The organism is Pseudotabrizicola sp. L79, assembly GCF_036553525.1.
Taxonomy (GTDB): domain Bacteria; phylum Pseudomonadota; class Alphaproteobacteria; order Rhodobacterales; family Rhodobacteraceae; genus Pseudotabrizicola.
The window spans coordinates 1-94,197 of sequence record NZ_JAZHDA010000037.1 but is presented as its reverse complement, the minus strand read 5'-3'; the positions used below and the strand labels follow the sequence as shown (position 1 = coordinate 94,197).

Genomic DNA, 94,197 nt, shown 5'->3' with positions numbered 1-94,197 from the left:
TGCCGTCCATATCGGTCACAAGAATGGTGGTGCCGCCGTCGGCGCTTCTCAGTTTGAACATATGCGCCTCGGTGATTCTGCGGCTCGTAACAGCCAGCATAGGGCAAAACGCCACCGGCGGCATGCTGTCCACATAATCGATGCCTCAAAGCTCATCTTGGCGGACTTCCGGCATCGCGCCCTGCGCCATCACGCCGAGGGGATTTTCCTACTGGAGCAGGTCCACGGGAAAACGCTGACCCTGTCGTCAGGCCGGGTCATCCCCACCCGCTGGGTCGGCGAGCAGCATGTCCGCGAGGATCTGGGTTTTATCCCGAGCTTTGCTGATTGGGCGCGGTCGATCCGGGCCGAGCCTTGGATGGGCCGGACCCAGAAGATCGAAGCCGAGGTCGATCCGCATCTGGCGATGCCCGTCAGGGAGGTCACCTGACATGAGCCGGGTATATCAGAACCTTGGTCTTCCACCTGAAGCCTCTCCCCTCACAGTCGTCCGCACGGCGATCCGCCGGTTGCATCCCGACACGCTCGCGGTCCGCAGCTGGCGCGAGGCGCGCAAGCGCTACTACCGCGACCTCTTGCAGGCCCATGCCGCGGCGCAGGCCGCCGCCGAAACACCCCAGCCCGCCGAAGCGGGCTGATCTCCCGCAATCGCAACCTAACCTGACCCGGCCGACGTGGCCTCGAGTTCTTCATTCTGAAAGGAGCCTATCGTGGCTGACTATTTTACCGAATTTTCCTGCGTCATGGACATGGAGACACCTGCCAAGGCCATCGCTGCGCTCGATCTCTTCCTGCGCTTGCGCGAGGAAGACGAGGCTTCGGACGACCCGGAATTCTCGGGCTTTGCGCTGTCGCTGCAGGATGGCCCGGGCAGTACGGTGCTCTGGTTCCACGACGACGGGCAGGGCGATGTCGAAGGGGTCATCCGCTTCGTGCTGCGCATCGCGGAAGACCTCGATCTCACCGGCCTCTGGGGTTTTGACTATGCCAACACCTGTTCCCGGCCCCGGCTGGAGGCGTTTGGCGGCGGCGCGCATGTCATTGACCTCGGTGCGCGCAAGAGTCTCGGCTGGCTCAGCACCCATGAATGGCTGACTGCCGCCCTGAACGGCGAGGACATCGATGCGGTGGAGGCGCTCGTTGCATGAAGACCGTCGTTCCTTCCCGCACCCCCGCCTCTTTCCCCGTCTCGGAATTTGGCCGCAGTGCCGATGGCCTGATCGTCGCCCGGATCGGCGATGCCGCCTATGCCATGATCCCCACGGCTGACGGGCGGCATTACCTCGGCAGCGGTTGGCGCCTCTCCAAACCCCTGTCGGACTGGAAGCGGTCCGACTTCTACGGCCATGGCGGCGATGTTGCTGACGAGGCTGCTTTCCGCGCCCTCGTTCAGGAACAGGCCGAGCATCAAGGCGAGAAGGCCACCCTCGGTCGGCAGGAGTTCCGCGCCCATGCCAACACGCCCTGGGGACCATCGCAGGGCGCGGTTCGCTACGGCGAGGGCGTGTTTTTCCACTCGACCTCCGGCCATGGCGGGTTCCACCTGACGGTGGATCGCAATGCCCGAGTGCATCCGCTGCTGCGCGATGCCAGTGGTTACTACGAAGAGGACGCGGCCTGGGCGGCCGTCGCGACCGCCTGGCCGGATCTCTTCACGGGTCTGGAACGCCGTCAGGCTGAGAAAACTCTGCGCCATAGCTGGCCAGATGCCTGGGAGGCGATCCATGGCCGGGCGCTGCGCCCTGGTGAATCCCGCACGCGCGACGGCGAAGCCTTTGCCCGCGATCACGCGAAAGACTGGGTCGTGATCTCGGCGATCTATTCAGACCAGCATCGCGGCTTCACCGAGGTGCTCGCCACGCGGGGCGGACGGAGTGATCCACAATCCGAGGAGCGTCGCTTCCTTGTCCCTTCTGGGGACTACAAGGTCGGCGCGTTCGGTTTCGTCATCGATGAGACGCGCCACGCCGTCTATGACGGCCCGTCGAGTTTCATCGGCTGGCGGGGCAGGGCGGGGGGGTGACCCACTCGATGGCGGGTGCACGGCTTTTCGGTCGGGCACCCGCCAGAGGGAGAGATGGGCGGGTGGTTCCGTGACGGGTTTCAGGGTGGGAGAGAGTCTCCTGCCGCCTGTCGCGGAGTGATCCAGATGACCGCACCCATCCCCCAAACCGCCTTCCGGGGTCCCGGCGACAACTTGATCGGCGGAGTTCTTGCCCATCTGCGCCTGACGGACCGCTTGCCCCTGCGGATCAGTTGCCACTGCCGCGCGCATTGGGACGATCCGGCGCTCGATCAGCTGCGCTTCGAGCGCGAGGTCGATCTCGGCACCTTCGGTGACCTCGCGGCCGCCATGATCGTAGCTCGCACCGCAGTAACTTCCGGTCTGATCGCCGCAGGCAACGATCCGGCCCTGCGTCTGGCGCCGCAGTTCATCACCATTCTCGATGCCGAGCACTGCCTGGTGCTGGCAGGTGACGTGCAGGCAGGCCTGATCCGCTGGTGCGCGCCGGTCGACAGCGATGCCGAGGCGCGGCGCGTGGTGACCGACGCCTGCGGGCTTCGAGCCGAGGCCCGCGTTGCGAACGACATCGGCGATCCAGCGTCCGCTGCTGCGCTGCTCACCCGCGCCCGCTTGCTGGACGGCCGACTGGTCGACAGGTTCTGGCGCGACCTTGCAGCCGCTGCAGCCGATCACGCCCTGGTTGCCTGATCTTCGCCCCTTCCGGAAACTCACCCTCGGCCGTTTTGCCGGGTCATGCAAAAGAGGGACCCACTCATGCCCGAAGTGATCTCAACGACCGTCTATCGCCTCAATGAACTTCCCGACGGTGCCAAGGACAGAGCCCGCGCTTGGTATCGCGAGGGCGGTTTCGACCATGACTGGTATGATGCTGTCTACGAGGACTTCCAGCATATCGCGGAAATCCTCGGAATCCGCCTGAAGACCCGGACCACCCGCCTTATCGGTGGCCGCACGCGGCAGGACCCCTGCATCTGGTTCAGCGGCTTCTGGTCGCAGGGCGATGGTGCTGCTTGGGAGGGCGTCTATTCCTACCGGAAATCCGCTGCCGCCGAACTTCGCGCCTATGCGCCGAAGGACAAGGCCCTGCACCGGATCGCGGAGACTTTGCAGGCGGCACAGCGACAGAATTTCTACCAGTTGCGCGCCGAGGTCACGCATCGCGGCAATTACTGCCATGCCTTCACCATGGCGGTCTCCGTGTTTCGGGACAGTGCGGCTTCGGTCGAGATCATCGGCGATGCCGAGTCCATTGTCACCGATGCGCTGCGCGACCTTGCCAATTGGCTCTACCGCCAGCTTGAGCAGGAATACGACTACCTGACATCGGACGAGGCCTTGGACGGGACGCTGATCGCCAATGACTATACCTTCACCGAGGAAGGCCGGCGGTTCGGATAGCTGCCCTGCAACCCGTCCATCCCCGTCCCGGCGCCCGGTTTTGCCTCAACGGTTGCTGTCGATCCAGCGCGACAGCAACTGCCGGTCCCGAAAGCATTCGTCTGGCACGGCGCGGCGTTTGATCCGCGCAAGCCGTTCGGCATAGGCGACTTGCTTGGAGGTTGGATGGCTCGTGTCAGCAGGTTTCAGCTTCGCTTGCGTCTCAATCCAGGCACTGAGCGAGCGGCGGTCTTGTTGGACTTCCCAGGGCAGCAGGCTCTGGTTGCGGAGCGCCAACGACCGCGCATAGGCGATCTGGCGCTCAGTGGCGGGCAGGGCAAAACTGGCAGCGTCCATGATGGATCTCCCATGTGGATCGTCTTTCTAAGATAGAACATAGAAAGAACAAAATCAACTCCGCGACCGCAGGAGAGCGAGAGTTGGGACGGAAATCGGCGTGTTCGGGTGGGTAGAGAGAGCCGCCGGGGCGCGCCATTCACCCCTGATCCGGAGGATTTCCGATGACCCAAGCTGCGACCGCCCTGAAACCTGCCACCATCGTGCCCGAGGCGCGCCGGGCGGCATTCCTTCCCGCGCTTTTCAGCCCAGCCCTGATGCTGATCGGCGAGCGCGCCGTCTATCAGTTCATGACCTGGCTGGCCCCCGACGATTACACCGGTGGTCTCTGGCATTTCCACGAGCGGAACGGCCAGCCTCTGTTCATGTCGCCCGACTGTGACAAGAGGTTCTGCATCTTCTGCGAGACCAACGGCTACATGGGCAAGGTATCGGCCGAGGCCGCCGGGATCATCGCCACCCTCTTCGCGCTGTCTCATCTCTCGTTCCGACATGAGGTCGACCAACTGTCCGAAGCATACATGCGGCTATACGGGTTCGCAGGCGACCACCCCGAGGCGGGCGAGATCTTTAAGGCGATCGACTGACGCGCGCGCCCCGCAGGCTGACTGGCAATTCCTGCCCCTTTGGCACTCTCCGGCGGTTTCGTCGGGGGGTGTTTGCATTTTGCCGGGCGCAGGTAGGCATGGGCAGCATTGGCCATCGGTCCGCCTGTTGCGGCATACGGATTTCCCCGGCTGGACGGCCCCAGGTTCCGACGTGCCTTTGCCAAGCGATCATTGTAGCGACAGGAATTTGGGCAGGGCGCGAGGGCAATGGCCTCACCGTCAGATCATCATCGAGTTGCGCCGGTCGCGGTGGTGTCTCAGCTTGGATTGACCTGCATCTTGCCCGGCCGCAGCACTCGTTCGGATCTCGTCCTTTACTTGCCATCTTTCTGGCTGACCTGAACCAAGAGGAGTGGCGGGTGCCGCGAGGCCGCAAGTCAGGTGGGAGGCGCAAGCTGGCCAGACTTCTGGCAGAGGTGGTTTCATCACCGGTAGTGCCTGTCCTATCTTTCCTGACGGGCCTTCAGGGTCGCCTTGATCTCCGTTGTGTCGCTGTTCCAGCCCGCGTCCAACGGCCTCTGCTGATGGGCTGATCTGCCCGAAGGACGTCTTCGCCTCGACCGCTTCGGCGCAACAGCGTCGTCACAACTTTCTTCCCTTGCCGGTGCATGGACCGTCATTCCTCGCGCGGCAAGAAAGTTTCTCCTGTGCTGTCCAGCCCCCATGAAGGGGGTGCGCCAGTGGTCGCCTCCGGGCTGTCGATCTCCATCGAGGCCGCAAGGACGCGGGCCCGAAACAGCAAAACGGAGAAAGAACATGGCGACCATCGGCACCTTCAAGAAGACCGGCAGCGAATACACCGGCGAAATCTTCACCCTCAGCCTGCAGGCCAAGGGTGTGCGCCTCGTCCCCGACCTGCGCGCCTCGTGCGAGAACGCCCCCTCCCACCGGGTTCTGGTCGGCCGCGCCGAGATCGGCGCCGCCTGGACGAAGAAATCGAACGAGGGCCGCGAATACCTCGGCCTGAAGCTGGACGATCCGAGCTTCGCGGCCCCGATCTACGCCAACCTCTTCGATGACGAAGACGGCGAGAGCTCGAGCCTCATCTGGTCCCGCCCCAACACCCGCCGCGGCGACTGATCTTGCATAGGCAAAGGCCCCGGTCGAAAGACCGGGGCCCAAACGTCTTTTCTGTTGATTCAGTGCCCCGATCCACGCACTGAGCGGATAGCGGTCATTTTCGGCGACGATTGCAAACGTCAGCATTGTAGTTGACCCGGACTGCCGGACTCGTGCTTCGGTAAAGCTGAAATTACCATGCGCTTGTCAACCGATCCAAGGGATCGCCTGCTGCCCGCGGTTATGCAGTCGGCGACACCTTAGTGGATCAGACGGCCTCGACTTCAACGCTGACCTTGGTAATCTTATGGAGCGCGACCGAGCCCGCGACGGCCTTGGCGGCGTCGAACAACGCGAGGTTGATCCCCTCGCTCACAGAACTGCGATAAACAACACCATCGTAGCCGACCTTCTTAATGAATTCGCATAGATATTGACTTGGGATGTAGTCGATCGCCGCTCCACTCGGCAAGACCGGGCGGGTAAGCTCGTCCCCTAGCCGCTCCAGAAACGCAATGTCAGCGCGGAGCTGCCCGATTGCGCGAGCGTCGGCGAGGAGAAACGGCGATACAAGCCCGCGAGGGTTACGCAAGTCAACAGCGTTGAGAGGGGGGAGCACGGTGAAGTCGGCGACGCATGCTACTTCACCGGTATGCGGCCGGACCTCGGCGACAGCCGTCTTCGGCAGTGAGCCCAAGTAGAGGTAGGGGATTCCCGCAGGGTTAGCCCGCCCGTGAGTTGCCCTACGAGCGGGAGGCGATCCCATCTCGCCGATTCCAAAAGGCTGTTCGCGATCAAGGATGCGGGCACGGTACCAAGTCGTAGGCATATCGTCGGCTGGGAGATGTCCCAGAAGTTCGCGCAAGCGATCGGTGTCGAGCACTTCATCAAGAAAGTAGCGGTTCTTCCACATCAATTCGTCGCGGAGTGTCTCCCAGCGAGCGAGTGCTTGACTGTGATAGGCGGCCGACGGCGAGAATTTCGCACGGACAATATCGCCATCGTCGAGGATTTCGCTGAGCAATTCCTTGGCATGGGCGTTGTCCATCGCTGGATGGCTGAAGAGGTCCCAATCGGTCTTGAGCCAGTTGACCAGGGTTTGGCCATCCGGGTCGGGTTCATACACGCTGATGAGGAGTTCGAAGACGTCGCGCAGTGCAATGGGTTCGACGAGCGGCACCCCAACTGTCGCACAGAATACGCAATTTCCTTCGGCGACGCTGAGCGTAGGGATGATATCGCGGCGAAGGCCGCGGTCCCCAAAACAGGCGTGGCAGCACAACCCAGCCATCGTGTCACCTCAGGAAGTTCGCTAGTGTCTCGATATGGTGGTTCATCGACAGCTTCTTCACTGAGCCGAGCCCCGGGAAATGCCCCTTGTTGTGAAGATCGCGAAACGCCTTGATCGCGGTGCTATCGAAGAGGTGAGACTTCCCGCCGTCCAGTTTTTTTATCAACTTATCAAGTGCTTGCGCGAACTTTCCCGCAGGGTCCGTCGGCGTGTCCTTCGTAGTCGAGACGAAGTGATAGACATACATCACCTCGTCCGAGTCGGGATCGATAAAGGTCAGGTGGATCGCGACCGCATAGGCAGGACCACCGCCCTCGGTATAATCGTCGCCAACGATCAGAAAGTCGCCGAATCCATCCATATCCTCCTCTTCGTAGGTTACATGGAGATCGGAGAATAGCTCGACAGCCGGGTGGTCGGCGTTGCGGCGTCGCTCGAAACCGTCCCGCAGCAGCACACGCTTTGCCGCGCTTTTGAAATGCTTGCGGTAGAGCTTATGACAGTGTTTCTCGAAAAAGACATGGCTCGTATTGGCCAAGTTGTCGCCGAGCTTTTCTGCGAGTGTCTTCGCCTCTGTAAAACCGGCGTGGATGAAGCTTGGGGAATGTGCCTTGTGCTTCTCATAGCACGCCAGGGCCTCGTCGATGCCCATGTCGTTCCTGAGAAGGATGCCGGCCATGATACCGCCCTTGCCAAGAAAGCCCACTTCAAGCAGTGCCGTGATGCTACCCCCGTCTTCTGCATGGTCACCGTGGAACGGGTTGACGATGACGATCGCTTTTCCCTCAGCATTGCATATCTCAGTGAGCGCACGTTCAAGCCCCTTAAGCGCCTCGCGGACGGGCTCAATGATCGGCACGAAGCCGGAGGCCGCCATCAGCGGTGCCATCTCGCGGATGGTGATCAACTCGAACTGCTTGCCGCGAAAATAGGGGTGATACATGTTTCAGTCAGGCCCAGACCTTTGCCGCACAAAGCGGAGTGGAGACCGCCTCGACGATCCGGCTGTGATCGGCGCGGCGGACTTGGATCGAAAGTGCTGCCGCATGCAGAGAGCGCGGCAGATGGTCGACAAGGTCGCCAAGAGGAGCAAGATCGCGGGTGCCCTTGAGGGTTGTCACCATAGCATCATGAACGGCGGTCGGGTCCAGTTGAGCGAACACGGCTCGCATTGCGGCATGGCGCTGAGTGTTGGGAACGCTAGGAACGGCGACTTTGAGGCGCTTTAGGATCGCCACGGCCTCCGCCGACCGTAGCCCCTCGAATACTGTTGCCGGGCATATCCGGTCGGGCCGATCCTCCGCCTCCCGCACCGTCGTAATGCGGTAACGCGATCCCAGCATCATCACGCCGACATCCTTTGGAACAGTGTCGATGACGCCTCTAACATGTCCTTCACTCGCGATCACATAGACCTTCGCGAAGACCTTCTTGTAATTTTCAATCTGGTTTGCGAGCCGGGAGAGCGAGTCGCGCTCCGATTTGATCTCATAAACGGTCGCTGTCCCGTTCAGGATAGCGACGTCAGCCTTGCAGGCACCTGCTCGAAATTCGGTTAGCATGCACGCGGTGTTGAGCGAGTGCTTACCAAGAAGGATGTTATGTGTGAGCGCCGAACGGTAAATATATTCATCACGGCGGCCTGCCGCTTTTAGGATGGCAAAAGTCGCGTCAAACGCCCCGCCTACCGTCGTGTCGCCGACGCAGCGATCTGCTATGCCAGTCAGCTCAAAAAGGCGGGCGAAGAGTGGCGATCGACCTTTACTCGCCATTTCGCGAAACACAGCCGAAGAGAAGATGCGCGTCATCGCCGAGAGCTGTGTCGGATGTAGTTCCACTGGTCCCCCGCTCCGCGACAGCGCTTCCTCCAAGAAGGCGTTTTGTTTAACGCCGTAAATCACCCTAGCGGACTAGTGCCTTCGAGGGAACCTCGATCTTTCGGCTGCGACGTTCAGTCTGCGAACATTCTTTATGCCGATCCGCTTAAGGGTGATGCAAGTTGCGGTAAGCAATTTCTCAATGAAATCAAGTGTAAAGAAGCGACGGCGAAGACGGCTCTCCGTCCAAGTAGCTTATGTGAGCGCTCGGAACTAGTCGTGTTCTAGAAGGGTTGCCTTGGCACCTCCCGGCGTGCCGCCGGGACCGGGCCCTGGTCCTTCGGACTGGAGCCTGCCAAGGCAGTCTCCACCCATTCGGGCGACTGTCCCTGGCGCGAAGAGGGAGAGGGGTGCCGTGACGGGTCAGGTCCGGCGGGTGAGAGAGCGCTGATCGGGCCTGACCCGTTCCCGCTCTCTTGAGGAATTCCCGATGAACGACCTTTCTCCGACGACCTTGGCGCAAGCGCCGGTCGCCTCGGCTTCTGCCATCCTGGCTGCGGCTGGCCTTTTACTCCCGGCGCTCGAACGCGGGCAACGGGTCGACGCCGCCATGCTGCGCACAGCGATGGAAACTGCCTTTGGCGCTTCCGATGCCTCCGGCCTCTGGGACTGGAAGACGGCCTATGAGGCCTGCGAAGCCGCGACCGTCCTGTTCCTGCGGAAATACGGCCGCGCCATCTTTCGCCAAGCCGACGCACCTGCGGCGCGGCTGGCCACGCTTGCCAAGATTGTCGACCTCCTGCCCAGCCACACACGCCGTTCCGAAGAAAGCGAGGCGTTGCAGCAGTTCTCCACACCGATCCCGCTGGGGCTCACTGCACTGACCGCTGCCGCGATTGGCCCCGACGATGTGGTGCTGGAGCCTTCGGCAGGCACCGGTCTACTGGCCATTCTCGCCGAAATCTCGGGCGGCAGTCTGATCCTAAACGAGCTGGCCGACACCCGGGCTGACCTCCTCGCTTCCCTCTTTGCCGCTCTTTCCGTCAGCCGCTTCGATGCGGCCCAGATTCACGACCACCTCGACACAGCGGCGGTGCCTTCCGTGGTCCTGATGAACCCACCGTTTTCTGCGATGGCGAACGTCACCGGCAAAGTTCAGGACGCCACCTTCCGGCACATCGCCTCCGCGCTCGCGCGCCTAGCGCCAGGTGGGCGATTGGTCACGATCACCGGCGCCGGTTTCGGCCCCGACATGCCTGCTTGGCGTGATGCTTTCGTGAGATTGCAGGGACGGGGGCAGGTGGTGTTCTCGGCGGCGATCGACGGCTCGGTCTATGCGCGGCATGGCACGACGTTTCCGACGCGACTGACCGTGATTGACAAAATCCCGGCCGACGATCCCACGCGCTTCCCGGCCTCTCTCGGTATTGCACCCGACGTCGCGACCCTTCTCAGCTGGATAGCCGACCATGTACCGTCGCGTGCTAACGTCGATTTGCCGAAGCCGCCGTCACCCACGTCGCCTCCGCGCTCAGTCCGCGGCTATCTCGCCCGGGCCAATGCCGCCCCGGTGGCCCGCAAACCCGGCGGTACGCCCCCTGCCGTCGAACTCGGCTATGAGCCCATCGACGCGGTCCCGCCCGATGCCGCCCGCCTGTCGGACGCGATCTACGAAGAATACAGTCTCCAATCGATCCGGATTCCCGGCGCAGTGCCGCATCCGACCAAGCTGGTGCAATCCGCTGCCATGGCCTCGGTCGCGCCGCCGCGGCCGACCTATCGGCCCATGTTGCCTGCGGACATCTGCCAGCGGCTGTCGGACGCCCAGCTGGAGACGGTAATCTATGCCGGCGAGGCCCATTCCGACCTTCTTGACGGAAGCTGGACCGTGGACGAGACCTTCGACACGGTCGGCGCTGCTGCTGACGGAGTGGCTGGCTCGGTCCGCTTCCGTCGCGGCTTCATGCTGGGCGATGGCACGGGGGCAGGCAAGGGCCGCCAATCGGCCGGCGTCATCCTCGACAACTGGCAGCGAGGTCGGCGCAAGGCAGTCTGGATTTCGAAATCCGACAAGCTGATTGAGGACGCGCAACGCGACTGGTCGGCCCTTGGGCAAGAACGGCTCCAAGTCACGCCGCTGTCACGCTTCGCCCAAGGCAAGCCGATCACCTTGTCGGAGGGCATCCTCTTCACCACCTATGCGACGCTCCGCTCGGATGATCGAGGCGAAAAGGTCTCTCGCGTCCGTCAGATCGTGGACTGGCTGGGCCGCGACTTTGACGGCGTCATCGTCTTCGACGAAAGCCACGCCATGCAAAATGCCGGAGGCGGCAAGGGCGAGCGTGGCGATGTCGATGCCTCGCAGCAGGGCAGGGCAGGCCTGCGCCTGCAACACGCACTGCCCGACGCCCGCATTGTCTATGTCTCTGCAACCGGGGCCACGACGGTCCACAATCTCGCTTATGCCCAGCGGCTTGGCCTCTGGGGCGGGGAGGATTTCCCCTTCGCTACCCGTGCTGAATTCGTCGAGGCAATCGAGGCCGGCGGCGTTGCCGCCATGGAGGTGCTGGCCCGCGATCTTCGCGCCCTCGGCCTCTACACCGCAAGGTCGCTTTCCTATGACAGCGTCGAATATGAGCTGATCGAACATCAGCTGACCGAAGAACAGCGCCGCATCTATGATGCTTACGCGGGTGCTTTCGCCGTCATCCACAACAACCTCGATGCGGCGATGGAGGCGGCGAACATCACGGGGTCGGACGGCACACTGAACCGGCAGGCCAAATCTGCCGCGCGCTCTGCCTTTGAATCGACGAAGCAGCGCTTCTTCGGCCATCTGCTGACCTCGATGAAGACCCCGACGCTGATCCGATCCGTCACCGCCGATCTGGCGGAAGGCCATGCCACGGTCATCCAGCTCGTCTCGACCGGCGAGGCGCTGATGGAACGGCGCTTGGCGGAAATCCCGACCGACGAATGGAACGATCTGACGGTGGACGTCACGCCCAGGGAATACGTCGGGTCGTATTTGCAACATTCCTTCCCGGTGCAACTCTATGAACCGTTCACCGATGGTGAAGGCAATCTGTCCTCACGCCCGGTGTTCCGCGATGGTCAGCCGGTCGAATGCCGCGAGGCCGTGCGCCGGCGCGATGAAATGCTGGAGCACCTCGGATCGTTGCCCGCAGTTCCGGGCGCGCTCGATCAAGTGATCCAGCATTTCGGGACGGAGATGGTCGCTGAAGTGACGGGACGGTCGCGCCGCATCATCCGCAAGGGCGAAGGTTCGACGGCACGACTTGCCGTGGAAACCCGCGCGCCATCAGCCAACCTTGCCGAGACCTCTGCCTTCATGGATGACCAGAAGCGCGTCCTGATCTTCTCCGATGCGGGCGGCACCGGGCGCAGCTATCACGCCGAGCTTTCGGCCAAGAACCAGAGGCTCAGGGTCCACTACCTGCTGGAACCGGGCTGGAAGGCCGATGCCGCCATCCAAGGACTCGGGCGCACCAACCGGACCAACCAAGCGCAGCCCCCACTGTTCCGGCCGATCTCGACCGATGTGAAAGCAGAGAAACGTTTCCTCAGCACCATCGCCCGCCGCCTCGACACATTGGGCGCCATCACCCGCGGCCAACGTCAGACAGGAGGGCAGGGGCTGTTCCGGCCCGAGGACAATCTCGAAAGCCTCTATGCGCGAGACGCGCTGCGCCAACTTTACCTTCTGATCGTGCGCGGCAAGATCGAAGGCTGTTCGCTGCAGCGCTTCGAGGCGGCAACCGGCCTGAAGCTGATGGATAGCAATGGCATCAAAGATGATCTGCCGCCGATCACCACCTTCCTGAACCGGCTCCTGGCCCTGACCATCGAGATGCAGGGCATCCTCTTCACGGCCTTCGAGCAGCTGCTCGAGACTCGGATCGACGGGGCGATGGCCTCGGGCACATATGATCTTGGGCTGGAAACCCTGCGCGCCGAAAGCTTCCGCGTCACTGACCGGCAGGTGATCTACTCTCACCCGGCCACTGGCGCAGAAACCCGGCTTCTCTCCATCACGGAACGTCGCCGCAACCGGCCGCGACTCTTGGATGATGCCCTCGCCGAACTCGACGACCCGCGCACCGTCCTGATGATCAATACCCGCTCGGGGCGGGCGGCAGTGCAGGTGCCGACCACCAGCCTGATGCTGGATGATGGCGAGATCGAACGACGCGTGCGGCTGATCCGCCCCACGGAAAGTCAGAGTATCGCCATCCGCCTTATGGGCGGCACGCAATGGGTCGAGACAGATCGCCCCGCCTTTGTCGCCGCTTGGACTGCGGAGGTGGCCGAAGTGCCGGAGTTCACCGACAGCACACTGCATGTCGTCTCAGGTCTGCTCCTGCCAGTCTGGAAGCGCCTGCCCCAGGACGAGACCCGCGTCTATCGGCTGCAGACCGACGACGGCGAGAGGATTATCGGCCGCAGGGTCTCGCCCGCCTGGGCCGCCACGGCAACCGGGGCAGGGGTGCCCAGCCTCTCCGCCGAACAGGCCTACGCCGCGCTGATTGAAGGCAAGACGATCCTCGACCTGACCGAGAGCCTGCAGCTGCGCCGGTCCCGCGTCATGGGGGTGAACCGGATCGAGTTGACCGGGTTCTCTGAGGTCATGCGCGAGCGGCTCCGGGCTTACGGCCTCTTCAGCGAAATCATCTCTTGGAAACTGCGGTTCTTCGTGCCGGTTGGACCTGATGGAGCGGGAGTTCTTGCCAAGCTCTTCAACCTCTGGCCTATCTCCCGCATTTCCGAGCGTGAGGTTGCCTGATGTCCCGTATTGATGCCGCAGATTTGGCGCAGCGCCTTGGCCAACAGGCCGAGGCTGTCTGCCGAACCTATCTCTCCAACGGGCGCAGGCAGGGCAACTATTGGCAGGTTGGCGATGTCCGCAACACGGCAGGGCGCTCGATGTTCGTGCGCCTTACCGGTCCAACTTCGGGTAAGGGTGCCGCTGGTAAGTGGCAGGACCCATCAGAAGGCAGCCATGGTGATCTCCTCGACGTCATCCGCGAAAGCCTTGGGCTCACCGATTTTGCCGACGTCCTCGAGGAGGCCCGGCGCTTCCTCAGCCTGCCGGAACTAGAATCAGTGCCGAACACCCCAACCCCGAAACTGGCACCCGCACCATCTGGTTCGTCTGAAGCGGCACGGCGGCTCCTCAGCATGTCCGGTCCGCTCAAAGGCTCGCTGGCGGCAACCTATTTGCGGTCGCGCGGCATCACAGATCTCCGCGACACAAGCGCCCTGAAGTTCCATCCGAACTGCTACTATCGGGGGCAGGGCGAGGATCAGACCGAGACCTGGCCCGCCATGATCGCTGCCGTCACCGACCTCGAAGGCAAGGTCACCGGGGTGCACCGCACTTGGCTTGCGCGCGATGGCGGCTCAAAGGCACCTGTCGACACACAGCGGAAGGCGATGGGGGACTTGCTCGGCCACGCGGTTCGGTTCGGGGTGGCCAAAGAGGTCATGGCAGCGGGGGAGGGGATCGAGACCGTGCTCTCCCTCCGACAGGCCCTGCCAAAGATGCCGATGGTTGCGGGACTATCGGCCGGACATCTCGCAGCCTTTCTCTTTCCGGCACCTCTGCGCAGGCTCTATATCGTCCGCGACAACGATCCGGCGGGGGACGGTGCAAGGGATAGCTTGGTTGCCCGGGCGCACGAGGTCGGGATCGAAGCAATCACGCTCTCTCCCATGTTGGGGGATTTCAACGACGATCTTGTCACCCGCGGTCTGGGTGCACTTCGGGCGCATATCCGGGTGCAACTCGCGCCGGAGGACGTCAGCCGCTTTCTGACGCAGGACCAAGTGACCCGCCGAAGCGGGTGATCCAAAAGGTCCGATCTCATCACGGGTATTCGAGGCTGCAGTTCCATCAGCGGGACCGCGCCTCGGCCTTCTAGAGGGCGAGCGGCCCACAAGCGTTCCGGTCAGGCAATGGCGGCGCCCGACTATTTTCCGCCGGCGGGGAAGTCCCCGCCTTTGCATCGCGAGGCAAAATAGCCGGGCTTGGCCATCGAGGCCCTCGCAAAAGGCTCGGGCTGCCAGACCGGACCGCTTGTCGGCTTTTCGTCGCCATGAAGGCCGCGAGGGTCGCGGTCCAGACGATGGAGCATCCCATGTACGCCCATGACGAATTCGAACCCGATCACACCTCCTCGCCGACCGACACCAGGATCCAGGACCTTCAGCTTTATGGCTACCGTCCCGCAGCGGGCGAGGCCGATCCCCGGATCACGCCCGAAGACCACGTCATCCAGACCGCCGTCGCCGACATCTTCGACGCGCTGATCTCCACCATGGCCGACACCAGCCTCGATTTCGACCTCGACGAGATCCTGTGGTCGACCGTCAACACCTTCCACCGCGCCGCCGAGCGGATCGAGACCAAGCTCGACGACAACGAGCAAGCGCAGAAACGCCTTCAGCGCGAACAGGACGGCTCCGAGGTGAAATCGGTCCAGCTTGAAACCCTGATCGACATTGGGCAGGGCTTGATCGACCGGCGTGAGAGCATGGAACTCTTCCGCGAAACCGCTGCAGACCTCTTCCTCAAGGCCACCGGGACCCATTGGTCACCGCGCTCGGGCTCCCGCACCAGCCATCGCCACCTGACCGCCGCGATGATCGACAGCCGCGACTTCATCGCCGCCAAGAAACGCGCAGAAACCGAGAGCCTGGTGCCCCCGGGGCCAAAAGTTGCCTTCTCGGGCGGAGACACCACCGATCACCGGATGATCTGGGATCGTCTCGATCAGATCCACGCCAAACACCCCGACATGGTGCTGTTGCATGGTGGATCACCCAAGGGCGCCGAGCGCATCGCGGCCACTTGGGCCTCCAACCGCAAGGTGCCGCAGGTCGCATTCAAGCCAGACTGGTCCAAACACGCCAAGGCCGCACCCTTCAAGCGCAACGACCAGATGCTCGACTGCATGCCGATCGGCGTCGTGGTCTTCCCGGGCACAGGCATCCAGGACAACCTCGCCGACAAAGCCCGCAAGATGGGCATCCCGGTCATGAGGTTCGGACAGGGGGCGTGAGCCCCCTTGCCATTCAACGACGATCAGCCGGGACTCCACTTTCGGTACTCGCTTGTATCGCGTCGGTTCGAGCCAAGACAAACTGGGCGTCCGTCTTGTTCAAGAGAACAATATGCTGTTGCCTTGGGTTTGCATTTTCTGGGTCTCCCAAGAGGCCCAGTCTCTTGAGGACGTAAAACAGCATTGCCTGGCGGATGCTCAGCACCACTGTGCCGTCGATCATGCCGTAGTCCTTGGACACGACTTTCTTCTGGCTTTCCGTCAGCAGCGGATGTGGCGCAATTCTTATGTCAACATGCTCCTGCCAGAGCGTGTCCCTTTCTCCCAGAGCGATTGGATCACCGAATGATCCCGTTTCAAGAATCCGAGGAAGCAGGAAGTCCTTGAAAGCATTTTCCACATGGCAGAAAGCGCGAGCATGCCATCGGAAGCCATCGTAGCCAAAAGCATGGGGCGTGATGCGACGCCAAAGCGGGTCGGGTCGCTTGGTGTTCATCGATTGGTAGAGAACGTCGATTGACCGGCGGTCCCGCATCGCCATCAATACAGTGCGCAGTACCGCTGTATCGATGTTGCGATGCGGCGTTAATGCGATGTCAATGTCCGGCACACGGGAGAGCCAAGCTTCCCCGGGTCTGGAAAAGCCCTCACCCTGCGCGCGCAGACGGCTCAGGTAGACGTCTGGCTCCGGCCTTAGAAACCGTGGATGGAACGCCTGAGAAGGGATGTATCGCTTGGCGCTCTTGTCGTAGTCGATGTTTCCAGGCGCGACTTCTTGGTACATTGTCAGGTCTTTCGATGCCTGAGGTACCGAAACGCCAAACATCGCGATGATGTCGCCACGGTTGATCCCACCTTCCCAGAACAGCCGGAATTCGATGAACTCCAGCCTCTGCTCTACACCCCATCTGATTGCAGGGCTCTCTTCACTCATGGTGTCCTCGCTAGATGGGGATAAAAACTATATTGACATCGCAACATGACATGTATAGTTACTTATCCCATCTGGAGTCGGCAGTCAACAAGCTCTCCAGGCCCCGAGCTGGAGCCAAGAGCCATTTGAACGAGCGCATCCACAGTGAAACATCAGATTGAGGAGCTCAAAGTGACTGCAACTCTTACTTTCCACCCGCTCGGCAACGCCGACTGTACCCGTATTGACCTGGCCGACGGGAAGAAGATGCTCGTGGACTACGCCAACATGCGCAACGCCGCCGATACATTCGACACGCGTATCGACCTCCCGGATGCCCTAAAGGCAGATCTGCGCGCAGCGAAGCGGGACAACTACGACGTTGTCTGTTTCACCCATCTCGACGACGACCATTGCTGCGGTGCCGGAGACTTTTTCTGGATGGAACATGCTTCGAAGTACCAGGGCGAAGGTCGTATCAAGATCAAGGAACTATGGGTACCCGCCGCTGCTATCCTTGAGGACGGGATCCAAGACAGCGCCCGCATCATCCGACAAGAAGCGCGTCACCGCTTGCGTCAAGGCTATGGCATTCGCGTCTTCTCGCGGCCTAAGAAGCTGCAAGACTGGCTCGAAAAGCAAGGCCTTTCGCTGGACTCGCGCGCACATTTGATCACCGACGCCGGTACTTATGTGCCGGGTTTCTCGAAGTTCGGCTCGGAACGGGCCGAATTCTTCATCCACAGCCCTTTCGGCTGGCGTCAGGATGACAATGGTGTCGTCGATCGCAACCAGGACAGCATCGTCTTTCAAGCGACGTTCCTTGAAAACAGGCGCGAGACGTATGCGCTGTTCATGTCGGATATCCATTGCGATTCCATCGACCAGATGGTCCAAACGACCAAACGGCACGGTAACGAAGACCGTCTCCTGTGGGATATCTTCAAGATTCCACATCATTGCTCGTACACCGCCATTGGGTGGGAAAAGGGCGAAGACACGACTAAGCCGACCGCGGACGTTGCATGGCTTTGTGAGACACAAGGTCGCGAGCGCCATGTCATGGTTTCGACAAGTAAGGCGATGCCAGTCAAAGGCAGCGCAGAAGATAAGGATGTTCAACCCCCGCACCGTCAGGCAGGCAACTACTACAAGGCGGTGGCCCGTGATGCAGATGGTACCTTTAAGGTGACGATGGAGAGCCCCTCTGCCGCAAAGCCCAAGCCGATTCAGATCGAGATCACCGAGCGCGGGGCGCGCCTGCTTACTGTCTCGGCAATCGCCGGCGCCGCTAGCGTCGTCGCTGCTCCTGCGCGGGCGGGCTAAAGGTGGCGGAGGAAGTCCTGCATGGTTGGTGGGTTGAGTTTGGTGACCCCATAGACGTGGTGGACTGCCCCATTAAAGCTGTCCGAACACTTGCTGGCCTGATAAATGAAGGCGATGCAATGGGCGTCAGTTTGGTTGGGGTGCGCCAAGCTCGAGATGGCCAATCGGCTGCTCTTCTGCTTGAAGTCGAGGTTGAACGTCCGCAGGAACTGGCAGCGCCCATCCGAAGAATTGAACCCATTGCCGTCGTGTTCGGCGGAGAATCAATCCAGCCTTCCGTACTGGCGCTCCGCCTGGACTTCCCTGAGACGATGCACCAGAACTGGACACCTGAGGGATTTCCACGATCAATTTGTATTGACGATCGGCCTTGGCAGGAAGGACGCCTGACCCACACACCTGCGGACTTCCTAAAGCGCATCCAGCTTTGGTTGGCGAAAGCCGCTTCGGGAGAGTTGCACGATCAGGCGCAGCCACTCGAACCCCTTTTCTTCCTCAACCCGATGAAGCTCGTCATCCCAAGAGATGCCTTGCGTGCTGGAGATCAGCCGGCCGAGCTCGTCGGGTTTCTACGCTCAGACAATAAGTCGATCATTATCACCCAACTAGCAAATCCAAACCGGAACGAAGCTGCGGCTTTTGTTGTGATACCAGTATCTGTCCCACCGCAAGGAATGCGCCGTATCCAGTTTGCGCCTCAGTCGTTAATTGGTCTGGCTAGACAATTGGCTGGATCCGGTGTCGATTTGGTTTCTTTGCTTCGCCAAAGGCTCAGTTCATGGGCGGGACTGGGGAATGACGCCGTGCGTCGATTGAACGCCAGGATTGTCATTGTCGTTGCGTTTCCAGTTACCGATGAAACCGGACGGATTGCTCACGATCTGCGCGCTTTCGTTACCCATGATCGCGCAGGAGATGTAGGTGTCGGGATGGGTCTCCTTTCGCAAAACAATAGTGGTGAGGGTTCAAGTTCAGGCTATGTCAGGATTCTCGGCGCCGGAACTGATCCTGATCTGTCAATCATGCGGATTGAACCTGCTGACGTTCATTTGGGGTTTGATCGCGACACCGGGTACGCCGTCAGTGGCCAAGTCGAGCCAGACCGCCGTAAGGCTGTTTTGATTGGCGCGGGTTCACTCGGTTCGCATCTGGCCACCAACCTCGCACGCGAAGGGCATTTTGATTGGACGATCGTCGATGACGACATTCTCCTGCCACACAATTTCGCGCGACATGCGCTCTTCCCGCATGATACAGGGGCACCAAAAGCACCTGCCCTTGCCCATTATGTCAGTAGCCTGACTGGCGACACGGCGCATGGATTGAAGGCCGACATCCTGACCGCCGACGGCCAAGTTTATACCAGTCTTGCTGATGCAATTTCAAACGCCGACATCATCCTTGACGCTTCGGCCTCGGTCGCCGTCTCTAGGCATATTTCCGACCTAAATGGCACCGCTCGCTGCATTTCGATTTTCTTTAACCCGCAGGGCTCGGCCATCGTACTCTTGGCGGAAAGTTCTGATCGGAGTATCAGGTTGAACGATCTGGAAGCCCAATATCATCACTTGGTCCAGACACGATCTGACCTCGGTGCCCATCTTCGGGTGCCAGGAGGCGGCTTGCGCTATAGTGGGTCCTGTCGTGCTGTGACCAACCGCATACCCGCGTCTTCGGCGGCCCTTTTGGGAGCCATTGCATCTCGCGCTGTGATCGAGGCGGCAAAGGTTCCGTCCGCCCGCGTTTCGATCTGGACAGTGCTGGAGGACCTTAGCGTTTCGGTGAGCCATGAAGATGGTGAGGCTGTTGAGCGCGTCTCATTTGGCACATGGGTGGTCAGCTACGGCGCCTCCGTTGTCCAGGAGATCGCCCACTGTCGGGCAGAAAACCTTCCCAAAGAAACGGGCGGGGTTCTCCTTGGCATTGTGGACACTAGCCGCCAGACTATCCAGATCGTTAGGGCAATGTCTGCGCCGTTGGACAGCTCAGGCAGCGTTCAATCGTTTGAGCGAGGTGTCGTTGGACTCGCCGACGCTGTCAAGGAAGCATCTGAACGTTCACTTTATCAGGTGCGATATGTTGGTGAGTGGCATTCGCATCCCGTGGGTTCTTCGACGATACCCAGCGTTACCGACATTCGTCAGATAACGTGGCTAACCGAAGAACTGCGAAACGAGGGGCTGCCAGCTTTGATGGGCATTGCCGGAGACAACCTGGCATTCCGCCTGATTTTGGGAGATTGGCAGAGCGTCGATGCTGACGAGGCGATCCATTGACTGAGACCAATGTGGCTCGGGACATTCATAGCCAGTTCGCCGAAAACTCCACGGGCGGGGACCTTCTCAATGCTCGGAAAGTCGAAAACAAGATCGGCCTTTGCCTATCCGGTGGCGGTTACCGTGCGACAATCTATCACCTCGGAGCGCTGATCCGGCTCAACGAACTCGGATACCTCGCCCGGATTTCCGAGGTGGCCAGTGTCTCTGGCGGATCAATTACCGCCGGGTTATTGGCGCTGCGCTGGAAAGACCTGGACTTCGACACCTCAGGCCATGCCAAGAACTTCCACCAAGAAGTCGTTGTTCCGCTGCTTAGCTTTGTTGGAATAGGGATCGACCTCCGGGCCATCCTCTACAGCTTTCTTCCCGGATGTACGGCGGCAGACAGTATCGCTTATTCGTACGACCGATACCTTTTCAATGGTGCCAGCCTACAAGACCTGTCGGACACTCCGCGCTTCACCTTTATGGCCACGAACCTGCAGACCGGCAGTGGCTGGCGGTTTTCCAAGGGCTATGCTGCGGATTACCGTGTCGGCATCATTGAAAAACCTGACTTGGCCTTATCAAGAGTGGTAGCTGCATCATCGGCTTTCCCGCCTCTCTTGTCGCCGGTCACAATCGATTTCACCGGTCAGCGCGTCAAGGCAACAGTCGGCGCCGACCTTCATAGGCCACCTTATACAGAGCATGCCGTACTTACCGACGGCGGCGTGTACGATAATCTCGGCCTAGAGCGCGTATGGAAGCGCTGTCGCACGATTCTTGTCAGTGATGCAGGGAAGACAATACCTGATGTCGGAAGGCCAGGCGGTCGATGGGTCGGGCAAACCTATCGGACGCTAAGCATCATCCAGCAGCAGGTCCAGAACTCGCGCCAGCGGATTCTGTTCGGAATGGCAAACCTGGGCCAACGGAATGTTGTCTACTGGGACATTGGAACAGCACCGGAGCAATACGGCATCGAGTATCCGTTGGAGCTATCGCGCGATGAAGCCCGACATGCGGCTGACATGCGAACACGGCTCAACCAATTTTCTAAAAGCGAACAACAGCTGCTCATCAAAGCCGGCTATGCTGGTGCCGATGCATCGCTCAAGGCTCGGGCAGCCATTCCGGACGCTGCATCAAGCTACCCTGTTGTCCCTTGAGGCATCGTGTGCTTTTCGAAAAAGGCGACTGCGTTGGTCCGCTTGCGTCACCTCAAATTTCAGTACCCGTTTGTTCCTTGTGGAGCATTGGATGCAAGCTCCCGATATCGATGGACAGCGGCGGCCCGATTAGCGTTGAAAATCCGAAGCCTAGGCCCTAGGGTCAGTGGAGGCCCAGTTATTGGGCGCGCATAGTTTTAATGCGCACGTTAGTGCTTGGGGGAAGTCGTGTCGAACGATAAGTCGGATCTACGCTGGGGAGTCGAGCAGCGTCTCGAGTTCATAGAGTTCCGGCTGTTCTGGGAGGGGCACGTGAACCGAAGTGACGTCATGGATCAATTCGGGGTTTCGGTGAACCAAGCGTCCATGGATCTGAACCGCTATATCGGTTTCGCGCCGGACAATATGATCTACGACAAAAGCGTCCGGACATACGTCCGCGGGCCGCGGTTCCGGTCGCATTTCCTCGAGCCTGACGCGAGTCGCTATCTGGCCCAGCTGAGGTCTGTCGCTGACGGTATCCTCGACAGGGAAGACTCTTGGATAGCCGACCTACCGCCCTATGCAGCCTCGCCCACGCCTGTGAGGAGTGTTGAACCCGTCACGCTCCGGTCAGTGGTTGGTGCCATCCGTCGCTCGGGCGCCATCGAGGTTAGGTATCAGTCCTTGTCTAGCCCTGAGCCGCGCTGGCGCTGGATCGCGCCACACGCAATCGCTTTTGATGGCTTCCGCTGGCACACTCGCGCCTATTGTCTGTCCGAGGAAGTCTTCAAGGATTTCCTTCTCTCTCGGATGATCGAGATTCGCGGCTGCACTGAGAGCGCCGCGGTGCCTTCCAGGGACGCAGATTGGAATGATGAAGTGGTCCTCGAGATAGGCCCGCATCCTGATCTGTCGCCGACGCAGGCCAAGGTCATCGCACTCGACTACGGCATGGATGCCGGAAAGGCAGCGATCAAAGTCAGGCGCGCCCTTCTTTATTACGCCTTGCGACGGCTTGGGCTGGATACCGATCCAAGTGCGAGACCGCCCCAAGATCAGCAGATCGTGTTGCTCAATCCAAATTGTTTGGTGGGTGCAAATCGGTCATGACTTCAACCTATACCCTTTCCTTCACAGTCGGCGGTCTGTTCCTCCATGAGGGAGTAGAACTCGCGCGGCTACGCGCCAGTGGGTCGACTTGGGGCGAGGTCCGTAAGGCCGCGCCTGCTGGCGTATTTGTTGCCCGTGGCGGCGCAAGTTCCGTGAAGCGGATACGCAATGAAGTGTTGGGCCGCCTCTCGCACCTAACCGAAACAGAAATTGCTCACCTGGCCGAGGCAGGTATGACCGACGCGCGCGCTCTCATGTGGATTGCCGCCTGCCGGAAGTACCGGATCCTCGCCGAGTTTGCCCATGAGGTCCTCGACGAGCGGCTTCGGACATTCCAACCGGAGATCAGGGCTTCCGAATTTGACGGCTTCCTTGATGGAAAGGGAGTGGATGCAGGGGAGATCGCCAGACTCAGGCCTAGCACCCGCGCGCGCCTGCGCAGCGGGGCGTTTCGGATGTTGCGGGAAGCGGAGCTGATCGACGCAGAGAACCGGGTCTGCGCGCCCCGCCTGAGCGGGGCGCTGCGGGACCTGCTCGCCTCGGGCCCCGGATCCGGGCTCGACCTGATTCCGGGAGGAGGCTGAGATGGACCTGAGCTTCGTCGTTGACCAGGGGGCGATGGCCCGGGTGGGGCCGGAATTGCGCGCGCATCTGCGCCGCCTGATCACCAGCCCGCGCGTGCTGCGCACCACCGGGCCCGGGAACGAGATCCCGTTCTATCTCTGCCCCTTCGCCCCGGAGGACCAGGTCCGGATGGAGGAGGAGTGCCGCCTCCTGATCGGGGAACTGGAGGGAGACGGGGTTCCGGTCCTCGAAATCAACCTCTACGATCTGATGATCGAGCTCCTGCGCGAGCAGGTGGGCTGGGAGGAGCTTGCCGCCTTTGAGCGGGCCGAGCCAAAGTCCGTCCTGCTCGAGGAGCTCCAGAGCACCCTGAACCTGCGCGAGGTGCTGATCCCGCGCATCCGGGAGCGAACCGCGAAGCGGCCGTTCCGGGTCCTGTTTTTGACTGGGGTTGGCGAGGTGTTCCCGGTTATCCGGTCCCACCTGATCCTGAACAACCTCCAGAGCGTCCTGAAAGACGCCCCGACGATCATTTTCTTCCCGGGCCGCTACGCCCACGGCTTCGCAAACGGGTCCTCGCTCCAGGTCCTTTGCCGGCTCGAAGAGGACCACTATTACCGCGCCCACAACCTGCTACATATGAGGGAGGCCACATGACCGTTCCCCTGAAGGACATCTTCCTCAAGGACATTAACCGCCACATCGACGGAGTCATCAAGGCAGATGACACTGAGAGCCTGACCGTCGAGCTGGAGGAGTACGTGGTCACCCGGGAGGTAGCCAAGCGGCTCCAGACCTTCCTCGACGCCTACAATGAGGGGAAGAGCGGGAACGGGGTCTGGATCTCAGGTTTCTTCGGTTCAGGCAAGTCCCACCTCCTAAAGATGCTTGCGCTGCTCCTGGAGAACCGGGAGACGGGCGGGCGCACGCCCCTCTCCTTCTTCGAGGACAAGTTCCGGGAGGATCTGTTCCTCCTCGAGGCGCTGCGCAAGTCGGCTAGGATTCCGTCTCGGTCCGTTCTGTTCAACATCGATCAGCAGGCGAACGCCGTTGCGAAGGATCAAGCGGACGCTCTCCTCTCCGTCTTCGTACGGGTCTTCGACGACATGCAAGGCTACTATGGCCAGATGCCTCATGTGGCCGATTTCGAGCGCCACTTGGACGAGGACGGGCGCCTCCCAGCCTTCCGAGCCGCCTTCGAACGGATCAGCGGCAGGACCTGGGAGATCGGCCGCCGCTCAGCCAACATGGCCGGGCGCGCGATCACCGACGCTTTTACCGAAGCGACCGAGAACCCGGTCCCATCCGGCAACATCCTCAAGGAGTACCGGGAGGACCGAACCCTCTCGATCGCAGATTTTGCGGACCGGGTAAGCGCATATATCGCTCGCGAAGAGAAGGCCAACCCAGGGTTTCGGCTGAACTTCTTCGTCGACGAAGTAGGCCAGTACATCGCAGACAATGTCCGGCTAATGACGAACCTCCAGACGATCGCCGAGAGCCTGAACACCCGCTGCCGTGGCCGGGCCTGGATTGTGGTGACCGCCCAGCAGGAAATGGATACGATCATTGGAGAGATGAACCGGTCCAACGGGAACGACTTCTCGAAGATCATGGGCCGGTTTGACGTTAAGCTGCCGCTCAATGCGGCGGACGTGGCGGAGGTAATACAAGAGCGGCTTCTACTTAAGAAGCCGGGGGTCATGACCGACCTCGGACTCCTCTATGACGATCACGCAGAGAACCTGCGCAGCCTCTTCGAGTTCGGGGACGGGACCCAGACGATGCGAGGTTTCCGGGACCGGAACCACTTCATCCGTTCCTATCCGTTCCATCCGTATCAGTACGATTTATTCCAAAAGGCGATCCGGACCCTGTCGGACCAAAACGCGTTCGAAGGGCGCCACACTTCGACAGGGGAGCGGTCCATGCTGGGCGCGTTCCAGGAGGTGGGTCGCGCGATGATGGGCGAGCCGCTTGGGGCGCTCTCCACTTTTGATCGGATGTTCGAGGGGGTCCGGTCTGTGTTGAAGGCGTCCGCACAGCACGCGATCATGAGCGCGGAACGCCAGATCGGTGAGCAGAACCCGTTCGCGGTTCGGGTTTTGAAGGCGCTCTTCCTCGTCAAATACGTCGATGAGTTCAAGTCGACGGCCCGGAACGTTAGTATCCTAATGCGGGACCGGCTCGACCTGGACCCGACTCGGCATAAACGGGAAGTGGAGACGGCGCTCGCCCTGCTCGAGCAGGAGTCCTACGTCCAACGGAACGGGGACCTCTACGAGTTCCTTACCGACGAGGAAAAAGACATCGAGCAGAAGATCAAGGCGATTGGCCTCGACGCGTCAGATGTCACCCGGGAGCTGAGCGAGATGCTGTTCGGGGAGATCTTGGGCGGTCGCAAGGCGATTACGTATGAGAAGTCCGGGCAGACCTTCCCGTTCACGCAGCGAATTCACCACGCGCTAATCGGGCGGGAGCACGCGCTCGCGATCAACCTGATAACCCCCTACATGGCCCCGTCAGAGCGGGGCGATCAGACCCTCGCCACTCGGTCCATCACCAACAATGAACTGTTGATCGTGTTACGTGAGGAAAGCTGGCTCGTGGACGAGCTAGCCGCCTACCTGAAGACGAAACGGTATCTGACCCGGGAGACCTCGACCGAGCACCGAGAAGGTGTGACCGGGATCCTGCGCGCCAAAGGCGCCAACAACGACGTCCGCCGTCGGCGCCTTCTGGCTGCGTTACGTGACCGGATCTCTGAGGCGAACCTTCTAGTGCGCGGTGAGAGGCTTGACTTGCGCGCCTCCGACCCGAGGGGGCGGATCGAGGCCGGGTTTCAGACGCTGGTGGACCGGGTCTTCACCTCGCTAGGCATGCTGCGCGAGGCCACCTATAAGGAAGCCGATCTCGACCGTCACCTCGAGATGACTGATGATGGTCAGCTCACGGAGGCGGAAGCGGAGGTCCTAAACAGGATCACCGCGAACCGGAAGAACGCGCTACGGAGCACCGCAAAAGGGCTGATCGAGGCATTCGAGAAGCCCCCCTACGGCTGGCCGGAGGCAGCCACCCTATGCCTCATCGGGGCCCTGATCGGACGCGGTCGGCTTGAGGCATCCGTGTCCGGGGACCCGCTCGAGGGGGTTGGGCTGCGCGCGGCCCTCCTCAACGCGACCGTCCGGCCCAACTTGAACCTCGAGCCGGTGGACGCGTTCGGTGCCTCCGACGTGATGGCGCTGCGCCGGCTCTACCAGGACCTGTTTGGCCGCACGCCCTCGTCCAGCGACGGGAAGGGGATCGGCCGGGAGACCGGGGAGGCGATCGAAGAACTGGCCCGGTCCGTCGAGACGCATCTCTCACGGGACAGGGACTACCCGTTCGTCACCGCCCTCACCCCGTTCCGGACAGCGCTCGCGGAGCTGCGCGGCAAGCCCGCCTCCTGGTACGTCTCGCACCTCGCCGGCAAGACCGGGGATGACTTGGCGGGACTGAAGGAGGACCTCTACGATCCGATCCATGCCTTCCTGAACGGCCCACAGCGGGAGATCCTTGACGAGGCGCGCCGGGTGCTGCTGGCGGAGGCGGCGAACCTCGACTTCGTTGACGCTGCCCTCTTCGATCGGATCCGGACCGCGGCGGAGGCGCCCGACGTCTACCGAGGCACGAAGGTCCAGGGGATCAAGACAGACCTCGACCGGCTCAAGTCGGACATCCGGGGCTTGGTGGCGAAGGAGCGGGAGACTGCGACGGCAGATCTGCGCGCCCTCTCCTACCAGCTCCTCGCCTCGCCCGAGTTCACCGAGGCTGCCGCCACGACGCAAGGGGAAGTCCGGACGGCGTTGAGCGCTATTGAGGAGCGGTTCACCCAAGAGCGACTGATCCCGTCGATTCGGACCGTTCTGAGCGGGTTCCGGCGCGACCGGTACCCGCAGCTGATCTCCCGGCTCATCCAGTCGAAGCCCCAGCCCACACCATCCGGCGGATTCGACGATGCATCGGGCGGCCCGATCACCCCGCCCCCGAAGGTTGAAATCGTCCACCTCGCCGATCTGGGGGTCCGGTTCGACCGGCCCCTGATCAGCTCTGAGGCTGACGTGGAAGAATATCTCACGACCATGCGCACGGCGATGCTGGGCGCGGTCCGGAAAGGCAAGAGGATCACCCCCTGATGGACACGAACCGGCTCAAGACCTTCGCGCAGCGGACTCGAACCGACCTGATGGGGCAGGTCGCACGCAAGCTGGACGCCGTCCTCGCCCCGGAGAGCGCGGAGCGGCGCGAGGCGCCAGAGGCGATCCGTACCCTTGAAGGGCGGATCACGGAGATCGGCCACGCCATGGTGGTGGAGCAGGTGGCCTACACCTGGTTCAATCGGTTCACCGCGCTGCGCTATATGGATGTGAACGGCTACCTTACCCCGATGGTGGTGAGCCTGGCAACAGACCGGACCCGGCCGGAGCTGCTCGACCAAGCGGCCGCGGGGTCGATACCGGACTACGTCCGCGCTCCGGTTGCCAACCGGATCCGCGACCTGCTCGAGGAGCGCGCCCCGTCACGCGAGCCGCAGGTAGAGGCATATCGCCTTCTCCTCGTCGCCGCATGCAATGACCTGAGCCGGGTCATGCCGTTCCTGTTCGAAACGATCGCGGACTACACCGAACTCCTGATGCCGACTGACCTTCTGGCCGCCGACGGTTGGGTCAGCCGGATGCGGGAGGTGATGACCGAGGACGCCTGTCAGGACGTCGAGATCATCGGCTGGCTCTACCAGTTCTACATCTCGGAGAAGAAGGATCAGGTCTTTGCCGGCCTGAAAAAGAACCAAAAAATCACCGCCGAAAACATTCCGGCGGCGACGCAGCTGTTCACCCCGCACTGGATCGTGCGCTACCTGGTCGAGAACTCGCTCGGCCGGCTCTGGCTCCTGAACCGGCCCGCATCGCGCCTCGCGGAGCGGATGGAGTATTACATCGCCCCCGAGGAGCCGGAAACGGACTTCCTGCGCATCTCCGGGCCGCAGAATATCCGGATCTGCGACCCGGCCTGCGGGTCCGGTCACATGCTGACCTATGCCTTCGACCTCCTCTACGCGATCTACGAGGAGGAGGGGTTCCCGCCCGCCGAGATCCCGGGTCTGATCCTGACCCACAACCTGACCGGGATCGAGATCGACGACCGGGCCGGGGCGCTCGCGGCCTTCGCGCTGGCGATGAAGGCGGCAGCTAAGCTGGGGCGGCGGCGGTTCCTGCGGATGGAGGTGGGGCCGGACGTCATGGTGCTGGAGAACGTCACCTTCACCCCCGCCGAGATGCAGGACGTGGCGGCCGTCGTGGGGCGCGATCTGTTCACCGACGAGCTGCGCACGACGCTGATGCAGTTCGAGCAGGCGAAGAACTTCGGCTCGCTCATTGTGCCGAAGCTGCGCGACCCGGCAGAGACCCTGCGGGTGGTGGAGGCGCGGGATTTTGGGTCAGACCTCTTGCTGAAGGGGATTCGGGACCGGGTGGTGGCCGTGCTGCGCATGGCGGAGGCGCTGACACCGCGGTATCACGTGGTTGTGGCGAACCCGCCGTATATGGGTGCGAGCAACGCAAATACGCAGCTAAAGGCATGGCTAGAGAAACACTATACAAACTCTAAGCGCGATCTTTTTTCTGCGTTCATCGAGAGGAACCTAAGGCTGTGCCAAGCATCAGGCACGGTCGCTATGATTACGATGCAGAACTGGATGTTCATTAGCCGGTTTCAGGCATTTAGGGACATGCTCTATTTGCAATCTCACTTCCTTTCGATGGCACATCTAGGTGAGCGTGCCTTCGACTCGATTGGTGGCGAAGTTGTCTCTACGACCGCTTTCGTCCTTGCTGTCTCACGAAGCCCCGAGCATTCAGCAACTTTCATTCGGCTGACGGATGGCAGGTCAGAGAGTGAGAAGTCAGAAGCACTAATGCGCGCATCAAAGGATTTGCTTTCGCCCATCCGTTATTCTGCCCGTGAGATCGATTTCAAGAGAATACCCGGCGACCCCCTCGCGTATTGGATATCGTCCGAGCTACGTGAGGTATTTGCAACTGCGCCAGACTTCGACAGCGTTCTCGAAGCTCGGGAAGGCCTAACTACAGGGAAGAACGAGGACTATGTAAGGTTCTCCTTCGAGGTGAATGCTTCGAGTGTATGTCGGGGCGCAACCAATCGTAACCATGCGGCAAGTTCTGGTGCAAAATGGTTTCCCTACAACAAGGGAGGAGAGAAAAGAAAGTGGTTTGGGAATGATGAGCATATTGTAAACTGGGAAAATGATGGTCGGCAACTGCAAAATCGCAAGCACCCCTCAGGGGATCGAATTTGGGCGCACAACTTCAATCTGGATTTTATCTTTCGCCCATCGATATCGTGGTCGGATATTACAACGAGAGGTCTTTCAGCTCGCCTCTTCCCAGAAGGATTCATATTTGACGCTACGGGCCTGAGTGCATTCACGCGCAATGAAGAAGACTACCGCTGGCTTTGCGCATCAATATGCAATTCCCACGTGGGCACATATGTAGCCTCCATTCTAAATCCGACGATGCATTTCAAGGCGGGTGATTTCGCGGAGTTCCCTCTGGTAGAGGGAGATCGTGCTAGAGCTGAAGAAAACGCGGTTAATGCCGTAGATAGTGCCCGCGCTGACTGGGACGCCTACGAAACCTCGTGGGACTTCACCACGCTCCCCCTCCTGTCCCCGGACCACCGGTCCGGCACGCTGGAAGCCACCTATGCACGCCTCCGCGCCCACTGGGCAGACATGACGGCGGAGATGCTGCGGCTGGAGGAGGAGAACAACCGGATCTTCATCGACGCCTACGGGCTTCAGGACGAGCTGACCCCGGAGGTCCCGATCGAGGAGATCACCCTCACCTGCAATCCGGCCTACCGCTACGGGGTGAAGGGGACGGAAGACGAGCGCGAGGCTCGCCTGCTGGCCGACACGATGAAGGAGCTGATCTCCTTCGCGATCGGCTGCATGTTCGGCCGTTACAGCCTCGACGCGCCGGGCCTGATCCTCGCCAACCAGGGCGACACGGCCCAGACGTATCTGGACCGGATCCCGGAGCCGACCTTCGCCCCAGACCGGGACAACGTGATCCCGCTGTTCGAGGAGGACTGGTTCGCCGACGACGCCTATCAGCGGTTCCGCGAGTTCCTGTCGATCACCTTCGGGGCGGACCGGCTGGTCGAGAACCTGGAGTTCATGCGCGCCGCGCTCGGCAAGGAGGTCCGGACCTACCTTGCGAAGGACTTCTACACGGACCACGTCCAGCGCTACAAGAAGCGCCCGATCTACTGGCTCGTCTCGAGCCCGAAGGGGGCGTTCCAGGCGCTGATCTACATGCACCGCTATACCCCAGACACGCTGAACATCACCCTGAACGACTACGTCCGGGGCCTGCGCGACCGGCTGGAGGCGGCCCTGCGCGCCGCCAAGGCGACCGAGATCAGCCCGGACGCGACCCCGGCTGAGAAGAACCGGGCCAAGCGGGACATCGACCGGTTCACCAAGCAGATCGCCGAGGTGACCGAGTGGGAGCGCGACACCCTCTACCCGCTGGCGGTGGAGCGGATCCGGATCGATCTGGATGACGGGGTGAAGCGGAACTATCCGAGGTTCCCCGGGGTCCTGCGGCCGATCAAGGGGCTGGAGGACGAGGATGCGTGACCGGATCCAGGCGGGGCTGGAACGGAGCTTTCGCAAGCACCGGATCGTGTTCTGGCACGACCCGGAGGCGCGCTTCCGCGAGGAGTTCGACGCTATCACCATCCCGGGCGTCACCAAGACGGAGGTGGCGAACAACGAGTTCATGCTCAAGCACCGCCTGATCCGGGAGGCGCCGCGCGACAACTTCCTCGTCTACCGGCCCGGGGCGGTCCCGCCGGACCCGGAGAACTGGCTCCTCGACCTCGAGATGGGGCACGGAGTGTTCCTTGCCGACCGGGGCGCGCTCCTCCTGATGGAGCTGGGCCTGCCGCCCCGGTTCTCGGACCTGGTGGAAGCCCATGCGAAGTTCTTCGAAGCGAAGGCGCGGGTGGACCGGCTCAAGGGGATGATCGAGGAGACAGACAACGCCGCCCGGATCCGGATGAAGATGATCGCGGTCTGCGCCGGCACCCCCGCCGCGCTCGACGCAGTGCTGGAGGGGCTGCTTTCGGAGCTCGCGCGGGACGAGGAGAAGCTGATCGGGCTGATCGCCCGGTCCGGCCTCGAGGCGCACCTCTGGGAGGAGGTTCGCGCCCTCTACGGCTATGAGGAGAAAGCCCCGTCCGTGACCGGGCTCGCCCAGGCCCTGTTCTGGGGGACCTACCTGATGGAGCTCGACGAGCCGTCCGTGCTCACGCAGGAGGCGCTCGTCCTGATGGGGCGCTGGCGCCACGACACCCGGCATCGGGACGCCTTCGTCACCCTGTCGGCCACCTACGCCGACGCGCTGGCGATCCGGTCAGACCTGCCCGCCCGCCCGCTCGACCGGCTGGCCCGGATGACCCAGTTCGAGGCGATCGACCAGCACGTCCTGCGCGCGCTGATCCAGGGGGTGTTGGACCGGGACCTTTCGCATGAGCGGGTTGAGGAGGCGGTCCGCGAGCGGCGCGGGAGCCTCTGGTGGGCGGAATACGCGGACCTCTGCGAGGCGGTCCGGTTCGCCTCCGACCTACAACGGCGCGTCGCGGACGTGCCGATCCCGCCGATGACGATGCGGACAGGGTTCGACGCCTACACGGGCGGCTGGTTCCAGATTGACCAAACCTACCGGAAGTTCGTCCTGCACGCGGGCCGGACCCTGCACCGGGACCTCGTGGCGGAGCTCGGCGAGCGGGTCGAGAACCTTTACTCGAACGGGTTCCTGATGCCGCTCAACGACGCCTGGCAGCGGGCGATCGACGCGGACCCGACCTGGAAGATCGACCAAGTGGTCGGCCAGCGCCGGTTCTACGACCAGCACGTCGTCCCGATCCGGAACAAGGGGGCGAAGGTGATCGTGATCATCTCCGACGCGCTCCGGTTCGAGATCGGGGAGGAGCTCCTGCGCCGGATCCGGGCGGTGGACCGGTTCGAGGCGCGGCTGGAACCGATGCTCGGCAGCCTGCCCAGCTACACCCAGCTCGGGATGGGGGCGCTCCTGCCCAACCGGGACCTGCGGATCGCCGTGGAGGGATCCGGGGTGCTGGTGGACGGGGAGTCAGCGACCGGGACGGAGAACCGGGCGAAGGTGCTAGCCCGCCGCAAGGAGGCAGGCACCACGACGGCGGTCCAGGCTGAGACGGTCGCCCGCATGGACAAGGAGGAGATCCGCGCGCTCATCCGGGACCATGACGTGGTCTACCTCTACCACAACCTGATCGACGCAGCCGGGGACAAGACGGCCAGCGAAGGACAAGTGTTCGAGGCGGCGGAGCGGGCGATCCAGGACTTGGAGCAGCTGATCCGGCGCCTGGCCGGGAACAACGCGAGCAATCTGATCGTCACCGCGGATCACGGGTTCATCTACCAAAATCGGCCGATCCATGAGGGAGACTACAGCCCAGCCGAGGTCCGGGGGGAAAAGATCACTCATCGGGATCGCCGCTTCGTGCTGGGGACCGGACTTGAGGAGACCCCTGGTCTGACCCTGTTCAGCGCAAAGGCAGTCGGGCTCGAGGGGGAGACGGAGATCCTGATCCCCCGCTCGATCGGGCGGCTGCGGCTCTCCGGATCCGGCTCGCGCTTCGTGCATGGGGGAGCGGCGCTCCAAGAGGTGGTCATCCCGGTCCTCCTGATTAACAAGCGGCGTACTAGCGATGTAGAGCTGGTCGAAGTTGAGCCGATCTTGACCGCGTCGCGTATGATCACGACCGGGCAGCACCCTGTCCGACTCTATCAAACACTGCCTGTAACGGAGAAGAGGCGTCCGATCCGGCTCCGGATTGGCCTCTATGGGCCGGATGGAGCGGTGCTTTCCAATCTGGAAGAGCGGGAGTTCGTGGAGACCTCGGAAGACCCGCGGCGGCGCGAGACGACCGTGCGGCTCATCCTTGCGAAAGCAGCCGAAGCCTACAACGACAAGGACGTTCGGCTGGTGCTGACCCGGGTCGGGGACGGGCCGGAGCGGCCTTACCGGACCGAGACGTTCCGGCTGAAACGGTCCGTGAGTGGAGATTTCGACCTGTGAGGTGGATGTGATGAGCGCGCTGAATGACAAGATCAATGAAACCTTCACCGGGTTGGTAGTCCGGAAGGACTTGGTGAAGGAGGTGCGTGGCAACGCGATAGTTCCTTCTTATGTGCTCGAGTTCCTACTCGGCCAGTACTGCGCAACAAACGACGAAGACACGATCCGGTCCGGCATCGAGACGGTGAAGGAGATCCTGCACCGGCATTACGTCCACCGGAATGAGGCGGGGCTGATCCGGTCGAACATCCGGGAAAAGGGGCGCTGGAAGGTGATCGACAAGGTGTCGGTTGCGCTGAACGAGAAGACTGACGCCTATGAGGCAAGCTTCGCCAATCTTGGGATCAAGAAGGTCCTGGTGGACAGCGACACGGTCAAGAAGAACCAGAAGATGCTCGTCTCCGGGGTCTGGTCGATCGCGGACTTGGAATACGATCACAAGGAGGAGGCGAATGCGGTCCCCTGGGTTCTCACCGGCCTAAAGCCGATCCAAATGTCCAGCTTCGATTATGAGGCCTATCTGGCTGCTCGGGCGCAGTTCACCACCGAGGAGTGGATCGACCTGCTGATCCAGACGATCGGGTTCAACCCGGACGCGTTCGGGAGGCGCAGCAAGCTGCTCCAGCTACTGCGGCTAATCCCCTTCGTGGAGCGGAACTACAACCTGATCGAGCTTGGCCCCAAAGGGACCGGCAAGTCGCACATCTTCTCCGAGTTTTCCCCGCACGGAATCCTTATCTCCGGCGGCGAGGTGACCGTCCCAAAGCTGTTCGTGAGCAACGCGAGCGGGAAGATCGGCCTCGTCGGCTATTGGGACACGATTGCCTTCGACGAGTTCGCCGGTCGCCAGAAGAAGGTCGATAAGGCACTCGTCGACATCATGAAGAACTACCTGGCGAACAAGTCCTTCTCCCGCGGGGTGGAGACGCTCGGAGCGGAGGCGTCCATGGCGTTCATCGGGAACACCAAGCACTCCGTCGCCTACATGCTCAAGCATACGGACCTGTTCGAGGAGCTGCCGGACAAATATTACGATAGCGCCTTCATAGATCGACTGCATTCCTACCTGCCCGGCTGGGAAATCGACGTGATCCGTGGCGAAATGTTCGCGACCGGCTACGGGTTCATCGTGGACTACCTGGCGGAAGTGCTCCGCCACCTGCGCGGCCAAGACCGGTCCTCGGACTACCGGGACCTATTTGCGCTGGACCCGTCCATCTCGACTCGAGACCGGGATGGGGTGCAGAAGACTTTCTCCGGCCTGATGAAGCTCCTTTTCCCAGGCGGCGGCGCGACGCCTGAGGAGATCCGGGAGCTCCTCACCCTCGCGATGGAAGGAAGGAAGCGGGTCAAAGATCAGCTGATGCGGATCGACAGCACCTACCCGGAGGTGGAGTTCAGCTTCACTGACAAGGCAGGGCGGGAGACGAAGGTCCAGACCCTCGAGGAGCGGGAGCACCCGCGCTGGTATCACCGGCGCAACGTCGAGGAGCCGGACGGAGCGGCGATCGAGCCGGGCCAGCCGCTGGACCTGGGCACTCCCGCGCCGGCCCGGAGCGCCTCGGAGACCCAGAGCCCGGAGCCCGCTCCGACGACAACGGCGGCGCCGACCGTTCCGCGACGTCCCGCGCCCGGTCACGTCACCTTCGCGGAGAACCAAAAAGGGGTCAGCTTCGACGCGCTTCTCGGCCCCTGGCTGGACGGGGCGGCGGAGATCACGCTCACTGACCCCTATATCCGGGTATATCACCAGATGCGTAACCTGATGGAGCTTCTGGAGGTGGTGGCACTGCGAAAGCAGGACGGAGATGACGTCAGGTTCAACCTGCTGACCGCCCCGGATCCGGAGGACCTCGAGCGCCAGGCGGGCTACCTAGAGCAGATCCGAGACGGGATCGCGCCGCTCGGAGTCGAGTTCGGCTGGACCTTCGACGGAACCAGCACGATCCACGCCCGGCATCTCGTAACGGACAACGGCTGGAAGATCCTGCTCGACCGTGGGCTTGATGTGTTCCAGCGGGCGGACCTTAACAATGGGTTTAGCCCTGCGAATCGTCATCAGCGGTTCCGGCAAGTCAGGGCATTTGAGGTAACGTATCTGCTCAATGAGTGAGTGTGATCTGAACACTACTATGTCTTTGCGCTTTCCTATGAGACTAATGAGTTGCTTTCCTCATGTCAGGGAAGTTGAAATTCCAGACTTAGGGCGCGGCTTTCGTCTTTTTGGTCGAATGAAACAAGCCTCCCAATGGTGCATGAGTGAACCCAAGTCCGAACTACGAGCGCATTTTATTACATAATTACTATTATCGGTCTTTTGTTAACACATTGAAATAAAGATATAAAAATGCACTCTAGAACTCTGCGCCCTGCCTTTCCGTTCCCAGTGACACCCAATCTTGCCGGCCAAAGGCAACGAGCGCGATCTGAAGAACGTCGCGCTCGAGGTCGGCGCGGAACACGATGGTCAGGCGATGACCTCGGCCGCCGTGCCGGACCAGCCATCCGTCAAGCGCTCCAGTCAGGCGCATTCCAGACATCGGGTTTGCAGCGATATCGCGGAGGAGGTCGTCGATTTCGTCAAGTCGGCGTGCGGCGGCGTCGAAATCGCCCTGCGTCACATCGACGATGTATTCCACGATCCCGACCAGGTCCCGCTCGACCAGCGGGTGTTTACTTTGGCGCATCAGGAGGTCGCGCTGGTCTCTTGGGCGGCCTTGAGCCGGGCCAGGTGTTCGCGCGCATTCGATGTGAAGGCGCCAAGCGCCGCCACAGGTTCCCACTGGTCAGGCGGCAAGGCGAGGCGCCGCTGCACTTCAGCTTCCAGCAAGGTGCGTTCGCGGTCCCGCGCGGCCTTGGCACGCGCCATTTCACCAGAGACTGCAGCGCTGACATTGGGATACTCGCCCGCTTCGACCAGTTCGCGGGCGAAGGCGAAGGCCGCATCGGTGAAGCTCACGCTTTGCTTATGCACGGTCATCGTAGGGCCCTCGCGTGGTGTTCCATTGGAGCACCATAGCGCGGTTTCGGGTTTCAGGCAATCGTGGGTTGGCTTCAGGATGCGACGCGGTATCCGCGCCGCTCCTTCGCGCGAAGCAACGCAGCGGCCGCCGCATCCGCTAAAGAGGTCGACCGATAGGACGCAGCCCGAAACTGCCCCCTGCCCCCGATCCGGCCCCAGTGTCGTTCGACGATGATGTCGCCGAACAGATCGGGCAGCACCTCGACCCGGTAGAACCGGGCCATGTTGAGATCGGGATCTACGCGGTAGAGCAACTGGCAGGACATTGGAACCTCCTGTCATCAGGATGTTCCCGCAGCCCTGCCCTGTCCAATCAGAAATCTGAATCGTTGGTGGGTCACCGATTCAGGAAGCTGATGGGTTGCCTTCATCGCCGCCGACGGCCTCGACCCACATCACGACGAGGATGGTCTCGGGGTCGACAAGCCAGGACACGGCGATGCGGCCATCGTGCCTGCGAAACCGCTCGCCGATCAGCACTTGCCCGCTTGGCTCTCTGATCCAGACCCGTGCCACCAATGTGCCAGAGCTTTCATCGCGCATGCTCGCGCCTCCGGCCGAAAACTTGGCTCGCCGCGATGGACAGGCCGCCCATCAAAACATATCTAGCGTTGCTGATAGTGGTGATATGATGTCGCCGCGCTTCGTTTGGAAGGTTTCCCTGTCGATGCATGTTCTGTCTCCCACACTTTGCGCTTTGGCGTTGATTTCTGTTTCTGGTCCGGCCTTGGCGCTCGACAGTTGGACGACCACGGCGGAGCGCGGCCTCCCGGTTCTGAGCCTCACGCAGGGCGAAGGGTCGGTCCGGATCGTTTGCGATCCCGATCGCGTCTTTGGGCCGACTCCGAATGGCGCGGTCCTTGTGACACTGCCCAAGGACAAGGCGCCGACGACCGTGGTGTTCTTGGCGAAGACCGGAGAGCAGGCTCGCTTGGCCGTCGCCAACGGCATCGCCGCGCAGGCCAAGATCGATGCCGCGGAATGGGCCAAGATGGTCGAGATCCTGCGCAAGGGCGGCGCCTTCGCGGTGGTGTCCAGCGCGGACAGCCTGAGCTTCGAGACAACCCCTCTGCCCGACCTCGCCTGCGAGTGATCTCGGGCGCTTCCAAAGCTTGCTCTGAACCATCGCAGTTTATCCGGCCCGGCGCGCCTTGATCAGGCGCGCCACGATCGCTGTGAAATAACCTCCAACGACCGTGGCGCGTGGCAGCGAGCACCAAGGATCTCCCGCTGCGCGATGCATGGCCTCCAACGCTTCGGGCCGAACATAAACCGTCATCGGATTGCCGATGACTTTGATGCCCTCCATCAACCGCTCGAAGCCAGCGGCTTCCTCAGTCAGGTGTCTGACACCGGTCTCGCCTGCCAACTTTCTCAGCTGCTCGCGACCCTGTCTCGCAAGAGCGGTCAGAACGTACTCCATCGTGACCCCATCCCGCGCGGCAATGTCGGCCAGGTCTGGCTCAAGCGTCAGTGGCAAACGGTAGAGCAGAACCAGCTTCACCTTCTTGCCTATCGCCACAGGCCCACCCAGCTGCCGAATTGAAAGCGCCCGATCCGCCTCCCCTTCCCTCTTTCCGGCATTTCCTGCCATTTCCGCTGTGCCAGCGGTCAGCCCTGGTTCGAGACTTTCGCGCTCTTGGCCGTCCTCAACCGGATTGCCCCGACGTTCGGCAAGAAGGCGGGACTGGGCTTCGCGTGATGAGCGCAGGCGGGCCACGGCGTTTTGCTGCCCGGGCTCCTCGTCCGCAGGTGAAGGGGCGATGCGGGGTGGAATGCGGAAGCGGCTCAATCGATAACCACCTCGTCAACATCTGCAAGGATCAGTCGCGCCACCTCGAGCTGGCGCGTGATCGCATCCGCGACCAGCCTGCCACCCGGCGCGCGAGCATTGGCTGCGGCCGCCGGACCAAGGGGGCCGTGAAAGCCGAACTGCTCCAGGATCTTGGAATGTGGAACGATCACATCGAGATGATCGAGGCGCAGGATTTCCATAAGGACATCCTGATCGCGCTTTGGCAGGAGGCTTAGGCCCCCTTCCCGCGTGGCGGCGTCAATGATCTTCGGCCCCGCATCCATGACCAGAACCCGCACCGACGGGAAGCGTTCACCTGCCGCGATCGAGGCGCGCAGATCGTCCATCCAGAGGACGGCACGATGGGTCATTTCCCATTCGGCGAAGACAGGCCGCGCAGGGATCAGCACCAGGTCAGAGACGAGGCAAAAGTCCTCGGTGTCGGTATGGGTGCCCGGTCGCGTGTCGATCACCACCAGGTCGACGCCCCGACCCTCTTCCTCTTCAAGGAGTGCCAGCAGTCCCTCGACCGTCTCGGGCGGCGAAAGAATTGACAAGGCCTCGGGCCAGGTCGGCTTCTTTACGGCCTCCCATGCAGCCAGATCGAAGCTGTCGCGCCAACGGCCGAGTTGGGCGTTCACGTCACCGTCTATCAGCGTGATGCGCCGACCGGCATCCAGCGCAGCCGAGGCCAAAAGCATGGCGGAAGTGGTCTTGCCGCTGCCACCCTTTGTCTGGACGATGGTAATGACATGCATGCAACCGACCCTTCGAAATCACTACGCCTTCCCAATACCGGGCCGCGCCTTGGAGGCGCAAAAGGAACCCGCCGGATTCTGAGCATTCGTGCCGAAGCCATTGGCAGGGCTTGGATTTCCTCAGTTTCCGGGCGGCTCTTTAGGCATAGGGTTGTGAAAACGTCAAATGTCTTATGCCTGTGGTTGCGCCCGTTCCGCTGAAATATTCATCTTTGTTGAAGAATTTTCTCGGACTGGGGTCCTACACTCGATCATGCACCCCACCTGTCTAAATGGATAGGCACGGCAGCCTGCATTTTGGCCTTGTTGCCTGTTTGCATGTTTGCCTGTCAGCATGGAAAACAGCGCGCGTGGTGACCAGTTTGACACCCTGCCAAACTGCCTAGCCAACGGTCTGCCTACCTGACCAAAAGGGCGGACGACCGGCAGCTTTCGCCGGGTTAGCCGGTCGCATGTCTGCATTTGTGCCTGCCAGCCTGTTCGCATGTCAGGGCTGAAGGCGCTCATTTCGCGAGGCTGCCGCTCGTTCGCTCGGCATGTCGCCTGCCATGACGATCAAATGCCGCGCAAGGTCTGGCCCTGACACCGAGCGCCTTCCCGCCCTTCCCCCGTCCTGGAAACTTCCAGCCGCCTCCCGCACTCCAACTCAACGACCCACTAGTGCACCGCCAACACCGCGCGCCAGAAAATATAGCTATATCAATGCACTCGTCCACCGGTTCGCGCCTAGCGGAGGCCTGGCGGCCGGGCGCAGGGGTTTCTGTCGTCGGGCAAGCCGCCGACCCCTGACGCCATATGGAGTCCTCACCGGCTGTCCGGTTTCCGCACGCGGGCTCCTCTTCGGAGGAGCGGAAACCGGCCGGTGAGGACGGTTGGCTGGAAAGGTGATCTGTGGTACACGGGTGTTGTGATGCTGATAATGGTGTTTCAATAGCATGAATGGTTCACGCCTCTCTGATGACGACCGGGCCCGCATTCGCGCCCGCCTTGCCGCTGGCGATAACGTCGGAGCGGTGGCCCGCGCCCTCGGGCGGCATCGCCAGACCGTGTCACGGGTGAAGGAAGACCTTGAGCGTCAGGACGGAACACGACTGGCCGTGAAGCTGAACTTCCGGGTGACGGAGGCTGAACATGCACATTTGCTGGCAGCCATCCGATCAACTGACCTGACGGTTTCCGAGGCAATCAGGCATCTTGTCAGGCAGGCAACCAGCCTCCTAGCCCTGCAGTCACCCGAGATCGAAGCCATTGCCGCCGCGCGCCGCGATCTCGCGGCAGTCGGCAACAACCTCAACCAGTTGGCTCGGCTCGGAGCCGTGGGCCGTTTGCACTGGAAAGCCGGGGACGCCGCGCTCGTCCGCAAGGTCGCGGCGCGCGTTGACGATCTCGTCGACGACGTGGTGGTTCTGATCGCTGAGGCTCAGGGGCGTGTCTGCTTTGACCCAGCTCTTGCCCCGGCCAAGGCGGCGGCCAAATGACCAGCCCGAGCGTTGAAGATCTGGTTCTGGGCCATGTGCTCGACGGCAAGCGTCGGGGCCGGTCGGGCGGTGGCGGGGCCGAGGGACGCCTTGGTTCGCCAAAGGAACGGCGGTCACGGGCCCTTCTGCGCAATGCGGCAGCCCCGCGCAGCTGGCAGTCGGTCGTCAAGCGCATCGTAGGTGGCAGCACCCGCACACCACAGGAGCTGAAGCGGCTTTTGGACTATGTCGCCCGAGAGGAAGGCGTGCAGAGCACCTGGTGCAATCTTGCAGGTTATGATCGCGACCTCGATCCCGAGCGCACCGGCCGGATTGCCCAGACCTGGTCATCGACGTGGAACGGCGCGCCGAAGCGCGGCCATACTGACCACATCATCCTGAGCTTTCCGCGCGGTGTTGACGTCGATCGCGCTGAAGCCGTTGCGCGGGACTGGGGGCAGGCTGTCTTTGGCTCAGGCGAGTTCGGCGATGTCTGGCGCTATGTCGCGGCGCTCCACAAGGACACCGATCATCTTCACGCGCATTTCGTGGTGGACAAGCACGGCATCGAACAGGGCCGGTTCATGTCGATCTGCCGCCATGCGGCGCTGAACTTTGACGTGATGCGCGAGCTTCATTCCGAGATTTCTCAGGAACACGGGTTGAACATCGTCGCCTCGACGCGGCTGTCGCGCGGCCTGATCGAGAACGCCCCGCGTGAAACCGCAGTTCGGGCAGCTCATGCCTCCGGCAAAACCGCACCGCCTGCCCCGCCGCCGATGTCGGATGGCGAGCGTGCCCGTCGGCTCGGTGCCTTGCAGGGCTTTGCCCGCGACTATGACGAGTTGGGCCAGATCGCGGGCCTCGCCTCCGCTTCCGGCGCTGAACCCACGGCCACAAGTTTCATGACCCGCCTTGCCTTGGCACTTGGCGCGTCCGCTTCCGCCTTAAGACAAGGAGTTCCTCAGATGCCCGATTCTACCCTTCACGCCGAGGGCGACGCTGCGGCCCGGATCGAAGCGGCACGGGCCGAGATGATCGCATCTGCTACCGAGGCTTGGGACGCAATTCGAGCGATGGAGCCCTCGGCCGAACGGGTCGAGCTGGAACGCAGCTTTGCCGATCAGGCCCGTGCCTCGTTGAAGCTGGCCCCCGATAACCTGCTTCTGGCCGAACATGCCCGCGCCGCCGAACGCGGCGACGATCCTTATCACAACCCGACCCTCGCCTCTCTGTCGCGCCTGGAACAGGGCATGACCGAAGGTGTCACGCTCGATGAGGGTCTGCGCGCCACTCTCTCGCATGTTCGCGATGAGATCGGCGAACGGCTTACGGCGCTGTTCTCTATCCGAGAAGACGAACTTCGCACTGCAGGTACATCCGTCGAAGAAATGGTCGCGCGCTTCAGCTTGGCCGAGCGCAGCGAAGGCCAGAGGGCGAGCTGGATCGCCGACCAGCCGAACACGATGCAAAAGGTGTTCTGGATGGAAACGGAGCGCGCGCTCAGCCAGGAGGTTCGGGCTGAACTCGCCACCTTCAATCTCGCTCCGGAGTTGACCGAAGCCGTCGCGCGCGAGCAGATGCTCTCAGCCGAACGGGGTCTCCGCCTGTCCGAAGTTCCGGCACTGGAAGCCATTGTAGATCGGATGCAGGAGAGCCTGCGCCCCGAGGATCTGGATCGCGTACGATCCGGTGATCTTGCACCTCTGGCCGAACAGGTTCGCGATCCCGCACTCAGGGCAGCGGTGGCCCACGAGTTGAAGAACGAGGGCGACCTCGGCCAGACCGGCACCGTCGGGCATTGGGCCGATCTGGCGCGCAGCCAGTCAAGGGCGACCGATCTCGGTCAGCGCGAGAGCAGACTCGAGCGCGATCAAGGCCACGAACTCTAAAGGACACTCAGCCATGCTTTCGAACCTTGAATCCGCCTGGCGGTATCCGCTCGCTGTTGCCTTGGGTTTGGTGACCGGCATTTATATCGGCGGCATGCTGGCCACGATCTATGTCATCGTGGCTTTCCGCGAGAGCCTCGATACCCTCAGCCCCTTGGGTCTCTGGTTCTTCCGCTATCCTTGGGCAGACCTCGAAGCCCGGCCCGCCACTTTGCAGGGCGCGTTGATCATCACCGGTGCTGTGACCGTCGCCCTCACTTTGGTCGGTTTGGCCGGCGTCCATCGCGGACGGCTCAACCAGTATGACGACGCGCATTTCCAAACCAGACGCGAGCTGAAGCGCAACAAAATGATCGGCAGCCTCGACCAGAATGGCTTCATCTTCGGAAAGCTCGGTTCCCCGAAATCTGACGCGCCTTTCGTCATGGCGCCGCCGGACCGTTTTCCTCATGCCATGATGATCGCGCCCACAGGCCGCGGCAAAGGCGTGGGCTTCGTCATTCCGAACCTTCTGCATTTCACCGGATCAGGCATTATCCTTGACGTAAAAGGCGAGAACTTCGCCAAGACCTCGATCCACCGTCAACATGGCCTGAAAAACGCGATCTGGTATTTCTCGCCCTTCGACGATGAGCGGGGCTCACATCGCTTCAATCCCCTCGCCCGCATCGCCGCACTGCCCTCGGCCGAACGCCAATACACCGCGCTGAACTCGATGGCCGACCTCTTCCTCATCCCGGAGGGCGAAAGCGCCCAGAGTTTCTTCAACGCTGGCAAGCGGCTCTTCATCGCGTCTTGTCTTTACGCCATCGAAAAGCGCCGCCCGACCTTGGGCTATGCTGGCGAAATCATGGCCGGTGGTGGTGACAAGAAGAAGACCTACACGACCATCGCCGAGGATACACAGATCCCGATCGTCTCCCGCACCTTCCTAGAAATGGCCGACGTCCCTGAAAAGACCCTCGGCGCGTATGTCTCGGTCATCCAAGGTTCGGGCCTTGAACTGTGGAATGACCCGGCGGTCGACCGAGTGACCTCCGCCAGCGATTTCGACTTCTCGACGTTTCGAGCCAAGCCGCAGAGCCTCTACATCGTCGTCCAGCCGGAGCATCTGAAAACCCTGGCTCCGCTGGTGCGTCTGTTATTTGCGGATGCAATCGCGTCTCTGCAGCGGAAGGAACCCGGACCAGACGAACCGCACGCTGTCATGTTTCTTATGGACGAGTTCGACCAGCTGGGGCGGCAGCCGCTGGTGCTGTCCTCGATCAAAACCATCCGCAGTTTTGGGGGGCGGTTCTTCATCATCTCGCAGACCATTCCAGGGCTAGACGACATCTATGGTGAGACCGGGCGGCGGTCGCTGCAGGGTGGTGCTGGGGTGCAAATATACATGACGCCGCAAGATGACCGGACGGCTGACGTGCTTTCTAGCGCCCTCGGACGGTCGACCGTCACCGCGGTAACCGAGAGCCAGTCACGCATACGGGCGTTGGAGGACAGTGCCAATGTCAGTCGTCGGTCAGAAGAGCGGCCGCTGATTTCAGCGAACGAACTCCTAAGGTTTCCGTTGGATGAGGTGTTGGTGTTGCCTGAGGGGCAGTACCCGATCCGGGCAAGGCATGTGCGGTACTATGAGGATCGGCATTTTGGGCCGATTGATCGAGCAAGGAAAGGCGTGATGCTGCATGATCGGAACTTCCTTAGGCCGACAGTGGGCACACCAGGTGTGGCGATGATGAGAAGCCTCATCCCAAACAGTGATCTCGGCGACTCCTTGGGGAAAGCAAGCACAGCTTTCGCCAAACTGTCGCAAGCAGCAAAATCTGGGCCAAAGGACGAGTGTCGGTGACGTGTTCGGCCGAGGCTGTGTGGAAACTCTCGTGCTCTGATCAGCTTGCGATGTGATGGTTTTGCAGCAGGTCTTTTGTCTGCTTGGGTTCATTCAATCCTCCATCGGCGAGCTTTTCGGGCCGGTGAGGGCATTTTTTCAGCTTTTGGCGACGGCTTTCATCCCATCAGACGGGGATAGCCGCCATTAACCCCTTGATGCCGACCAAGGCGACCATGCGCTTGATGTTGTAGGCCAGCACGTTCAGCGCCATTTCGGTTCGGACATTCCTCAAGCGGCGCATCAGGAAATGGGTGGTCCCCATCCAGGCCTTGATCGTCCCGAACGGATGTTCGACCGTGCTGCGGCGCAGGGTCATCGGATCATCTTCACTGCGCAGGCGGGCGCGCATCTCGTCCACCAGATGCTCGTACTCCCAACGGGTGACCCGGCGCTCCGTGCCGGTGGTGCAGCGTGATTTCACTGGGCAATGCTGGCATTCATTGGTCCAGTATCGCGCGACCTGCAGCCCATCTTCCTCGCGCGTGTAGCGATAGGTCAGTTCATTGCCCGTCGGGCAGATGTAGACATCGCGCGCGGCGTCAAATTTGAAGTCGGCCTTCACATACATGCCCTTGCTGCGATTGCCCGAGGTCTCAGGTCGCGGCATGGTCACTGTGATCCCAGCCTTGTAGCAAGCGGCGATCTCGACACCGCTGTAATAGCCCTTGTCGGCCAGAGCACGCAGTTTGTCGCGTCCAAGCGCATCTTTGGCGGCAAGCGCCATCGGACTGAGCTGATCACGGTCGAACCCCTTGTTGGTGACGTCATGGGTAACGATGATGTGGGTCTCGGTGTCCACGGCGCATTGCGCATTGTAGCCCACCAGCCCGCTGTTGCGCGCGCTGGTGGACATGGCGCGGGCATCCGGATCAGTCAGGGATATCTGGCCATCCGATGCATCGGACAAGGCCCTGTCCATCGCCTTGAGCTTCTCAATTTCCTGTTTGAGCCGCCCATAGCGCTGCGCCAGGTGCGCAACCTGCTCAGCACGCGCTTCACCTTCTTCCTGCCGGTCGATGCGTACCATCTCGGTGATGTAGCGGTCGACATCGGCCTCCAAATGCGCAAGGCGGCTGGCGATCTTGCCTCTGGTGAAGTTCTTGTCGCGGTTGTTGACCGCCTTGAACTTGCTTCCGTCGATCGCGACGCAGTCGCCTTTCAGAGTGCCGATCCGGCGGCACAGCTCCACGAACTGCGCGCAGGTCTTGCGAATGGCAGCACCGTTATCGCGCCGAAAGTCCGCAATCGTCTTGTGATCCGGCACCAGCCGCCCAAGCAGCCACATCACCTCGACATTGCGCCCAGCCTCACGCTCTAACCTACGACTGGAAGGGATCCGGTTGAGATAGCCATAAATGAACAGCTTCAGCAGAACTGATGGGTGGTAACCGGGCCGCCCTGTCCGAGCATGCGACGCGCGCTCGAAGCCAAGGTCCACCAGATCAAGTTGGTCGACAAACAGATCAACCACCCGAACTAAGTGATCCTCGTCGATCCAGTCCTCCAGACGATCCGGAAACAGCGTCGCCTGATCCCGATCAACCCCCTCAATGAAACCTGACATAAATGTACTCCCCTATCGAAGGAAGCATACCACATCTAGGTGTTTTCACACAGTCTCGGCCCATAGCGGACCCTGGGGAGCCGTTTCCTTTCTATGGATACCTTCCGAAAAACTGTCGCTACAACGTAGCACATCGATGCGTGTGAATGTCATGGTGAATTTCCACCCCCACGGTCCATCGGGCGGGCAACTTTCATGACCGAAGAATGAGCGCAACTCGTCTTGGTGAGCCGTCGACAGCCAGTTCGGCGACAGACAGCTTGGGGCAACACGTATCCTCCGCCTATTGGCAAAGGTCGTCTAACTGCCGCTTGCTCGGGCGAGTTACCGGGACTTAGGCATCTTCGGCTCAGGTCACGGTCGTTCCAGCGCGATGGCGATGCCCTGGCCGACGCCGATGCACATGGTTGACAGCGAACGACGGCGTCCGGTGGTGCTCAGCTCAATGGCTGCTGTACCGGTGATTCGCGCCCCTGACATGCCAAGAGGATGGCCTAGTGCGATGGCGCCCCCGTTGCGGTTTACGCGTGGGTCGTCATCAGCGATGCCGATCTGGCGCAGCGTGGCCAAGCCTTGCGCAGCAAAAGCTTCGTTCAGTTCGATAACGTCGAAATCGGCCTGTGTGAGACCCAGCCGCACCATCAATTTCTGACTGGCCGGCGCGGGACCGATGCCCATAATGCGCGGCGGCACCCCTGCCGTCGCGCCGCCAAGAATGCGGGCGATGGGTGTCAAACCATGGGAACGAGCGGCATCAGCACTCGCCAAGATCAGAGCGGCGGCACCATCGTTGACCCCAGACGCATTCCCCGCCGTGACCGATCCTTTCGCAAATAGTGGTTTCAGCTTTGCCAGTGCCTCGGTGGTGGTAGAGCGCGGATGTTCGTCACGGTCTACCACCAGCGCCGGGCCCTTGCGCTGCGGGATTGTCACAGGGGTGATTTCGACCGCAAGTCGCCCGTTGGCTTGCGCAGCCGCCGCCTTTGCCTGAGAGGCCAGCGCCATGCCGTCCTGCGCCTCGCGGCTGATGCCATAGTCATCGGCAACGTTCTGCCCAGTCTGCGGCATCGAGTCTGTCCCGTAGGCAGCATGCATCGCCGGGTTGATCAGCCGCCAGCCAATGGTGGTGTCGTGAATCTCCGCCGCCCGCGAAAAGGCGCTGTCGGCCTTGGGCATCACCAGGGGCGCGCGGCTCATGCTTTCCACCCCACCAGCAATGACCAGTGCGGCCTCGCCAGCGGCGATCTGACGCGCTGCTGTCAGCACCGCATCCATGCCCGATCCACACAGCCGATTGATCGTTGTACCCGTGACGCTCACCGGCAATCCCGCCAAAAGTAGAGACATCCGTGCCACGTTGCGGTTGTCCTCGCCCGCCTGATTGGCGCAACCAAAGACCACGTCATCCACCGCCGCCCAATCGACGTTTGCATTGCGCGACATGAGAGCACGCAATGGAATCGCCCCCAGATCATCAGCACGGACTGAAGACAAAGCACCGCCGTATCGTCCAATCGGCGTGCGGATGTAGTCGCAAAGGAAGACGTCGGTCATGAGCTGAACTCCGCAGACGGTTGGATCAAAGTTTATCAATCAAGCTTGGCACGGCGGTGAAAAGGTCTGCCACGAGGCGGTAATCCGCAACTTGGAAAATCGGGGCCTCTTCGTCCTTGTTGATCGCAACGATGACCTTAGAATCCTTCATGCCGGCCAAATGCTGGATCGCACCAGAGATGCCAATGGCGACATAGAGCGTGGGAGCGACAACTTTACCGGTCTGGCCGACCTGCCAGTCGTTCGGGGCGTAGCCTGCGTCAACGGCAGCGCGAGAGGCGCCAACCGCAGCACCCAGCTTGTCAGCTAGTTTTTCAATTAGGGCGAAGTCCTGTTGGCTCCCTACACCACGGCCACCCGAGACGACGATGCCTGCAGAGATGAGTTCCGGGCGGTCTGAGGCAGCGACCATGTCTTCCAGCCATTTTGAGAGCGACCCGTCTGTGGCGACACCGACCTTTTCAATGGTGGCGCTGCCCGAGGAGGCAGCCGCATTGAATGATGCTGTGCGAACGGTCAGAACTTTCTTGCCATCCGAGGATTTCACCGTCTGAATAGCGTTCCCTGCGTAAATCGGTCGTTCGAATGTGTCGACTGCGACAACAGCGGTCACATCGGAAATCACCATGACGTCCAAAAGTGCTGCGGCGCGGGGCAGGACGTTCTTGGAGAAGGCGGTCGCGGCGGCGGCGATATGGCTGTAGCCGCCCGCGAGCGATACGATCAGGGAGGCCGTCGCCTCGGCCATACCGTGGTCGTAGACCGCTGCGTCGGCATGGAGCACCTTGGACACACCTTCAAGCTTGGCAGCCTCATTCGCGGCAGCGGTGGAGCTGCCTGCGACGAGGATATGGACGTCGCCCAAGACTCTGACACCGGAGAGGGCCTTTGCCACAGCATCGGTGGCGAGCACGCCATCATTCACGTCAGCCAGAAGAAGAACGGCCAATTCAGATCACCCCCGCTTCGTCCTTGAGCTTTGCGACGAGTTCGTCGACCGAACTCACCCTCACTCCCGCCTTCCGACTTGCCGGTTCCGAGGTTTTCACAACCGACAGACGCGGTGCGATGTTTACCCCAAAGTCAGCGGGGGTCTTGGTTGCGAGCGGCTTGGCCTTGGCCTTCATGATATTGGGCAGCGAAGCATAGCGCGGTTCGTTCAAGCGCAGATCGACGGTCACGATGGCGGGCATCTTGACAACGATGGTTTGAAGGCCGCCGTCCACTTCGCGGTTTACCCTCACAGTGTCGCCTTCGATGGCAAGTTCGGAGACAAAGGTCGCCTGCGACCAGCCCAGCAGGGCGGATAGCATCTGGCCCGTGGCGTTCATGTCGTTGTCGATGGCCTGCTTGCCACAAAGGACAAGGCCGGGGCCTTCCTCCCGCACCACGCCGGCCAACAGTTTGGCGACGGAGAGCGGTTCTATATCGGTTTGGACGTTGTCGGTGGCCTCGATCAGGATCGCGCGGTCGGCACCCATCGCCAGAGCTGTACGCAGCGTTTCCTGCGCTTGTTTCACCCCGATGGAGACGACGATGACTTCGGTGGCGATGCCCTTTTCTTTCAAACGAATCGCCTCTTCAACGGCGATCTCGTCGAACGGGTTCATTGACATCTTCACATTCGCCAGATCGACGCCTGACCCATCCGACTTTACGCGAACCTTCACGTTGTAGTCGATCACGCGCTTCACAGGCACAAGGATTTTCATGCGAGGTATTCCCTTTCAAGTCCCTTGCCCGTCCGGCGCGACCGGACGGACAAGGCATGCTTGGACATCAGTTTGCGGTGTAGCCGCCGTCCACGACAATCTCGGCGCCATGAACGAAGGAGGCTTCGTCCGAGGCAAGGAATAGCACGGCGTTCGAGACTTCTTCCGGCTTGCTGGGGCGCTTGAGCAGCGTGCAGCCCAAGATCGCTTGGCGGATGGCCGGATCGGTATGCAGCAGATCCTTGGTCATCGGCGTGTCAATCACGCCGGGGTGGATCGAGTTGACCCTGATCCCCGTGTCCGCCAGATCGACCGCACAGGATTTGGTCAGCATCCGCACGGCGCCCTTGGACCCGATATAGGCCCCTGCCATCGCGGCACCTACGATGCCATAGATGGACGAGATGTTGATGATCGAGGCCTTGCCCGATTCTTTCATCAGCGGCACCGCGGCCCGAATGCCCAGGTAAACGCCCTTAACGTTGACGTTCATCGTCAGGTCAAATTCATCCGGCGTGGTTTCATGGAGCGGCTTCAGGATCAGCACGCCCGCGTTGTTCACCAGGATGTCCAGACGCCCTGCTTTCGCCCGAACGGTGGCGACGGCATTGTTCCAGTCGGCTTCGCTGGCCACGTCATGCTTGATGAAATCAGCCTTGCCACCGGCGGCCACGATGCCCTTGGCCACGGCTTCGCCTGCCGCCGTATCGCGGTCGGTGACGAAGACATGCGCGCCCTCGCGCGCCAGAAGTTCGGAATGTGACTTGCCCATTCCCATGGCGCCGCCCGTGACCAGCGCCACTTTACCCGTTACACGTCCCATAGACTCTCTCCCTTATTTCCATGGTTTTTCTGCAAATAGCCGGGCCGGAGGACTTGCCCCCGGCCCTGACGCCTGTCCTCAGACCAGCGCGTTGGCGCGGTCGAAGACCATGGTCTGATAGCCGCCGTCCTTCACCGCCCCGATGGCGTTGCGGTAATTGCCAAGGCCGGCCATGTAGAACATCACGACGTTCTTCTTGCCGGGGCTGTTGGCGCCGAAAATCCAAGACTCTGCCTTGGGGAACAGCGTCATGTCGGCGATGGTGCGGCACAGGCCCACCCATTCATCCCTTGCGGCCTCGGTCGGCTCGATACTGGCGCGGCCCTTGGCCTCCATCATCTCGATGGTCTCGGCGATCCATTCAACTTGCGTTTCGATCGAGGGCGGCAGGTTGGTGAAGGGGCCGTTCGGGCCAAGGATCATGAAGAAGTTGGGGAAATCAGTCTCCATCATCCCAAGATAACCCAGGGGCCCGTCCTTCCACTTTTCGCGCATCGTCACGCCGTTGCGACCGCGCATGTCGATGCGGGTGTAATTGCCGTCCACCGCGTCAAAGCCCGTGGCGAAGATCACCACGTCCAACTCATGTTCGGCCCCGCTTTGCAGTCGGATGCCTGACGGGGTGAATTCGGCAATCGGGTCGGCTTTCACGTCGGCCAGAGTGACGTTGTCGCGGTTGTAGACGTCGTAATAGTTGTTGCCGCAAAGCGGCCGCTTGGCGTAGATATCTTTCGGCGTCAGGGTCTTGGCGAGGACCGGATCTTTGACGATCTGCGTGATCTTCGTCTTGATGAAGTTCGCCGCTGCGTCATTGGCGATCTGGCTGGTGGCGATGTCGCAAAAAGTTCCGAACATGAAATAGAACCCGCCGCCGCGCTGCCATGCCGCTTCGAAGACGGCGTTGCGGACCTCTTCCGAGGCCGTTTCAGCCGGGATTGTGCTTTCTTCAAAGCCAAAGGCCACGACCGAGGATTTCACCTGTTTCCAGATGTCATCGTAGTTTGCCTTCTGCTCCGCGATCACCTCGGCGCTTTGCGGGGTGTTGCCGATCGGCACGACATATTGGGCCGATCGCTGGAAAACCGTCAGGTGTTTGGCGATGGGTGCGGTGGCGATTATCACCTGAACCCCGGTTGACCCGGTGCCGATAACACCGACGCGCTTGCCTTCAAGGTTGGCATCCTGAGCCCAGGCCCCAGTGTGCATGATCTGGCCCTTGAAGCTGTCAATGCCCTTGAAGTTCGGCTTGTTGACCGCCGACAAAAGCCCCAGCCCGGTGATCAGGTATTTTGCGGTGACGGTCTGGCCCTTGTCGGTCGTGACCTTCCACAGACCTGCGACATCATCGAAATGCGTCGCGGTGACCTTGGTGCCAAACTGATAGCTGCGGCGCAGGTCGTAGTGGTCGGCCACTTCGTTCATATAGTCCAGGATTTCCGGCTGCGTCAGATAGCGGGTTTTCCAACGGCCCTTTTGCAAGAGCTCGCCGCTAAAGGAATAGCGGTAGACATAGCTTTCGGTGTCCGACACCGCGCCCGGATAGCGGTTCCAATACCAGGTGCCGCCCACGTCGCCCGCACTGTCGAAGCCCAGAACATTCAGCCCCTGCTCGTCGCGCAGCTTGTAGACGGAATAAAGCCCGCCAAAGCCCGCGCCGATGATGACGGCGTCATAATCGGCGCCCTTGGTTTTGGTCGTTTCAGATTTGGTCATGTGCATCCTCCCAGAGCATGACCCCTTGTTCCCGTGAGACACGGGGCAGGGCCGGATTGTGTGATGGTTTGCCCCAGGTGCCCCGGGGCCTTTGGGTTAAAGCGCGCGATACCAGGCGGCGATGCGGGCCAGTTCTTCATCCGCCTCGGGTGCGCGGCCCGACAGAGCCGGAAAGACGTGCTGCATGCCCGGCACAACCGAAAGCGCGGTCTTGACCCCTGCGGCCTTGGCCTTGGCGTAAAGCGTTTCCGAGTCGCTTTGCAGAGTCTCGGCCCCGCCACAGTTGATATACAGTGGCGGGAAGCCGGCGAAGTCGTTCTCCAACGGGTTGGCCAGCGGGTTCAACGCATCGGTCCCGCCCAGGAACATGCCCGCCATCGCCTCCAGGATCGGCTTGCCAACCAGAGCGTCGGTGGCGGCATTGGTCGTAAGCGTGGCGCCGCGCATCGCCATGTCCAGCCAAGGCGAATATGCAATGACTGCGCCCGGCAGGGGCAGTCCTAGGTCGCGCAGCTTCAGTACCGAGCCAATGGCCAGGTTGCCGCCCGCGCTGTCGCCCGCCGTCAGGATGTTGCCCGCCTGATAGCCTTTGCCCAAAAGCGCCTGATAGGCCGCCACGGCATCCTCGATCTGCGCCGGGAAGGGGTGTTCGGGCGCCCGCCGGTAGTGCAGGATGATTGAAGTAACTCCCAAGGCCTTGGCCAAATGACCCGCCATCTTGCGGTGACTGTCGGCCGATCCCACGGCAAAGCCGCCGCCATGGGTATAGACGATGACCTTCTTGACATCAGCGCCCACGGGCAGCGCCCAGATCGCCTCGACCCCGCCGACGATCTCGCTTTTGTAGGTGACGTTTTCCGGCTCCAGCGCAGGCTGGTGCCATTCGTCGAACATGCTGCGCAGGTTGGCGATGGTCAGGCCGGGGTTGGCGACCATCTGGTCTGTCCAGCTTTGGTAAAGTGCGCGCAGGGTATCGGCTTCTTTGCTTACGGCCATGTCATCCTCCTCATGAGTGGCGTGTCGGGCTGCCGCATCCCGCCTTTGATCGGCTGACGGGTTATGGCGGCTGCCCAAGGTTTACGGAGGCTAGGGGGAGGAAGCAGGCACTGTATTGCACGAACTTGCTTGTTCCATGGCCTGTTCTTGCTGTCCGAGATCAGTTCAGACTGGCGAGCAACTGCCCCCTGTCGGCAAGCCTGCGCAGCAAGGGCGGCACGGCCCAGCCTTGCGGTTCGCTTTCCGCCAATGCCGAATAGCGGTCTAGCAGATTGCCAAGGCTGTCGGCATGGTGCATCAGCCCGCCGCGCCACCGTGGGAAGCCATAGCCATGGACCATCACCAGGTCGATGTCCTGCGGCCGCCCGGCGATGCCCTCGTCCAGGATGGCGCAGGCTTCCGCGATCATGGACAGGGTGATGCGTTCCACGATCGTCTCCGCCGCGAAACTGCGCCGCGTCAGGTGCAAGCCTTCCGAGGTGGCGCGGATCACGTCGGCCACCACGGCCGAGCCCGCCGCCCGCCCTCCGGCGTCGTAGTCATACCACCCCGCCCCCGACTTGCGGCCAAGGCGCTGATGATCCTCGACCAGCCGTTCCACAAGCGGAACGCCAGCGCCGCCCTGTCGTTTGATGTTCGCATAGGCAATATCCAGACCGGACATGTCCTGCGCCTCAAACGGCCCCATCGCCATGCCAAAGCCCCGCATTGCCGCATCCACCTGATCTGGGGCAGCGCCCTCGACCAAGAGCCGGTTGGCCTCTTGCCTATAGCGCAACAAGATACGATTGCCGATGAAGCCATCGCAAACCCCAGAAACGACCGGCACTTTCCCCAGCCGCCGCGCCATGGCGAAGGCCGCGCCGAGGGTCTGCGGCGAGGTCGCATCGCCTTTGACGATCTCCAACAGCTTCATGATGTGGGCCGGACTGAAGAAATGCAGGCCAAGACAGCGCGACGGGTTCTTCAGGCCTGACGCCAGGATGTTCACATCCAGGTAGGAGGTGTTGGTGGCAAGGATCGTCTGGGCGGGTAAGGCGGCCTCCAGTTCAGCGAAGATCGCCTGCTTGACGCCCATATCCTCAAAGGCTGCCTCGATTGCCAGATCGGCGGGCGGCAGCGCGGTGTAGCCCACAAGGCCCCGCAGCCGCGATTGGACAGCCAGCCCTTCGGGGGCAGACAAACTGCCCCGGCTGACGCCCTGATCAACCAGCTTGTTCAGGTTCGCTTCAGCCCGCCCCGCTGCGGCGGCATCCCGCTCGACCACGGTCACCTTCAGGCCTGCAACGGCCAGGGCATAGGCAATCGAAGCGCCCATGTTGCCGCCGCCCACCACAATGGCCGTGGTCATCGGGTGGAGGGGCTTGGGATAATCCCGCCCCCGGTTCGCCGCCGCCCGTTCGGCAAAGAACACATGCCGCAGCGCCGCCGCTTGGGGCGAGGCGCGCAGGGCCAGAAACGCCGCCCTTTCCTGCGCCAGCCCCTCGGCCAGCGGCAGGGCTGCACTGGAGGACACCAGATCAATCGCCATAGCGGGGGCAATCTGGCCCGCAAGGCGGCGCTTGATCTGGGCGTGCATGGCCTCGACGGCCTCGGAGTCGGCAGACGGGGCTGGACGCTGGTCAGCGATTACCGCTGGCGCATCAAAGGTCAGCGCCGTGGCCATGGGGTCATTGGCCACAAGGTCCACCAGCCCGATGGCCAGCGCCTTGGCCGCTGAAATGGCTTTGCCTTCAACGATCATCTCTAGTGCGGCCTTGATCCCCACCAGACGCGGCAAGCGTTGCGTGCCGCCCGCGCCGGGGATCAGGCCCAACGTCACCTCGGGCAGGCCAAGCTGCGCTGCTGGGGCCGCGATGCGTGACTGGCAGGCCAGCGCAATCTCAAGTCCTCCCCCCAGCGCCGTGCCGTTGATGGCGGCGATGGTCTGGATCGGCAAGGCCGCCAATCCCGCCAGCACATCGTTCAGAGGCGGCGCGACTGGAGGCCGGCCAAACTCATTTGCATCGGCCCCAGCGACGAAGACAGTGCCTGCGCCGGTGATGACAAGCCGCTTGGCTCCTTGCGCCGTAACTTCGGCCATGGCCCGCAACAGCCCCGCGCGAACCTCAGCGCTGATCAGGTTCAGCGGCGGGTTTTCGATGGTCAGGATCGCGGTGCCGTCCTGAAAGGTCAGACTAACGGACATGGAATCCTCACTTCACGGGCGCTGAATTGCGGGAGATGAACTTGGTGGAGAGATACCCGTCAAAGGTCTCGGTCCCGCCCTCACTGCCATAACCGCTGTCGCGCTGCCCGCCGAAAGGGGTCTCCGGCAGCGCCAACCCAAAGTGGTTGATGCTGACCATGCCAGCCTGCAAGCCTGCCGCAACTCGATCCGCCCGCTCCAGACTGTTGGTGAAGACATAAGAGGCCAGACCGAAGGGCAAGCCATTCGCCCGCGCCAGACCATCCTCGACGTCCCGGAAGGGAGAAACAACGGCGACCGGACCGAATGGCTCTTCCCGCATCAGGGCGATCTTGTCGTCGGGCGTGTCGACCACGGTTGGAGCATAGAAGCTACCCGCGTTGCCAATACGGTGGCCGCCGGTTAGCACCTGAGCGCCACTCTCGCGTGCATCGGCCACCAGCTTTTCCATCGCCATCACGCGGCCAGGATGGCAGAGCGGCCCCATCTGGGTGCCATTCTCCAGCCCGTCGCCAACTTTGATGGCCTCAAACGCCGAAACCAGGGCGTCAAGAAAACGGTCATGCACCCCGGACTGCACAAAGAATCGTGTCGGCGCGATGCAGACCTGCCCGGCATTGCGCAACTTGTTGATGGCCAGCGCCCGGGCTGCAGCCTCGGCATCTGTGTCGTCAAAGACCAGCACTGGGGCATGCCCGCCCAGTTCCATCGTCGCCCGCTTCATGTGACGTCCGGCCAGCGCGCCCAGATGCTTGCCCACCTCGACCGACCCGGTGAAGGTGATCTTGCGAACTTCTGGCCTTGCGATAAGCGTTTCCGAGATGAAGGCCGAATTGCCCCAAACCAGGTTCAGACAACCCTCGGGCAACCCTGCTTCTTGCAGGAAGCGCGCGATGGCCAGGCAGGCCGAAGGCGCCTCTGCCGGACCCTTCAGGATCATGGTGCAGCCCGAGGCCAAAGCGGCGGCCACCTTGCGGACGGCCTGGCTTAGCGGGAAGTTCCACGGCGTGATGGCAAGGCAGACGCCGACCGGCTCGCGCACCACCAGTTGCTGCACCGATGGGTTGCGCGCGGGGACGATTCGTCCGTAAATCCGCCGCCCTTCTTCGGCATGCCAATCGACATGGTCGGCCGAGGCGTGCACTTCGGATAGCGCTTCGCCAAGAGGCTTACCCTCGTCCAGCGTGATCCAGCGGGCGATCCGGTCGTCGTTCTCCCGCAGAAGATTGGCAAAGCGGCGCAGGATGGCGCTGCGATCCATCGGGGAACGGTACCGCCACAGCGTGAAGGCTGATTCGGCAGAGCGCACCGCAAGATCCAGATCCTGCGCCGTCGCCTGGGGAATACGCCCGATCTGAAGTCCGGTTGCAGGGTTGGTGACTGCGCGGTCAGCCTCACCCTCGGGCGCGCTCCATTCCGGCCCGATCAGATGCCGGATCACTGGATAGGTCATATCATTCATAGCTTTATTCCCCTGATTATCCGCGCCATCCGCGATTCCTTGGTGCCAGCGGAGCAAGGTAGGCGGCACCATTATTCCGCTATGCGGAATAATATTCCGCACTATTGACGCCGACCTTAGCTTGCGCTTTATTCGGTTTCAAGATGCGACAGGGGAGGTGCGGATGCGGCCAAGGAAGGAACGCGACGAGGATGACGGGCAGGACCGCGACTTCGTGACCGCCCTAGCGCGCGGGCTGGAACTGCTTCGGGCCTTTGGGCGTGAAGGCGAGTCGCTGGGCAACCGCGACTTTGCCGAACGGACAGGGATGTCGAAATCTACCGTTTCGCGGCTGACTTACACGCTGCAAAAGCTGGAATATCTGTCCTACAACCCCGACACGGCGCGCTATCAACTGGCCCCGCCTGTGCTCTCTCTTGGCTTCTCCTGCCTGGCCGGAATGCCGCTGCGGCAGCTGGCCAATCCCCTGATGCAGGCGGTGGCCGAGGCGACGACTTTGCCCGTGGCGATGGCGGGTCGCGACCGCCTGTCGATGGTCTATCTGGATCGGTGCCGGGGCACCAATGCAGTGGCACTGAACATCGAGGTCGGCGCGCATATCAAACTGGCCACGACGGCCATGGGCCGGGCCTATCTCGCCGCCATGGACGACGACGCCCGCGCCGCCGCCATGGAGGACATCCGGCAGGACGAGGGCGCCAACTGGCCGGTGGTGCAACGCGGCATCGAGGGCGCGGTGGAAAGCTATCACGCCCGAGGTTTTTGCACGTCCATCGCCGAATGGCGCCCGGATGTCGCGGCAGTTGCCGTGCCATTCAAGCCTCGCGACGGTTCGCCCATGGTGGCCTTCAACTGTGGCGGTTCCGCCCAAACCCTGACGCGCGACCATGTCGAGAACGACTTGGCGCCGCGCCTGACTGACCTTGTCCGCCGCCTCGCGGCGATTGCCCCCTGAAAGCGAAGACCATGGCCCTTGATCCCGAGACCCTCGCCCAGTTCCTCGAAGCGCTTGACCGCTTCGTCAAAGATCGCCTGATCCCGAACGAGGCCCGAGTGGCCGATGACGACGCCATCCCGCCGGCCCTAGTGCAGGAGATCCGCGAGATGGGCCTGTTCGGCATGGCCATCCCCGAGGAATATGGCGGCCTTGGTCTGTCGATGGCCGAAGAGGTGCAGGCAGCTTTCATCCTAGGCCAGACCTCTCCGGTGTTCCGGTCCTTGGTTGGCACCAACAACGGCATCGGCTCTCAGGGCATCATCATAGACGGCACGGCCGAGCAGAAGGCGCGTTATCTGCCTGCGTTGGCTTCGGGTGAGATGATCGCCTCCTTTGCACTGACCGAGCCGGATGCCGGGTCGGATGCGGGGTCCCTGCGCGCCACGGCGCGACGGGATGGCGACGATTACATTCTGAACGGCACCAAGCGCTATATCACCAACGCGCCCCGTGCCGATGTCTTCACGGTCTTTGCCCGCACGAATGCCGACATCAAAGGCTCTGCCGGGGTCAGCGCCTTTATCGTCGAGGCGGGGACGCCGGGGCTGACGCTGGGAGCAACCGATCGCAAGATGGGGCAAAAGGGCTCGCACACCTGCGACGTGATCTTTGAAAACGTGCGGATTCCGGCGGCCAATATCATCGGCGGCGCTGCGCGGGAAAATCAAGGCTTCAAGACCGCGATGAAGGTCTTGGACCGCGGCCGTCTGCATATCTCGGCGGTTTGCACCGGGGCAGCAGAGCGGTTGATCCGCGATGCTCTAGCCTTTGCGATGGACCGCAAGCAATTCGGCGAACCCATCGCGGAAAAGCAGCTGATCCAGGCGATGCTGGCCGACAGCAAGGCCGAGGCCTTTGCGGCCCGTTGCATGATCGAAGAAACAGCGCGGCGCAAGGATGCCGGGCAGAACGTCTCGACCGAGGCGGCGTGCTGCAAGATGTATGCCTCCGAAATGGTGGGACGGGTGGCCGACCGTGCGGTGCAAATTCATGGTGGGGCGGGATATATGGCGGATTATGCCGTCGAGCGGTTCTACCGCGATGTGCGCCTGTTCCGCATCTATGAGGGCACGACGCAGATCCAGCAACTTGTGATTGCCCGCAACATGATCCGCGACGCGGCGTGAGGAAAGCCATGGATTTCAACTTCCTATCCACTCCGAAGATCGTCTGCCAATCGGGCGGGCTGTGGCAATTGGGCACCCTGATGCAAGACCTTGGCGCGACCCGCGTTCTGGTGATCTCTGATCCCGGCATCGTCGCCTGCGGTTTTGCCGCCGAGGCCTTGGACGCCCTGGCCTCTGCGGGACTGGCCGCCGAGGTCTTTGACAAGGTCGAGGCCGATCCCCCCATTGCGGTGGTGGGTCTTGCGGTCGAAGCGGCGCGTGCCTTCCGTGCCGACGGCATCGTAGGTCTGGGGGGTGGCAGCTCGCTCGATACCGCCAAGGTCGTGGCAGCCGCCGCAGCCAACGGGCAACCGGTGGCCGAGATGATCGGCGTCGATCGTGTGACGGGCAAACGCCTGCCGCTGATCCAGGTGCCGACCACGGCGGGCACCGGGTCGGAGGTCACATGGGTTTCGGTCCTCACCTCGGACAGCCATGAGAAGAAGGCGGTCTATGCCGCGCAGCTTCTGCCGGATGTGGCACTCTTGGATGCCAGGCTGACCCTGGGCATGCCCCGCGCCATCACGGCGGCGACGGCCTTGGACGCCATGGTCCATGCGATCGAGGCCGCCACCAGCCGGACGCGGAAGAACCCGATCTCAGACGCTCTGGCCGACAAGGCGTTGGTTCTTTTGGGCCAGAACCTGCCCTTGGTGCTGGAGACGCCGTCCAACCTCGCCGCCCGCGAGGCGATGCTATTGGGAGCGACGCTGGCGGGCATGGCCTTCATCAATGCCAGCGTGGGCGCCATCCATGCGCTGTCCTATCCTTTGGGCACAGGCTTTCATGTACCGCATGGACATGCCAATGCGCTTGTCGCAGGCCCGGTCCTGCGGTTCAACCTGCCCGCCGCCGAGGCCGAATATGCCCGCCTGTCGCGTTTGCTGCTGCCAGCGCGGCACTTCAACTCCGATGGCGCTGCGGCTTTGGCACTGATTTCCGAGATGGAGCAGATGCTGAAAACCAGCGGCTTGAAAACCCGCCTGTCGGATATGGGCGTCACCAAAGCAGCCATTCCCGGCATGGCGCAACAGGTCGTCTCCGGCATCAGCCGCCTTCTGGACACCAATCCCCGCGACATGACCGCCCCCGAAGTCGAAGCCCTGTATCTGGAGGTCCTGTGATGGGCGCTCTGGACGGTATCCGCGTCCTGGACCTCAGCCGCGTTCTTGGCGGCCCTTACTGCACACAGATGCTCGCCGATCATGGGGCCGAGATCATCAAGGTCGAACCGCCGCAAGGCGATGAGACCCGTGGGTGGGGTCCGCCCTTCAACGCCGGGCTCAGCGCCTATTTCTCGGGAGCGAACCGGAACAAGCGGTCCATCGCCATAGACATCGGCAAGCCCGAGGGGCAGGCGATCATCCTGCGCCTGCTGGAAACGGCCGATGTGCTGGTTCACAACTTCAAGGCTGGCGCATTGGAAAAATGGGGCCTGGGCTATGAGGCCGTATTGAAAGACCGCTTTCCAAGGCTGATCCTAGCCCATGTAACCGGCTTTGGCGCTGATGGCCCCTTGGGCGGCTTTCCCGGGTATGACGCCGTGGTTCAGGCCATGACCGGGCTGATGAGCATAAACGGCACACCCGGCGCGGGTCCGACCCGGCTGGGCACGCCGGTGGTCGATATCAGCACCGGGCTAATCGCCTGCAACGCCGTGCTGGCGGCGATCATCGAGCGCTTTCGTTCCGGCCTTGGGCAGGCGATCGAAGTGCCGCTTTATGACTGCGCCCTCAGCGTCATGCATCCGCAGGCGGCCAATGCGCTGATGTCGGGCAAGGTGCCCGTGGCCACGGGCAACGGGCATCCCAACATCGTGCCGTATGATATGTTTGAGACCCGGACCGGCAAGCTCTATCTTGCCATCGGCAACAACGGCCAGTTCGCCAAGCTGTGCGAGGTACTGGACTTGCCCGATGTCCCCACCGATCCCCGCTTTGCCGACAACGCCGCCCGTTTGGCCCACCGGGCCGAGATCACTGCCATCCTGACCGCGAAACTCGCCGAGCTTGACGCACAGGTGCTAGAGCCCCGGTTGCTGAAGGCCGGCGTGCCTGCCGGGGTGGTTCGCAACGTCAACGAAGCGCTGGCCCATCCCCATACGGCGCATCGCGGCATGGTCGTGACCATCGGCAACTACCAGGGCACCGGCATTCCGGCGCTGTTCTCGCGCACGCCCGGCGCTGTTCGCTTGGCCCCGCCCCGCTTTGCCCAACACAGCCGAGTCCTACTGCAAGATGCCGGGTATTCAGACGACCAGATAGATACCCTGACCGGCAGGGGCGTCGTTCTGGAAGAAAAACCGAGTTGACCCCACTACAACCTATACAGATTGCAATACAGGGAGAAAGGAATGCAACAGACGCTCGTGGCCCCCGACAAGATACCCGAGTGGATTCCGGGCGAAATGACGCTTGACTCCTCACGGCATGACTGGAAGGGCATCACGCTTAAGGGCTACCACTATGACCGGCAAGAGGTCGCCATCCCACTGATGCGCGATTACATGTTCGTGGCCTATGACGGCGCCCCCACCACGATGCGCCGCTCCAGTGGCGGTCCATGGCAAAGTGGCAAGGTCGGCAGCGGCAAGATCTCGCTCCTGACCCGGGCCGAGCAATCGACCTGGGCCTGGGCCGAGCCGATCAAGGTTCGACACATTTATCTGGCCCACGACAGCCTTGAGGCAACCGCCCAAACCGTCTTTGGTCGCGACCCACAGTCGGTCGAGATTGATGATCAGATCGCCACCGAAGACCCTCTGATCCTAGCGTCGTTCCAGATGCTGGAAACCGAGTTGAAATGCGGCGGTATCGGGCAAAGGCTGATGATCGACACTCTGCGCAGCCAATTGGCCGTACATCTTCTGCGTCACTACGCCAAGATCACAATAACCGGGGACAGGGGCTCTGCCTTCAGTCCGATGCAACTTAGTCGGATCAACGACCTGATCGAAAGCCGACTGGCCGAGGATATCAGTCTGGACGATCTAGCCGAGACGACCGGCCTCAGCGCCTTTCACTTCTCACGCCAGTTCAAGGCCGAATTTGGGCTGGCCCCCTATGCCTATGTCATACGCAAAAGGGTTGCAAAAGCGCAAGAGATGCTGCGGCAAGGCAAGACGGCCCACAAGGTCGTGGCCTTGGATTGCGGTTTCTCGGATCAAAGCCACTTTTGCAGAACTTTCCGAAAGATAGTCGGCACGACTCCTGCCCAGTATCAGAACGATACATGAAAGCTGGCAGCTCAGCCTCAACGTGTGGCCGGTTGCACTGTTCGCGAATGTGCCATGAGTGCACACTATGAGACGGGAAGACCCAAGTTCAGTCAGAATTTGGAACACATGTCATCTTCAATTACCCGGCACTGGGTCGAGTTCAGTTTTCTTGGAGAAGTTGAAGTAAGATGGCGCAAGAAGCCTTTCTTTTCCCACGCAGAATATTCTTTGGTGACTGCGACTTGCTTGGAATCGCGTTCACTGGCCGGATCACCAATTTCGCTATCGAAGCTATAGAGGCGTTCTGGGACGAACTCTTGGATGGATGCGGCTGGCTCTATCTTCTGACGGAAGAAAAGATCGCTATCCCATTTGTTCATCTGACCTTTGATTTCATTTCCCCGGTTAAAGCGGGTTTGCAACTTGTTTGCGAAGTTCGGGTCCAAAAGGTCGGGGCAAGTTCAGTTGGCTTGCAGGTTTTCGGTCGTCAAGGACAGACTACGTGCTTTGACTGTCGTTCGACGTCGGTCTTTATGGATGCAACATCCTTTAGCAAGATTCCGATCACCGACAACATTCGAGAAGCACTTCTGATCTGTTTGACCATACCCGCGTCGTGAGTCGGTTCCACTGTGCCGCTGCAACCATGCTGCTCTTCCGTAGGTTTGCTCTCCAACCTTATTCCTCGCCTCGAAGTCGACAGAACGAATTCCCATTTTGCCGAGTACACTGCCGATACACGTCGTTTAGATTTAATTAGCGAATGGTAACCAAACTTCGACTACTCCTCTCACACCACCCCGCCGTTCTAGTTGCAGGACCACATCCACGGATCCCTCGCAATACCGCTTTACCTCTTCAAACCCCATCCCGAGCCCTGCCGCCATCACCATAATCGCCAACCGATCGATCGCCTTCCGCGCCGTATCGGCATGGATCGTCGTGAACGACCCACCATGCCCTGTGTTGATCGCCTCAAGAAAGGTCCGACTTTCTTCCCCACGCAATTCACCCAAGATGATCCGATCCGGCCGCATACGCAGCGAAGCCTCAAGGAGGCGCGCCGGTGTCCGCTCCCCTTGTGAGTTCCGGTCCGCCTTCAATGCCACTACATTCGCCTGCATCGGGAAAAGCTCATAGGCGTCCTCGATGGTCACCAACCGCTCAGCTGGATCGACCATCGCCAGAAGCGACCGCGCAAAGGTGGTCTTGCCTGTCGAAGTCCCCCCAGAAATCAGCACATTCAACCGCTTGCGCACGCAAAGCCGCATCGCGGCTTCGACATCACCCGCTTCTGCCAGAGCCAGGACTTCCTTCCCCAACTCGCGCTTCCGGTGATCCAAATCGATCAACGATCCATGAAGCAAGGTTGGCTTTATTGGCGTATCGGCCGCGACTTTGAACGGCCGCAGGGTGATCGCCATTCCACCTTCGACGATGGGCGGCGCCACGACTTGCGCCCGGATCGCCATGGCTCCCCAGATGATCTTCCCTGACAAAGTCGGCTTCTTGTCAGAAAACTGCACACCCACGGATGAGGCGGTGGCCTGCCCGAGGTTCACCGAGAGCGCCTGGTCGATGTGCAGATCCGGGACGAGCTCCATGTGGCTGCCGCCCTTGCGCTCGATCCAGACCTTGCCGTCAGGATTGATGGCAATCTCAACCAGGTCTTCGCGCTGCAAGATTGGCGCGAGAGAAGAGAGATAGGCCCCGAGAAACGAAGGCTGTCCGTCCATCATCGGGGCGTCCTCACCAGAATTCCAGATCGCGGTCGACCATGACCGTGATTGCGGCCCCTGGGGCGACGGTGATGACCGGCGGCAAGCTCGTGTAAGCCTCGACGGCAGAGCCCATGGCTGAACTCAGATCCTGGCCGATGTTTTCGGCGGTGTCGGAGGAGATCTCGGTCGTGTATTTCGCGGCAGCAACAGCCGGAGCGGCCCCCAGAAGCGAGATCAGTGCAGCCGATCCGAAGCGCTGCCCAAAGCGGCTGTTCACCTTGCCGGTGATGCCGGAGCGGCCTTGGGCATCCCCTCCGAAGGCTTCCATCTGTACGGATTGGCCGTCCGGCGTCACGAGCCGCGTCCAGGCGACAAGGATTCGGCCCTGACCGATGGCCACTTCCGAGGAATACTCGCCAAAGAGCCGCGAACCAGCAGGCACGAGGATCTGCGCCTGATCGAAGGACCAGACTGGCCGCGTGACGATGGCTGTGATCTGCCCGGGCAGGCTCGAATCCACAGCGTTCTCAAGCGTGGCTTCGATCATCGTACCCTGCAGCACCGTGTTCGAAGGGTTGGCGATGACCTGGCTTGCTTCAATCTCGGTCGCTTCCCGGCCCGACTGCACGAAATCCCGGCCAGCCGCATCGCGCGAGCCCGATGTCGCCTCGTCGGGCATGCCCATCCCCGCATCCCCTGCCCCGGACTTGTCGCCGCCATCATAGACGACAGAGGGCGAGGTGATCCGAGCGGCAAGTTGCTCTTCTCGTTCTGCGCGCTTGGCGGCCAGTTCAGCTTCGCGTGACGCATCGACCGCGCTCGTGCTGTCGGCCTCGGCCTTCAAGGCAGCAATCTCACGGTCGAACTGCGTTCGCATGTCCTCCATCAGTGCAAGATTCTGAGCTTGCGCCTTCTCCAGTGCGAGGGCCAGTTCCTTAGCCGTGGCGTCTTTTTCGGAATCCGCACGGGTGGCGAGATCGGCCAGTTCCTTTTGCAGGCGCTCAACCTCCCCTTTCAGCGCAGCGTTGCGGCTCTCCAGCGTTTCACGCTGAGCGGCAAGCTCGCCTTCGATATTGGCAAAGCCATCGCCACCGTCCGCCTTGGGTGCAGATTCGATGGAGCCGAACGGCGAACCACCATCCTGATCCTGGAACTCCTCGACTGCCGAGGTTTCGACCTCCGGGATGGCAGGGGTCGCGGGCCAGATCGTCCAGATGGCAGCAATGCTTGCTCCCGCCAACAGCGCACCCATGCCGATCTTTTGCGGCCGGGTCATCTTCGGCTTGGGCCGCTCGACCTTGTATTCGGTTTCTGTGTTCGCTGGCGCATCGGTTTTCTGCGGATCGGTCATGTCAGAACTCCCAGCCCTGAAGTTTGGAAAGAAGGGCAGGATCAGTCGTTATGCCGCCCTCCGCATGCTCGATGCAGAGCACCTCCGTGCCGATCCGGATCGAATACTCATCGCGCAAACCCGGGACGCGCACGATGCTGCCGCGGGTGCCAGAATTCAGCGTGACTTCGCGCCCGGTGGCGTCGACCCCGAAAATCGACGGCCTGACGCCGGGCGCGAAGGCGAAATACGTAGTCTGCCCGTCATTCCAGATATGGACGGGCTTCAGCTTCTCGTCACCCGACCAGGCATAGCCGATATCCCGCGAGCCGGAAGCGACGGTGGGCTTCGTGGCCTTGCCCCCTCCCGTCTCGGGATAGCGCAGCACCAGCCGGAAGGTTGGGTTCTGCGACCGCCCCTCCCTGATGACCAGCGTGATGGTGCGCCGCCCGGTGTAGATCGTCATATTGGTTTCCGCGCCGCCGATCACCGGTTTGATCGACACCGTGGTGCGGTTCGAGAGGACCTCCACCTCGAAAGCCTCGCTGTCGCCCAAGAGCACGGAATCGATCCGTTCGCCTGCCCCAAGCTCAATGGCGGTGTTGACCCGCAACTGGGTATCGAGGCGGATCACGTCGACGGGGCTGTAAAGCACCGACCGCACACGGGCGTCGGCCCCCATCGAGGCGGGGGCCACCTCGGCAAACACGGGCAGGGCAAAGGCGAGACTGGATGCCAAAAGCCCGGGAAGGAGGAAAGAAGTGCGGGTCATGGGTTGGACTCCAGCGTTTCGGCATCGACGCGGTAAGAGGAGACGGTGAAGCCGAGCGGGTTTTCCCAGACATGGGCGAGAGAACGTTCGGTCTTGGGAGCGAAGGCGAACTCGACCGTCGCCACGAAAGGCTGAGTAACTGGCTCCTGCTTGGTCTTGCGCAAGGTCTTGAGAAACCGAACTTGGGCCACATTTGGGGCGAGGAAGGTGATCCGGCGCACCGTCACAGAGACTTCCGCACCTGCGCCGTAAACATCGGGCGGGTAAGCCGTATTGCCGCCGCCCTTCGACCAAAGGAGCCGCAGACTTTCTTCGGCATTGGCTGTCGAGCGGCGCTGCACACTCTCAAGCCGCGCCTGAATGCCCGCGAGGAAATACCCTTCGCGGTCGGAGACATAAGCAACGAGCAGGCTTTGCTTCAGCGCTTCCTGATCCTCGATACCGGTTGGGGCCACCTGCAGCACCTTTTCGGCATCGCCGGTCTGACGATCCACCAGCACAGTGAACACTTGCGTTTCTTTCAATGGCAGGACCAGGACGAGGGCTGTGGCCAAAATGAGACTGAGGGCCCCTGCCCCGCCGGCAACCACCCAGGCACGCCGGGCCGAGAGACGCGGCTCGAGAATGAGATCGACGTCAAATCCATGCGCCTCCATCGGCGTTCCTCCGTACTTAGGCATCTTGGGGGCTCAACTCTTGTTGGGGGTGCGACTGGCAAGGCGCATCGCGGTCTGCACTGCCGATCGCCCGATCTGACCTGCGGTATTGCCATTCATGCGCGCGTCCGATGGCCGCCGCCCACCGGCATCCATCCCTGCAGCACCACGCCCGGCCCCGATCCCGGCGGCAATGCCGGATCGACCATAGCCTTTGGCTGTGTCGGCCGTGCGGAAGGTGGAACTCGCAACCCCGCCGAGGCCGGTTGCAGTTTGGGCCAGCGATTGGGCGATGGTCGGGACCATGGCCATGAGGCCGGTGCCAAGCATCATCACGACGACAAAGCTCAGGACGTCGCCAATGGTCTCGACATTGGTAAGCGAGGCGGGGGTGAGGTCGCGGGCGATGGCTATGGTGAAAGCTGCCATGCCCGAGGTCAGCATCGGATAGAAGGCAAAGCCCAGGGCCAGATTGACCCAACGATCGAAGAGCGCTGCCGTCACCTTGAAGAGCGTGCAGGCGATGGCGATCGGCGCGAAAATCACCAGCACGCCGATCATGATCTTGGCCGCCGAGATCACGATGATCGACACCGTGGCCATCAGGGCCGCGACGAGAAACATCAGAAGGCCCGCGAGGGCCCCGGTGATGTAGCTGCCATTCTGGCTGATCGCCTGTCCGACATCGAGGGCCTGCAGGTAAAGGGAATCCAGCCCGTCATAGAGGTTGCCGGATCCGCCACCGAAAGCGTTCATCACCACGGCGCCGATTTCGCTCGGAGCATTCGTGAGGACGCCATAGACCGCATTGAAGTTGGTCCAGGACGACATAAACGCCGAGGCCACGGCAATTCGGACCATCAGGCCGAGGCCGTTTCGGAGCGTCATGGGCACCGCTTGAGCCATCAGATTTATGCCGACGAGCGCCACCACCAACACCGACCCGATGCGGAAGACCGGCACGATCTCTGCGGCGACCGCATCAAAGGCGGTAGCACCGACCGCTGTCGCGGCGGCGTCCACTTGGGTCAGGATGTCGGCGATGATGGCCATGGATCAATTCGCCCGACAGAATTTCTCAAGGGTGCGGTAGCGAGTTTCGACATCGCGCTGCTCGGCGGCGAGGTAGGTTTCCAGCGCCGCGCGGTCCCCATCGGTCAGATCAACCGGGGACTTGCCCAAGACCTCGGTGGTGAAACCGTCGAACGGATAATCCGTGAAGAGGCAGCCGCAGGATTCGCTGGCGAGCTGCCGCTTCTTGGCCGAGATAATGTAGGCTTGCCGCGCGGCCCCTTTGAACCGCCAATCGGTGATCCCGTCCGGCAATGCGATGACTTCCTCACAGGCCGCTTTTTCAGCGCTTGCAAAGATCCCCGTCCCGCGCCGCTGCATTTCCGTCAGAAGCTCCAGCGCAAGATCAGAATCCCGCGCTCCCACCGCTTCCCGGGTCTGCTCCAACAGCTCTACATCGCTGACGCTGGCCAGGTCTTCGGCAGCAGCAAAGCCCGGGAGGGAGTAAGTAAGAGCGGCTGCGGCCGCCAGAAGCACTCCGCGCCGCATCAGTTCGCCCCCGAATAATCGAAGAAGCTCTTTTCCTTGGCCTGTTCCGCCGCCCAGTTGACCCCGGTCTGCCCGGTGGCAAGACCCGTCGCGGCATTGAGCCGCCACATCTGGCCCAGCATGTAATTGGTCTCGGCCGCCATGCGGGTGTTGAGGTCGATGCTTTCCTTCAGCGTGTCCTGGCTCGCGATCTCGTCAACCAGCCCGTCGATCCGCTCGAGGCTTTGGGCGGCCTCTTCATAGGAAAGCTGCGCCACACCCATGGCCGTGACACTCGCAGCCGCCGTCTGGGCAATCCGCTTGTCCTGCGGGTTTGTTGAGGACGAGAGCCCCGCCAGTGTCTCGGAGGAAAGGCCGGCACTGGCGAGCGTGTCTTCCATGTATTCGGCGGCCATCTTGTCGCCCATAGTGACATTGCCATCGAGCAGGCTGTCCAACAGGCTGTCGAAATCCCCAATCGCAATGGCATCGGTGAATCCGGAGAGGTCAGTGATCTTCGCCGCCCGCGACCGCAGATCCTGGGCAGAGTTGTAGAGACTGGCGATTTCGTTGAGGCCGGAAATGGACCCCAAGATGCCTTCCAGATTGGTGATCTGTTCAAGACCGTTCTCAACCTGCTTTTTCAGCTCTTCGATCTGCGCGATCTGGTTTTCCGCATCGCGCAGAGCGGCCTGCAACTGTTCGATATTCTTGGCGAGGTTGGTGCCGTCGATAACCGGCACGCCTTGCGCATAGGTGGTCGAACCAAGGAGGCAAAGGTAGAGCGCGGCGGCTGTCACCACCTGTTTATTGACCATCGGAATACTCCCAGAATGTCGAATATTGCAGGGCTTGGGCGGCGTCGGAGAGACCACTTGCCGCCTCGACCTTCACGGCGCCGGCCCGAAGCCTGAGCGTCAGGGCCATAAGCCGCGCGCGTTCTGCGATCATGTATGTGTTCTGATCGACGGCCTCTTTCGGGGTCTGGGGCTTGGCCTCTTCCAAAAACCCCTTGATCCGCGCCATGGCGGCTTCGATTTGCCCGCTTTGCTGACCCAAATAGCCAATGAAGGCGGAGGACATGTTGCCCCATTCGGCACTGGCACCATCGACACCCGCAAGGGTGCCGGTCACATCGGCGCCGGTGATTTCCGAAAGGTAGGCATCGTAGAAGCCCGAGATCCGGCGGACGTAATTCTGGGTTTCCTCAAAGGGCGGGATGCCATCGTATTTCTGGACGTTGCCGGGCCCGGCGTTATAGGCCGCGAGCGCGAAATCGATCCGGCCAAAGGCGTTGAGCTGCGTTGCCAGATAGCGCGCGCCACCGTCAAGGTTCTGTAACGGATCACTCGGGTCTACGCCGAGATCGGCTGCCGTGCCCGGCATCAATTGGCAAAAGCCAAGCGCACCCACCGGGCTGATCGCAGCATTGTTGAAGGCGCTTTCCTGCTTGACCAAAGATTGGAACAGGATGCGCCAGGTCGTGGGCGTGAGGCCAACCTTCACCACACCGGGATGCGTTTCATAGCGATGGGCCGTGGCGATGATCATCGCCTCGACCGTTTCACCCTCGCCGAAAAGCCGCTGGCTTTCCGGGCTGGTCTCGTCGATTGGGTAAACCTCGTCCGCAGGCGGAAACGTACCGCCGCCGTCCTCGAAGCTGCTCAAATCGGTGGTGCCGGTCGTATCCGCGAGGAAACGCTCATAGGCGGCCAGCTGCTCGTCCTCGATTTCGTTGAGGCGGGTCTGCTGCCCGAGCTTCTCTTCCTGCTTCAAGGCATCCTGCGCCTGCTCTGCCAGGCGCGAAATCAGGTTCGACACGCGCGTGCCGTCGATGATCGGCACGCCTTGCGCGAGCCCGATCAACGGCAGCGCCGTCGCACAAGTAAACCCGAGAAGCAGAGCGCAGCGCATGGAGCTTCAGTTCCCGCAAGCCGCAGTCGGGGCGCTCATCGTGCTGACCACGACGCGGCTCCCGTCGGTCTGGGTGCGCGCCGCGAAATACTTGCCCTCGGCGCGGAATTGGCCGTGGCAGGGCGAGATGGCCCCGGTTTCGACGCCTTCGCAGGCGGACAACGCCGTAAGGCCGACAAGGAGAAGCAGCGGGCGGGGCGACGCGCCCATCATCCATTTGCGGGTGTTCATTGCATGTCCTTCCAAAAATCAGGGATGTCGCGCCAACCGAAGGGCGCGCGGTCTTCTCCGGACCGCCCACCGCCAAGGACGGCGAGATGCGAGCCAAGGGCGGCGAGATCCATGTTGACGAAGACGGAGTCGCCAGCAGACCGCAGGAGTGCCAGACGCAGGCCCCCGGTCGGGGTGCAGAGGAACTCGGCTTCCTTTTCGTTGAGACGCAGGATCCGGTAATCCTCGGGGTTGGCCCGCGGGTTGGGGTAGAGGAGCTGCGTCACCACGCTTTCTGCGATGATCTGGCCGACTTTCGACTGTGTCAGGTGCGTTGGCGTCTGGGTCAGCATCATCACGGCAGCGTTCTTCTTCCGCATCGTGACCAGCCAGTCATGCAGGCGCTTCTCGAAGATCGGATCGTCGAGCATCTTCCAGGCTTCATCGATCACGATGAGGGTTGGGCGGCGATCCTCGATCACCCGCTCTATGCGGCGAAAGAGATAGGCCAGCAAAGCCGAGCGTTCGGTGCCAAGATCGAGGATTTCCGACATGTCGATGCCGACCACATCCTCGCCTAGGCTGATCTCGGAAGCCGCCCCTGGCCCGAAGAGCCAGCCATACCGCCCGCCTTGCCCCCATTCCCGAACACGAGAGACGAGATCGCCTTCGTCATCAGTCGAAGCGACCAGCGTGCCGAGACCATCGAAGGTGCGCAGACGCGGATCGGCAGCCACGATCTGACGCACGGCGGCATTGAGGCTGACCGTTTGCGCGGTTTCAAAGCCGCGCGTGCTGGCGAGGATGTCACCCAGCCAGTCGGTGAGCCAAGCGGCACCCCGTTCGTCGACCTCGGTTTGGAACGGGTTCAGTCCCGTGGCCTCACCGATCCGGATCGCGGAATAACTGCCGCCCAGGGCTCGCACCGCCATTTCCAGCCCTCGATCCTTGTCGATGACGAGGATGCGGGCATTCACCCGCCGCGCCTGCGCCATCAGGAAGGCCGTGCCGAGAGTCTTGCCAGAGCCGGTGCGACCCAGAACGAGGGTATGACCGGCACTTGGTTCTGCGCCACGCGCGCCTTTATCGTGGAAATTGAAGCGGTAAAGGCTCGACGTCACAGTCGGCAGGCCGGTGATCGTCTCGCCCCAGGGGGATTGGGATTTCGGGCGGCCCTCTGCCACCCGGTGCAATGCCGCAAGATGCGCGAAGTTTTGCGCCGAGATCAACGCGGTGCGCGGCCGATAGGCCCAGTTGCCAGGGGCCTGGGCAAACCAGGCAGCGCGGGCGGCAAAGCTTTCGCGCACCAGTGTCGCCCCGCAATCCTGCCCTGCACGCCAGACCTCGGATGCGGCCTCTTCCAGCTTTTCCGGGGTCTCGGCCGTGACCATTACGGTCAGATGGTGCTTGCCGAAGACCTGGCGGCCGGAGGCGACGTTGTCCGCTGCTTCATAAAGCTCTTGCCGCAGCGTTTCTGCGGCATCTTCGGAGGCACGCATCTGCCGCGCAGTGCGCTTGATGCGTTCCTCGATCTCGTTGTTCCGCGCAGGCGTGAAGCTGTTGGTGATCGTGATGTCGTAGGGCAGTTCCAGCGCATCGAGCATCCTTGCCCAGGTCCGTGCCGGATAGGATTTGACGCCGAAGATGGCCCCGAAGCGCCGTGTGCCCGAGGTTTCGATCCCAACGCGCTTGCCCGTGAAGAGGAATTGGCTGCTCGACAGACCTTCCGCGAGAAACTGGCCCTTCATCGGCACGGATTTGACCACAGGTTGCCCGATCATCCCACCCAGAAGCCCGAGCCATTCCCCAGAGCCGATGGTCAGGCGCCGAAACCCCATGCCTTGGACGACCCCGGCCAAAAGTCCCATGGCTTCATTGAGCCGCTCTGCCCGCGCACCCAAGTCGTCGGTGAAGGCGGCCTTGAAGAGTGCGCCCATCAAAGGCAGGCGCTTCAAGGCGGTCGGGCGCAAGATGACCGATACCATGAGAACCCGACGCTTCAGGTCGCGGGAGACAAGATGGGCTTGCCATCGCCGGTCCACGGCGGCGGCAAAAGCATCCGCGTCGACGACACCCTTGGCGTCAAGATCTGCATCGAAGCCCTTGAGCTGCGGCCAGTCTGGTAGGGTCAGTTTCGAGATATGAAACCCGAAGCCTTCGCCCAACTGCCCAATCAGCCGGGCAAGCGAGGCTGGGACGAGGGAAATCTCGCCCTCTTCCACCGTGAAACTATCGAGACCGTCGACCACGGCAGAGGCGATCAGATCGCCTTGCCGGGTCAAGATCAGATCATCGGCGGGTGCCGACAACCATGGCAGATGCCGCGCCAGGGTCTCGGCGCCAAGATCCTCGGGGCGGACGACGGATTTCAGGGCGGGGGTAGCCGGGAACAGGGATTTCAGATCAGCTGACATGGCGGTCTCCGCCAAAGGCTGACTTGTTCCGCGTGCGCGGGGTGCGGGAGAAGACCACCGCCGCCGTCTCAAAAAGGTTCGGGTTTCGGTCCGCCACGAACCACAGGACCGGATAGCCCAAAACCCCGATCAGGAGGAAACGCCAGTCATTCGCCCCGACAAAGGGGATGACTGAGCCCAGCATGAGGCTCACGAAATACCCGATCGGCAGGCCGAAGATCTTCGGCGGCCGGGTGAGGCCGAGGAACAAAGGCGCGTCATGCATGGGGAAAGATCCGGATCGGGCCGGCGGGCGGGGGCTATACGAGACCCCTGCCCTACCGACTATCGAGCATTAAGGAGCAGCAAAGCCGTCGATGATCGTCGCGGCCGAAAAAACCAGCACGACACCGAAGAAGATCGCGAGGAACAGCGGCCAATTCAGGCGGCCGGTGAACATCATGTAACCCGCTGCCACCACAGCGAGGATGGCGATCAGCCGTCCGATCGGGCCGGTCAGGCCATCGACCACGACCTGCAGCATGTTTTCCAAGGGATCGAGGTTTTGCGCGAGGGCCGGTTCGGCGAGTATTGCAAAGAACGGCAGGGCCAGAAGCAGGGTGCGCAGCGAAAGGCGCGACAGCTGCGCGCCCGAGAAAAATCGAACCATCAGGTTACTCCAATGCAAGGGTGGTTGTGGTCAGCCGCAGCACCTTGGCCACGTGGCCCTCAGTCTCGGCATAGGGGGGAATGCCGCCATATTCCCGGACCGCCTCGGGTCCCGCGTTATAGGCAGCGAGCGCCAGATCGGGCGCGCCAAAATCTTCAAGTTGGGTCAGAAGATACCGCGCAGACCCGCGCAGGTTCTCTTCGGGATCATAGGGATCGACGCCCAGCACCGCCGCTGTGTCCGGCATCAACTGGCCAAGGCCGATCGCACCCACCGGTGAGCGGGCGTCCGGGTTAAAGCCCGACTCCACCGCGATATTGGCGCGGAAGAGGGCCAGCCATTCTGTCCCCGTCAGTCCGGCTTCTTTTAGCCCGGGATGGCGCAGGTAGTCGTCGCCGACGTCCAGCACCAACTCCTCGATGTCGGCACGCCCCGTGGGGCCGCGCCCCGACCTCTCGCCGCCATAGGAGGCCCGCCAAACTGTGGCATCTGGGTTTTCAGACGGCTCAGCCTCCGTCTCCGTGTCCTCGCGCGTCTGCCGCACGGGGATGGTTTTGCCGAAATCGAGAACTCCGGACTGAACACGCAGATCGCTCCCACCTGCCCCGAGGTCGATGACCTCGGCGGCGCCTTGCGAAACGCCAAGACCCGATAGGGTCAAGCCGCCGCATAGGGCCAGGCTAGCTCTGAGAATCTGCCTCCGTGCCATGGGTCCAGGTTGCCTTCTCGCCCTTCTTCAAAGGTACTGGCACCGTGGTCAGACCCAACTCGACCCCGAAGGAGATCAGACCAGCGATGGTCTTGAACTCCCGAGGCTCGAGGCCGCGCGCGATCACAAGAAGGGCGGTCTGGTCGCCTATGCGCAAATAGATGCGCCAGTTGCCAGTCCAGGTGTTTCCAACCTTCTTTGCGTCTTCCACGCTATGGGCTTCGACGATGCCGCCTTCGGTCAGGGCCTCCTTCAAACCGGCCTGTAAGATCACCGGGGTCAAGTTCCTCATGGCTCAGCACGCTCCGAAGCAACATCGCTCGGAACCAACATAGTGCATGTCGTGCAATTGAGAAACCTGTCACCGCACAACGTGGGGGCACAACTATCGATAGAATCCTATTGCGTCAAGAGTGGTGTTTAGTAATTCATGCACCATGATTGAACGAAGGGACTCACCATGCCCGATCCTACACTGAACCTAGCCGCGGCAGGACTGCTCTGTTGCGCGCTGCTCAGTCCGGGCACCCTGGCCTGGGCTGGAACCGCGCTCGATTGCCTGCCGCCCCTTGCCCCTGCCCCGGTCAACGATGGTGAAACCCGCGCCGCCTACGCCGCTGAAATCCGAGAAGAATATGTCGCCTATTTCGACGAGGCGCAGATCTACTTGCATTGCCTTGAATCTGCCCGTGCCGAAGTGACCTCCGAGGTCAATCGCGCCATCGCCGACTATCAGGCGCTCGGCCCGGAGCCAGACGACTGATGTCGGGACAGTCCCGCAGCCGAGCCCCCTCCCCCCTTCAAGGAACCTGTCCCATGAATCTTCGCAGCCTCGCCGGCGGTTTCGCCACATCCAGCCTGATTTCGCTCGCAACCCCTGCGGCGGCCTACCCCGTCGACTGTGCGATCCTCCTCTGCCTCGCAGGCGGGTGGCCCGCCTCAGTCGAATGCGCCCATGCTCGTGCGGTCTTCATCGCGCGGATCACGCCTTGGCCCGTCGAGCCACCGCTGCAGATCTGGAACTGCCCGATGCACGCCGACTACCGCCGCGCGATGCCGATCGAGCGTCTGCTAGACATCTCGTTCCAGGCATCGTCGCAGCCGCAATTTTCACTGCCCACCCTGCCCTTCCCGGCCCCAATCCTCGTGGTGGACCAAGCCGATGTTGACATCTCGGACCCTGCCTATGACTTCGCGCGCTCGATCCGGGTCTATCAGACCGAATACCGTCGGCACCGGAGCAGCGATGGCGACTGCAACGTCTGGTCGACCGTCCGCTTGGGCACCTATGGCGTACAGGGCGACTACGCCTGGCACAGAGCAAGCGTGGACCAACTGCCTGACGCCTCCAGCTTCAGCCCATCGTCGGGCTGCAATGACTACTATTTCCGCAGCGTCTTCGTGGACTGGAAGGACTACGAGGGCACCTATGGCTTCGAAGAGGTTTGGTACTGAGGCGGCATCCGCCGCGCCGTATCACCCCTGATCAACCCGGAAGAACCGCAACCCCAGAAAGAGAAACGACGCCAGACCATAGATCCGACGCCGCCCTAATTTCCTCGTAGCAAAGGGAATCTAGCGCGTGCTTTGGGTCCGTTCAACCGGCAACATGCTTGCCGGACACGATTTTCTGTTGCCCGATGGTCCGGCGTCCTTAGAAGAAGGACGACTACGCATGCAATTGACCACCGGCGCTATCCTGCGCCGCATCACCGAGACGCCCCTGTCGGTCTCGGCCCATAAGCTTGCCACCATCATCCTGGACGGCATTGCTTGGAAGGAAGGCTACAATGGCCTCGAGCGCGGCACCGCGGCATTCACGCTCAGCAGTCTTGCGGACAAGATGGGCGTGTCTCGCCAGCACCTGACAAGATTATTGGCTGAATTGGCGGCATCGGCCCTAGGGCTCTTGCGCTGGAAGCCGCATGGCAAGTTCGCACCTTGGCTCTTCCGCTTTGGCTCTGTGGATAACTCTGCAACTGAGCCAGATCTCGTGTCAGCCACAGATGACACATCACTATCTAGAGATTCTAAGAACAAAATGATGTTCGCTGGGAAGATCGAGATAGGGGCTGGGTCAAACGTCCACCGAACGCCCTGGGCGGACTTGATCGAGGCGGCGAAGACCGCCCTGCCCTGCTGGAATGTCGACACCCAAGTCATCTGGGACGCGTTCCGAGCGTTCAACAGGGCAAGGGGGAATGAGCAGGTTCCAGCAGGGTATTTGTTAGGCTTTATGCGGAAATGGCGCAGTGCGGGGACGACCCTGGCTCGGGCGGAACACGAACGGGTGCTGGCCCCGAGGGAGCGGGAAGCTGCCGATCTGATCCGCTTGGCGCCGGTACAGAACTGGCGCTTCCACGAGAGGGATCTGGAGCGTCGGATCGGCCGTGAAGCCTACGCCGAGCGGGTCAGTGCAATGCAGGTTCGGCTGGGGCTGAACCGCTTTGCGGCGGCACTGGCAGTGCATGGCGAGGCTGCGAGGATGCGTGAAATTCTTTTCTAGGCACCCCTCGTACCGAATCGTGCACAAGCTTTGCAGCGCCAAAGCCGCGTCGCCCTGCCCTTTCAGCCACTCCTAGCTTGGTGCAGGCCTCAAAAGCCTCTGCAAGTCGTTGGACCGGTTTGACGCCCTGTGGGGATGTGGATAAGTTTTTCCACCATATCTAGATTCTTCTTGATGGACTCACGCGTTCATGTCATTTCGGTTCTGACGAGATAACGCGTCAGAACGGCCAAAAGCCGTCAAAACCACAAAGAGCCCTGATAGGGGCCTGAGGGCAGCAAATGGGTGATCTGGGTAAGAAACTCAATCAAGGGGTCGGTTCCGCCGACATCGGTGCATTTGCCGATAGCTTGGCAGAGTCACTGAACCGCCAAATGAAGGCCGCCCTCCAGCCTGAAGATCGCAAAGCATTGCGGCGGTTCAGTTCCACTGAAGTTGCCGAGTTGCTTCGCGTTAGCCCGTCAAACCTGCGCAACCGTCACAAAGATGGGAGCTTTCCTGAGGTTTATTCGGACAATCGTGGGCACCGGTTTTACTCTGCCGAAGAGATCGACGATCTACGTGGCATTCTGGCCAGAACAGGCAAGAATGCCGACGCCTATCGACCTGGCCGCCGAGATGGAGACAGGCGTCAGGTCATTTCCGTGGTCAACTTCAAGGGCGGCTCCTCGAAAACTACCGCCACAATCCACCTTGCACAGCGGTTTGCACTTAGAGGTTACCGGGTGCTCGCACTTGATCTTGACCCGCAGGCAAGTCTGACCACCTTCTTCGGCTTCCGGCCAGAGCTTGAGTTTGCCGAAAGTGGCACGATCTATGACGCGCTTCGATACGAGGGCAGGGTTCCACTGTCTTCGGTGATCCAGAAGACCTACTTCCACAATCTCGACATGGTTCCCGCAGGCTTGTTGCTCTCGGAATACGAGACGGAAACAGCCAACGCACTTGCACGACGTCAACAGCCGATTTTCGCAGAACGGTTGTCCCTGGCTTTGGACGAGGTCGAAGCGGACTACGATCTCATCATGATCGACTGCCCTCCCCAATTGGGCTTCCTCACGTTGACCGCTTTGGCTGCGTCGACCGGCCTTTTGGTCACGGTGGTTCCCGGGATGCTGGACATCGCGTCGATGAGCCAGTTCCTCAAACTGGCTTCGGAGACGGTACAGGCGGTCGAAGAAGCGATCGGGCGGACGGTGACTTGGGACTTCGTCAAGTTCCTGATCACGCGTTATGAACCATCGGACGGGCCTCAGACTCAGATGGCCGGTTACTTGCGCTCGATCCTTGCGGGCCAGGTCATGACCGAACCGATGCTGAAATCCACCGCCATCTCGGACGCAGGGATGACCCAGCAGACGATTTATGAAGTCGATCCGAGCCAACTTATCCGCAAAACGATCGACCGCGCGTTGAGCAGCGTGAACAACGTCGCGGACGAGTTGGAGCAGACGATTCAGATGGCATGGGGTCGACGCTGATGGGCCGGAACATCTTCAACCAACCTCCGAAAGACGACGTGGCCGCCCCCCTTGCCCCGCAGAAACCCGTGAAGTTCGGTGGCTCTGTCGGCGGCTTGCGTGACTCGCTTCGCGAGATCACGGCGAACTCGATCCGCGACATCGATCCCGAGATGATTGACATCGACGGACTGCGTGACCGGTTGTCCTTCGACGACGACGGCATCGACGACCTTGCCGAGAGCATCCGCAAGCACGGTCAGCAAGTGCCGATCATGGTCCGCCCCTCTGAAAGGCCGGATCGCTATCGCGTCGTGTATGGGCGTCGTAGGCTTGCAGCCATTCGCAAGGTCGGGGGCCCAGTCAAAGCCATCGTGCGGACTCTGGACGACGACGCTTCTCTGCTTGCTCAGGGCCAGGAGAACAACCTGCGCCTGGACCCATCCTTTATAGAAAAATCATTGTTTATCAAAGAGATGCAAGAAGCAGGTTACAAACCTGGCGTCATCCAGGATGCGCTAGGATTGACCCGGCAGGGGGTATCAAACCACAGGGTGGTGGTGGATCAACTCCCTGAAGAGCTGATCCGCCTGATTGGGCCAGCCCACGGCACGGGGCGACGGCAATGGGGTGACCTTGCGGGCCTGTCTGCCAAGGTCTCGCTTGTCGACGTTGCCAAAGCGGTTTTGAGCGCCCTGCCCCGGGAGACGACCAGCGCCGAGCGTTTTCAGATCGTCTTCGACGCCTGCGCCCGCGCAGCCAAAGATCCGAAGACCAAGTCGCCCGCCAAGAGCCTTTCCGTTAGGGGCGCGGACGGCCTTGTGGTTGGCCAGTTGTCCATCGACGCAAAGTCCGTTGCGATCAAGGTCACGCGGAAAGACAACCCAGAATTCGGCCTGTGGCTGGAAGAACGTGCTGAGGCGGCGCTTCAGGATCTTTTCCAGCAATGGCGGGATGAGAGCGGCCAAGGGGCATAACCCTCGGCCATAATGAGGCAACCTCGAGCAGAAGGAGAGTAGCGAAGGCCAGAAAGAAAAGAGCCCCCCAAGGTTTCCCTCGGAGAGCCCATCATCGATTTGCACCTATGATGTAGCAATCTCCCACATAGCGGTCAAGAGTCACCGATTCGGTGGACGTGATTTTTGTTGTCTTTTCGCGTGAAACACCGCGAAAGGTCCTGGGAAGCTATGGGCCGACTTGGCCGTCGTTCAGCAAGAAATGGCATTCAATCAGCTTTCAACAAGCGTCACCGGTCGCCGCATTGGAGACCGGAACCAAGAGAACACGGCTCCAGACATCTGGGGTGTATTCCGCGCCCTTCGCAATGCTCGAAGCATGTTCGGGCTCAAACCGGGCCACATTCAAACCCTTCAGGCCCTCCTGTCTTTTCTCCGGCCAGGGCACGGTGATACCGTGTTTGCTTCGAACGTCGAGATCTGCCGCCGCATCGGCGGTATCGACGAACGGACGCTTCGCCGACATGTCGATAAGTTCATCGAACTCGGCTTCATCACGCGCCACGACAGCCCGAACAGAAAGCGCTATCGGGTCCGCTCATGTGATGGCCAATCCCTCAGCTTCGGCCTCTCCCTCTCTCCACTCATGGAGCGTGCAAACGAACTGATCGCCGCCGCCGTCAATTTGGAGAACGAACACCGCGATCAGATATTCCTTCGCAAGCAGATACTCTCAAAGCTATCTGCAATCGACGGCATCGAGGTTCACAACGAACTTGCAACGAGCATGCGTAAATTACTGCGCCGAAAACTGGTAACTGCCGAATATCGTGATCTGCTGACGAAAATCGACGTCGAGCTACAGCAAATGTCCACCACGGTGGACGTCGCTGTTCCTACCAAAATGCCCGCCAGCGACGGACAAATTGTCCGGCACCATTCTATGTCTAAAAAAATACGAAAAGACTCTGAAGAGGCACAAAACACAAAGCTGCCCGACGTTCAAACCCTTGCCGCAGTTTGCACTGAAGCAGCTGCCTTTGCCACGAGCCCACTCAGGACTTGGGAAGACGTTGGAAAACACGCCCAAATGCTCGCCCCAATGATGGGCATCACCCCCGCCACCTTTGCAGAGGCGCGAAGAAACATCGGTTCCGAGAAGACCGCATCCGCCGTCTTTCTTCTTCTGCAGTTGGGGCAACGGGTCAGAAACCACGCAGCATATTTCCACAGCATCACAATCGGCAGGAAGACAGCCGATTTCCACCCATGGCATCTGCTTGAAAGGCTTTCGCGATCGGCAGACCTCGCAACCTGATGTCCACCGCGGTGGACGTTAAGAATGGAGCTTGCGCTCGACCTCTACGGTCAAGCCAGCCACTTCTAGAAGCCTAGGTGGAAGGTCTACGGTTTGCGATGTATGTTCAGATACCCGACGACATTAGTCCTGCCATTCTGCGATTGCTTTCGATAGCTGGGCAGCCCCAGAAATCGAAGGATGGAAAATGAAATCAACATCTTCTGCACTCACACCGCGCAAGATCGCAGAATTCTGCAAGGCTCGGCTCACGTCGATCTTCACCGAAGGTGAGGTGCGCTTGCTCTATAACTGCTTGGTCGACCTGCTCGAGCGAAAAGAGTACCCACCCTACCGGGGCAGCGGGCTCGACCTGCAGTCTCTGTCCGCCATGCTCGACTTCGATGTCGATCGCTTCCGTGCACACCGGGCAACGCTGCAGCCTATCTTCGACGCCGTAGCACGCGCGATTTCGAATGAGACTCTGCGTCCGACTCGCGCAGGAGGCAGATCAACACGCTCCATGTCCAGCGGGCCCGCCATAAACCCGACAGGCGTTCGAGCGACAGGTACCGAGAAGGTCCGCAAGAAGCCTGGAGTCCAACCGAGGGCGGTCGTTGAATTTCCCGAGTCACTCGACAAAACCTGGCAGGATCCTGAGACTTTTGGTGAAGCCCTTCAGCTACACGCCCGCCGTCATAGCGAAACCATCTACCACCTTTACAACGCGGTGGTACGACCCGAGGACGGCGTCAATCGCGGCACGCTAATCAGTTGGGGGCGCGGCAAGAAGGTCCCGCGCGCTGCGATCAGCCTGGAAATCCTGGGACGCATCGAGCGGCGCTATCGACTGCCGGCGGGCTACTTTCTGAGCCTGTCTGGCCTGCCCGACCGAGCACCAGGCGATTTTGATCTAGAGAACATCTCGCCGTCTGAGCGCCGGCGTTTGGCGTGGCACCTGCCCGAAGATTTCAACCGCAGGCCAAGCCAGGAGAAGGCGGAAATCCTGAACTGGGTCCGCACGGTGATCATCAGCGGGTCCACGGATTATCGCAAGTATCAAGCGGCTGCCATTCGCCAGCGCTACGCGGTTCGCTTCAGCTGTGCCTCGGGGCCGGTTCGCAAGTCGTCATCGGTGCGCACGCCGGACGAGTCCGGCATCGTCATCGCGCCCAAACGCCTGAACGACGAGATGGCCGACCTTCTTCGTTTCAAAACGTCGACCTTCGCCGCCTTCGGCATGCAACGGAATGGGGTGTGGGGGACGGAAACTGCCTCCCAGAAGGTGGAGCATTTCGGGCTGTGGTTCGGGGCGTTCGTGGCCCCACCCGAGAGCGACGTGCAGGGGCTCGGCGTCGATCCGAAGCTCTTGACCTTTGCCATGATGATCTTCCCGCATGTCTGGGATTGGTACCTTCACTGGCGGGAGCGCCGGCGGGGCTTCTACACCAAATGGGAGATCGACTTGCTCTCGATTGCTGCGGCGATCTGTCGGGAAGAGACCGGTTGGCTGCGTCAATCGCCCCACATCGGCAGCAGCCTTAGTCTGATTGAGGGCTTGGTATCCGAGGCCGACATCAACGCTGTGCAGTCGGATTGGCACGCCGCCTGCGACCGCATGTACAAGCACGCCCGTCGGCGGATCAAGGAGATCGACCGTGTTGCCCGGGTTCATCGTGACCCCTTCGAGCCCATCCTCCCGGTGCTTGAAGCGCCAAGCCCGGTCGGCGAGTACCGCAAGATCACCGAAGAAATCCTGCAGCGGATGCCAGATGAACGGCACGACGCACGCGCAACGGCAGAAGCTGTTCGGGCATTCCTGATGCTGCGCATCGGTCTTCACACGGGGCTACGCCAGAAGAACTTGCGCGAACTGCTGCTTTGCCAGCCAGGGACCTTGCCGACCTCAGAGCGCAAGCTGGAGGACACGAAGCGTGGCGAGTTGCGTTGGAGCAGCCGCGACCAAGGATGGGAAATCCTGATCCCGTCGGTCGCCTTCAAGAATGCCAATTCCTCCTTCTTCGGTTCCAAGCCCTTCCGCCTGATCCTCCCGGACCTCGGGCGACTCTACGAACTGATCGAAGCTTGGATCGAGCGCCATCGCGCGCGCCTGATTGGCGAAGCGGCTAACCCGGGAACGTTCTTCGTCAAGACGGCAAAGATGACAAGCACCAACGCGGCTTACTGCCAGAACACGTTCTATGAGGCGTGGAGGACGGCGATTCAGCGCTACGGCATCTACAACCCATGGACCAAACGCGGGGCGATTGAAGGCCTGCTACCGCACGGGCCGCATAATGTGCGCGATGTGCTGGCCACACACATCCTGAAGCGCACTGGGTCCTATGAGCAGGCGAGTTATGCCATTCAGGATACGCCCGACATGGTCGCACAGCACTACGGCCGGTTCCTGCCGCAGGACAAATCCGAGATCGCGGCACGGATCCTGAACCAGGTCTGGGAAGCGGCCTGATCAATCAAGAAGAGTTGTGGATCCGGAAGTCTCCCGGTCCACAGCCCAGAGCAGAGAGCGGCAAGTCCTAGTGGCATGCGCTAGTGGCAGAAAGCCGATTTACCATAGATTTTTCCAATGCCGCAGAATATGTTACTTCCGACTGTTAGTGGCATTCTGGAGCCCGCTTGACGTATATCGTGTCCCCATCGCGGATCGAGCCTGCCCGGCTCGAAGATGGCATCCCGCTTGACCTGGTCGAGACGGCAAACCGGCTGATCCAGTCAGCCCGCGGTTTGGGTCGCAATTTACCTGCCCGAACCTTGTCCGACCTTGCCGCGATGGTGCGGATGATGAACAGCTACTACTCCAACCGGATCGAGGGCAACAACACCCGACCGCGCGACATCGAACGCGCACTGGCCGGCGACTTTGACGCCGATCCAGGACGCCGGGCGCTGCAGCAAGAACATGCGGCGCATGTCCGCCTGCAGGAAGAGATCGACCGCCGGGCGGTCGAGGGCACTCTCGCAGATCCGAGCGATCCGTCGTTCATCAAATGGCTGCACGAAGCCTTCTATGAGGGTGCCACCGAAGAAATGCTGACCCTGCGCCATGGGGGCCAGGTGGTCCGGATCGTTCCCGGGGAATGGCGGCAGGGCGACGTGGAGGTTGGTGCCCATGTTCCGCCACCTCATGAAGCTGTGCCCGCATTCATGGCGCATTTCCACACGCGCTTTCGGCTGGATTGGCTGCATGGTCAGGTCACGCGCGCACTTGCCGTGGCGACGGCGCACCATCGCTTCAACTTCATCCACCCGTTCTACGATGGGAACGGCCGCGTTAGTCGTTTGATGTCGCACGCGATGGCTCATCACGCCGGGGTCGGGGCAGGCGGGCTTTGGTCAGTTTCACGTGGCTTGGCACGTGGCCTGAAGGATGGTCTCCCGGGCCGCGATGAATACCGTGAGATGATGCAACTCGCCGACCGTGTCCGTCAGGGCGATCGTGACGGGCGCGGGAACTTGTCGCTGGCAGCGCTGGTCAGCTTTACCAAATGGTTCCTCGCGGTTTGCGAGGATCAGGTCACCTTCATGGCGGGCATGTTCGACTTCGACCGACTAGGCGAGCGGCTGGCCCGTTACGCTGCGCTTTCCGGTCTGGGCGAAAGGGCAGGGGACCTGCTGCGCATCATCCTCCTGCGTGGCGAGGTTGACCGTGGTGACGTTGCGGCCCTGCTGGGAGTGGCCCCGCGAACCGGACGGGCCACGATGAAATCCCTCCTGGACGATGGCGTGGTCGGGTCCGAGACTCCCCGCGGCGCCTTGATGCTGCGCTTTCCCAGCAAAACCCACGATGTGCTGTTTCCGCGCCTGTTCGACCTGACCTGAAGGCCCGGCCGTGACGGGGAACCGGCCATGGTGGTCCAGCACCGGTTCGGCGGCGAGCAGAGGAGAGTTCGAGGCAGGCTGGGGGTCTGATGACGGGCCAAGGCCGGGAGAGAGGCTTCCGGCGCCCGTCACGGAGTGACTGTCATGAACACAATGGAAATTCTGGACCCCGTGCGGCCGGTGACGTCGGGCGGCTACAAGGTGGATGTGAGCCGGGGCGAGCGGAACGGGCGGGTGTCGTCCGAATGGTTCAACCGCCCCGATGACGAGCGCTTTCTGTCGCTCGACGATCTCTGGGCCTCGGTGAAGGGTCGTTCCGAGCGGAGCCGTTCTCGGGTGGTCGAAACAGCGGAGATCCGGGTTGAGGCTTCGCGTGACAGTGCTGATCGGTTGCATCTGGTCCTCCCCAAAGCCAAGGAGCCCGTGGCGCCGACGCACTGGGCCTTTGGCCAGCTGGCCAGCATTGTCGGCGCGCCAGCCTCCTACCTGCGGCAACTGCCCGCGCCTTTGGCCGGCATCAATCTTCAGTACGGTCTGAGCAACCACCGCGCTGAGCAGGTGAAAACCTTCGAGACTGAGGATGGTCGCACCGAACTGCGCGCGGTGACCGGCCCCGACTACGGTCGGATCCATGACCATGAACTCGTCGAGGCGGTGCAGCGCATCGCAGGCAACGGCACGGGTGACACGCGCTGGAAGGTGCCGGGCGTGCTCGACTGGTCGACCGGGGTCTACAACCCCGATGTCGAGATCAGTCGCGACACGACGACGCTTTATGCATCGGATCGGGATGTCTTCCTGTTCCTGGTCGATGACCACAACCCGATCGAGGCCGGCCGGTTGGCTGATGGTTCGCCGGACCTCTATTTCCGGGGGTTCTACTGCTGGAATTCCGAGGTTGGCGCAAAAACCCTTGGAATCGCTAGCTTTTATCTCCGTGCGGTGTGCCAAAACCGCAATCTCTGGGGCGTTGAGGACTTCCAGGAGATCACCATCCGCCATTCAAAATACGCCGCGACCCGCTTTGCTCATGAGGCAGCACCGGCTCTGACACGCTTCGCCAATTCGTCGGCGCAGGGCTTCGTGAACGGTATCAAGGCTGCGCGGCAGCAGATCGTGGCGCGCACCGATGAGGATCGGGATGACTTTCTGCGGAAGCGCGGCTTCTCGAAAGTGGAATCCGGCAAGATCATCGAAAAGGTTCTGATGGAGGAGGGTCGCCCACCGGAGTCGATTTTTGATTTTGTTCAAGGGATTACACGCCTCGCGCGCGACAAGACCCAGCAAGATGCACGCCTCGACATGGAAGGGCGGGCCAAGAAACTCCTCGACCGCGTCAGTTGAGGTTTGCGGCAGGGCAGGGGGCCCGGCGGCCCTCTGCCCGCACCATTTTCTTCCCCTTTCCCCATCCCGGCCAACTCCGCCCGGGCAGCGCGTTGTTGCCAGTCCGGGGTGTTAATCGGCTCAACTCACGAGACTCAAATGTCCCGATTTTCTGAACCAACCACCCCATTCGCCTCTCCGCGCTCTGGCACCTGCGAACTGACCGCGCAGGAGCAGGCCACCATCTTCGCGGCCCGCGAAATCTTGTCCCGCTACATCAACCGCAACCCCGTCCTGACGTCCTGGCAAGCGGTGATTGACTATTGCGCCCTGTCGGTGCGTGGCGAGGTCGAGCGATTTTACGTGCTGTACTTGGACCGCAAGAACAGGCTGATCTCTGATGAGCGGCTTGGCGTCGGCACGGTTGATCACGTCCCCGTCTATCCACGTGAAGTCGTTCGCCGCGCCCTGGACCTAAATGCCTCGGCATTGATCCTGGTTCATAACCATCCGTCGGGCGATCCCGAGCCCTCAGAGGCGGATATTGCCATGACGAAGGAGGTGGAGAAGGCCTGTGGCGTACTTGGGTTGACCCTGCACGACCACATCATCGTGGGCGCGGGCCGGGAGGTTAGCCTTCGCGGGTCAGGCCATCTCTGATGCCCTGCCGTGGCGAGAGAGAAAGAGAAGGGCAGGGGGATTTCGACGGGTTGGAGACCGAGAGAGAGGCTCTCGGCGCCCGTCGCGGAGATTGGTCCGATGACCAACATGCAGAAAATCACCCTCGCCTCGTCGCGGGACATCCCCTTCCACAATCTGGTCCTGAGCCAGTCCAACGTCCGGCGCGTGAAGGCTGGGATTTCGGTCGATGAACTGGCCGAGTCCATCGCCCGCCGGGGCCTGATACAGAGCCTGCACGTGCGCCCCGTGATCGGCGAGGACGGGGCTGAGACCGGCAAGTTCGAAGTGCCCGCTGGCGGCCGCCGCTACCGCGCGTTGGAACTGCTGGTCAAGCAGAAGCGCCTGGCCAAGTCGGCACCCGTGCCCTGCATTGTCAGCGCGGCAAATGATTCCGTCCTGATCGACGAGGTCTCGCTGGCCGAGAACATCGAGCGCGCACCCCTGCACCCACTGGACCAGTTTCGCGCATTCCAAGCTATGCGCGAGAAAGGCATGACCGAAGAAGCCATCGCGGCGGCCTTCTTCGTCGATGTGAAGGTGGTTAAGCAGCGCCTGCGCCTCGTGACCGTCGCGCCCGCGCTCTTGGACGTCTACGCCGAAGACGGCATGACCCTGGAACAACTGATGGCCTTCACTATCTCGGGTGATCATATACGGCAGGCGCAGGTCTGGGAGGCAGTCAAGAACTCCTGGTCGAAGGAACCCTATCAGATCCGGCGCATGCTCACCGAGACTGCCGTGCGCGCGTCGGACAAGCGCGCTCGGTTCCTCGGGCTTGAGGCCTACGAGGCCGCCGGTGGCTTTGTCCTGCGTGACCTCTTCCAGCAGGATGACGGGGGCTGGCTGCAAGATCCCGTGCTGCTGGAGCGGTTGGTGGGCGAGAAGCTGAAGGTGGAGGCTGAGACCATCGCCGCCGAGGGCTGGAAATGGATCGAGGTCGCGGCGGGCTTCCCCTATGGTCACACCATGGGGCTGCGCGAGCTGCTGGGCACCACTGTCGATCTTACCGATGAAGAGCGGGCCACGCGGGAGGCGCTGCGCGACGAATACGGCCGGCTGGAGGCTGAATATGCTGAGGCCGACGACCTGCCTGAGGACGTTGATCAGCGGCTTGGTGAGATTGAGCGCATGCTCGGTGCCTTCGATAGCCGCCCGATGACTTTCGATCCCGAACAGGTTGGCAGGGCAGGGGCCTTTGTCAGCATCGACAGCGATGGCAGCCTGCTGGTCGAACGTGGCTTCGTGCGACAGGAGGATGAGCAGCGGGCAGTGCCCGCGGGTGCACCGTCCAGCGGGGCCGTGGAGGATGATGCCCCGATGGAAGGTGACCGCAGCGATACCCGCGTGGCGGTGATCAACATGGCGGGCGAGAACCGGGGGCAGGAGGATGACGAGGACGAGGGTGATGCGATCAAGCCGCTGCCCGAACGGCTCGTCATCGAACTGACGGCGCATCGCACGCTGGCACTGCGGGATGCGGTGGCGAACAATCCGCGCATCGCGATGACGGCGCTCCTGCATAAACTGGTCACAGATTGCTTTGTCTCCTGCGCTTCTGGTGCAGCGCTCGAAACCGCGGTGCGGCATATCCACCTGCCCATTCAGGCCGCAGATCTGGCTGACAGTCTTCCGGCGCAGAACATCGACGCCCGGCACGCTGGCTGGAGAGCAGACATGCCGCTGGGGCAAGGGGATGATGTCCTCTGGGACTGGCTCCACGCCCTGGACGAGGCCAGCCGCCAGGCGTTGCTGGCCCATTGCCTCAGCTTCGGGGTAAACGCGCTCTATGAGCGCCCGAACCCTTACAGCGGCATGGGGATCAGCCAGCACGGCCTCGACCGTCGTTTGCGTGAGGCGGATCGTCTCGCTCGCACGACCCAGTTGGATCTGGTCGAAGCAGGCTGGAAGCCGACGGTGGCCAACTACCTCGGCCGTGTCACCAAGAGCCGCATCCTGGAGGCCGTAGGCGAAGGTGCCGGGGCCCAGGCCGTCGAACTGATCGCGCACCTCAAGAAGGGCGATATGGCACGGGAGGCGGAACGGCTCCTCGGCGGTTCTGGCTGGCTGCCCGAACCGCTGCGCCAAGACGATCCCGACCTTGGCAATCATGCCGCAACTGAGGATGCCGCGGTCGAACTTCCCGCCTTCCTGACCGAAGACGACGAGGTCGCTGCCGACGACGAAGAGGAGCGCCAGCACCTGATCGCCGCTGAATGACCGTCAACGGGGCGGCTTCGGTCGCCCCGTTTTTTCATGCGGGCAAAGACTAGCTCGCTATTTTGTTGAACGCACTCAACCCCTCAGCCGTGGGGATATGAAGGCAGCTACTCGCTCCATCTGGCGTTCCAACTTCTGGCCGCGCACGCCGCGCTCACTGAGATAATGCCGGAACTCCCTTTCTGCTTCGGGCCATTCAATCCCGTCAGCGATCATCGCGTTTAGCGTTGTCGCTGCCCGCGCTTCATCATTCGGATGCAAAGCATAAGGTGCATCCCAACCCGCAAATCCGCCTGCTATCGTTGAAACCCATGTTTTCATGATATTTCCCTCGTTGTGTGGTCGGGACCAATTTATCCCGCATGCCAGACTGAAAACACCCGCAAGGGTATGCGGGGTATTCAGGCCTTGCTGGACGGAGAAGGAGTCTGCCAAACACCCGGCAAGGCTCAGGTTTCGACGGACCTTTGCCAAGCGGCCATTGAAGCGGTAGGAATTGGGGCAGGGGGTGAGGGCATTGGACTCGCTGTCAGATGATCTTCGAGTTGCGCTGGTTGGGGTAGAGCCTCAGCATGGATCGACCAGCATCTTGGCCCAGTGGCGGCCCTCGTTCGGAAATCGTCCTTTGCCTGCCATCACGCTGGCAGACCTGAACCACGTGGAGTAGCGGGAGCCGCGAGGCAGCAGGGGGCGCAAGCTGGCCTGCCTGGTGGCCAGGGGTGATCTCATCACCGGTACTGCAGTCCTGTTCTCCTGACTGGCCTTCAGGGTCGCCTTGATCTCCGTGGATTGTCTGTCCCAGCCCGCGTCCAGTGGCCTCTGGTGATGGGCTGATCTGCCCGAAGGACGTCTTCGCCTCGACCGCTTCGGCGCAACAGCGTCGTCACAACTTTCTTCCCCTGTCGGCAGAACCGCCATTCCTCGCGGGACAAGAAAGTTTCTCCTGTGCTGTCCAGCCCCCGTGAAGGGGGTGCGCCAGCGGTCGCCTCCGGTCTGTCGATCGCCATCGAGGCCGCAAGGACGCGGGCCCGAAACAGCAAAACGGAGAAAGAACATGGCAACCATCGGCACCTTCAAGAAGACCGGCACCGAATACACCGGCGAAATCTTCACCCTCAGCCTGCAGGCCAAGGGTGTGCGCCTCGTCCCCGACCTGCGCGCCTCGGGCGAGAACGCGCCCTCCCACCGGGTTCTGGTCGGCCGCGCTGAGATCGGCGCCGCCTGGACGAAGAAATCGAACGAGGGCCGCGAATACCTGGGCCTGAAGTTGGACGATCCGAGCTTTGCCGCCCCGATCTACGCCAACCTCTTCGATGACGAAGACGGCGAGGGCCATTCCCTCATCTGGTCGCGCCCCAACACACGCCGCGGCGACTGATCGCCAAAGCAAGGGCCCCGGTCGAATGACCGGGGCTAAGGCTTCAACCCGAACATGATTTTCAACATCTGTTGAAAACCCGGCATTCAATGAAAGATCGGAAGTGGCAAAAGCCTATTGGCGATGCCTTACAAGACCTTTCGGACCTGTTCCGCGCGCTCCATTGAATCCATGATGATCGGATCGATGACGCTGCCCGGTACTTGATCGCCCAGGCTGAGCTTTGTCCGTTCCAGCGCCGGACCGAGGCCGTCAGCCATGTCTGAAAGAAGCTCCAGCGCACGGTTCCTAGGAAGGCCACAGGCCTTGCCCTCGGCTTCAAAGTGGCGCGGCACGATTTCGTCTATGCCATAACGGCCGTCGATGGACATCGCGAGCCGGTAGCGTTTGCGCTGAAGGCGTCCTGCATGGACGACGGGTGCTACACTCAGGATGTCGTAGAGCGGGGCGAGACGGAAGCGGCCGCGACGGCCGAGTTGCAGGCTGAAATTCTTGGCATGGCCGTCAGAGGCGCCGATCAGGAAGTAGAAGATCTGGGCGCGGAAAAAGGTTTCTCGATCCCGGATAGGATCGTCGGATTCCCGCAGGAGTTCCATGATTTGACCGACGCCGGGGCCGCCTGCCTTTTGGTATTTCCGGGCCGAGGGGAAACCCAGCGATTGGCAGATGTCTTCCTGTGGCAAGCGCTTCAGGGATTCGTGATCCCAGACTCGGTCGAAGCGTTCGACCGCGAGTGCGACCTGTCCGGGCAGGACGATTTTCCTGACCGTGGCAACTGGCAAGCCGATCTCGCCAGCCAGAGTCATGCAGAACAGCTCGTTCTCGACGCTATCGCTCATGTCGATTTCATCAGGGCCGGGCAGGATGCCCATCGGGGTCTTGAAGATGTGGCTCGTTGGCGTGATCCCACGTGGTTTCGCCCAAAGGCCCCCAATTTTGAGGTAAGCAGTTTTTTCCTGTGCCCCGGCGATGGAGATCCGGAAATCCTCGTCATCCCCGAGTGCCAATGGCGCGGCAGCAAGGTTCTTCAGATCAGCGAGCATCTCCTCTTCGGAAATCTGGCGATAATCCATATCCTGGGCGGCGGGTTCTTCCTCCAGGGGCAAGAATTGCAGCGCCCCCACACAGTCCCGCCCGAGCGCAGAAAGAAGAGAGAACACGTCTTTGCCTTCGGCGCCCACTCGCGCCGCGATCTTTTCGCGCAACTCGCCTTCGGCATCGGGCAGCAGGTTGTCGAAAGCGGCAATCACCGGATCGCCTTTCCAGTCTTCTTGGGTCAGCGGCATGACACTGGCGACGGGGAAAGCCAAGTCCGAGGCCAGCCAGGCTGGATCGTAGGAAAAGGCAACGCCGCCATCAGTGGCCTTGGTCAGCGTGCCAACCCGTGTCCGTTCATACCAGACTGCCGTCTTGCTACGCCGGATGCCGGCCCGCCTGCGTGCCAAGCGTGCCATGTCAGTTCGTATCCTGATCAGGCATGCGCCCGGTCACGGTCAACTCAGCACCGAGGGCTTCGAGAAGGCGCAGATAGACGTCGAGGCTGACCGAAACGACGCCCGTCTCGATATCCGAGATAGTGGATTGGGCAGTACCCGTCGTTTCAGCGAGTTGCTTCTGGGTCATCCCCTGGGCACGCCTGCGGGCGCGAAGGGCTGCTGCTGCCTGCCGGAGGCTACGTATGGAATGGGTAAGGGGCTTTTCCATGCCAAACTGATAGTCTATCGGCGATATTTCGTCAATATAGCCAAAAGACGATTTTGTCGTGATATCCCAGTTAAGCTATAATTGGGAAATATCGTTCAAGGGCGATGCGGAAGTCTCAGCAGGGCGCAAAAGGAAGTATAACGCGGCTAGGCCGAGCCGGACAGATAAAGCGTCAACCGATTGGAATTTTGGGCCTTCCATCGCCGCACTCAGGGCAACGGCGTTGAAAAACGTCTGAGCCGTTCGCACCGTACCGCGCCCCGCAATGGTGACATTTCAGGATGTAGACGATCTGGTTGTGGTCCGTGCCCGGCTGTCCGGTGCGGGACAGCACTTCCTGACTATTGCGGTTCACGTAACCAGTTGCCGTGGTTGAGGATCTGCGAGGGCTTTCACTCTTTGGGCTGGAGCGGGGCTTCTCCGTCGGGGGCCAAGTGGTTCCGAGAATCCAGCCTTCGACCTGAGCTGTCATCGCAACACTTTCCGGCTGGGGCGGCGCAAACGCCTGTTTGATTTCACCGCTGATATCGGCCTCCTGGAGCCAACGCGCGATTGCATAGGCGTCGTGCTGATCCTGAGTTCTGGCCTCGCTGTCGTAGAGGCTGCTCCAGAGCCTAGGATAGGCTTCGAGGATCACGGAGGCGTCCTGAGCAGGTTCCCAACCATCAAAAGGCCAGAAATGGATTTGCGGGCGAGCCTGTCGAATTTTGCGCAGCCATGGGATGCCGGCATGGGTTGATTTGGCGACCGATCCCTGGACGTCGAAATGGAAAACGGACTTTGCCGATCCGGCAGCCTCCTCAGTCAGCCGCCGCCAATGTCTCTCCCCTTGCCGCGCCGCGCCATTTCCAACAGACCCGTCGCGCACGAAATCGACATAAGTGTGTTTGCCATCTGTCGGCCAGTGCGCACAGAAATCGTCGAGGAAATTCGGCCAATCGGGCTCAAGGCCATGCCGCTCGAAGTAGCGTATCGGGAATGAAAAGCCGTGATCAATGCCGACAACTGTCGGCACCGATCCATCCAAGGTTTCGATCAGCCAATCGGCGAGGCTGTGCCTTGTCCAGTATTTTTTGGGGCCGGCGGGCGGCAATACCTCTTCGGCGACGCTGTCGCCCAAGGTCTGATAGACGCGCAGCCCTTTCAGGCTGGCCTCGGCGGTTTCTGCCCCTGAATAGTCGATGCCGATGGTGCGACGGAATCTAGGATTACCCATCATTGGAAGCTCGCCTGAAACTGTGTGGCGGTTCTTCAATGCGGTCGCCCGTCCCGAGATCGGCAATCGACAGCAAGGTGGCGCGCATCCAGGCTGGCGCCTGAGAGGCGCTTTTGGCGAGGGTCCTCTTGTCGCTCTCCGTCAGGCTTTGAGCAGCGACCCGAAGTACATCTGCGGCGCGGGATACGCCCACATGGCGCAGCGCCTGAACTACGGTTCCTGCCGGGCTGCCAGGCGCGATCAGATGCTTGGGCGAGGCATGGCGGAGATCGACCACGCGCTTACCCAGAACCACGCGCCGGGATGGCCCATCCGTCAGCCAGGAGCTTTGCGCAGCGACTTGCGTTGAGAGGCCCAGTGCATTCGCTGCGCGCGCGCCATCGATCTGCAAGTGCGATCCGGTTTCCCGGGCGAGGGCCTGCGCCACATCATCAGGTGTGGGGTTAAGGGCCCCAAGCCTGGGGTGCAACTTGGGGAAGTCGTAGAGTCCGCGTGCAAGTCGCCGGAGATGCCCTGCTTTGGCCAGACGTGACAGAGCCTGATCGACTGCAGCACGGGCGGCCATGTCGAGGAAGTCTCGCGGCGTGAACACGCTGCCGCGTCCGCTTGCGCGGACACGCTTCATGACCCGATCGGGAACTGAGGCGGACGTCGTCATCATATGTCAGAAAATCGCTCATGTTTTTCTGACAATCAAGTGCGGAGATTTCAAGGTGGGTTTCACATTGATCGACTGCAGAACTTCGGCAAGAAAGACTATGGCGCATCCCGGCAGAGCCGGGGCCGGGCTCTGGTCGTCCCGACTGGAGCCTGCTGGGCAGTCTCCCCCCATTCGGGCAACGATCCCTTGTGCGACGGCTGATCCAGCCGGAAGGAGGCCGCTGGCGTGAGGTTCGGCGCGTTGCGGCCAAGTGCCAGAGGTCGGGTCAGGCGCGGGAGCCCGCCTCGTATTCATGGGCAGCATTGAAGTTTGTGAGAACCCGGTCTGGAACATGACGATCGATTAAGACCAACGTGGCGGCACGGCTGGCGAGCGGTGGGCATCCCGTGACGGGGTAGGGCTCCTGTCTGAGGTCAAAGCCCCATCCCCCGCTTTCATTCGCTGTCCTTGGTCTGATCCGTCTCTTTGACACTCAACCCCAGAGGGGTCGGCTACGCGAGCGTGCCGCCCTCGCGGATTCGGACGAGCCGAACGCACGAGGGTGATTGCAGATCCGGTCAGACACTTCGGGCGCCTGTCGCGCGGGGGATGGTCCTCCGCCCCCAAGAAGACAGGAGCCAACCCCATGTCCTACAAGGATGCCACCGCTTTCGCCGCCTCTCTCGCCGCCACGCTGATGGTCTCGATCGTCGTGTTCCAGGCCGGGGACGGCACCCACGCAGCGATGCCGTCCGATGAATACGACGGCGACGAGACCCTCGTCGCCCTGGAAATCGACCCCTGGCAATGAGGCGCGAAAGCGCCTCACCCCCCATCCGAGAGCGCTTATCAGCGCACCCGTCAGGGGAAACGGCGCCGAACCGAGGGGTCCGGCAAGCGAGAGGTCGAGGAGGGAGCGGGCAGGGCGAGCCCGCCGAGACAGAGAGAGCGGCAGCGGGCTCACATGTCACCCGCTCTCCCCGGAGATCCCGAAATGACCATCCATCTTCCTGGCCGCGCTGCGCCGGCCCCTGAAATCTCGCTCGAACTGTCACGCATTCTGGCCGAGCAGGCGGAGCGTGACGCTGCCGAAGCGGCGCTGCACGCCCGGAACAAGGGGGTGTTGTTCGACGGGCTCCGCCTTGTCGGCATCGCGCATGTTTTGGTCAGCTTCGATGGCTCGGGCGACAGCGGGCAGATCGAAAGCATCGAGGCCCGGAGTGATACCGACCAGGGCGTCACGCTGCCCGCCGATCAAATCACCTTCGCTGGCATCGACTGGCCGAGCGGGGCACCCACCGAGCGCCGTCTGACCTTGGAAGGCGCTGTCGAAGAACTGGTCTACGACCTCCTCTCCCATACGCATTCCGGCTGGCAGGACAATGATGGCGCCTATGGCGAGTTCTGCCTCGATGCCCGCGCCCGGACCATCCATCTCGAGTTCAACGAACGGTTCACGTCGTCCGAACTCTACACCCATGATTTCTGAGGGGCGGCGATGGCACATCCGTATCACCACGCCCTGTCCTCGGTGAAGAAATGGGGCGGCACGGTCGAGGACTACCTCGGCTGCCACGAATTCTTAGATGTTATCTGGACAGGCAAGGCTTTTCTCGACCTGTCGGGTAGCGATAGTCCATAGGAGGGGCCCCGCCGTCCGCTCCGCGCGGATCAAAGCGCTGGCGGTGCGGACGGCGGGGAGGTTCCTGTGGTCTATCGCGGA

Annotated in this window: 85 protein-coding genes; 46 read left to right on the top strand and 39 right to left on the bottom strand. The window is 61.6% G+C overall.

Going from position 1 to position 94,197, the window contains the following annotated elements; genetic code table 11:
• From V3C85_RS01365 to V3C85_RS01340, 6 genes are all read left to right on the top strand, one after another.
• On the top strand, positions 1–430 hold a 430-nt coding region (locus tag V3C85_RS01365; RefSeq protein ID WP_445941963.1), incomplete at its 5' end, for a DUF6915 family protein.
• 1 nt (position 431) lies between these two features.
• Entirely contained in the window at positions 432–638 is a 207-nt protein-coding gene (locus V3C85_RS01360) for a hypothetical protein (RefSeq protein ID WP_331793282.1), read from the top strand.
• Positions 639–710: 72 nt separating this feature from the next.
• Complete coding sequence (locus tag V3C85_RS01355) at positions 711–1,148, top strand: hypothetical protein (protein WP_331793281.1); 438 nt, start codon at positions 711–713, stop codon at positions 1,146–1,148.
• Positions 1,145–2,023, top strand: a complete 879-nt coding sequence (locus tag V3C85_RS01350; RefSeq protein WP_331793280.1) for a DUF7007 domain-containing protein — start codon at positions 1,145–1,147, stop codon at positions 2,021–2,023. Before V3C85_RS01355 ends, V3C85_RS01350 begins: the two co-directional genes overlap by 4 nt.
• A 126-nt stretch (positions 2,024–2,149) precedes the next feature.
• On the top strand, positions 2,150–2,713 hold the full coding sequence (locus tag V3C85_RS01345; protein WP_331793279.1) for a hypothetical protein: 564 nt from the start codon (positions 2,150–2,152) through the stop codon (positions 2,711–2,713).
• A gap of 66 nt (positions 2,714–2,779) precedes the next feature.
• Positions 2,780–3,424, top strand: coding sequence for an antitoxin of toxin-antitoxin stability system (locus tag V3C85_RS01340; RefSeq protein ID WP_331793278.1), 645 nt, complete (start codon positions 2,780–2,782; stop codon positions 3,422–3,424).
• Positions 3,425–3,469: 45 nt separating this feature from the next.
• Here the strand turns inward: V3C85_RS01340 and V3C85_RS01335 are convergent, their stop codons facing one another.
• Positions 3,470–3,760: a hypothetical protein gene (locus V3C85_RS01335; protein WP_331793277.1), complete on the bottom strand. Its 291-nt coding sequence runs from the start codon at positions 3,758–3,760 to the stop codon at positions 3,470–3,472.
• 164 nt (positions 3,761–3,924) lie between these two features.
• Between V3C85_RS01335 and V3C85_RS01330 the strand changes: the two genes are divergently transcribed.
• Both V3C85_RS01330 and V3C85_RS01325 read left to right on the top strand, forming a co-directional pair.
• Positions 3,925–4,347 (top strand): antirestriction protein, encoded by a 423-nt coding sequence (locus V3C85_RS01330; protein ID WP_331793276.1) that lies wholly within the window; start codon positions 3,925–3,927, stop codon positions 4,345–4,347.
• Between the two features lie 777 nt (positions 4,348–5,124).
• Complete coding sequence (locus tag V3C85_RS01325; protein WP_331793275.1) at positions 5,125–5,448, top strand: DUF736 domain-containing protein; 324 nt, start codon at positions 5,125–5,127, stop codon at positions 5,446–5,448.
• A gap of 247 nt (positions 5,449–5,695) precedes the next feature.
• Here the strand turns inward: V3C85_RS01325 and V3C85_RS01320 are convergent, their stop codons facing one another.
• The 3 genes from V3C85_RS01320 to V3C85_RS01310 all read right to left on the bottom strand — a co-directional run bounded on the left by V3C85_RS01320 (position 5,696) and on the right by V3C85_RS01310 (position 8,526).
• Positions 5,696–6,607 carry an RES family NAD+ phosphorylase gene (locus V3C85_RS01320; protein ID WP_331793274.1) on the bottom strand — a complete coding sequence of 304 codons (912 nt, stop codon included), beginning with the start codon at positions 6,605–6,607 and terminating at the stop codon, positions 5,696–5,698.
• 115 nt (positions 6,608–6,722) lie between these two features.
• Positions 6,723–7,661 carry a sce7725 family protein gene (locus tag V3C85_RS01315; RefSeq protein ID WP_331793273.1) on the bottom strand — a complete coding sequence of 313 codons (939 nt, stop codon included), beginning with the start codon at positions 7,659–7,661 and terminating at the stop codon, positions 6,723–6,725.
• 7 nt (positions 7,662–7,668) lie between these two features.
• Complete coding sequence (locus V3C85_RS01310; protein ID WP_331793272.1) at positions 7,669–8,526, bottom strand: sce7726 family protein; 858 nt, start codon at positions 8,524–8,526, stop codon at positions 7,669–7,671.
• Between the two features lie 499 nt (positions 8,527–9,025).
• Between V3C85_RS01310 and V3C85_RS01305 the strand changes: the two genes are divergently transcribed.
• The 3 genes from V3C85_RS01305 to V3C85_RS01295 all read left to right on the top strand — a co-directional run bounded on the left by V3C85_RS01305 (position 9,026) and on the right by V3C85_RS01295 (position 15,617).
• Positions 9,026–13,339 (top strand): strawberry notch-like NTP hydrolase domain-containing protein, encoded by a 4,314-nt coding sequence (locus tag V3C85_RS01305; RefSeq protein WP_331793270.1) that lies wholly within the window; start codon positions 9,026–9,028, stop codon positions 13,337–13,339.
• Entirely contained in the window at positions 13,339–14,403 is a 1,065-nt protein-coding gene (locus V3C85_RS01300) for a DUF7146 domain-containing protein (protein ID WP_331793268.1), read from the top strand. The genes V3C85_RS01305 and V3C85_RS01300 overlap by 1 nt, the downstream gene beginning before the upstream one ends.
• Positions 14,404–14,693: 290 nt before the next feature.
• Positions 14,694–15,617 carry a DUF2493 domain-containing protein gene (locus V3C85_RS01295; protein WP_331793267.1) on the top strand — a complete coding sequence of 308 codons (924 nt, stop codon included), beginning with the start codon at positions 14,694–14,696 and terminating at the stop codon, positions 15,615–15,617.
• 13 nt (positions 15,618–15,630) lie between these two features.
• On the opposite strand, the gene V3C85_RS01290 is transcribed toward V3C85_RS01295, so the two are convergent.
• A complete protein-coding gene (locus V3C85_RS01290; RefSeq protein ID WP_331793266.1) occupies positions 15,631–16,551 on the bottom strand; it encodes a WYL domain-containing protein in 921 nt (306 codons plus the stop codon).
• 144 nt (positions 16,552–16,695) lie between these two features.
• On the opposite strand from V3C85_RS01290, the gene V3C85_RS01285 reads away from it, so the two are divergent.
• From V3C85_RS01285 to brxL, 10 genes are all read left to right on the top strand, one after another.
• Positions 16,696–17,856, top strand: coding sequence for a hypothetical protein (locus V3C85_RS01285; RefSeq protein WP_331793265.1), 1,161 nt, complete (start codon positions 16,696–16,698; stop codon positions 17,854–17,856).
• A gap of 2 nt (positions 17,857–17,858) precedes the next feature.
• Complete coding sequence (locus V3C85_RS01280) at positions 17,859–20,132, top strand: ThiF family adenylyltransferase (protein WP_331793263.1); 2,274 nt, start codon at positions 17,859–17,861, stop codon at positions 20,130–20,132.
• On the top strand, positions 20,129–21,286 hold the full coding sequence (locus V3C85_RS01275; protein ID WP_331793261.1) for a patatin-like phospholipase family protein: 1,158 nt from the start codon (positions 20,129–20,131) through the stop codon (positions 21,284–21,286). Before V3C85_RS01280 ends, V3C85_RS01275 begins: the two co-directional genes overlap by 4 nt.
• A 228-nt stretch (positions 21,287–21,514) precedes the next feature.
• A complete protein-coding gene (locus V3C85_RS01270; protein WP_331793259.1) occupies positions 21,515–22,378 on the top strand; it encodes a WYL domain-containing protein in 864 nt (287 codons plus the stop codon).
• Positions 22,375–22,962, top strand: a complete 588-nt coding sequence (locus tag V3C85_RS01265; RefSeq protein ID WP_331793257.1) for a DUF1819 family protein — start codon at positions 22,375–22,377, stop codon at positions 22,960–22,962. The genes V3C85_RS01270 and V3C85_RS01265 overlap by 4 nt, the downstream gene beginning before the upstream one ends.
• A 1-nt stretch (position 22,963) precedes the next feature.
• Complete coding sequence (locus tag V3C85_RS01260; RefSeq protein WP_331793256.1) at positions 22,964–23,599, top strand: DUF1788 domain-containing protein; 636 nt, start codon at positions 22,964–22,966, stop codon at positions 23,597–23,599.
• A complete protein-coding gene (gene brxC, locus V3C85_RS01255) occupies positions 23,596–27,117 on the top strand; it encodes a BREX system P-loop protein BrxC (RefSeq protein ID WP_331793255.1) in 3,522 nt (1,173 codons plus the stop codon). The genes V3C85_RS01260 and brxC overlap by 4 nt, the downstream gene beginning before the upstream one ends.
• Complete coding sequence (gene pglX / locus V3C85_RS01250) at positions 27,117–30,647, top strand: BREX-1 system adenine-specific DNA-methyltransferase PglX (protein ID WP_331793254.1); 3,531 nt, start codon at positions 27,117–27,119, stop codon at positions 30,645–30,647. Before brxC ends, pglX begins: the two co-directional genes overlap by 1 nt.
• Positions 30,640–33,132 carry a BREX-1 system phosphatase PglZ type A gene (pglZ, locus tag V3C85_RS01245; protein ID WP_331793253.1) on the top strand — a complete coding sequence of 831 codons (2,493 nt, stop codon included), beginning with the start codon at positions 30,640–30,642 and terminating at the stop codon, positions 33,130–33,132. The genes pglX and pglZ overlap by 8 nt, the downstream gene beginning before the upstream one ends.
• 10 nt (positions 33,133–33,142) lie before the next feature.
• Positions 33,143–35,245 carry a BREX system Lon protease-like protein BrxL gene (gene brxL / locus V3C85_RS01240; RefSeq protein WP_331793252.1) on the top strand — a complete coding sequence of 701 codons (2,103 nt, stop codon included), beginning with the start codon at positions 33,143–33,145 and terminating at the stop codon, positions 35,243–35,245.
• 241 nt (positions 35,246–35,486) lie between these two features.
• Here the strand turns inward: brxL and V3C85_RS01235 are convergent, their stop codons facing one another.
• From V3C85_RS01235 to V3C85_RS01220, 4 genes are all read right to left on the bottom strand, one after another.
• Positions 35,487–35,819, bottom strand: coding sequence for a type II toxin-antitoxin system RelE/ParE family toxin (locus V3C85_RS01235; protein WP_331793251.1), 333 nt, complete (start codon positions 35,817–35,819; stop codon positions 35,487–35,489).
• Entirely contained in the window at positions 35,819–36,112 is a 294-nt protein-coding gene (locus V3C85_RS01230; RefSeq protein ID WP_331793250.1) for a hypothetical protein, read from the bottom strand. The genes V3C85_RS01235 and V3C85_RS01230 overlap by 1 nt, the downstream gene beginning before the upstream one ends.
• Before the next feature lie 74 nt (positions 36,113–36,186).
• Positions 36,187–36,420 (bottom strand): WGR domain-containing protein, encoded by a 234-nt coding sequence (locus V3C85_RS01225; protein WP_331793249.1) that lies wholly within the window; start codon positions 36,418–36,420, stop codon positions 36,187–36,189.
• A gap of 79 nt (positions 36,421–36,499) precedes the next feature.
• Positions 36,500–36,697, bottom strand: a complete 198-nt coding sequence (locus V3C85_RS01220; RefSeq protein WP_331793248.1) for a hypothetical protein — start codon at positions 36,695–36,697, stop codon at positions 36,500–36,502.
• Between the two features lie 85 nt (positions 36,698–36,782).
• Here V3C85_RS01220 and V3C85_RS01215 point away from each other — a divergent pair, with 85 nt between their 5' ends.
• A complete protein-coding gene (locus V3C85_RS01215) occupies positions 36,783–37,247 on the top strand; it encodes a hypothetical protein (RefSeq protein WP_331793246.1) in 465 nt (154 codons plus the stop codon).
• A 39-nt stretch (positions 37,248–37,286) separates the two neighbouring features.
• Here V3C85_RS01215 and V3C85_RS01210 read toward each other — a convergent pair whose 3' ends face one another.
• Entirely contained in the window at positions 37,287–37,946 is a 660-nt protein-coding gene (locus V3C85_RS01210) for a hypothetical protein (protein ID WP_331793245.1), read from the bottom strand.
• The gene (locus V3C85_RS01205; RefSeq protein ID WP_331793244.1) at positions 37,943–38,707 is read right to left on the bottom strand and encodes a ParA family protein; all 765 of its coding nucleotides are present in this window, start codon (positions 38,705–38,707) and stop codon (positions 37,943–37,945) included. The genes V3C85_RS01210 and V3C85_RS01205 overlap by 4 nt, the downstream gene beginning before the upstream one ends.
• 935 nt (positions 38,708–39,642) lie before the next feature.
• On the opposite strand from V3C85_RS01205, the gene V3C85_RS01200 reads away from it, so the two are divergent.
• Genes V3C85_RS01200 through V3C85_RS01190 form a run of 3 tightly spaced genes read left to right on the top strand, consistent with a single transcriptional unit; the run spans position 39,643 to position 43,905 of the window.
• Positions 39,643–40,185, top strand: a complete 543-nt coding sequence (locus V3C85_RS01200; RefSeq protein ID WP_331793243.1) for a helix-turn-helix domain-containing protein — start codon at positions 39,643–39,645, stop codon at positions 40,183–40,185.
• On the top strand, positions 40,182–42,056 hold the full coding sequence (locus V3C85_RS01195) for a relaxase/mobilization nuclease domain-containing protein (RefSeq protein ID WP_331793242.1): 1,875 nt from the start codon (positions 40,182–40,184) through the stop codon (positions 42,054–42,056). The genes V3C85_RS01200 and V3C85_RS01195 overlap by 4 nt, the downstream gene beginning before the upstream one ends.
• A gap of 13 nt (positions 42,057–42,069) precedes the next feature.
• Complete coding sequence (locus V3C85_RS01190; RefSeq protein WP_331793241.1) at positions 42,070–43,905, top strand: type IV secretory system conjugative DNA transfer family protein; 1,836 nt, start codon at positions 42,070–42,072, stop codon at positions 43,903–43,905.
• 166 nt (positions 43,906–44,071) lie between these two features.
• Here V3C85_RS01190 and V3C85_RS01185 read toward each other — a convergent pair whose 3' ends face one another.
• The 9 genes from V3C85_RS01185 to V3C85_RS01145 all read right to left on the bottom strand — a co-directional run bounded on the left by V3C85_RS01185 (position 44,072) and on the right by V3C85_RS01145 (position 55,959).
• The gene (locus V3C85_RS01185; protein ID WP_331793239.1) at positions 44,072–45,511 is read right to left on the bottom strand and encodes an IS1182 family transposase; all 1,440 of its coding nucleotides are present in this window, start codon (positions 45,509–45,511) and stop codon (positions 44,072–44,074) included.
• 354 nt (positions 45,512–45,865) lie between these two features.
• Positions 45,866–47,065 carry a 3-oxoadipyl-CoA thiolase gene (gene pcaF, locus V3C85_RS01180; protein ID WP_331793238.1) on the bottom strand — a complete coding sequence of 400 codons (1,200 nt, stop codon included), beginning with the start codon at positions 47,063–47,065 and terminating at the stop codon, positions 45,866–45,868.
• A 25-nt stretch (positions 47,066–47,090) separates the two neighbouring features.
• A complete protein-coding gene (locus tag V3C85_RS01175) occupies positions 47,091–48,014 on the bottom strand; it encodes an electron transfer flavoprotein subunit alpha/FixB family protein (protein ID WP_331793236.1) in 924 nt (307 codons plus the stop codon).
• A 1-nt stretch (position 48,015) separates the two neighbouring features.
• Positions 48,016–48,777: an electron transfer flavoprotein subunit beta/FixA family protein gene (locus V3C85_RS01170; RefSeq protein ID WP_331793235.1), complete on the bottom strand. Its 762-nt coding sequence runs from the start codon at positions 48,775–48,777 to the stop codon at positions 48,016–48,018.
• A 67-nt stretch (positions 48,778–48,844) separates the two neighbouring features.
• Complete coding sequence (locus tag V3C85_RS01165; RefSeq protein ID WP_331793234.1) at positions 48,845–49,600, bottom strand: SDR family NAD(P)-dependent oxidoreductase; 756 nt, start codon at positions 49,598–49,600, stop codon at positions 48,845–48,847.
• Positions 49,601–49,678: 78 nt separating this feature from the next.
• A complete protein-coding gene (locus V3C85_RS01160; protein WP_331793232.1) occupies positions 49,679–51,313 on the bottom strand; it encodes a flavin-containing monooxygenase in 1,635 nt (544 codons plus the stop codon).
• Between the two features lie 96 nt (positions 51,314–51,409).
• Complete coding sequence (locus V3C85_RS01155; protein ID WP_331793230.1) at positions 51,410–52,309, bottom strand: alpha/beta hydrolase; 900 nt, start codon at positions 52,307–52,309, stop codon at positions 51,410–51,412.
• A gap of 160 nt (positions 52,310–52,469) precedes the next feature.
• Positions 52,470–54,497 (bottom strand): FAD-dependent oxidoreductase, encoded by a 2,028-nt coding sequence (locus V3C85_RS01150; protein ID WP_331793228.1) that lies wholly within the window; start codon positions 54,495–54,497, stop codon positions 52,470–52,472.
• 7 nt (positions 54,498–54,504) lie between these two features.
• Complete coding sequence (locus tag V3C85_RS01145) at positions 54,505–55,959, bottom strand: NAD-dependent succinate-semialdehyde dehydrogenase (protein ID WP_331793227.1); 1,455 nt, start codon at positions 55,957–55,959, stop codon at positions 54,505–54,507.
• A 163-nt stretch (positions 55,960–56,122) separates the two neighbouring features.
• On the opposite strand from V3C85_RS01145, the gene V3C85_RS01140 reads away from it, so the two are divergent.
• From V3C85_RS01140 to V3C85_RS01115, 6 genes are all read left to right on the top strand, one after another.
• Entirely contained in the window at positions 56,123–56,914 is a 792-nt protein-coding gene (locus V3C85_RS01140; protein ID WP_331793226.1) for an IclR family transcriptional regulator, read from the top strand.
• Positions 56,915–56,925: 11 nt separating this feature from the next.
• Positions 56,926–58,083 (top strand): acyl-CoA dehydrogenase family protein, encoded by a 1,158-nt coding sequence (locus V3C85_RS01135; RefSeq protein ID WP_331793224.1) that lies wholly within the window; start codon positions 56,926–56,928, stop codon positions 58,081–58,083.
• The gene (locus V3C85_RS01130; protein ID WP_331793223.1) at positions 58,080–59,246 is read left to right on the top strand and encodes an iron-containing alcohol dehydrogenase; all 1,167 of its coding nucleotides are present in this window, start codon (positions 58,080–58,082) and stop codon (positions 59,244–59,246) included. The genes V3C85_RS01135 and V3C85_RS01130 overlap by 4 nt, the downstream gene beginning before the upstream one ends.
• On the top strand, positions 59,246–60,433 hold the full coding sequence (locus V3C85_RS01125; RefSeq protein WP_331793222.1) for a CaiB/BaiF CoA transferase family protein: 1,188 nt from the start codon (positions 59,246–59,248) through the stop codon (positions 60,431–60,433). The genes V3C85_RS01130 and V3C85_RS01125 overlap by 1 nt, the downstream gene beginning before the upstream one ends.
• Positions 60,434–60,475: 42 nt before the next feature.
• Complete coding sequence (locus V3C85_RS01120; RefSeq protein WP_331793221.1) at positions 60,476–61,357, top strand: AraC family transcriptional regulator; 882 nt, start codon at positions 60,476–60,478, stop codon at positions 61,355–61,357.
• A 170-nt stretch (positions 61,358–61,527) separates the two neighbouring features.
• Positions 61,528–61,959 carry an acyl-CoA thioesterase gene (locus V3C85_RS01115; RefSeq protein ID WP_331793220.1) on the top strand — a complete coding sequence of 144 codons (432 nt, stop codon included), beginning with the start codon at positions 61,528–61,530 and terminating at the stop codon, positions 61,957–61,959.
• A gap of 132 nt (positions 61,960–62,091) precedes the next feature.
• Here V3C85_RS01115 and V3C85_RS01110 read toward each other — a convergent pair whose 3' ends face one another.
• The 14 genes from V3C85_RS01110 to V3C85_RS01045 all read right to left on the bottom strand — a co-directional run bounded on the left by V3C85_RS01110 (position 62,092) and on the right by V3C85_RS01045 (position 73,536).
• Positions 62,092–63,078 carry an ATPase, T2SS/T4P/T4SS family gene (locus V3C85_RS01110; protein WP_331793219.1) on the bottom strand — a complete coding sequence of 329 codons (987 nt, stop codon included), beginning with the start codon at positions 63,076–63,078 and terminating at the stop codon, positions 62,092–62,094.
• Between the two features lie 10 nt (positions 63,079–63,088).
• Positions 63,089–64,411 carry a TrbI/VirB10 family protein gene (locus V3C85_RS01105; protein WP_331793217.1) on the bottom strand — a complete coding sequence of 441 codons (1,323 nt, stop codon included), beginning with the start codon at positions 64,409–64,411 and terminating at the stop codon, positions 63,089–63,091.
• A gap of 1 nt (position 64,412) precedes the next feature.
• A complete protein-coding gene (locus V3C85_RS01100; protein WP_331793215.1) occupies positions 64,413–65,162 on the bottom strand; it encodes a TrbG/VirB9 family P-type conjugative transfer protein in 750 nt (249 codons plus the stop codon).
• Entirely contained in the window at positions 65,159–65,818 is a 660-nt protein-coding gene (locus V3C85_RS01095; RefSeq protein WP_331793213.1) for a virB8 family protein, read from the bottom strand. Before V3C85_RS01095 ends, V3C85_RS01100 begins: the two co-directional genes overlap by 4 nt.
• Before the next feature lie 33 nt (positions 65,819–65,851).
• Complete coding sequence (locus V3C85_RS01090; protein ID WP_331793211.1) at positions 65,852–66,871, bottom strand: type IV secretion system protein; 1,020 nt, start codon at positions 66,869–66,871, stop codon at positions 65,852–65,854.
• 3 nt (positions 66,872–66,874) lie between these two features.
• The gene (locus tag V3C85_RS01085; RefSeq protein WP_331793209.1) at positions 66,875–67,378 is read right to left on the bottom strand and encodes a hypothetical protein; all 504 of its coding nucleotides are present in this window, start codon (positions 67,376–67,378) and stop codon (positions 66,875–66,877) included.
• Positions 67,378–68,175, bottom strand: coding sequence for a type IV secretion system protein (locus V3C85_RS01080; protein WP_331793208.1), 798 nt, complete (start codon positions 68,173–68,175; stop codon positions 67,378–67,380). Before V3C85_RS01080 ends, V3C85_RS01085 begins: the two co-directional genes overlap by 1 nt.
• Positions 68,165–69,271, bottom strand: coding sequence for a lytic transglycosylase domain-containing protein (locus V3C85_RS01075; protein WP_331793207.1), 1,107 nt, complete (start codon positions 69,269–69,271; stop codon positions 68,165–68,167). The genes V3C85_RS01080 and V3C85_RS01075 overlap by 11 nt, the downstream gene beginning before the upstream one ends.
• A gap of 6 nt (positions 69,272–69,277) precedes the next feature.
• Positions 69,278–69,502, bottom strand: a complete 225-nt coding sequence (locus V3C85_RS01070; protein WP_331793205.1) for a hypothetical protein — start codon at positions 69,500–69,502, stop codon at positions 69,278–69,280.
• On the bottom strand, positions 69,499–71,910 hold the full coding sequence (locus V3C85_RS01065) for a VirB4 family type IV secretion system protein (protein ID WP_331793204.1): 2,412 nt from the start codon (positions 71,908–71,910) through the stop codon (positions 69,499–69,501). Before V3C85_RS01065 ends, V3C85_RS01070 begins: the two co-directional genes overlap by 4 nt.
• On the bottom strand, positions 71,885–72,160 hold the full coding sequence (locus V3C85_RS01060; RefSeq protein WP_331793203.1) for a type IV secretion system protein VirB3: 276 nt from the start codon (positions 72,158–72,160) through the stop codon (positions 71,885–71,887). The genes V3C85_RS01065 and V3C85_RS01060 overlap by 26 nt, the downstream gene beginning before the upstream one ends.
• Positions 72,161–72,229: 69 nt before the next feature.
• The gene (locus V3C85_RS01055; RefSeq protein ID WP_331793201.1) at positions 72,230–72,544 is read right to left on the bottom strand and encodes a TrbC/VirB2 family protein; all 315 of its coding nucleotides are present in this window, start codon (positions 72,542–72,544) and stop codon (positions 72,230–72,232) included.
• A 4-nt stretch (positions 72,545–72,548) separates the two neighbouring features.
• Positions 72,549–73,205: a lytic transglycosylase domain-containing protein gene (locus tag V3C85_RS01050; RefSeq protein WP_331793200.1), complete on the bottom strand. Its 657-nt coding sequence runs from the start codon at positions 73,203–73,205 to the stop codon at positions 72,549–72,551.
• Between the two features lie 19 nt (positions 73,206–73,224).
• Positions 73,225–73,536, bottom strand: coding sequence for a hypothetical protein (locus V3C85_RS01045; protein WP_331793198.1), 312 nt, complete (start codon positions 73,534–73,536; stop codon positions 73,225–73,227).
• Positions 73,537–73,713: 177 nt separating this feature from the next.
• Here V3C85_RS01045 and V3C85_RS01040 point away from each other — a divergent pair, with 177 nt between their 5' ends.
• From V3C85_RS01040 to V3C85_RS00990, 11 genes are all read left to right on the top strand, one after another.
• The gene (locus tag V3C85_RS01040) at positions 73,714–74,016 is read left to right on the top strand and encodes a hypothetical protein (protein ID WP_331793197.1); all 303 of its coding nucleotides are present in this window, start codon (positions 73,714–73,716) and stop codon (positions 74,014–74,016) included.
• Positions 74,017–74,069: 53 nt separating this feature from the next.
• Positions 74,070–74,708: a hypothetical protein gene (locus V3C85_RS01035; protein WP_331793196.1), complete on the top strand. Its 639-nt coding sequence runs from the start codon at positions 74,070–74,072 to the stop codon at positions 74,706–74,708.
• 220 nt (positions 74,709–74,928) lie between these two features.
• Entirely contained in the window at positions 74,929–75,759 is an 831-nt protein-coding gene (locus V3C85_RS01030; RefSeq protein ID WP_331793195.1) for a hypothetical protein, read from the top strand.
• Between the two features lie 281 nt (positions 75,760–76,040).
• Positions 76,041–77,240, top strand: a complete 1,200-nt coding sequence (gene repA, locus V3C85_RS01025) for a plasmid partitioning protein RepA (protein WP_331793194.1) — start codon at positions 76,041–76,043, stop codon at positions 77,238–77,240.
• A complete protein-coding gene (gene repB / locus V3C85_RS01020; RefSeq protein ID WP_331793193.1) occupies positions 77,240–78,196 on the top strand; it encodes a plasmid partitioning protein RepB in 957 nt (318 codons plus the stop codon). Before repA ends, repB begins: the two co-directional genes overlap by 1 nt.
• Before the next feature lie 220 nt (positions 78,197–78,416).
• The gene (gene repC, locus V3C85_RS01015) at positions 78,417–79,493 is read left to right on the top strand and encodes a plasmid replication protein RepC (protein ID WP_331793191.1); all 1,077 of its coding nucleotides are present in this window, start codon (positions 78,417–78,419) and stop codon (positions 79,491–79,493) included.
• A 187-nt stretch (positions 79,494–79,680) separates the two neighbouring features.
• A complete protein-coding gene (locus V3C85_RS01010; RefSeq protein WP_331793189.1) occupies positions 79,681–81,945 on the top strand; it encodes a hypothetical protein in 2,265 nt (754 codons plus the stop codon).
• 167 nt (positions 81,946–82,112) lie between these two features.
• Positions 82,113–83,315 (top strand): Fic family protein, encoded by a 1,203-nt coding sequence (locus V3C85_RS01005; protein WP_331793187.1) that lies wholly within the window; start codon positions 82,113–82,115, stop codon positions 83,313–83,315.
• A 144-nt stretch (positions 83,316–83,459) separates the two neighbouring features.
• Positions 83,460–84,659 carry a DUF932 domain-containing protein gene (locus V3C85_RS01000; protein WP_331793185.1) on the top strand — a complete coding sequence of 400 codons (1,200 nt, stop codon included), beginning with the start codon at positions 83,460–83,462 and terminating at the stop codon, positions 84,657–84,659.
• 198 nt (positions 84,660–84,857) lie between these two features.
• Positions 84,858–85,298, top strand: coding sequence for a JAB domain-containing protein (locus V3C85_RS00995; protein ID WP_331793283.1), 441 nt, complete (start codon positions 84,858–84,860; stop codon positions 85,296–85,298).
• A gap of 99 nt (positions 85,299–85,397) precedes the next feature.
• Positions 85,398–87,536 (top strand): ParB/RepB/Spo0J family partition protein, encoded by a 2,139-nt coding sequence (locus V3C85_RS00990; RefSeq protein ID WP_331793183.1) that lies wholly within the window; start codon positions 85,398–85,400, stop codon positions 87,534–87,536.
• Positions 87,537–87,611: 75 nt separating this feature from the next.
• Here V3C85_RS00990 and V3C85_RS00985 read toward each other — a convergent pair whose 3' ends face one another.
• The gene (locus tag V3C85_RS00985) at positions 87,612–87,857 is read right to left on the bottom strand and encodes a hypothetical protein (protein ID WP_331793182.1); all 246 of its coding nucleotides are present in this window, start codon (positions 87,855–87,857) and stop codon (positions 87,612–87,614) included.
• A 733-nt stretch (positions 87,858–88,590) separates the two neighbouring features.
• On the opposite strand from V3C85_RS00985, the gene V3C85_RS00980 reads away from it, so the two are divergent.
• The gene (locus tag V3C85_RS00980; RefSeq protein WP_136905947.1) at positions 88,591–88,914 is read left to right on the top strand and encodes a DUF736 domain-containing protein; all 324 of its coding nucleotides are present in this window, start codon (positions 88,591–88,593) and stop codon (positions 88,912–88,914) included.
• A gap of 128 nt (positions 88,915–89,042) precedes the next feature.
• Here V3C85_RS00980 and V3C85_RS00975 read toward each other — a convergent pair whose 3' ends face one another.
• The 4 genes from V3C85_RS00975 to V3C85_RS00960 all read right to left on the bottom strand — a co-directional run bounded on the left by V3C85_RS00975 (position 89,043) and on the right by V3C85_RS00960 (position 92,492).
• A complete protein-coding gene (locus V3C85_RS00975) occupies positions 89,043–90,368 on the bottom strand; it encodes a type II toxin-antitoxin system HipA family toxin (protein ID WP_331793181.1) in 1,326 nt (441 codons plus the stop codon).
• 1 nt (position 90,369) lies between these two features.
• Positions 90,370–90,618 carry a helix-turn-helix domain-containing protein gene (locus V3C85_RS00970; protein WP_202662008.1) on the bottom strand — a complete coding sequence of 83 codons (249 nt, stop codon included), beginning with the start codon at positions 90,616–90,618 and terminating at the stop codon, positions 90,370–90,372.
• Between the two features lie 172 nt (positions 90,619–90,790).
• Complete coding sequence (locus tag V3C85_RS00965; RefSeq protein WP_331793180.1) at positions 90,791–91,837, bottom strand: hypothetical protein; 1,047 nt, start codon at positions 91,835–91,837, stop codon at positions 90,791–90,793.
• Positions 91,827–92,492 (bottom strand): DUF6088 family protein, encoded by a 666-nt coding sequence (locus V3C85_RS00960; RefSeq protein WP_331793179.1) that lies wholly within the window; start codon positions 92,490–92,492, stop codon positions 91,827–91,829. The genes V3C85_RS00965 and V3C85_RS00960 overlap by 11 nt, the downstream gene beginning before the upstream one ends.
• Positions 92,493–93,120: 628 nt before the next feature.
• Between V3C85_RS00960 and V3C85_RS00955 the strand changes: the two genes are divergently transcribed.
• The 3 genes from V3C85_RS00955 to V3C85_RS00945 all read left to right on the top strand — a co-directional run bounded on the left by V3C85_RS00955 (position 93,121) and on the right by V3C85_RS00945 (position 94,116).
• Positions 93,121–93,285 (top strand): hypothetical protein, encoded by a 165-nt coding sequence (locus V3C85_RS00955; RefSeq protein WP_304880493.1) that lies wholly within the window; start codon positions 93,121–93,123, stop codon positions 93,283–93,285.
• A 183-nt stretch (positions 93,286–93,468) separates the two neighbouring features.
• A complete protein-coding gene (locus V3C85_RS00950; protein WP_331793177.1) occupies positions 93,469–93,963 on the top strand; it encodes a DUF6878 family protein in 495 nt (164 codons plus the stop codon).
• Positions 93,964–93,972: 9 nt separating this feature from the next.
• The gene (locus V3C85_RS00945; RefSeq protein ID WP_331793285.1) at positions 93,973–94,116 is read left to right on the top strand and encodes a DUF6915 family protein; all 144 of its coding nucleotides are present in this window, start codon (positions 93,973–93,975) and stop codon (positions 94,114–94,116) included.
• The last annotated feature ends 81 nt before the right edge of the window (positions 94,117–94,197 follow it).

What these genes read in the sequence shown, in the direction of transcription:
- V3C85_RS01360 (WP_331793282.1), top strand. Translation starts at nt 432, where the DNA reads ATGAGCCGGGTATATCAGAACCTTGGTCTTCCACCTGAAGCCTCTCCC.
- V3C85_RS01350 (WP_331793280.1), top strand. Translation starts at nt 1,145, where the DNA reads ATGAAGACCGTCGTTCCTTCCCGCACCCCCGCCTCTTTCCCCGTCTCG.
- V3C85_RS01345 (WP_331793279.1), top strand. Translation starts at nt 2,150, where the DNA reads ATGACCGCACCCATCCCCCAAACCGCCTTCCGGGGTCCCGGCGACAAC.
- V3C85_RS01340 (WP_331793278.1), top strand. Translation starts at nt 2,780, where the DNA reads ATGCCCGAAGTGATCTCAACGACCGTCTATCGCCTCAATGAACTTCCC.
- V3C85_RS01335 (WP_331793277.1), bottom strand. Translation starts at nt 3,760, where the DNA reads ATGGACGCTGCCAGTTTTGCCCTGCCCGCCACTGAGCGCCAGATCGCC.
- V3C85_RS01330 (WP_331793276.1), top strand. Translation starts at nt 3,925, where the DNA reads ATGACCCAAGCTGCGACCGCCCTGAAACCTGCCACCATCGTGCCCGAG.
- V3C85_RS01325 (WP_331793275.1), top strand. Translation starts at nt 5,125, where the DNA reads ATGGCGACCATCGGCACCTTCAAGAAGACCGGCAGCGAATACACCGGC.
- V3C85_RS01315 (WP_331793273.1), bottom strand. Translation starts at nt 7,661, where the DNA reads ATGTATCACCCCTATTTTCGCGGCAAGCAGTTCGAGTTGATCACCATC.
- V3C85_RS01310 (WP_331793272.1), bottom strand. Translation starts at nt 8,526, where the DNA reads ATGACGCGCATCTTCTCTTCGGCTGTGTTTCGCGAAATGGCGAGTAAA.
- V3C85_RS01305 (WP_331793270.1), top strand. Translation starts at nt 9,026, where the DNA reads ATGAACGACCTTTCTCCGACGACCTTGGCGCAAGCGCCGGTCGCCTCG.
- V3C85_RS01300 (WP_331793268.1), top strand. Translation starts at nt 13,339, where the DNA reads ATGTCCCGTATTGATGCCGCAGATTTGGCGCAGCGCCTTGGCCAACAG.
- V3C85_RS01295 (WP_331793267.1), top strand. Translation starts at nt 14,694, where the DNA reads ATGTACGCCCATGACGAATTCGAACCCGATCACACCTCCTCGCCGACC.
- V3C85_RS01290 (WP_331793266.1), bottom strand. Translation starts at nt 16,551, where the DNA reads ATGAGTGAAGAGAGCCCTGCAATCAGATGGGGTGTAGAGCAGAGGCTG.
- V3C85_RS01265 (WP_331793257.1), top strand. Translation starts at nt 22,375, where the DNA reads ATGACTTCAACCTATACCCTTTCCTTCACAGTCGGCGGTCTGTTCCTC.
- V3C85_RS01260 (WP_331793256.1), top strand. Translation starts at nt 22,964, where the DNA reads ATGGACCTGAGCTTCGTCGTTGACCAGGGGGCGATGGCCCGGGTGGGG.
- brxC (WP_331793255.1), top strand. Translation starts at nt 23,596, where the DNA reads ATGACCGTTCCCCTGAAGGACATCTTCCTCAAGGACATTAACCGCCAC.
- pglX (WP_331793254.1), top strand. Translation starts at nt 27,117, where the DNA reads ATGGACACGAACCGGCTCAAGACCTTCGCGCAGCGGACTCGAACCGAC.
- pglZ (WP_331793253.1), top strand. Translation starts at nt 30,640, where the DNA reads ATGCGTGACCGGATCCAGGCGGGGCTGGAACGGAGCTTTCGCAAGCAC.
- brxL (WP_331793252.1), top strand. Translation starts at nt 33,143, where the DNA reads ATGAGCGCGCTGAATGACAAGATCAATGAAACCTTCACCGGGTTGGTA.
- V3C85_RS01235 (WP_331793251.1), bottom strand. Translation starts at nt 35,819, where the DNA reads ATGCGCCAAAGTAAACACCCGCTGGTCGAGCGGGACCTGGTCGGGATC.
- V3C85_RS01230 (WP_331793250.1), bottom strand. Translation starts at nt 36,112, where the DNA reads ATGACCGTGCATAAGCAAAGCGTGAGCTTCACCGATGCGGCCTTCGCC.
- V3C85_RS01225 (WP_331793249.1), bottom strand. Translation starts at nt 36,420, where the DNA reads ATGTCCTGCCAGTTGCTCTACCGCGTAGATCCCGATCTCAACATGGCC.
- V3C85_RS01220 (WP_331793248.1), bottom strand. Translation starts at nt 36,697, where the DNA reads ATGCGCGATGAAAGCTCTGGCACATTGGTGGCACGGGTCTGGATCAGA.
- V3C85_RS01215 (WP_331793246.1), top strand. Translation starts at nt 36,783, where the DNA reads ATGATGTCGCCGCGCTTCGTTTGGAAGGTTTCCCTGTCGATGCATGTT.
- V3C85_RS01205 (WP_331793244.1), bottom strand. Translation starts at nt 38,707, where the DNA reads ATGCATGTCATTACCATCGTCCAGACAAAGGGTGGCAGCGGCAAGACC.
- V3C85_RS01200 (WP_331793243.1), top strand. Translation starts at nt 39,643, where the DNA reads ATGAATGGTTCACGCCTCTCTGATGACGACCGGGCCCGCATTCGCGCC.
- V3C85_RS01195 (WP_331793242.1), top strand. Translation starts at nt 40,182, where the DNA reads ATGACCAGCCCGAGCGTTGAAGATCTGGTTCTGGGCCATGTGCTCGAC.
- V3C85_RS01190 (WP_331793241.1), top strand. Translation starts at nt 42,070, where the DNA reads ATGCTTTCGAACCTTGAATCCGCCTGGCGGTATCCGCTCGCTGTTGCC.
- V3C85_RS01185 (WP_331793239.1), bottom strand. Translation starts at nt 45,511, where the DNA reads ATGTCAGGTTTCATTGAGGGGGTTGATCGGGATCAGGCGACGCTGTTT.
- pcaF (WP_331793238.1), bottom strand. Translation starts at nt 47,065, where the DNA reads ATGACCGACGTCTTCCTTTGCGACTACATCCGCACGCCGATTGGACGA.
- V3C85_RS01170 (WP_331793235.1), bottom strand. Translation starts at nt 48,777, where the DNA reads ATGAAAATCCTTGTGCCTGTGAAGCGCGTGATCGACTACAACGTGAAG.
- V3C85_RS01165 (WP_331793234.1), bottom strand. Translation starts at nt 49,600, where the DNA reads ATGGGACGTGTAACGGGTAAAGTGGCGCTGGTCACGGGCGGCGCCATG.
- V3C85_RS01160 (WP_331793232.1), bottom strand. Translation starts at nt 51,313, where the DNA reads ATGACCAAATCTGAAACGACCAAAACCAAGGGCGCCGATTATGACGCC.
- V3C85_RS01155 (WP_331793230.1), bottom strand. Translation starts at nt 52,309, where the DNA reads ATGGCCGTAAGCAAAGAAGCCGATACCCTGCGCGCACTTTACCAAAGC.
- V3C85_RS01150 (WP_331793228.1), bottom strand. Translation starts at nt 54,497, where the DNA reads ATGTCCGTTAGTCTGACCTTTCAGGACGGCACCGCGATCCTGACCATC.
- V3C85_RS01145 (WP_331793227.1), bottom strand. Translation starts at nt 55,959, where the DNA reads ATGAATGATATGACCTATCCAGTGATCCGGCATCTGATCGGGCCGGAA.
- V3C85_RS01140 (WP_331793226.1), top strand. Translation starts at nt 56,123, where the DNA reads ATGCGGCCAAGGAAGGAACGCGACGAGGATGACGGGCAGGACCGCGAC.
- V3C85_RS01135 (WP_331793224.1), top strand. Translation starts at nt 56,926, where the DNA reads ATGGCCCTTGATCCCGAGACCCTCGCCCAGTTCCTCGAAGCGCTTGAC.
- V3C85_RS01125 (WP_331793222.1), top strand. Translation starts at nt 59,246, where the DNA reads ATGGGCGCTCTGGACGGTATCCGCGTCCTGGACCTCAGCCGCGTTCTT.
- V3C85_RS01120 (WP_331793221.1), top strand. Translation starts at nt 60,476, where the DNA reads ATGCAACAGACGCTCGTGGCCCCCGACAAGATACCCGAGTGGATTCCG.
- V3C85_RS01115 (WP_331793220.1), top strand. Translation starts at nt 61,528, where the DNA reads ATGGCGCAAGAAGCCTTTCTTTTCCCACGCAGAATATTCTTTGGTGAC.
- V3C85_RS01110 (WP_331793219.1), bottom strand. Translation starts at nt 63,078, where the DNA reads ATGATGGACGGACAGCCTTCGTTTCTCGGGGCCTATCTCTCTTCTCTC.
- V3C85_RS01105 (WP_331793217.1), bottom strand. Translation starts at nt 64,411, where the DNA reads ATGACCGATCCGCAGAAAACCGATGCGCCAGCGAACACAGAAACCGAA.
- V3C85_RS01100 (WP_331793215.1), bottom strand. Translation starts at nt 65,162, where the DNA reads ATGACCCGCACTTCTTTCCTCCTTCCCGGGCTTTTGGCATCCAGTCTC.
- V3C85_RS01095 (WP_331793213.1), bottom strand. Translation starts at nt 65,818, where the DNA reads ATGGAGGCGCATGGATTTGACGTCGATCTCATTCTCGAGCCGCGTCTC.
- V3C85_RS01090 (WP_331793211.1), bottom strand. Translation starts at nt 66,871, where the DNA reads ATGGCCATCATCGCCGACATCCTGACCCAAGTGGACGCCGCCGCGACA.
- V3C85_RS01085 (WP_331793209.1), bottom strand. Translation starts at nt 67,378, where the DNA reads ATGCGGCGCGGAGTGCTTCTGGCGGCCGCAGCCGCTCTTACTTACTCC.
- V3C85_RS01080 (WP_331793208.1), bottom strand. Translation starts at nt 68,175, where the DNA reads ATGGTCAATAAACAGGTGGTGACAGCCGCCGCGCTCTACCTTTGCCTC.
- V3C85_RS01075 (WP_331793207.1), bottom strand. Translation starts at nt 69,271, where the DNA reads ATGCGCTGCGCTCTGCTTCTCGGGTTTACTTGTGCGACGGCGCTGCCG.
- V3C85_RS01070 (WP_331793205.1), bottom strand. Translation starts at nt 69,502, where the DNA reads ATGAACACCCGCAAATGGATGATGGGCGCGTCGCCCCGCCCGCTGCTT.
- V3C85_RS01060 (WP_331793203.1), bottom strand. Translation starts at nt 72,160, where the DNA reads ATGCATGACGCGCCTTTGTTCCTCGGCCTCACCCGGCCGCCGAAGATC.
- V3C85_RS01055 (WP_331793201.1), bottom strand. Translation starts at nt 72,544, where the DNA reads ATGGTTCGATTTTTCTCGGGCGCGCAGCTGTCGCGCCTTTCGCTGCGC.
- V3C85_RS01040 (WP_331793197.1), top strand. Translation starts at nt 73,714, where the DNA reads ATGCCCGATCCTACACTGAACCTAGCCGCGGCAGGACTGCTCTGTTGC.
- V3C85_RS01035 (WP_331793196.1), top strand. Translation starts at nt 74,070, where the DNA reads ATGAATCTTCGCAGCCTCGCCGGCGGTTTCGCCACATCCAGCCTGATT.
- V3C85_RS01030 (WP_331793195.1), top strand. Translation starts at nt 74,929, where the DNA reads ATGCAATTGACCACCGGCGCTATCCTGCGCCGCATCACCGAGACGCCC.
- repA (WP_331793194.1), top strand. Translation starts at nt 76,041, where the DNA reads ATGGGTGATCTGGGTAAGAAACTCAATCAAGGGGTCGGTTCCGCCGAC.
- repB (WP_331793193.1), top strand. Translation starts at nt 77,240, where the DNA reads ATGGGCCGGAACATCTTCAACCAACCTCCGAAAGACGACGTGGCCGCC.
- V3C85_RS01010 (WP_331793189.1), top strand. Translation starts at nt 79,681, where the DNA reads ATGAAATCAACATCTTCTGCACTCACACCGCGCAAGATCGCAGAATTC.
- V3C85_RS01000 (WP_331793185.1), top strand. Translation starts at nt 83,460, where the DNA reads ATGAACACAATGGAAATTCTGGACCCCGTGCGGCCGGTGACGTCGGGC.
- V3C85_RS00990 (WP_331793183.1), top strand. Translation starts at nt 85,398, where the DNA reads ATGACCAACATGCAGAAAATCACCCTCGCCTCGTCGCGGGACATCCCC.
- V3C85_RS00985 (WP_331793182.1), bottom strand. Translation starts at nt 87,857, where the DNA reads ATGAAAACATGGGTTTCAACGATAGCAGGCGGATTTGCGGGTTGGGAT.
- V3C85_RS00980 (WP_136905947.1), top strand. Translation starts at nt 88,591, where the DNA reads ATGGCAACCATCGGCACCTTCAAGAAGACCGGCACCGAATACACCGGC.
- V3C85_RS00975 (WP_331793181.1), bottom strand. Translation starts at nt 90,368, where the DNA reads ATGGCACGCTTGGCACGCAGGCGGGCCGGCATCCGGCGTAGCAAGACG.
- V3C85_RS00970 (WP_202662008.1), bottom strand. Translation starts at nt 90,618, where the DNA reads ATGGAAAAGCCCCTTACCCATTCCATACGTAGCCTCCGGCAGGCAGCA.
- V3C85_RS00965 (WP_331793180.1), bottom strand. Translation starts at nt 91,837, where the DNA reads ATGATGGGTAATCCTAGATTCCGTCGCACCATCGGCATCGACTATTCA.
- V3C85_RS00960 (WP_331793179.1), bottom strand. Translation starts at nt 92,492, where the DNA reads ATGACGACGTCCGCCTCAGTTCCCGATCGGGTCATGAAGCGTGTCCGC.
- V3C85_RS00955 (WP_304880493.1), top strand. Translation starts at nt 93,121, where the DNA reads ATGTCCTACAAGGATGCCACCGCTTTCGCCGCCTCTCTCGCCGCCACG.
- V3C85_RS00950 (WP_331793177.1), top strand. Translation starts at nt 93,469, where the DNA reads ATGACCATCCATCTTCCTGGCCGCGCTGCGCCGGCCCCTGAAATCTCG.
- V3C85_RS00945 (WP_331793285.1), top strand. Translation starts at nt 93,973, where the DNA reads ATGGCACATCCGTATCACCACGCCCTGTCCTCGGTGAAGAAATGGGGC.